Consider the following 115,343-nt stretch of genomic DNA (forward strand, 5'->3'; position numbering starts at 1 on the left):
CGGCTGGATAAGATCATCACCGGAACCTACAATGTAAACGGCAGTTACAAGGTGGTCTACCAGACCAACCTGAGCGGCGGCACCTGGCGCACCATGTACGATAACCTGAACACCAGACAGAACTACACGCTGGATGCCTCCCCCGCCGCGCTGGGACTGGCCTCCAACGAGTATGTGACGGCGTTCATGGTGTCCTTCGGTGTGGTGCCCGCCAACTTCCGGCAGGTGGAGGCTCCGCAGGTCTACTGCAATGTCGTCTCCCAGCTTGCCGGCGGAACTCAGTTCACCAATCAGGCGGATGTGGGCGGCGTTTATGACGGACAGTGGATCATGGCCACCAGCCGGTGGGTCACCAGGGTCTACAAGCCCTCCCAGCCTCTGCCCCGAACCGGATATTGAGAACCCACCCAACGGGGCCATCCGCAAGGATGGCCCCACCACTTTTTTGGAGGTGTTGTAAGTGAAAGAGATCAAACGGTATGCCAGGCCCATGCTCATTGTGCTTCTGCTGATGCTGCTCTTCACCATCCCGGCCATGGCCACCAGCGGCAATGTGGCCGGCGCGGTGCAGCAGACCTGGAAGGATGCCGCGACCCAAATCAAGACCGTGGTAGACAGTGTTGTCTTTCCGGCCCTGACCATGATCCTGGCTATCGCATTCTTTGTCAAACTGGGTATGTGCTATTTTGAATACCGGGAAAGGCAACGCTTTGAATGGACGGGCCCGGCCATTCTGTTCGTCTGTCTCATCTTCGTGCTTCTGGCCCCCAAGTACATTTGGGGCATTGTGGGCATCTGATCGCCCCGGAAACGGAGATGGAGGTGAGATAAAAGCGTGTTTATCTGGGACTTTGTGGCCAATCCCGTCATGGACGCACTGGTGGATTGGTTTTACAGCCAGGTTGTAGGCTTCCTGGGGGCGTTCTTCGCCCAGATGGGCAATATGGGGGTGGAGCTGTTTGAACTGGAGTGGGTTCAGGCTGTGGTTCAGTTTTTCTCCCAGTTGGGCTGGGCCCTGTATGGGGTCAGCCTGGTGGTGGCCGGCTTTGAATGCGGGATTGAGTATGCTTCCGGAGGACGGGGGAATTTCCAGCAGGTGGCTCTGAATGCCATCAAAGGATTTCTGGCGGTCAGCCTGTTTACCATTGTCCCGGTCCGTCTCTATACCCTATCAGTATCTCTTCAAGGCACCTTCACCACCGGGATTTCCCACCTGGGAATCGGTGAGCTGGGCGCCTCCGTCCTGGAGGGGATGGATATTGATTCGCTGATGGATCTGGCCGTGGAGACGAACTGGGGGATCGGCACAAACCCCATTATGATCCTCTTCTGCATGATCCTGATGGCATACGCCGTGATCAAGGTGTTCTTCGCCAACCTCAAGCGGGGCGGCATCCTGCTCATCCAGATCGCTGTGGGGAGCCTGTACATGTTCTCCATCCCCCGTGGCTACACGGATGGCTTTACCCAGTGGATGAAGCAGGTCATTGGCCTGTGCCTGACTGCCTTTTTGCAGGCAACCATATTGGTGGCCGGGCTGATGGTATTCAGCGAACACCCCCTGCTTGGGCTGGGGCTGATGCTCTCCGCGGGAGAGGTGCCCAGGATTGCAGGTACCTTTGGCTTGGACACCACCACCAGAGCCAACATCATGTCCGCGGTCTATACGGCACAGGCGGCGGTGAACACGACAAGGACCATTGTGCAGGCGGTGACGAAGTAGAAACAATCTATGGATATTATGCTTGCATTGCCTGCAGCTTCTTTGTTGGGTTTTATGAATGGCTTTATGCCTTGCATTTGGGTATGCTTGCTTTGCAATGACAGAGAAAGNACCATCCCCAATACGTTGGAGGCTGCCCAGAAGATGGTGGGTGGGTATATTGAGATCATCAGTCTGGATGATGTCTGCCTGGTCTGCAACGAGGATGGAAAACTCACCGGCCTGGAGGGCAACCGCCGGCTGGGAAACGACATCATCACCGGCACCTTTTTCCTGACGGGGTGTACAGATGATGGCGACTTCTGCTCTCTCACTCCGGAGCAGATGGAGCACTTCACCCAGCGGTTTGCGCAGCCGGAAACCTTCCAGCCCGGCGAAGTGGAAAACGCCTTCCGCTTTGAGTTCTACTCCATGTGAGGTGTGTCCTATGGAAAAGATTGAATTGAAAGTAGCCATGGAACCGGAGCGGCTGGATGCTCTCCGGTATTTTTTGTCCGCCAGGGAAAAGAGCACACCTGAGAAGGAACTTCAGTGTGCATTGGATCAGCTCTATGAAAAGTATGTTCCGGCGGAGATGCGGGAGTATCTGGACAGCAAGTGCAAACCGTCTGCTTCCCGCCCCAGACCCCGGCGGAGTGCCAGGGCAAAGCAGGGTTCGCTTGAGCAGCCAGCAAGAAATAGTACGGTGTCGGAACAGGAGGTGTCCCAATGAGCGGTTCTGTTGAAATTGTGACCTGGATTCACGAGTACGAGCTCAAGGCATTAAACCGCCAGCTCACCAAGGACGGGACAGACGTTGAAAAGCTGATGCAGAAGGCGCTGGCCGATCTGTACACTGAGCGCGTCCCCCTGGAGGAACGGCAGGCAATACAGGAACGCCTCGAAACGGAGCGTGCGGAACAGCTCGCTCGACAGATGGCCGACACCACTTGGACCGCATACCATGTCACTGGTCATGGCGCGGAGCAGTATTTCAAAACAGCCACAGCAGATCAGCTGCTCCATACAGGTCTGCGCTTGCGCACCTATCTCTCTGAGGAGCCGAATCCTCATCCGGATTCTTTTGCGGGCCGCTTCAGAAACCAGCAGCCTATCACCAAGGAAGAGTTCGACCAGATGGTGGCACAAAGGCTGGAGAACACCGGACGTGTATCCGGTGTCTTTGACTTGGACTTTGACAAGGAGGTGTTCTCCGCTGTCAGCACGATGGATGGCTGGCATACCTATCGGATGCACGATGTGAGCATTGCGGCCTACCACGCATTCCGGAAACAGGATCTCTCTACAGATCAACGCTGGGAGCGCCTGCTCAACAAACTGGATGGGAAAGAGCTGACGCCGGACTCTGAGCCTCCGGTGTTGTGCGGCAGCCGCCGCTTCCGTCTGGAGGAGCTTGCTCTGGAGCATGAGATCAATGAGCTGGACAACCGCCTCACGTTCTATCTGCTTCCCAACCATGACCCAGAAGCTGTGTTCGGCCTTCATGTTGCAGAGGCTGACAACGACGACTTCCTGACAGCCTGTGCTGTCTATGACCTGGACACCGGAGAGGTGTGCAACTCCCTGTCTGTATTTCACGACCAGGGTGCAGAGGGAGAACTGGAGTATCAGTATCCGCTGACCGTCCATGAACAGATGGTGCTGAGCGAAAAAATGGATGCCATCTGTGTGGAGCTGAACGGCGTGCATCTGGCGGAGTGCCGGGCACACTATCTATCCGAAATGCAAGGGCCTGCAGTGCCTCAGTTATAACCACCGCTGTGGTTACCCCCGTGTGGGCCGCTGTGAGGCGCTGTGTGCCTGCCTTCGGCCGCAAGGGGTATCCCTGCCCCTCCAGCAGGGGACGGAGGACGAAAAAAAAGCAGGCAGAAAAAGCCGGGGTCGTGAACGCCCCGGCTCTCTCACTTCTGCCCGCAGTGCGGGCAGTTCCGGGCTTTTCCCATCGGGGTTGTTAAAGCGAAAATAACACGCCATAGGGGTTGCGAATCCCCGCAAGCCCCGCCGTTTCAGGCTTTTGGGCGGGGTTGATAGCGGACCTGACATGAATTTGATTGAAAAGGAGGTCCAAAGATGAGAAGCGCAAAAGCGACTGAAGGGTTCCCGTATGACAGCAACCGTATCTGCTACATCGAATTATTTCCAACCGGCGAGATCAACCAACTCGTCACATATGGTGAAAAATTTAAAGGATACATGCGTGCCAGGCAGGGTACCAGCAAACTCTTTGCAGTGTGGCCTGGTCATTGGCGCAGTGATCTGTTCATCATTGATGACCTGGAAGCGTTTCGCATTGGTCAAAGATTACTGAGAGTATGAGGTGAACTACGACATGAGTTACACAAAGAAAAAATTCGCTCTCTGGCTGACACCGGGAACAAAAGAACTGGTGGAACGCTGCTATCAGCTTGACAATTCCCAGAGTCAGAGCGAATTCATTGAACGAGCCATTCAGTTCTACACTGGTTATCTGGAGGCCGAGCAAGACGGAACATACCTTCCGGTCACCTTGTCTGCTGTGCTGGAAGGATCACTGGGTGCTCTGGGAGATCGTCTTGGGAAACTGCTGTTCAAGATGTCGGTGGAGATGTCCATGATGATGCACCTTATGGCACACGACACTGACGCCACTCTGGATGAACTGGAGCAACTGCGCGGCCGATGTGTAAAGGATGTGATGCGTACCCATGGCATGATTAGTTTCAAGGAGATCTTCCGATTCCAAAAGAGGTTGTAAGTCATGCCGAAACTGGTGCAGAAGTGTGGTTACATCCGCGCAGGCAGTGCGGCGAAATACATGAAGTACATTGCCACTCGAGAGGGTGTGGAGAAACTGCATGGCCGCGGCCCTGTCACACAACCACAGAAAGAAATCATTGAGAAACTGCTCAAGGACTTTCCGGACACCAAGGAACTGTTCGAGTACAGTGACTACTGCGCCTGTCCTTCCTTTGGCAAAGCCTCCGAGTTTATCACCATGGCACTGGATTCCAACGTTCACACTATGGAGACTGGAGATGGCTATCTCAAATACATCGCCACCCGTCCTCGCGTGGAGAAACGTGGCGATCATGGACTGTTCAGTGACTCATATGATGTATCGCTCAAAGATACAATGGCTGAAGTAGCGAAACACGAAGGGCCTGTCTGGACGGTCATTCTTTCTCTGCGGCGTGAAGATGCGTCAGCTCTTGGATACGACAGTGCTGAGAGTTGGCGCACTCTTCTCTTGCAGCATAAGACTCGGCTGGCACAGGCTATGAAGATCCCAGTGGATGACTTCCGATGGTGTGCGGCCTTTCACGATGAAGGGTACCACCCACATGTACACATGATGGTGTGGTCCGCAGATGAAAAACATGGTTACCTGAACAAAGCGGGTATTGCGGCTATGCGATCTGCGCTCACCAATACGATCTTCCGGGATGAGATGCACAATCTCTATGTGAAAAAGGATCTGGCCTATGAGGATCTGGTAAACCAGTCCCGCTCCGCAATGACGGAGTTTATCTCTCGAATGGAAACCTCTGCGTTAGAGAGTGATTCGCTTGCCGAGAAAATGGTGGAGTTGGCCAATGCCCTGGGCAGCGTAAAAGGGAAAAAGCAGTATGGATACCTGCCCAAAAGGGTAAAGGAACTGGTGGATGCGATTACCGATGAGTTGGCACTGCAGCCGGATGTGGCTGCCTGTTATCAGGTCTGGAATGACTTGCGCGATGAGTTGGAAAGGTACTACAAGGATAAACCACGCATCCATAATCCTCTCTCCAAGCAAAAGGAATTCAAGGCAATCAAGAACTCCATTATCCGTGAAGCTGAACATCTTCGTTTGGAGTTGGAACAACAGGAGATCAGTTCCGCCAGCCCGGAGCAGAAGAAAGAGTCAGAAAAAGATAAACCAACCGCATCACCGGAAAAGACGGATACCGCTCAACAGCAATATAAGTCACAGCCAATGAACCATCACAACCCGGCAGTAATGGTGACAGTGACTCGACTGCTCTATCATATGGGACGGATTTTTCGAGATAATGGAATGGCGCCTGCCAGTCCGTTGGGCCTTCGAATGGATTCCAAGCGCAGGAAAAAGTTGATGGCTAAGCGACTTGCCCTTGGTCATAAGGCGGATGATCATGAGGAACAGAACTGGCAGAATGGTCCGTCGATGTAAAGGAAAGGAGGTACTATGGCACAGTATATTCATTTCACTGATGAGCAGAAACAGCGAGCAGCTGAAGTGGATCTGGAAGAATTCCTACGCCAGAGAGGAGAAAAACTCCTTCCTTCTGGACGGGATAAGAGGCTCGATAGAGATCACAGCGTGACCATCCGTGGCTGTGAATGGTTCGATCACGACAGCCGTCAGGGTGGAAATGCGATCAGCTTTGTCCGGTGGTTTTATAATTACAGTTACCCAGAAGCCGTCAAAGCACTTCTGGGTGGTGAGCAGGGTACAATATACCCATCTGCTGCTGAGCGGGAGAAGCCACCACAAAAACCGTTTGAACTTCCTGAAGCGAATACCAATATGCGGCGCATTTTTGCCTACCTGATGAAGCACCGGCACATTGACCGTGATGTGATTGCCTATTTTGCGAAGGCAAAGACACTCTTTGAGGACAGCAAATATCACAACTGCGTCTTTGTGGGGACGGATGAACAGGGCATTCCACGCCACGCGCACAAACGCAGTGCCAACAGTTTTGGAAAGTCCTTCCGGCAGAATGTGGAGGGCAGCGATCCCAAATATAGTTTTCATCACCTTGGCACTGACGGAAAGCTCTATGTGTTCGAGGCACCCATCGATATGCTCTCCTTCATCACCCTGTATCCTGAAGATTGGAAATCGCACAACTATGTTGCCTGCTGCGGAACATCTGCGATCCCTGTAATGTCAATGCTTTCCCGTATGCCCCACGCACAGGAGGTGTTCTTATGCCTGGACAATGACGCAGCAGGTCAGGCAGCAAGCCTCCGTATGGCTGAACAGATTGCCGAACAGTTTGGAATCGCCTCGGATCGCCTGGCTCCCCAAAACAAAGACTGGAATGATGACCTGTGTGTTCTGGAGGACGCACAGGTCCCTTTTCTGGAAACGGGGTGACGCAATGACTGAACAAGCATGGGGACTGATTGTATTGTGCGGCGGAATGCTGCTGGTGTTGATCATTGCCTCCATATTCACTCAGCGATATTCCCTAAACCGTATCAAATCCAAAACCGTTGGTGACGGCCAGCATGGTACCGCACGATGGGCTACCCCAAAAGAGATCCGTCAGACTTATAAGCATGTGCCTTTCCAAGTCGATGAATGGCGTCGTGGCAAGAATCGGCCAGAGGCACAGGGGATCGTCTTAGGGTGCATCGGACGCGCGTCTGTCAAAGCCAAGAAGCATTCCAAACATGGTGGGCTGAAAGCTCTTGTAGACTGCGACGATGTTCACTTCCTGATGATTGGTGCATCCGGTGTTGGCAAGACTGCCTTTTTCCTGTACCCCAATCTGGAATATGCCTGCGCCTGTGGTATGAGTTTCTTGGCGCTGGACACCAAGGGCGACTTGGCGAGGAACTACGGTGCTATTGCCAGCAAGTATTACGGTTATAAGATTTCCGTGATCGACCTTCGCAATCCGACCAGATCAGATGGTAATAATCTTCTGACGTTGATCAACCGTTATATGGATTTGGCTCAGGAAGATCCCAGCAATCTGGCTGCCAGAGCCAAGGCCGAAAAGTATGCCAAAATTCTCGCCAAGACCATAGTTAATCCAGATGGCGACGCTTCCTCTTATGGACAAAATGCATTTTTCTATGATGCAGCAGAAGGATTGCTTACTGCTGTGGTACTTTTGTTAGCAGAATATCTTCCACCAACAAAAGAAGATTCAAGTGAGAGAAGGCATATCGTATCGGTGTTCAAACTGATTCAGGATCTGCTGGAGTCCCCTGGGCCAAGGCAAAAAAACTACTTCCAGCAGCTAATGGGGAAACTCCCCGATAATCACAAAGCGAAATGGTTTGCGGGAGCCGCACTCAACACCTCGGACCAGGCAATGGCGTCTGTCATGTCCACGGTCTTGTCCCGACTGAATGCGTTTCTCGACAGTGAATTGGAGCAGGTCATCTGCTTTGACAGCGCCATTGACGCGGAGACATTCGCCAGCCAGAAATGCGCTATCTTCCTGATCCTACCGGAAGAAGACACGACCAAAAACTTCATGGCCGGACTGATGATTCAGAATCTGAGCCGAGAACTATTTGCTGTTGCCGATGAGAACGGCGGAAAACTAAAAAACCGTGTGGTGTTGTTCTGTGATGAGCTTGGTACCATGCCGCCCTTTGATATATTGCCCCTATTCTCCGCCGGGCGCTCCAGGCGGTTGACCCTGGTGCCGATCATCCAATCGTTGGCTCAGCTTGAAAAAAACTACGGCAAGGAGGGCAGCGAGATCATTCAGGATAACTGTCAGGATACAATCTTCGGAGGCTTTGCACCTGGCAGCCAGACAGCAGAAGTGTTGTCCAGGAACCTTGGAACTCGCACGGTGCAGTCTGGCTCGGTGAGCCAAAGCAAGAATGATCCCAGTCAATCCCTGCAGATGGTAGAGCGGCCCCTGATGACGCCAGACGAGTTAAAATCAATTCCCAAGGGGCACTTCGTTGTTATGAAAACTGGTTGCCATCCAATGCAGACCCGACTCCGACTCTTCCTAGAATGGGGCATTACTTTCGAAAAAGAGGGATACACTGTGCCGGTACATGAAAATATGCAAGTCCACTACGCGGGGCGAAAGGAGCTGGAGGAAAGCATTCTATGTCATGCCTTGAAAAATACAGCATCGGAAAAGGCAGATGCAGCACCACAGCAAAACGGAAGTCAAAAAGCTGCAGAGGAAGATGCTCATGCTCCCGCTTCCGACGATACAAGTCTGAGAACATAATTGGAGGTGAACATGGTGGGCTATTTTGAATCGATCTATGCTGATACTGAATTGCCTCATCGGTGCAAAACCGTTTACATTTACCTCCGGGATCGGGCCAATGCATCAGGCACCTGTTGGCCAGGAATTAAGACAATCGCCTCAGATCTTGGCTTATCACGCAGCACTGTGAAGAGAGCAATCAACGAGTTGGAACGCAAAGGCTTCCTACTCAAGAACCCAAGATACCGCGCAAATGGCAGCCATACCTCAAATCTATATACTGTGCGCTAAAGCGAAAAAGTGGTTTGTACCATATTCTGATACAAACCACTTTCTCTTAAATAATTTGCCGCCAAGGGGTTTATATGCCCTGACGATGGACCGAGGGTGGGTTCATTATGGTCCCCCCAGAAGATCCCACTCTATTGGAGAACTTAATACAGAGAATAGTCTATATCTATGCTTGCGGATGACTTCATTTTTTAGCAAAAGCAAATCAAACGCATGAGACTGCTATTCTATGTTCCTATCCAAGCCAGCGAAGAAATCATCATAAGAGCAACTGTAAATTTTACGCAATTCAATCAACACACTCGCCCGGATATTCAACTCCCCTGACTCATATTTGGCATAGGCAGTTCGCCCGATGTCGCAGCCTCTTCGCTGTAATTCGGCACAGAGTTTCTCCTGGGAGATGCCATACTGATCCCGCAGCCGCCTGAGGTTAGAGCCCATGTTGCGGTCACGACGGATTTTTTGCTCCATCTGCGCGTCCTCCATTGACCAGTATTGGTTGCAACCGCATCTATTCTACGGTACAATGGTGGCAAATATTGTCCGTGATACTGGTCAACCTTTGGCAGGCAAATGAAGGCATACGGCACAAATGCGAATGGTAAAATCTGGTTAGTGACGGGCGAATACAGCGTGAGCATTCTCGTGGATAATGAAGTGCGGTGTGCCCAAAGGGCAGTTAATCCACTGTTGTTAGTAAAATAGCTGTCCGTATTATTTAACAGGTAACCTGCAATTATACTCTCAAGTCCAGGCAATGACACTCTGGAGAAAGAGTACGGGGGTGCGACCTGAAGGGGGAATCCGATGATTGTAATAGTCTGTTTGGACGATAAAGGCGGCATGATGTTCAATCACCGTCGGCAGAGTCGGGATAAGAGCTTGTGTGCGCAGATCTTAAGATTGACGAAGCACTCGATTTTACACATGAGCCACTATTCCGCTAGATTATTTTCTGACCTCAATCCTCCTGATCTGACTGTTTCGGATACTTTCTTGCGAGATGCCGGCAATGGGGACTTCTGCTTTGTCGAAGATGCCGCATTGGCTCCGGTCGAGAAACGCATTGAAAAACTGATTATTTTCAAGTGGAACCGAACCTACCCAGCCGATCGGTATTTTGATTTGAAGCTGCATGAAGGAACATGGCATCTTGCTCTGTCAAGCAACTTTACCGGATACTCACACGAAAGAATCACTATGGAGGTATTTGAACGGTGAAACAGAAAGTTACATCCATTTTCCTGCTGGCAGCTCTTGTCCTTTCCCTCTTAGTTGGTTGTTCGACGGACGAAGGCAACTCTTCCAATTACCCGGATGATTCTCCATCCAGTGTTTCCTCTGGAATTGTGGAAAGTCCGCAATCTACTGATCGTGTAGAGCAGTCATCTGCCGACACAGATGACTCCGGCGTAGAGGCTGAGAAGCCGTCGGGGCCGAATGGACAGGGTAGCATGACCGGCCAAGAGATTGACCAACCAGTTTCCTCGACTCTTCCAAGTGAAAGTACTGCTGCCACCAGTTTTTCACTTTCCGATGTTGAGCCTTATAGTGGATCGGCTTATGTTGCAGTCAATGGAAATATTCCTTATTTCACATCTTCTGAACTGACAACAACTTCTTTTGAGCTATATAGCGCTCTCGACTCGCTCAGCCGGTGCGGCACCGCATATGCCTGCATAGGGCAGGATCTGATGCCTACCGAGGAACGCGGATCTATTGGATCGGTCAAGGCTTCCGGCTGGCACACTGTGCGGTATAATGGTGTTGTTGACGGGAATTACCTCTACAATCGCTGTCACTTGATCGGCTTCCAACTCTCGGGAGAGAATGCGAATGAGAGGAACTTGATCACTGGCACCAGATATTTGAACATTGATGGAATGCTACCTTTCGAGAATATGGTTGCCGACTATGTTCAGGAAACGAACAACCATGTTCTCTACCGCGTCACGCCCGTCTTTGAAGGGGACAACCTACTGGCTGCTGGAGTCCTGATGGAAGGTTACTCCGTTGAGGATGATGGTGATGGCATCTGCTTTTGTATCTTTGCCTACAATGTGCAGCCGGGGGTGACGATCAACTATGCAACGGGAGACAGCACGCTAGACGGAGCTGCTTCCACTTCAGAACCATCGGTTGCCTATGAACCCTCTTCCGATACCCAAGCCGGAACATCAACCGCTGAGGCACACTATGTTTTGAACAACAACACGAAGAAGTTCCACCTGCCATCTTGCGCCAGTGCGGACGATATCAAGGATTCCAACCGTGAGGACTATTACGGCTCACGCGAGGATCTAATTGAACGTGCATATGTTCCCTGCAAGCGGTGTAATCCATGAAATAATATCAGAAGCACAATGCGCATAAAGTCTAAATGATGATATAATATTCGCAATTGCGCAAAGTCATCTCGAGGGCGAAGACTGAACATGCCATGGATTTCGAAGAAAGCTAACAACATCAGGTAACAGTGGCTTGAACGAGTCTCTTTGCCTAGACGGCAATTCGTGATGGGTTAAAGGCATGGATTGGCACAAAGCGATTTTGACTAATCCCATATTATATCGTATTATAAAGTAACTAAGTAAGGATGTATGCCACAAACAGAAAGGGCGATATTATGACCGCAAATGAACAGTTGGCCTCTGTGGGCCGGAATATCCAGGAGAAGGCCACTCTCATTTGGAATGTGGCAAACACCCTCTTTGGTGCATTCAAACCCCATGAGTACGGCTTGGTGATCCTGCCCATGGTGGTGGTCAAGCGGTTCCACGACTGCCTGCTGCCAACCCATCAAGCGGTACTGGATACCTGTAAGAAGGTAGAGCACCTTGCAGTCAAAGAGGGCTTCCTGCGGACCGCTGCTGGATACCAGTTCTACAATACCAGCCCGTTCACCTTCGAGACTCTGCGGGCAGACCCAGAGAACATCAACGATAACTTCCGCGCTTATCTCAATGGCTTCTCCGACAATGTGCAGGACATCCTCGCACGCATGAACTTCAACGCCCAGATCGACCGCATGGAGGAGGCCGGACTGCTCTATCAGGTTATCGTGGACTTCTGCTCTGACAAGGCGGATATGAAGCCGGAAAAGATCAGTGCCGTTGATATGGGCTATATTTTTGAGAACCTGGTTCAGCGGTTTTCCGAGTCCTACAACGAGGAGGCCGGAGCACACTTCACCAGCCGGGATATCATCTACCTGATGTGCGACCTGCTGGTGACGGGAGATCAGAACACCTTCCACGGGGAGAGCATTACAAAGACGGTCTACGACATGACCATGGGCACCAGCCAGATGCTCACCTGCATGGAAGAGCGGCTGAAGCAACTGGATGCCGATGCAGATGTCACCTGTTTTGGCCAGGAGTTGAACCCCTTCACCTTTGGAATCGCCAAGGCTGACATGCTGATCCGTGGGGGCGACCCGGACAATATGCAGTTCGGTGACACCCTGGACGATGATAAGTTCGACGGCTATCAGTTCGATTACTGTATTTCCAACCCTCCCTTCGGAATTGACTGGAAGCGGGAGGCCACGGCGGTGGAGGCAGAACATAAGAAGGGTTCCGCTGGTCGCTTCGGTCCCGGCCTCCCCAGCAAAAGCGACGGGCAGATGCTGTTCCTGCTCAACGGTCTGTCCAAACTGAAGCCGGAGGGCCGCATGGCCATCATCCAGAACGGCTCCTCTCTGTTCACCGGGGATGCCAGTTCCGGCCAGTCGGAGATCCGCCGGTATCTGATCGAAAACGACTGGCTGGACGCCATCGTGCAACTCCCCAACGACAGCTTCTACAACACCGGCATCGCCACCTACATCTGGATCATCACCAAGGACAAGCCTTCGGAGCATATCGGGAGGGTCCAGCTCATTGATGCCAGCAAGTGCTATGAGTCTCGCCGGAAGCCCATCGGCAACAAGCGAGTGGACATCACCGAGGCCTGCCGGGAGTTGATTGTCAGGGCCTACGGGGAGTACCGGGACCAGACATGTGAGCGGGAGCTGGAGTCCGGGGCAAAACTCGTCTGCAAGAGCCGGGTGCTGGACAGTGTAGCCCTGGGCTATAACAAGATCACCGTGGAAAGCCCCCTGCTGGATGAGGACGGGAAGAAGGTCCTGAAAAAGGGCAAGCCTGTGGCCGACCCCAAAAAGCGGGACACGGAGAATGTGCCGCTGGACGAGGACATCGATGCATACTTTGCACATGAAGTCCTGCCCTATAACCCGGATGCCTGGATCGACAAGAGCAAGACTAAGGTTGGCTATGAGATTCCTTTCACCCGCACTTTCTACGAGTACAAAGAGATTGAGCCCGCCGACCAGATTGCCAAGCGTATCGAGGAGCATGAGCGTGCCCTGATGCAGAAGCTCCACGACTTGTTTGGGAAGGAAGGTGAGTGAGATGACCCCGGCAAAGGGCTATACGGAGATGAAAGAAAGCGGGATTGAATGGCTGGGAAAAATTCCAAACAATTGGTGTGCCATTCGGGTAAAGTATGCATTTAGGATTAAAAAAGTGATTGCAGGTGAACTCGGACATACAGTGTTGTCTGTTACACAAAGAGGGATCAAGCCCAAAGACATGAGCGAAAAAGGACAATTTTCACTGGATTATTCTAAGTATCAACTTGTTGATTCAGGTGACTTTATAATGAATCACATGGATTTACTCACCGGATGGGTTGATATTTCTTGTATGAATGGTGTAACCAGTCCTGACTACCGTGTATTTCAATCGTCTAATCCCGAAAAATATTATCCGGGTTTTTACCGATATGTATTTCAAACTTGCTATCAACAAAGAATCTTCTACGGCTTAGGGCAAGGGGTTTCAGGCTTTGGGAGATGGCGACTCCCAGCAGAAATATTCTTAAATTTCTATATCCCAGTACCTCCATACGAAATCCAATCCGCCATCGCCTCCTACCTGGACGCCCAATGCGCCAAGATCGACGAGATCATCACCCAAGCCAAGGCCAGCATTGAGGACTATAGGCAGTGGAAGGCATCCATTATCTACGGGGCTGTCACCAAGGGCCTGGACCCGAATGTGGAGATGAAGGACAGCGGCGTAGAATTTATCGGTTCTATTCCTGCACATTGGAGAATCACCTCTCTAAAGCGTATCTGCCAGAGGATTAAAGATGGTAGCCACTTTTCGCCGGAAACAACAGTGGATGGATTCCCTTATGTGACAGCCCGAGATGTCCATGGAAAAGGAATTGATTATTCTCAATGTCGCACTGTTTCAGAAGAAAATTTTCAAAACTTGGTTAAGACAGGGTGTCAGCCTCAATCTGGGGATGTATTACTGGTTAAAGACGGAGCAACAACAGGCCGTGTGGGAATGATGACTGATGATATGCCATGTGTTCTTTTGTCTTCTGTTGCGATGCTTACCCCGAAAGACAATGTTTTAAGCGAATATTTAATGTGGTTAATTGAATCTGAGGTTCTTCAATTCCAAATCAGAAAATCCATGGCTGGTTCAGCAATGCCAAGAACAACTTTAACAAAACTAATGGCATATTATGCAATCGAGTGCCCATACCAAGAGCAATGCATGATTGCAGAATATCTCGATAAAGAGTGTTTGCATATTGATGAACTAATCGCAAAAAAAGAATCTCTTATTGCTGACTTGGAAATCTACAAAAAGTCCCTCATTTATGAGGTTGTGACTGGAAAAAGGAGAGTAGAAGATACCAATCAAATGACGATTGCTATTCTTTCCCCTGAGATAATGCGGTACAGAAAGGCTCTGCTTATGCTCAGGGTGTTGGACTTGCTTGGTACTGGTGTCCGGGGACGAATTCAGTTGCAGAAATGTATGTTTGCCGCAGAGTGTTTGCTAAATATGCCATTTCACACTCAATTCATTCGATACGAACATGGCCCATACGATCCAGATCTCCCAAACATAGAAGAAATCATTAACGCAAAAGGCTGGTACACGGTTCTGAAAGGATCGCCTGTCTCCTACCAAAAGGGAAATCAATTCGAAGAGGGCTTGCGGGAGTATATGGATACTTTTTCTGAAATTGATCTGAAACTCGAAAAAATAGTGGATTTTTTGAGGCCAATGAAAACCTCTCAGGCTGAACGTGTAGCGACCTTGCTCGCTGCATGGAATGACTTTATTATTGATGGGGTATCCCATCCTACTGACAAAGAGATAATTGGCGAGGTCGTTACGAATTGGACTCCTAATAAGGCAAATCCTCAGTATTCTACTTGGCAGGACACTCTATTCAAAATGAGAGAACATCGGTTTGTGCCCAAAGGTTCTGGAGTTCACACATTGCAGAAAGAAGCGTAAGGAGGATACGACATGCCCGATAACGAAAGACAGTTTGAACAAGATATCGAGTCCTTCCTGATCTCTCCTGTCGGTGGTTGGCAGAAGGCGTCAGACGCGGGCTATCGGGCTTCCATGGACTCCGGTATGGCCCTGGACTTAGCTACCCTGGTGGGCTTTGTCCAGGCCACACAGCCCATCCAGTGGCAACGTTTCGAGAAACAGTGCAATTCCGATCCGGAGAAGAAGTTCTACAAGGCTTTTGAGAACGCCGTGGAGAACGATGGACTGATAAGTGTCCTGCGCCACGGGTTCAAGCACCGGGGGATTGAGTTCCGGGTGTGCTACTTTAAGCCGGAGTCCACTCTCAACGATGTGGCTGTCAAACACTACGGTCAAAACATCTGCCAGTGTATCCGCCAGTGGCACTACTCCGGGCAGAACAACAACAGCGTAGATATGATGTTGGCAGTCAACGGTATCCCGGTCGTAGCCATCGAGCTTAAGAACCAGCTCACCGGCCAAAGCGTGGACAATGCCAAGCGGCAGTGGATGTTTGACCGGGACCCCAAGGAACCAGCGTTCCGGCTGAACCACCGCGTCCTGGTGTTCTTCGCCGTGGATCTCTATGAGGCGGTGATGACCACCAAGCTGGATGGGGCCAAGACCTACTTCCTCCCCTTTAACCAGGGCAGTAACGGCCCCGGCAGGGACGGCGGAGCCGGGAATCCGCCTTCACCGGATGGAGACTACGTGACCTCCTACCTCTGGAAGGACGTATTGCGAAAAGACAACCTTTTGGACATCATCCAAAAGTTCGTCAACCTCCAAGTGAAGAAAGAGAAGGCGCCTCAGAAAGATGGCGCACAAAGGGAAATCACTAAAAAGTCAGTCATCTTCCCCCGGTATCACCAGATGGATGTGGTGCGTCGGCTGATCCAGGATGTCAGAACCAACGGCCCCGGCAAAAACTATCTGGTGCAGCACAGCGCCGGTTCCGGGAAGTCCAACTCTATCGCCTGGACCGCCTACCGTCTGGCCAGCCTCCATGACGATGACAACAAGCCCATCTTCAACTCCGTGGTCATCGTCACAGACCGCACGGTGCTGGACGCCCAGCTCCAAGAGACTATCTCTGGCTTCGACCACACCCTGGGTTCTGTAGTGACCATCGACAAGAAGAAGTCCGCCAAAGATCTGCGGGACGCTTTGAACAACGGCAAGCGGATCATCGTCACCACTCTGCAGAAGTTCCCCGTGATCTATGAACAGATAGACGACACATCCGGCAAGGCTTTTGCCGTCATCGTGGACGAGGCCCACAGCAGCCAGACTGGCCAGAGCGCCATGAAGTTGAAAATTGCCCTGGCGGATACCCATGATGCACTCAAAGAATATGCGGAGCTGGAGGGTAAGGCCGAGGACGAACTGGAGGATGCGGAGGACAAGCTGGTGCGAGAGATGGTCTCCCACGGCAAGCACAAGAACCTGAGTTTTTTTGCCTTTACTGCCACGCCAAAGAACAAGACCCTGGAGATGTTCGGGGATGAGTATGCGGATGGCTCTTTCCACCCCTTTCATATCTACTCCATGCGACAGGCCATTGAGGAGCACTTCATTTTGGATGTGCTGGAGAACTATACCACCTATAAGACCTGCTTTCAAATCGCCAAGAACACCCCGGACAATCCGGAGGTCCCCACTATCAAGGCCATCAAGACTATCCGGCGTTTTGAGGAGCTTCACCCCCACAACCTGCAGCAGAAGGCCGCCATCATTGTGGAGACTTTCCGGGACATTACCAAGCACAAAATCGGCGGAAAGGGTAAAATGATGGTGGTTACGGCCTCACGTCTGGCGGCGGTGCGCTACTACCACGAGATCAAGGCATATCTGGAGGCAAATCACTACGACGATGTAGAGATCCTGATTGCCTTCTCTGGAGGTATCAGGGACCCAGACGAGGAGAACGGCACAGAGTACACTGAAAGCGGCATGAACCGAGACCGGGAGGGAAACCGCGTCAGCGAGGCCCAGACCAAGCAGGTCTTCCACGACGAGGGCGATGTGCTGATCGTGGCGGAGAAGTACCAGACTGGCTTTGATGAGCCGTTGCTCCACACCATGATTGTGGACAAGAAGTTACGAGATGTGAAGGCAGTCCAGACTTTGAGCCGTCTGAACCGTACTTATCCTGGAAAAGAAGATACCTACATTCTGGACTTTGTGAATACCAAGGAAGAAATTCTGGAGGCCTTCCAGCCATACTACCAGGAGACTAGCCTCACCGAGGAAATCAATGTTGACCTGATTTACAAGACTCAGAAGCAGCTCCGGGAATTCAAACTGTATAACGAAAGTGATATTGAGGTGGTCAGCAAAATCTACTTCGCTCCAGATGCGAAAAAGGCCACCTCCGTCCAGGCGAAGATCTCCAACGCTCTGCTCCCGGTGGCCAAGGCTTACAATCAACTGAGCAAGGAGGACCGCTACCAGTTCCGCCGCCTAATCCGAGCGTTTGTGAAGTGGTATAACTACATCTCTCAGATCGTGCGGATGTTCGATAAGGACCTTCATAAGGAGTTTCTCTTCTGTTCCTATCTCTCCAAACTGATCCCTGCAGAGCCTTCCACCCCCTGGGACCTGGAGAACCGGGTGAAGTTGGAGTACTACCGTCTGGAAAAAACCTTTGAGGGAGCAATCACACTGGAAGATAAGGCAACGGCCCTGGAGCCCGCGAAGACGAAGAAGGCGGTCAACATGAACGCCAAGAAAGACCCGCTGGACGAGGTCATTGATCGAATCAATGAGACCTATAAAGGCGATTTTACTGAAGCAGACAGAGTCTTGATTGGGACTTTGCGTGAGAAACTACTGGCGGATAAAAAGCTTCGCAAAGCAGCTAAAGTGGATGGACAGCAGATCTTCGAAAAAAATGTGTTCCCCAAGATTTTCGACCAGACTGCCCAGGCCTCCTATATCGAGAGCACGGAAACCTATACGAAGCTATTTGAGGATACCGCCAAGTATAAAGCCATCATGGTCGCCTTGGCAAAGGAACTGTATCGGGAACTTCGGAATGGATAATATGGGTATAAGACGTACTGATCCATGGCAATGCACAACTTGAAATGGGTTTAGAGAGAAAAATTTGGAGGAGTCAGCGTGAATGGTCAAGGAAAGCTACTGACACATTTTCTGAAGAATGCGGACAAGCTCGTAATACCTGTCTATCAGAGAAATTACGACTGGAAGGAAGAACATTGCAAGAAACTCTACTCCGACCTTGTAAAGACGATCCGAGATAACAAACGGTGGCATTTCTTCGGTGGTATAGTCTCCGTCAGTGATCCTATGGGCAGCAGTTCAGACTATCTGGTTATCGATGGCCAGCAGCGGATTACCACAGTTTCGCTTCTCCTCTTGGCGATTGCTAATCTGATCAAGGATGGACTCGTTACCCCTAATGATCCAAACCTGTATGACGTCATCACGAAGAAATATCTCGTTGATGAAATCAATCCTAAGCAGAGGAAGATGAAGCTAAAGCCCATCAAAGGAGATCAGGACGCTTATGACAGGCTCTGGGGCGATCCGTCTGAGTACAATTTCAGCTCCCGTATCACACAGAATTACCTATTCTTCTATAATCAGATCCAGCGTGAGGACATCAGCGTAGACCAATTGTTTACGGCGGTAGAGAAGCTCCAGATCATCGACATCACGCTAACACCACCCGACGACGATCCACAACTAGTGTTTGAGAGCCTCAATTCGACCGGCCTTGATCTGAATGAGGGCGACAAAATCCGGAACTTTGTTCTTATGCGACGATCTATGGAGGAGCAGGAGCAGTTCTATGATGACTACTGGTGCCCCATTGAAAAAAACGCTGGCTACGACAAACAGACGAACTCTTACGACGTGAGTCCGTTCATCCGTGACTATCTGGGGATTAAGGAGCGACGTCTGACCGCAATGAAGGAGATCTACCAGGAGTTCAAGGATTATGTTGAAAAGCGCGGCCAGATAGAGGATGTTCTTAAAGAACTCCGGGACTATGCGAAGAGGTATAACAAGATCCGGGTTGGGAATCCGAACTTTCCAATTAAACTCCGGGCTTCGCTATATCGGCTGAACCGTTTCGAAAGCAGTGTTTGCAGGCCGTTTCTAATGGAAGTCTTCCGACTACAGGAGGAGGATGTGCTTACCTTAGAGGATGTGGGTGAGGTCTGCCGCATTGTGGAGTCCTATCTACTTCGCCGCCTCATCTGCGATTTGCCATCCAACACCCAGAGCAAAGTATTCCTTACGCTCTGCAATGACATCAAGCGTCTCGATGGTACCTATGATGATTTCATTGAGAAACTGCGGTATGTTTTTGGAAACAAGAAGGAGAAGGCAGCCTTCCCAACAGACGAAGATTTTGCTGAAGGTCTCAAAAACAAGAATATCTACACAATGCCGGCCAGATATAAGGCGTACATCTTCGAGCGCATAGAGAATGGAGATAGCTCGGAGTACAAAGAGATCTATAATCGTCTGGACAGTGGTGAGTACACCATTGAGCACATCATGCCCCAGCATCTAACTCCTGCTTGGGCCAGCGAGCTCGGTGACGATGCTGAAAATATCCACGGCCAATGGCTCCACCGGCTCGCAAACCTGACCCTGGCAGCCTCCTCTTACAATATCAGGTACAGCAATGCCTCCTTCCAAGATAAGAAAACAATGAAAGACGGCTATCTGCAGAGCGGACTGAAAATGACCCAACAAATCGCCAAAGCCGATCATTGGGGCCTTCCAGAACTGGAGCAGCGGAGCAGTATGCTGGTAAATCAGTGCATTGCCCTTTGGCCAAATAAGGATACTACTTATGTTCCACCGCAGAAGCAGTATGACGAAATTGCGCTAGATGATGATGCCTCCTTGACTGGGCGTCAACTGATGAAGTATCGTTTTCGTGGAATTGAACATGAAGCCACAACTTGGGTTGATATGTATGTCCAGATGCTGAAGGAACTCCACAATATCGATACGGCGTATCTGAATTATCTTGCCGGCGCCGATGATAGCGTCGATCTGGCCAGCCAATTCTTTAGGACAGGAGATGGGTTTGAGGCATCTGCACTGGTCGTTGAAGGTATCTATGTTAATACCGGGACCTCCACGCAACACAAGCTGAATATGCTGAGACGGCTGTTTGAGCATTACGATCAAGACCCATCTGACTTGGTGTTTTTCCTCAACGAAAAGAAATGCAACGATGAGGAATCTAGTCTGCGGCATAAGGTACGTAGAGAGTACTGGTCGCAGGTCCTTCCAGCAATTCGTACCGAGACAGGCACTTTCAATTATGTCTCCCCGACCAAAAACAATTATATGTCTGGCTCTACGAGTTGCCCTGGTGTCCAGCTATCTTGCGTGGCGAACTACGATCAAGCCCGTATAGAAATCTATATCGATACCGGGAATGCAGGAAGGAACCAAATGATCTATGATTCGCTGAAAAGTCATCGCTCTCAAATTGAGGAGGATTACGGCCGACCACTGAAATGGTACAACCAAGAAGGCAATCGTTCTTGTAAATTATATGATGAACTTCTCGATGTCAGCGTGACGAACCATGATGACTGGCCTGCGATGATTAAATTTCACGTTGAGCGAGGGGCAAGACTCCTCAAGGCTGTGACACCATTTCTTCCATAGGCCCGGCAACTTATGAGGTGAGCATTATGAGAAGGCCCGCATATGATTCAAATGTTGCCTTCGAGGGTAAGATTAAATCAATGCGTCTGATTTCAGAGATGATCGGTTTTGGACCGATGCCTGCTCCAGATCGTGAGGTCGAACAGCGGTTGACGCTCAATTCCAGAGGGAAGATCTGGTTCAGCAATTACTTATATGGGGATGGGGTAAAGCAGAAACTTCATCGAAAAGAATGTTCAACGATTTCACCCACAGATGCGGATTATATCCTTAAATTGATCGCGATGGTATTTACCTTCCCCCAATCATCTGCGCTTGTTACAGATGTAGGTATGTGGAGGCTGTGCCTACTCAGTGAAACTGGGCAGAATTTCAAGTATGAAGGCTCCCTGACTAGTCAAAGTGAAAATGACCCTCTCGGTATTGCATCTGAAGAATTGAGGATAATCTTGTCTATGCCTGAATTGGCTGCCTTCGACGGAAAGGTATCAGAAGGCCAACTGTCGGGGAAAGCCGATGGCCAGCGGCCTCCGAGCATGCAACGGTTTGTGAGGGAGTACAAAGCTTGTACGCACCAACACGGTAATATCGCTGATGCAAAGTGGGGGGACTGAACGAACAATATGAAAGCAAGTGGGAGGGATCGGAAATTCCGATCCCTCCCATCATCATTTTGTTTTGCTGATCAAGTCCGTTCTCGATACAGGAAGGTCATAGCCTGTGCACGGGAAACCACCGCCTCGGGACTAAATGTAGTCGCACTGGTTCTCGCAGTGATTTGGTTACTGGCGGCCCAAATGACTGCACTAGAGTAATATTGGCATCCATGGGGAGGATTAAGTTTTTTCTTTCCAGCAAAACGTGTTCGCACGCAGCAAGGTCTGCCGTTCCAATTCCTCTACAATGTGTTTCGCATCTTCCTCTCATCATACAATATATCGTTTACCATCAATCACAATGAAGAGAGAACGCTTCGTCTGCATAGAGGCATTGACATACTCAAGATAAGAGCGCTATGCTAATAACATCATCGGGCAGCACACTAACTGTCTCTCGAACACAATCAAGGCAAAAGCGACCAACTTGTTACAGTTGATCGTCTTTGTCTTCATCGTTCATTTCGAATATGAAACTTAGTATCGTAAAGTCATATTTACCTTGAAAAGCCGGAAGTGCGAGCCCGCAGCTAGAAGCAGCTAAGCACAAAGATACAGTGTTTATGCTGGTAACTATAAAAAGAAATGAAGTGAAATCTTTGAGTAAGCATAATCCATACAATCCTATTCCTCAAGAACTCAGAAAACAAGTTGAGCTAACTCAAAGGCTCACCAAACATATACCTCCTATTCTTGAGACGCAGGAACGCATCAAAGCCATGGTGATGCCTCTGGAGCGGTTATCCGCAATTAACAGCCAAATCATGAATTGCCAGATTCCGGCTCACAGCGTGCTGAACCCCACAGTAATAGCTGCAGCCGAGATGGCTCGTCAGCCGGAAGGAACACTGACTGCTGCACTCGATGCTACTCAGAATCCAACAGTTATGGCAGCCACAGAAGTAGCCACAAGATTTGCCGAGCCGATGGGTTTGGCAGCACTTCAAATGTCCAACTTACAGTTAGACACAGCGGCACTCCAGTTCGCCAATAACATCGAAAGAGTTCAGCCCCCCAACTATATGACAAATATCCAAGGTGTGCTGGATGCCTATTCTTCCGCCCTTGCCACTGTTCAATCTCCCTTCTTGGATTGGTTGCAGACGGTGGACATCTCCCCGCTGACCCGCATTTGGGAACGCTGGGACACAGAACGTCGGCTGGAGGAGGAGCGATACAGGGAGCTTCAAAAACTGCACCTGCAGGTCATGTATCAGGCCAGATGGTTCCCATACGCCTCTACCCTGGCGGGTGATATGCTGTTTGACGAGATAAACGAAATCATCGCTTCCAGTAAAATAGGTGCAACTGTAAGCAAGCGATGTGAAAAACGGATAGATACGGCCATCCTATCCCACTACACCAAGGCCGAAATCAAGCGTATCAAGAAGAAATGGAACGATTCGGAGATCGAACCTTATTTCAAAAAGGCACTTGGCCAGACTCTTGATGCTTATCTCCGAAAGACCTGCTAACAAAAGTCAAGTAAAACTTTCAAAGGAAACGAGCAAAGGAAAAGGGTGCACCAAATTAAACCGCTGTGCATTTCAAAAAATGGCGGTCAGCCAGACAGTATAGAGCTGGGAAATCAGCCATGCTCCAGAGAATCCAGGTAGGCTTTCACAGAAGCGTAGTAGATGCGCAGGAACTTGTTGGCGGAGGCCATCATGTAGACACGGTAGGGCTTACCTTCAGAGCGTTTCTTGTTCATGAACTGGTAGACCGGCTCATCCATTGGAGCGCATTGCAGGAGGACCCCCATCACCAGAAAGAGCGTCCTTCGCAGTGAGGCAGATCCTCTCTTGGAAATGTTACGGCTACGGACATCCACTTGTCCAGATTGGTAAGGTGGGGCGTCAATGCCTGCAAAGGCCACCAGCGCTTTCTTGGAATGAAAACGGCGTACATCGCCAATTTCAGCTATGAGTTGGGGGCCGAGGGTTGGGCCAACACCAAACATCTCCATCACCACAGGATACTCCGGTAGAGAAACGGCCAGGGACTGCATCTCCTGCTTGAGAGCAGCTAACGCGGCGGAAGTTGCCCGGAGTTGGGAAACAGCCTGTTCTACCAAAAGTTTTGCCGTATCCGTTTTCGGCATGACACCGAAGTGTCCACATGCAGAGGCGTATATGTCCAGTGCCTTATCCTCGCTAAAATTGTAGCCGTGCTTTCTGCACCACTTCTGGTATTGGGTGGTAAAGGCCTTTTTAGACAAACCACAGACACACTCACAATGCCAAAAAGCGGCTACAAAATCCACCCACTTCTCGCTGCCATCGGCGCGGGGTGGACTGGTAAACAGGCGGTTTGCATCAGGGAAAGCGGTGTCCAGCAGGGAGATTAGGTTGTTCTTCAGCATGGTCCGTACTTTGGAATACTGCTGGTACTGCCGGTAGCAGGTCTTCAGCATGAGCCGGGTGTCCTCCTCCGGGACATATTTCGGTAGTGTGAGCCAGTGGTCAAGGCCGTAGTTGGCCAGTTTCACGGCGTCCTTCTTGTCAGTCTTGCCTCGTCTTAAACTGTTGTTCCCATAGTCATGCACCAGCATTGCATTGACTACGGAGACATAAAGTCCCGCGTCGTGGAGCAGCCAGGCCACCGGCGCGTGGTAATTACCCGTGGATTCCATCACCACACGGGTCTCACCGTCCAAACTTTTGAGCAGCCCTGCCAGTTCGTTCAGTTCATTGGCGGTGTGTCGCACTTCAAAGGGTGAAACCACCACCTCACCGAAGGGGCGCATGACGGCGATCATGCTTTTCCCTTTGGAAACATCGATGCCAACGCTGTTCATCCACATTCCTCCAATACTAAAGAATCTGCAACCGGAATCCATCTTTTCTCGTTGCCGATTCAATCTATTGGGTGACGCGAACTCCCCGGCATCCGGTGGCTCAACCTGCTGAAATCGAACGCTACAACAAGAGGATGGCTGACAGTCTTTCGTACGGACTTACAAGCCCAAGGAGTGAGTGGTCAGCCAGTTGCTCCTCTTATTGTAGCTTAGGCACGAGATGGAGGGAAAGCCGGACTGGCTGCCCGGCTTTCCTGTCCAAATTTATTGTAATAGACNACAGTCTTTCGTACGGACTTACAAGCCCAAGGAGTGAGTGGTCAGCCAGTTGCTCCTCTTATTGTAGCTTAGGCACGAGATGGAGGGAAAGCCGGACTGGCTGCCCGGCTTTCCTGTCCAAATTTATTGTAATAGGAGTATGCCTTAGTGATACCCTTTCTGGCTACCATGTGGGAGGGGATTATCAAGTCCAAGGTAGGAAAAAACGAGAAGAAATTCAAAGAAAAATGTAAGGATTTAGTGGATGAAAACGGCTATGATGAGGTGTTCAGTGACTTCTTTAATAATCTGATTTTTGGCCAATGCTACAGTGTTAATGATGTCGTGTATGGTATTCCCAACAGAAACGGAGTGGCCCATAGCTGGTACATCAAGTACCCTTCGCAGAAAGCGGCTCTCAATGCCATTCTATTGACGGATTTTGTACTGAGCCTGAAGCCCAAAAATGAAGCGGAGGACATCGAAAAAGAATAGCGGATCTTTACTTCGCATTCATTTTTGTCGGTGTCATTGCTTGTTCAATAGAGTGTCCACCAGTATTCGAACACTTTGCGATACTGGTTGCCCTTCTTTGGTAGAGTGTGATATTTACGAACCTTGCGATTCGCCCTCCGCTTCAGATACTGCTGCCGACTGCTGGATTTCATGTACTTGATGTGAAGGCCGGAATGAAGCAGAGTCGTTTTCTCTTCATAATCTCCGATGATATACCCTATGTTTGGCGCATATCCGCTGTGTTGAATAAGAAACAGAAGTCGATCATCGTGTCTGACCCTTTGTATGCGCCGGTATTGCCNAAGGCCGGAATGAAGCAGAGTCGTTTTCTCTTCATAATCTCCGATGATATACCCTATGTTTGGCGCATATCCGCTGTGTTGAATAAGAAACAGAAGTCGATCATCGTGTCTGACCCTTTGTATGCGCCGGTATTGCCTGCCAGTCCGACGTCCACCCGAGGTCTGACACAGCCGCGCATCTTTTTCAGATACCTTCAGGATTTCGGTAATCCGATTGTTTAACTCTTGCTCTGTCATAAGCCTTCCTGCTCTGTACAGTCCGGGAAATTGGGTTCACTCCATGCCAGGAGCCGCGCTTTTGGGCGTAAAATTCCCGCTGCGCCTTCTTGCTACGCTTGTTCAGTGGTACGAACTGCATCACAGTCTGTCACTTCCTTCTCATTATGCGATTTTCGGTTCCCCCAAATGGCATGGCAGGCATCCAGATAGTCTGTATAGCCGAGCAGCATCATTTTACCTGGTAATTCATTCAGTGCCGCAAGGAAACGCTCCTGATCCCGCTTTCGTACATGGCAGAAGATGACCCGGTATGGAAAACCATCCCGCGCATATTCCTCTCGAAAATGGACCCGCACCTGGTGCTTGATAAAAAGCTGGTCAGCCAGATACGCATCTGTATCCATGTATGCGTAGTAGGCATTCAGCAGTGAGAACCGCTCAATATCCTGATAAAAGTCTGTTTGTTTCAACGAACGCCTCCTATATGACAATCTCATTACAAATGTTCAAAATCGCTTGCCATTCCGAAATATATCGGGTATTCTGAAATACTCCGCTGCGGCGGAAATCATCCTGATGAATGGAGGCGATCCATATGTCCATGATTCAGTTTCCTGTGATCGATCCTGTGGCCACCGGAGCGAATATTTGCCGGCTCCGAAAGGATCGCGGCCTGACAGTCCGAGATCTCCAGCACTATTTCGGATTTGAGGAGCCGCAGGCCATCTACAAATGGCAGCGCGGGCAGAGTCTTCCCAGCGTAGATAATCTCTACGCACTGAGCGCTTTGCTCCAGGTGCCAATGAATGAAATCATCATCCCCACTTCTCATATCGTCTCTTTCGAGCAGCAGGCAGCCGTCTGCTGCTCAGGTCATTTTATCGGAGAATTTCTTCAGGTGCAGTGGGCATGGCAGAACTTCAAAACCGCTTAGACCCTTATCCGCCTGTCCATCCTCGGTCCTGCAGTGGCCCAACCAGGCCACTGCCCTGCCCCAGGTGAGCAAGCGACTTGAAAAAAGATTTTCACATCATTACTATGTGTACCAAGGGAGCGTAAGATTGAATTCTGCATTTAAGGGTAAACGTGTGGAAGAAATGGCGGCAATGCGCTGAACGCGGAGGGAAACGCCTGGCGTTCCTTTCATCATGAGTTATGAGCTCATTTCACATTCATGCAAATGCTGTCCATAATCTGCCGGAGTTGCGCAGCCTCATAATTCATCTGCGCCTGAACCGATCATCACGACCTATCCATTCTGCCACGCCCACCACACCCGAAAGTGTGGTTCGGAAAGTTATGCAACTGCCGCCTTTTCAATGAAGTCGTTGAGGATCTCCTCGAAGCTGTCGTTGATATCAAAAGGAGCTTCGTAGGCCACCTCGGTATTGACCAGGCACTTATCCAAGGCCATGGAGATCTCGTCTGCCTTCTTGCTCAGCGCCGTGGCCATGCCCCGGATCTTGTTCCGGTCGAAGTCGATGGTGGTGACCTGGGTAGCGTCACACCGATAAGAAACCTGGTTGCCCTCACCATTGAAGCGGAATCCAGATCCGCCGCCGGCGATGGTCTTTTCGCTGTTGCGGAGCGTGGTCATATGCCGGAAAACTTCGGCCAGTTCCTGGCGCTGCCGGTTCAGGCCGACCTCGCTGTCCATATCCAGATCCAGTCCGCTCTTGGCCGCATGAATGGCTTTGCTCAGATTCTCCCGCTCCTCCATCAAAAGCATGATGAAGGCCGCCACCTCGTTGGCGTGCCCGGCATACTCGCTGGGCGCAGTCTCCTCCACCACGGCATCCAGGGCATCCGACATGACCTTACTGCGCAGATGGGTGGTTTTGACTTTGACAATGTTGCGCCGGTCCTGCAGGATGCTGGTGGCCTCACACATCAGGTTTTTGAGTTTGTTTTGAAAACGGAATGCATCTTTCATGTTCATAGTGCATACCTCCTTGAACGACATCAGACTACTATTAACACCAAAAGTGCTTCACCGTTGCTCCAATCGTACTGCATCCACACGCGTTTGTCATTGAACTGCTGGTTGAATCGCTCCCTCACAGTATCAAAATAAACCTGCCTTTGAAGTGTCTCAATCTTTGTTGCTGAAAGATCGATCTTGGCGTAAATCATAGTACTAGTTAAAACGATGGTCTATATTGAGACCATCGAGTCTCAACAACAATACGCTGTACGGAGGTAGATGAAGATGCGGTATGGCTACTGTCGGACCTCAAAGCCAAAGCAAAGCATTGAGCGGCAAATTCGGAATATCAAGGCGGCTTACCCTGATGCCGTTATCGTGCAGGAGGTCTTTACCAGGACGCGACTGGATCGGCCGGAATGGCTGAAACTGATGCGTAGGATCCAGCCTGGGGATGAAATCGTCTTTGACAGCGTTTCCCGTATGAGCGGAGATGCGAAAGAAGGCTTTGCCACCTATGAAGAGCTATATCAAAAAGGGGTAAACCTTGTTTACCTAAAAGAACCCCACATCAATACTGAGACCTATAAGAAGGCATTGGAAAACAACGTTCAACTGACCGGCAGCAATGTGGACTACATCTTGGAAGGTGTCAATCGTTACCTGTTGGAGCTGGCCAAGGAGCAGATTCGGCTGGCCTTTGAGCAGTCCGAAAAGGAAGTCCGAGATCTGCATCAGCGTACCAGAGAAGGAATTGAAACCGCACGCCTGAACGGGAAACAGATTGGTCGTCAGAAGAACAGTATCGTCGTCACCAGGAAAAGCATCGAATCGAAAGAGGTAATCAAAAAACTCTCCAAGGAATTTGATGGCAATCTCAGTGATGCCGAGATTATGCGTTTGACCGGCCTGGCTCGGAATACTTACTACAAATACAAAAGAGAACTCCGAAATGTAGACAAGGAAATGGCTGTTACCAAGTAAACTCGATAGCACCCACTTCTTGGTATTGGAGAGAATGACATAGCCGAACATGCGTCTTTCATTGGAATTATAGCTAGTTCTGTTGAAATCCGGGAACGAATATATCATATTGAATCGAATTATTGCTGCAATGGCATCAGATTTGTTAAAGCATATTGTTTCATAATTGATATTTGTAAGAACAAAAGGGCCTCAATCAGTGAGGCCCTTTTGTTCTTAGTTATAATGCGTTTTCAGGTATTAAGATTTTACAGCATTTCCCGCATATCCTCTAACGGTGTGGTAATGGGCGCGATGTTGTAGTGCTCTACCAAATAGTTGAGTACATTGGGAGAAACAAATGCCGGAAGGCTGGGGCCCAAGCGGATATTCTTGATGCCCAAGTACAGCAATGTCAGCAGAATGCAGACTGCCTTCTGTTCGTACCAAGACAGCACCATGGAAAGCGGAAGATCATTTACACCGCATTCAAACGCCTCCGCAAGAGCCACAGCAATCTTGATAGCACTGTATGCATCGTTGCACTGGCCGATATCCATGAGTCGGGGCAGTCCGCCAATAGTGCCCAAATCCAGGTCGTTGAAGCGGTATTTTCCGCAGGCCAGGGTCAACACCACCGTGTCTTTCGGAGTGTTTTTCACAAATTCAGTGTAGTAGTTTCGGCCGGGGCGTGCTCCATCGCAGCCGCCCACCAGAAAGAAATGCTTAATCGCTCCGGTTTTTACTGCTTCGACCACTTTGTCCGCAACGCCCAGTACTGTTTCGTGCCCGAATCCAGTCATAACGGTGCTGCCACCATTGATACCGGTAAACTGTCGGTCTTCGGAATAACCGCCCAGTTCCAAAGCCTTTTCAATCACCGGCGTGAAATCCTTGGATTCCCCAATGTGTACCAGCTCAGGATAAGACACCACTTCCGTAGTGAAGACCCGGTCTGCATAGCTTGCCTTGGGCGGCATCAGGCAGTTAGTGGTAAACAGAATGGGAGCAGGAATATCCGCAAATTCCTTCTGCTGGTTCTGCCAGGCCGTTCCGAAGTTGCCTTTCAGATGCGGATACTTCTTGAGCTCCGGGTAGGCATGGGCGGGCAGCATCTCACCGTGGGTATAGATATTGATTCCCTTTCCTTCTGTCTGCTCCAGCAGGAGTTTCAGATCCAGCAGATCGTGGCCGGTCACCACAATAAAGGGTCCTTTCTCTACCTTAAGCGGCACTTCGGTGGGAACCGGATGACCGAAGGTTTCCGTATTTGCTTTGTCCAGCAGTTCCATGCAGGTGAGGTTATACTGACCAACTTCCATAACAACAGGAAGAAGCTGCTCCATATCCCAGTCTTCACCAATCACAAAAAGCGCTTTGGCGATAAAACGGTTTAACTCCTCATTCGTATAACCAAGCACCATGGCATGATATGCGTATGCGGCTACACCGCGAATACCAAACAAAATCAGCGACTTCAAACTGCGGATGTCTTCGTCTGCATTCCACAGCAGTGCCATATCATAGTCGTTGTTTCTGCCGCACGGGGAGCCGCAGCTGGAACACATGGGAACCAGAGCTTCCTTCTCTGCGTGAACGCGCTGAATCAGCTCGCGAATGGTTTCCGCATTGAAGTTTACATTTGTAATCGTGGTGAACAAGCCTTCAATCATAATTTTCCAGGTTGAGGTTGTGGCCAGAGTATCACCATCAGTAGCCCGAGCAAGGCCGATCAGCGCTCCAGTCAGTTCATCCTGCAAATGGGCTACATCGGCGGTCTTTCCGCAGACACCTGCATTGCCGGTACATCCATTGCAGCCAGCTGTTTGCTCACATTGAAAACAAAACATCTTACTGTGTTCCATAAATTCCTCCTAAACAATAATCATTCGTCTCTTTGATATTTTGCGGGATTTACCTTTTCGCAACCATCTTTTTGGCAAATCTCACAAGCAGTTAGCGGGTACTTCGAAGAGGAATGATGCCGTTTTATACATTCATTGCATTTTTTGTACAAATCGCAATTTACATTTAAGCACGGACAGAGATCCGCATTGTATAAGGCTGCTTTTTGTGTTTTATCAGCCATGCTTTTATGCTCCATGCACTCCAAGGATATCCGCTCCTTTTTCTAAAATTGTCATGTAAGCCTTAAATACTCTGCAAGAATGAAAAGATGCGTTTTTCCTCCACATAAAAAGTTTGAACGATCCTATCATATTGCGCTTAAACTTGGACTGCATCGAGTTATGTCCTGCGGATAGAGTACTGGTAGGGGCTGCTCATGAAAACATCAAAATTGCTTTCAGAAAGCATTCCATCCATGACAGCTATGCGGATCACATAATAGGTCGCACAGTCTCCGTTCTCCCAATATGCAGCATGGATGTCTTGAGTCATTTCCCATGAGAGTGCGTCTGGCTCTTGAGCGACAACAACATTCACACGATCACATGGCATACCATTCACAAAGAAATCCTCAAAGGCTTTGTACACGCCCATCACATCGGTATCGGCGCTTACGGCATGGTCTTTCCCAAATTCAAAAGCCACACCTAACACCTCAGTCAAATCAAATTCATCGGTGCATTCCAGTGCAGCAATCAGCTTTGCATATCTGGTTTCTGCATCGGTGATCTGTGCCTGAAGCCAGCCGTGGATGTTGTTTTCATCAATCACAGACTCCAGAGGAGGCAGTTCCTTTACATACGGAGTAGTCGATGCAATCAGCCCCTTACTCTCCGCATAGTTTGCTATAGCCGCAGTCAACTTTTCCTGGTTCCCAATTTTGTCGTACAGCCAGTAGTGAATAGGACCTAAAAATTTACTCATTCCCGACCTCACTTACCACTCTGGGCAATCTTTTCATTCAACGCATTGATAATCGGCGCAGGATTCAGCCCATGAACGGCACAGGCATCCGCCAAAGATTCTGCCTGGGATGCGGGACAACCCAAACAGTGCATACCAGCCTCCATTAAAACCTCGATGGTTTCAGGATATTGTGTTACAATTTCACCGATCAGGGTTTTCTCATTAACATAGATCTGGTCCATCATAAAATCTTCTCTCTTTCGTGTTGGATTTGAAGTTTAAGCGCGTTTGCAAATAGATATACTATCGAAACACTCGGATACTATTTTTGAAAATGCTCTTTTGCGAACTCCATGTCCTGCACCAATTCAACCGTTCCGAGATAATTTTTATCATAATCTCTCACGGCCAGATAGGTAACAAGCATGGTTCGATTTCCTTTGTCCATCCAGACAGCAACTTTATCCCGTTTTCCAACGCGGAAATCATCAATAATGGAGCGCACCATAGGTTCAATTTTAGGCGGATGACAAGAAAAAACCTCACGGTCAATCGCCATACTGGGACGTTTGAATACTTTTGGCCCCTCGTTAAAAAACCTGTTGATATTCTCCGCATCAATAAAACTAATTTCTATCGGAATGGTATTGAGCAGTGCCGTCAGCTGCTCCAGAGTCATGTGGCCTCCAGGCATGACGATTTCATTGCTCAGAGAAACTGCCCGTTCACGAATATTTTCCTCAGCTGCTTTCCACACCTCGTTGTCCACACCGAAACAGGTGGCATAATCCTTGGAATCATAATAGATTCCAAACCACTCATCTTCTGTGAAGTTTACCGCACAAATTGGAAACAAAATATTTTGTTCCTGATAAATCATCCCCGCAGCGCGTTTCAGTACAGTATCCAGGCGGCTGTTCCAGCTGGTGTCGCGGTCAGCCACTGATACAAGGTCAGCAAGTTCGTCTCGGATCTCATCATCGGTCGTCCACATCACATCAGAAGGACCGGCAATCCCGTATTTAACCTTTAGGTGCGGGTAAAGAAGATCACCTTTTTTGGCATAGTGGATGGAAACCTCACGAATCCGCTCCAAAAGATCGTCTGTTCTCGTTTCGCTGAACTGCGTCAGTAGAGCGGAAAAGGCGTCATTTTCTTTCTTGAAGGTGTAAAGCGGATGCCCCGGTACTTCTGCCAGAGCAGCAGCGCGAGCGGCTTTATCTGAATAGTCCCGTTTAGGAAACAAATCCCTTTTGGCTAATTCTTCCTGTGCTCGTTTTTGCAGGGACGCATCGTGAACCGCTTTTGAAGCATCAATTTGTTGAGATATTGGAATCACCCCCATGACGATACTGGATAAGTGCTTATTTGAATCAATACAAATATAACCAGAAGAATCTCTCTGCGATTAGTTTTACCAAATTCCCAAGATGTGCTGCAAAGAAAGTGTAACTGTGGTAATACCGATCCAGCAGCAGAAGCCCAGCGCCAACGGCTTCGAGCCCGTTTTTACGAGCTTTACGATATTTGTGTTCAGCCCAACGGCGCTCATCGCAAGAATGATAAAGAATTTGCTCAAAGATTTCAGCGGAGCAAAAAATTCTACCGGAACACCAAAGGACGAAGCAAGCGTTGTAATAATGGACGCAATGACAAAGTACAGAATGAACATTGGGAAAACAGCAGATAGTTTCACCTGGCTGTCGTTGGATTCTGACTTACGGGCGCGCACAAAGGCCAATACCAGCGTAATGGGGATGATTGCCAATGTGCGGGTCAACTTTACCGTTACGGCTTTGTCCAGCGTAGCAGAGCCAAGCCCATACAGGGAATCCCACGTGGATGCAGCGGCAGTCACAGAAGAAGTATCATTGACCGCAGTTCCCGCAAAGATACCAAATGCTTCTCCGCTTGTTGTGGAAAAGCCTAACAGCGCACCCAATGTGGGAAAGAATAGTGCAGCGAGCATATTGAAGAAAAAGATTACCGAGATGGATTGTGCAACCTCTTCATCATTTGCGTCGATTACCGGCGCAGTGGCGGCAATTGCGGAGCCGCCACAAATGGAAGAGCCTACGCCGACCAAGGTTGCAGTCTTGCCTGGAACACAAAGCAGCTTATGCAGCACGAATGCAATAATCAGAGATGTGCTGATTGTGCTCAGAATGATGGGCAGTGATTGTTTGCCCGTCTCCAAAACAACAGACAGATTCAGTCCAAATCCTAAAAGTACCACGGCGTATTGCAGTATTTTTTTGGATGTAAATGTAATGCCCGGCTGTAAGCTGGATTTATCCTTCAAGAACAGCGTAATCAGCATTCCTGACAGAATACTAAAAACCGGTCCTCCCACAATGGGAAATAGATTCCCTAAAAACCAACAAGGAATGGATATTGCCAAACACAGAGCAAATCCCTTCCAAATATTTCTGATCCGTGTCAAAATAGTACCCCCCTTTATCAGCACCGGCGTATTACTGCTGGCACTGACAGAGTATTTGTAAATAGCGCTTAAAAGAATTCTATGGTGCAGTAATGGGCTTTCATCTGCCCAAACTTACAGTTTCGTGTGAACTGGACTTCGTTTTGCTTTTCCTGTCACACACTCCGGACAGATTACATATACACCGGTCTTGTCCCATGCCGCTTGGATATACTGCATCCCTTTTTCCAGAAAATCTTTGCTGTACTTTTCAAGCAACGCAACCAGGCTGGCTTTCTTGTCCTTCGACGGCATCATTTGACCGGTCAGAATGACACTCTCATACAAGGTACCAAATTTTTCAGGCTGCACCATGGTATCACCCACAACCACAAAACAAACATCCGAGCAGGAGGAAATGTTCTCGAGCTTCTTTCCCACATTTGCAGCACAGTGCAGATGAATCAGCCCGTCCTTCCAGGCATAACTGAGCGGGACTGCATACGGCTTTCCATCCGGTCCAACCGTGGATAGAATTCCGTATTCTCCCTTTTGGAGAATCATTTCAATCTCTTCGCCTGCAATTTCTCTATCTTTCCGGCGCATATCAATACTTCACGCCCTTCCAGTACACGGGTGTCATGACCTCTGCGATATCCGGCAGGGTGACGTCCCGCAAGGCCCACCGCTTGAACTCCTCAAAGCCAGTGCGGTCTACGATATAGCCAATATGTTCTTTTCCGCCGGGAGCGTTGGGGTCAATGTACTCCTTCACATAGTCGTAGGTGTTGAGAATGATCTTGATAATGCTGTCCTCGTCCACCCACTTGATAAAATCCTCGCCCAGACGGGGATTCTTCTTACCGGTTCTGCCCAGCAGGGTGAGTCGGTAATACTTTTTGTCACTGCGTGTCCAGGCGGCATTGGGACAGGCCAGCACACACTCACCGCAACCGATGCAGCGCCGTGCGTCTCGCTGGGGACGGAAGTTTACCGGTGTCAGAGCTTCTACGGACTTCTTTTTACAGGCTTTCACACAAGCCCCACAGCTGACACAGCGGTCGGGTTCAAACTGAGGTACTGTCATACCCATAATTCCAAAGTCATGCATCCGCACCTTGGCACAGTCGTTGGGACAGCCGGTCAGAGCGATCTTAAAATGCAGGTCATTGGGGAACACCGCTTTCTCAATGCGCTGGGCAAAGGCGGTGGTATCATAGCAAGCGTAGGGACAGACACGGTTGCCCACGCAGGCGGTGATATTTCGAGTACCCGAGGCGGGATAGCCATGACCTGCCTCCTCTTGATTGATCTCCAGCCCGTCAATCAGGCTCTGAAGAGCAGCATTGACCTCCGACATTTTTTCAAAGGGAATACCGGGGATCTCAAAGCCCTGACGGGAGGTGATGTGAACCGTACCATTTCCGTAGGTTTCCGCAATTTTCTGGATCTCCCCGAGATATTTGGCGTCCAGATGTCCGCCGGGGACACGGATGCGGGAGGCGGTTATACCGCGCTCCTTGGTGACGCGGAATGCATTCTTTTTCAGTGCTTTTGTGTTGATATCCATGGTACCCCTCCTTAATCCACCAGGAACTCTCCCTTGGTATAGTTGAACACCGGACCATCCAGGCAGACATACGTATCGCCAATCTTACAGTGTCCGCATTTTCCCAGGCCGCAGCACATCTTACGCTCCTGAGAAATCCAGATATTTTCCTCCGGCAGACCGATGCCCAAAAGCCCCTGCACAGAGAAACGCATCATGGCGGGAGGACCGACTACGACAGCAACGGTATTCTGCACGTCGCCCAGTTGAATCTGAGGGATGTACTGGGTGACCAGTCCTACATGGCAGGCTACATCTTCTTCTGCACAGTCTACCGTAAGGATGACGTCCATGTTCTTTTCCCAACGCTTCAGATCATCGCGGAAAAGAATATCATGGGGTGTTTTAAAGCCTGCGATCAGGGTCATATGACCTCGCTGCTCAGGGTACTTAGAAAAATGATCCACTACACCACGGACTGGTGACAAGCCGGTGCCACCGGCCATGACAATGATGTCCTTGCCCACATAGTCGGATACATCGAACCCGTTTCCATACGGACCTCGCAGCAGAAGGGTATCGCCCACATAGCGCTCAAAGACTTCACCCGTGACCTTGCCCACCCGACGGATGGTTAGATCTACGAAGTTTTCCCCAATGCCGCTGACCGAGATGGGAGCCTCACCGTACTTGGGAATGGAAACTTCAAAAAACTGTCCCGGCTTCACTTCTCCATGAAATTCCATCCGGAAAGTATACTCAATCTCCGTGTGTCGGATGACCTCCAAAATCTTAGAGGGAAAAGGAATATAATCATTTTTCATCATTGCTCAGTCACCTCCGCCATAGCGTTGTCCAATTTGTTGATGCAGCCAGAGAACGAAATGTACTCTGGGCAGATATCATCACACCGGCCACAGCCCACACACATGTGATAGCCGTTGCGCTGCTTGTAACCGGGTCGTCATAATCTTGTAGAGCTGGCTGCGCTGCGGGATGGGGTTGCGGAACGGCAGGATCACATTTTCATAGATCAAAAGCCCCTCGCCGGGTTCGGAATTGTCCACATACCGTAATTGCTGCGGGGAAATGTTCAATCGCTCCGCAAGGATGCGCCGGTCGCCGGACGCCTGATTGAGCAGGCAAATGAAGTCGCTGTTTTCCAGAATGTTTTCGATCTCCGGGGAAGAAAGCAGGTCTTTGACGTTCTGGGTGGCCCCGGTCGGGATGCCGCCCCATTTTCTGAACCGCTTCCAAATCTCGCAGGAGAAAGCTGCCGTCTGTTCCTCTCGCAGAAGCAAATGGAACTCGTCGCAGAAGTACCACGTCGCCTTGCCTTGGCTGCGGTTTTGGGTCACGCGGCCCCAAATCTGGTCTTGGACAATGAGCATACCGAGCTTTTTGAGTTGTTTTCCCAGCTCCTTGATGTCAAAGGCCACAATGCGGTTCTCGATGTTGACATTGGTGCGGTGGTTAAAGACGTTCAGGCTGCCGTTTACATACAGGTCAAGGGCCTGCGCCACACGGTCAGCCTCCGGGATATGCTGGTCTAACAGGGCTTGATGCAGGTCGGACAGGATCGGCATATTCTCCGGGCGGGGGTCTGCCAGATAAGGCCGGTAGATCACCTGCACGGCACGGTCAATAACCGTCTTTTCGATGGCTTCCAGCCCGTTCTTGCCGCCCATGACAAGCTCACAGAACGACAGCACAAAGTCGGATTTCAGCGCCAACGGATTTTCGTCCTCGCTGTAATTCAGGTTGATGTCCAGCGGGTTCACATAGGATTTGCTGGTAGGCGACAGTTTCACCACTTGGCCGTGGAGCCGCTTCACAAGGGGATAATATTCCGCCTCTGGATCGCAGATATATACATCGTCCGGGGTACAGAGGAACACACTGACGATCTCGGATTTGCAGCTCATGGACTTGCCGGAACCGGGAGTACCCAGCTTCAAGCCGTTGGGACACCGCGCCCGTTTTCTATCCAGCATAATCATGTTGCCGGTCTTGGCATTGACGCCGTAATACATGGCGTCGCCGCCCATGAAAAGCTCCTGTGTCACGAAAGGCACGAACACGGCCACGCTGGAAGTCGTCAAAGAACGCTCGATCTTGATGTGGTTGGCCCCCAGCGGCAGGCTGCTCATACTGGCTCACCCCCATTTCTTCGCGTAGCCGCTGCAAGGCAAGCTGGATATGCCGCCCCGCTGTGCTGCGTGACCGGCCAATACACGCCCCGATTACGCGCTGCGGCTGGCGCAGAAAGTAATAGCGCAGGATTTCTTCCTGTGTCTGCTCCGGTAAAACAGAGATCGCGTCGGCAAGGGCGGCGTTGCTCAATAGGACGGTCTGGCCGCAGACGGTAAAGGGGTATTCCTCGTCCGGCTCCGGCTCCGGCTCGGCAAACTGGACAAACTTCTCATTCGTCAGATAGTCAAGGGAAATTTCCCGTTCCCATTTCTGCCGCAGCCGTATGATTTTCCCGATGGCGGCATAGCGAATGACGGCTTTACAAAAGGCGTTGTGCGTGCACCGGATATACTCTTGATAGGCTTCAATCTCGGTCATGGAAATTCCCCCTCTCTGAATAATAGCGTGGGGCGGCAGCACCCCTTGCTGTCGCCCCATGTCTGCCTACCAGCAAAGGCGGGCGGGGCTGTCAACGGCGGCGCAGTATGCGCCGTTCATCTTGACCGTTGACTGGCTCGACTGGCTTTGCTACTCATAAACGATATGTTACATAGATGTAATAAAGCAAATTAGTCCAAAGTATAGCAAGAGGATAACTGCTAAGAACACTATTACTGAAATGATTGATTTCTTCCAGTTCTTTTCACGCACTCCATCAATCACAAATTTAAGCATGATAACCAATAATGCTACTACGACTAAAGCTAATAAACTTATAAATCCCATAGAACGCTCCTTTTATTAATTACCTGTACTTGACACCGCAAAAAGGGCATGACTTTAACTTTCTTGTCGCAAATGGAAGTAGCTTTCCGCAAGCTGGACATCTTCCAAAAATCAGTCGAAAAATTACAATTATTCCGAATAACCCGAAAATCATCATTGGAACAGTTTGCACACTTATAAAACTGCCTATTACCAACAATACAATAATGAGTGTTACAATGACACCTGTGATAAAATCAACATCTCTTGAGCTAAAAATCCGATGGCGCTTCAATTTAATCGAATAGTCAATAATTTGGTTGATTGCTTCATCGACGTTCTTATTTTCAACAGTGCTGATTTTCTCGCCGTCAAGAAGTTCTGAAACAGATATGCCTAGTTCTGCTGACAATAATTGTAAAAGCGACAAGTCTGGCATGTTTTTTCCGGTTTCCCAACGAGAAACACTTTTTTGTGTTACGCCGAGTTTTACAGCTAACTGTTCCTGTGTCATACCCTTTTCTTTGCGAAGTTCCGAAATGAATTTTCCAATTTTAATTTGATCCATTGGCTCACCTCCACTTGAAAGTTTATCATTTTTATGCTCAAAATGATAGGACATAGAGCGAGTATTTAAGAAATCACGAGAAAACGATAGGACATACTGCAAGTATTTGAGAAATACAGAACAAATGGTAGTAAGGTTTTTACATTTTCGGTAACTATGATTAATTTCTCTTATTGCCTACATATTACAGAATAGTGTGGGCTGATTGTCTTTTGATATTGTGTTACTTTACGGCACATGAGCATTGCTGGCCGGGTTATCCTGACCGTAACCTTCCAGAAGGTTGATGCCGCCCCAAACGCACAGCGCACCGCCGAGGCCCACAACGATAGTCTGCAAAGTAGTAACCGCACTATTGAAAAATTCCATAAATTTACCTCCATAAATTTCAGTTTGATATGATTGGTTGATAAGGGAAAGCCGCCGGTCATTCGTTCACGGCGGCCATATCTTCATCCGACAGGTCTATGTCGTAGAGGTCAAAGGTTTCCTCCTGCGACACCACCCGCTGCCGTTTCCGGCGCAGGGCGGTCAAGTACCTGTCCACGTCAAAATAGTTCTTCTTGTCGGCGTCGGAAAGGTATTTATAGCGGGGGTGACGGGTAATGTCGTATTTCTCACTGAAAAACGGCCTTACACCGCGCACCTGCAAAATACACTTGCCTCCGTCCATCGTTGCGATCTCGTCCTGTGACATCAACTCCTTTCCTAACTTCTGATAATTCAATCCGTGAGAGGTCTGTGCGCCCCGGTTTTCGCTCTGGTTGTAGCTGTCGATGGTTTCTTTGCCCAGCACGTCAGAGATTTCCTTGGCGTTCTTGCCCCGCCCACTAAGGAAAAGCGTACAGTCGCAGTTGTCGGAAATGATTTCCGCAGCGTCCTTGTAGATGGCCTTTAACTGTGACTGGCTTTGCAAAATAATAGAAGCCGAGATTTCCCGGCTTCGGATGGTGGCGATCAGCTTGTCAAAGTTGGGTATCTGGCCGATGTTCGCAAACTCGTCCAGAATCATCCTTACATGAACCGGCAGCCGCCCGCCGTATTTATCATCGGCCCGGTCACAAAGCAGGTTGATAAGCTGGCTCTGTACCATTGCCAGAATGAAATTAAAGGTGGTGTCCGTGTCCGACATAATCAGGAACAGCGCCGTTTTCTCGTCCCCGATGGTGTCAAGTTCCAGTTCGTCGTCCTCCATCAGCTCCCGCACCTCGCGGATGTCAAAAGGGGCCATTCTCGCGCCCGCGCTGATAAGGATAGAGGAACGGGTCTTGCCCGCCGAAAGCAGGAATTTTTTATACTGGCGGACGGCAAAGTGGTCTGGATCGCGTTCCTCCAATCGCTCAAACATCAAATCCACCGGCGATTGAAATTCCGGGTCGTCCTCGCGGGCTTCGCTGGCATTTATCATTTCAAGCAGCGTCGTGAAGTTCATTTCTTCCTCCGGCGCTTCCTGCCAGATATAGCCGATCAGGGCCGTGTAGAACAGCCGTTCCGATTTCACCCAAAAATCTTCGGCGGATTTTTCGCCCTCACCTTTAGTGTTGCAAATCAGGGTATTTACCAGTTTCAACACGTCTTTTTCCGAGTGCAGATACCGAAAAGGGTTGTATTTCATGCTCTTGGAAAAATTGATGGTGTTCAGCACTTTCACGCGGTAGCCGCTGCGGATAAGGAGCTGGCCCACTTCACCGATCAAGCTGCCCTTGGGATCGGTTATCACAAATGAGGTTGGATAGTCCTTGGACACACATTGCATCAGGTTTGGCTTCACGAAGAACCGGGTCTTGCCGGAGCCGGAACCGCCGATTACAAGGACATTCTTGTTTCGTGCGGTTTTGGGGTCTTTCGGCCTGTTGTTCATCGTCAGCCGTTCCGTCTGTGTCAGCAGAATGTTGTTGTCAAAATTGGGGTCGATATAGGGGGCTATATCCTTGGGGCCGCCCCATGAAGCGTTTTGTCAAGTGCTTTTTTGAGTTATTGACGCAAATTCTTGTGAAAGTGCGAAAGTGCAAAGTGCAAAGGGTCTGCGTTTTGCACTTTCAGCTTGCGGGTTCGGGTGGCTGCTTCTTCTTGATGAAGTTATACCATTGACCGCCGACGCGCCTTGCGCCCAAAACACCGCCCATGTTGCGCTTGGCGTTCTGTACCGTCCTCTCGGATATTCCGGCTTCGGCTGCGGCCTTTACAAGGTCCTCGCTGGCAAGCTCTTTCCCGTCTGCAAGCAGGTCAAGTATCAGCCGTTCCGCCTGTTCGGTCTTGGTGGCGGTGTTGCCGCCCGCGCCGGATAGCAGCTCGTCGGCGGTTATGTCGTATTCGCCTATCCATGAAAAGCCTGTTTCCGGGTCAAGGCAAAAGGCAACGGGCTTGCCCTCCGGCGCCAGGGAAGATTTGTCATGGACGATAACACGCACATTCGGCTCCCGCTTCACGCGCCCGATCAGCAGGACGCTCCTTGCTGCGGCGCGGAAGTCGATAGAACCTAAGCCCCGGTATGCGCTCTGCCCTCCGGCAGCTTTGTTCAAGTGTCCGATAAGGATAACGGCGCACCCGGTACGCTCGGCAACATCGGCAAGACGGCGGAACATGGGGCGCACTTCGTTTGCCCGGTTCATGTCGGTCTTTTCGCCCATGTACGCCTGTATTGGGTCAAGGATAATCAACCGCGCCCCGTTCTGCGTGATTGCCTTTTCTATGCGCTCGTCGGAGAGGGTAAGCTCCCGCTTGGCTTCATCAATCACAAGCACGCGGTCAAGGTCGGCTTCGGCTTCTATCAAGCGGGGCTTGACGGTATCGCCCAGCCCGTCCTCGGCGGTCTGGTAAATCACTTGGAATGGCGGCAGGGGCTTCATTCCCGGCAGCGTTCCCCCGGTGGTACAAGCGGCGGCAAGGCGTAGGGCAAAGGTGGTCTTGCCCTCGCCGGGGTTGCCCTGCACAATGGTTACTTTCCCAAAGGGGATATACGGCTCCCATAGCCATTCGACGGTCTGTGTGTCCACCTCGCTCATGCGGATAATCTCAACGGTTTCTTCCTGCGGCGGCTCTTTCAAGCCGTAGACCGCTTCCCGCAAAAACTTCCCGTCTGTGATTTCTGCCCGGTGCTGTAACACCTCGTTCCAATCCTTGAAAAGAGGGATAAGCCGGTGGACGGTGTAGCCCTCCGGCATGAGCTTCACAAGGCGGCTGCAAGCGTCGTTTCCGGCTTCGTCGCTGTCAAGGCAGAGATAAACGGTCTTGATGTTCGGACGGTCAGAGAGAAAGCGGAGCAGGGCTTTTTCTCCCACGCCGCCCAATGACAGGTAGCTTTGCTTCTGCCATTCTTTTTTGAACAGGCAGAGGAAAGAGAGCAGGTCAACGGGGGCTTCAAAGACAAACAATCTTTCGCCCTCGCCCCGGTAGCAGAAGTTAAAGGCTTTGTCGCTGCCTTTCACATCAAGCCGGAAGTTTCCCGCCGTTCCCTTGCTGTGGGCATAGCGCGGTATTCCGTCCTCGTCCCGCCCCACAAATACGGCGTTGTGGTGGGCTGCGTCCTCGTAAATATCGCCGCTGGCAAAGAAAAAGCCCGCCACATCTTCATCAATGCGGCGGGCGGCTGTGAGGTAGTTTCTCGCTGTTCGGTTGTCGGGGCTGCGGGGCGGCAATCGGAATTGAGGGGAGTCCTGCGGGGGCGCGGCTCCCTTTTCTCCTGTAAGAAGTTCAACGGCTTCGGTAAAGCTCCTGCCGAAAAACTCCATGACAAAATCAACGGGGCCGCCGCCCTTGCTCTGGCTGTGGCGATACCACTTGTTGCCCCGAACGGTCAAGCTGTCGTGGCGTTTCCAGCGGTATTCCTGTCCGGCGCGTTCCAGCGGTTCCCCCTGCGATTGCAGGAACAAGACAAGGTCGGCTTGGTTCGCCCGGTCTATCTGTTCTTGGGTGTAGTACAAAAAACTCACTCCTATTACAATAAATTTGGACAGGAAAGCCGGGCAGCCAGTCCGGCTTTCCCTCCATCTCGTGCCTAAGCTACAATAAGAGGAGCAACTGGCTGACCACTCACTCCTTGGGCTTGTAAGTCCGTACGAAAGACTGTCAGCCATCCTCTTGTTGTAGCGTTCGATTTCAGCAGGTTGAGCCACCGGATGCCGGGGAGTTCGCGTCACCCAATAGATTGAATCGGCAACGAGAAAAGATGGATTCCGGTTGCAGATTCTTTAGTATTGGAGGAATGTGGATGAACAGCGTTGGCATCGATGTTTCCAAAGGGAAAAGCATGATCGCCGTCATGCGCCCCTTCGGTGAGGTGGTGGTTTCACCCTTTGAAGTGCGACACACCGCCAATGAACTGAACGAACTGGCAGGGCTGCTCAAAAGTTTGGACGGTGAGACCCGTGTGGTGATGGAATCCACGGGTAATTACCACGCGCCGGTGGCCTGGCTGCTCCACGACGCGGGACTTTATGTCTCCGTAGTCAATGCAATGCTGGTGCATGACTATGGGAACAACAGTTTAAGACGAGGCAAGACTGACAAGAAGGACGCCGTGAAACTGGCCAACTACGGCCTTGACCACTGGCTCACACTACCGAAATATGTCCCGGAGGAGGACACCCGGCTCATGCTGAAGACCTGCTACCGGCAGTACCAGCAGTATTCCAAAGTACGGACCATGCTGAAGAACAACCTAATCTCCCTGCTGGACACCGCTTTCCCTGATGCAAACCGCCTGTTTACCAGTCCACCCCGCGCCGATGGCAGCGAGAAGTGGGTGGATTTTGTAGCCGCTTTTTGGCATTGTGAGTGTGTCTGTGGTTTGTCTAAAAAGGCCTTTACCACCCAATACCAGAAGTGGTGCAGAAAGCACGGCTACAATTTTAGCGAGGATAAGGCACTGGACATATACGCCTCTGCATGTGGACACTTCGGTGTCATGCCGAAAACGGATACGACAAAACTTTTGGTAGAACAGGCTGTTTCCCAACTCCGGGCAACTTCCGCCGCGTTAGCTGCTCTCAAGCAGGAGATGCAGTCCCTGGCCGTTTCTCTACCGGAGTATCCTGTGGTGATGGAGATGTTTGGTGTTGGCCCAACCCTCGGCCCCCAACTCATAGCTGAAATTGGCGATGTACGCCGTTTTCATTCCAAGAAAGCGCTGGTGGCCTTTGCAGGCATTGACGCCCCACCTTACCAATCTGGACAAGTGGATGTCCGTAGCCGTAACATTTCCAAGAGAGGATCTGCCTCACTGCGAAGGACGCTCTTTCTGGTGATGGGGGTCCTCCTGCAATGCGCTCCAATGGATGAGCCGGTCTACCAGTTCATGAACAAGAAACGCTCTGAAGGTAAGCCCTACCGTGTCTACATGATGGCCTCCGCCAACAAGTTCCTGCGCATCTACTACGCTTCTGTGAAAGCCTACCTGGATTCTCTGGAGCATGGCTGATTTCCCAGCTCTATACTGTCTGGCTGACCGCCATTTTTTGAAATGCACAGCGGTTTAATTTGGTGCACCCTTTTCCTTTGCTCGTTTCCTTTGAAAGTTTTACTTGACTTTTGTTAGCAGGTCTNGGAGCATGGATGATTTCCCAGCTCTATACTGTCTGGCTGACCGCCATTTTTTGAAATGCACAGCGGTTTAATTTGGTGCACCCTTTTCCTTTGCTCGTTTCCTTTGAAAGTTTTACTTGACTTTTGTTAGCAGGTCTTTCATCGGTCTATGTCGTGCCGCTTGGTGCGGGTCTGCGTCTGTTCCGGCTGGTCGGCGCGGAGCGCAATATCCACACACCTGCGGATATTTTGAAGTTCGGAAAGGTCGCTGCGGGTGCCTTTCAGCTTGGTATATTCTGTTTCCCTGTGTGCTTTAAGGGCGGCATATTCTTTCTCCCATGCGGAGATCGGCAGGGTTTTCACGCCCTCCGGCAAATGAGCATGGAGATAGCGGTTTGCCGCGTTCCAAAGGGTAAGCTCGGCGCGGCGGGCTTCCGCAAACTTCTCCTGTTTTCCTTTCCAGCGGATTTGCCGGTACTCGTCCTGTACGGGCTTGTAGGTCTGATAATTCCTGCCGTACTCAATGAGCTTTTGCAGTTCTTTCATGCGCTGCTCGGCGGTTTTCATTCCCGCCCGGATAGCGTCGGCCTGTTCGCTGACAGAGGAAAGGGCTGCGTCCAGCTCGTCAAGGGTAGAGATACCATGCTCGGAAAGATGGTTGACCGCCGCCGCTACGGTTTTCAGTTCGTCGGCTGCGTGCTGCCTTTGCCAACTCTGCGAATACTTCCGGCTCTTTTCTCTCTGAACGCTCAAATACTTCATCAGCAGATTTGCAAGGCCGGGGGATTGTTGCGGCTGCTCCGGGGCGGTTTCCCGCGCTTTGAACAGGTCGGCAATCCATTCTCTGAGCTTCCCAACCTGCGCCCGGATTTCCCGGATAAGGCGGTTTGCCTTTTGGATATTTCGGTTCAGTTCACCTTTCTCGGTGGCAATACCTTTCTTCTCCATCTGGCAAGCCGCCACGCCCATGTGAACGGTGGGTATCTCGTCAATGCCGCGCTCGGCGTTGCTGCGGTGGTCGATACGCTGCGGGCTTCCGTTTCTCTCCAAAAAGCTGTTGGTGATGTCAGCCCATGCCTTGCGCCACAAGAGGGCGTTGCCCTTGTCGTTCCAGCCGGTCAGGTCAACTTTGTGGGTCTTGTATCTGCCGCTTGGCAAGCGAATACGCTCGCCGTTTTCATCAAGGTCATATTCCTTTTTGGACTTCGCCGCCCATGTGCCACGCTCGTCAAGGGGGCGCATGGTAAGCATGATATGACAATGGGGATTTCCCTTGCCGGTGTCGTGAATGGCATAATCGACGCACATTCCTCTGGAAACAAATTGAGAGGAACAGTATTCCCGGACAAGCCGGATCTGTTCCTCTCTGGATAACTCTATGGGGAGTGCCGCGTCAATCTCTCTGGCAAGCTGGGCGTTCCCGGCTTTCTCGTAAAGCTCCACGCTGTTCCACAAGGTTGAACGGTCAGAGAAAAAGGGCGGGGCGTGGGGCGGCAGCATGATTTCTGTATGGACAACACCGCCTTTGCGGGTGTAGTCGTGGGTCATTCCGTCCCACTCATTTGTCAGCTTTTCGCCGCTTCGGTAGGCGGCTGCGGCAACGGCTGATTTGCCCTTGCCCCGGCTGACAATGCTGATGTTACAATGGTAAATGGCTATGGGTATCACCTCCCGGATAGGATAACAAAACCCGCAAAAATGGTACAGACGCCAACGGCGGGTGTACTGTTTTTGTGGGTGTGCAGGGATAGCCGCGTAAGCGGCGCAAGGGGTGCAGCCCCTTGTTGCGGCAAAGCCGCCATATCGGAGCGCGGGGAAAGTTCCCTGTGCGGAGATAAGCCCTCGGCAGAGCGCACACGCCCGCAAGGGTGTATAAGTGCGCCCTTTGTTCCAAAGGGATTATTCGCTTTTCCCGCCCTCGGTGCGTTTTTTCAGATAGGACCGCGCTTCCTCACTCGTCAGGGCAAGCCGGAGAAAGGCGGCGGCTTCCTCGTCGGTCATGGTCTTTGCTTCCGGCACAATGCTCTCAAAGACCGCGCCCCGGACGATCAGCCGGTGGCTGCGCGTCCGGCGTTCCTCTTGGGACAACTTTTGCCGCAACACCTTTTCCCGGTTTTCAAGCTGCCGGATTTTCTTCTTCCCGTCCTCAATTTCGGCGGTCAAGTCCTCGCGGGTTTTCTCTCGCGGTTTTGTCATGGCTGGTCACTTCTTTCTGTCCATCGGCATGGGATAAGGGCAGTCGATTGCTCGGCTGCCCTTCCGTCATTAGAGTGTTTCTGGCTGTGTAGAAATTAGCGACACTAAGATTTAATGGAAATACCATGTAATCCCATAGTCATCACTATACAAGTAAATCATCTCAGTAGACTCATCAGATAGTGATAGTGCCTCGATTGGGTAGATACCGCTTGAACCATTAAAAGTAGGCGATAGCGGGGTAAAAACATATTCTTCGCTTGAGTATTCCTCTGGAAGTGTTACCATCAGTTCTTCCCATGTGTCTCCGCCGTCGGACGTCCACCAGATGTCCGGTCCAGCATCCTCAAAATAGCGATAGCTAATGAATCCGATTTCTGCGGTGGAAAATCCCGCGCCGGTTACCACGTCGTAGTGTTCCCCCGCATCGTAAGGGTTCCCGATTTCTGACCAGGTATCTCCGCCATCGACCGTTAGATAGATGTGGATAGGTTGATTCCCCATTGATGCTGGGAGTGTCAGCACAAGATAGCCGCCCTCATCCCAAAACCCAATAAATCCTCCATTCGGAACCACGCCTTCTCTCAGCTCTCCATACGCCACCATTTTGTCACTGCCCTCGACCACCGATTCTTTCCATGTTTCTCCATTGTCGCTGCTAAGTAAAATTTTTGTTGGCGACTCCGGTAAAATAACCGCAATATTGTCATCGTTCAAATAGACCCACTGCCCCTCGTCAATCTGCTCTTGAATCACTGCCGGTTCGGCGGTATAGCCATGCTGGGTTAGTACCGCTCGTATCCAACCAACCAAATCATACCCCATTGCCACCGCCACAGCGGTTGTTATGGTGATTATTATTAAAATAAGACAGGCAGCGGTAAGCCCCCATTTAATCCAACCGGGTCTTTTTGCGCTCTTTTTATAGTTGAGAGCTTCGTCAATGTATTTGGTGTCAAGTTCGCTCATCGCGTCGGAAAATTTCTTCACATTCATACGAACACCTCTCTTTCTATCAAGTATTGCTTCATCTTCTCGCGCATACGGGTCAGCCGAACGGAAATATTTTTCTCCGAAAGCCCTACGAACTCGGCTATGTCTTTATAACTGTCGGCAAACCAATAGCGGCGCATGAAAATGACGCGGTTTTCGACGGTCAGCGTGTCCAAAAATTCCTCGATGATACGGGCTAACTCTCTGGCCTCGATTTCATCTTCCACGGTTTTTTGGTCTGCAATATAGCCCTCGATTTCCTCTAAGGCAATTTTGTAGTGACCGCTTCGTTTGGCTGCTTCCTTTCTCCAATAGATTTTGAGTGAAATGTTCCGAACGATTTTCACGATATAGGACAACAGCGGATTCGGCCTTGTCGGGGGAATGGCGTTCCACGCGCCTAAGTAAGCGTCGTTGACACATTCCTCCGCGTCCTGTCTGCTGTTCACAATGTTGTATGAGAGGTTGTGGCAGATTTTTCCGTATTTAGTGTCCAGCTCCCGTATGCCCTGCTCTGACCGTTCAAAGAACATTTCTATGATTTTTTCATCGTCTATCATCTCACCGCCTCCTTTCCGGCTTCACCTATATACTACGGTTTTAGCGGCGAATACTACATCAAATCCAAAACTTTTTCAAAAAAATTATACCATACTTCGCGTGAGATTGCTCGCGGCAGCTTTCGCCGCTTCGCTGGCGGCTCTCCGGCGTTCCTCGCTGTATGGGGCGGTCAGACGGAAAGAGAAGCGTCCTTTCTCAATGTCAAACTCCATGCAGCCCGTTTCCGGGTCTGCGTCGGTCTGCTGGCAGATCGCCGGGTAGCGGCGGCTGTAATCAAGCAGCCGTTTCTTCAAGGCGGTGTTGTGGGTGCGGATATGGATAAGCGGGTCTTTCTCGTCAAACCAAATATCGGTGGTCTTTTCCTGCTTGGTAAGCCCTGTTCTCATGCAAACTCCTTTCTGTGCCCCTGTTACGCAATAGGGGCATTTTTCGGGTGTTTTCTCCGGCTCTTGACTTGGAGAAAACGGCGTTTTTGACGATAAAAACCGCCCGGACGTGGAATGTATCGTCGGGGCGGCTGTTATCGCAAGATTTCCGATTTTTCCGGCTCTTGACCGTCAGACGCAGATAAACACGAACTGTCGGCAAGTATCGTCTTGAGCAGCTTGTCGCGGAATGTTTCTGTGCTGCTGTGATTGAAAAATAACTCCGCAACAATAGTCTGCCCGTTTCTCTGCGTCGTGATGATACTGTCGGGGGTCTGTTCTGCCATAGGCAGCTCCTTTCTCCGGGCACAAAAGAGGGACTTCCCGTAGCCGGAAAATCCCTCTTGGTTGTCGGTTATTCTGTTTTACTGTGCGGGCTGTGCGGCGGCGGTCTGCGCCTTTCTCCTTGCCCGGTATTCCCGCGCCTTGATACGCTCATACTCCCGCTGCTTTTCAAGGTTTCGCGCCCGGTACTCCCTTGAATACTTCCGGTGGTAGGCGCGGCTCTTTTCCTTTTTGGCTTCTTCGATTTCTTCCCGCATTTGCCGGATTTCCTGCTCTGTCGGCTCTGCAAGCTGCGTTACTTCGTTCTCAAATCTGCCGATATAGTTGAAATATATGCTGATGTGCTGGATTGCGTATCTCGCCCTTTTCTGGTCGCGCTCATGCACTTCAATCCTGCTGATAAACTCGTTGAGAATGGCGGGGGTGAGGTCAGTAAAGGCGGCATGGCGTTCCGTCAGCTTCAAAAACTTCTGCGCCCGTCCTCCCGCGTTCTCATAAGCGGATAGCTGCTCTTGGAGTATGGAAAGCTCCGTTTTCAATGCGTAGTATTCTTCTGAATACTTCTGCGACATTTGCTCGTAGCGGTCTTGCGGGATAGTGCCGAGGGCGTTGTCCTCATAGAGCTTGTTCAGCACCTTGTCGATCTGTTCAAGGCGCGTCGTGATTTGTGGGATACGCTTCTGCTGCTTTTTGGTCTGGTCGGTCTGCTGCATGGCAAGGTTCTTTTTCACTAAGGCTTCAAACTCCGCCCGGTTGCTGATAGAATAGTCCTCGATTTTCTTCAGCACTTCCGCGACGGTCTGCATGAGCAAGTCCGCGTCAATGATGTGCGGGGAATGGCATTTGGGGTTTTTGGCTTTTCCCTTGTGGTACTCGCTGCAATAGGCAACGTGCCGCTTGCCGCCGTTTCTGTAATCTATGCGGATGTGCATTTTTGCGCCGCAATCCTTACAGAAAAGCAAGCCCGACAAAGGGTGGATTTCCCCGTCCCCGTTGGGGCGTCTGACGGGCGCGTTTTCCAAAATCCGCTGTGCGGTTTCAAAGTCGGCGCGGTCAATAATCGGCTCATGCACATTTTCGGTTATCTGCCATTGGCTCCGGTCTACATAGTGGTTCCGCTTGTCCCGGAAATGCTTTGTAGTCTTGAAGTTGACTACATCGCCGCAATACTCCTGCCGTGTAAGGATATGGGTCAAAGTGGCTTTGTTCCACTTGTAACGGTTATCCTCATTGAGCGCCCTGTTTTTGCACGTTCCCCGCCCGCGCTCTTTCATGTAGAATGTGGGCGTTGGGATTTGCGCCTGCGTCAGATATACGGCGATTTGGTTGCGGTTTTTCCCGTCCAGAAACAGGCGAAAAATCAAACGGACAACTCCGGCGGCTTCCTCGTCGATTATCCAAAAATCCTTGTTGTCCGGGGATTTGACATAGCCATAGAGAGCTTCGGTGGCAATCGGCTTTCCACTCATGCCCTTCGTCTTAATGCCGGTCTTTACTTTCTTGCTGATGTCCTTTGCGTACCACTCCGACATGATGTTGATAAAGGGCGCAAACTCCAATGTGTCGGGCTTCTCGCTGTCTATCCCGTTGTTGACCGCGATAAAGCGCACATTGTTCCGTCTGAATATCTCCATAGCGTTGCCGACTTGGAGATAGTCGCGCCCCCAGCGGGTCATGTCTTTCATAATACACACGCCGATTTTACCGTTTTCTACGTCCTCTATCATGCGGGAGTAGGCGGAGCGGTCGAAAAATCTGCCGCTTTCATCGTCGTCAATGTAGTGCCGGATATTCGTCAATTTTAGCTGTCTGGCGTAGCTTTCCAAAAACTTCTTCTGGTTCTGTATGGAGTTGCTTTCGCCGCCGTCCCTGTCCTCGTCGCCTACGGAAAGGCGGGAGTAAAGGGCTGTGATTTTGTTGTAATCATTCATGTGCATATCCTCCTGTGCGTCCATGTAGAGTTCTTTACACTTAAGATTATGCACTCCATCGGGCGCTGCCGTACTCCACGCCTTTGCGGTATTTCTTGGCGTTCTTGCCTTTGCAGTACACCATGAGCCGCAGCGCCGCAGCACCGGCGACGCCGATCAGCAGGTCAAAGAGGTGGAAGCTGGGGGCGGCACTTTCAAAGGCCGCCGCGCAGCCATCCGCAAAGTGCAGGAGCTTTTGGGAAAGGTCGATGCCCTCCGCCAGCCGGTACGCCTGCCCCAGCTTGCCGAACAGATAGACAAACAGCAGATAAGACAGATTGGCGATTATCAGTTTTTTCATTTCCGGCTTCATCGTGACAGCCCCCTTTCTTTGAATTTTTCCTTGGCCCGGTCAGCGTTGCGGGCCGCCGCCTTTTCCTTGCTTGCGGCAATGTCCTTGCGGATCGAGGGCCGTTCCTCCCGCTGCAACTTCTTGGCCGTAAACTCCTTGAACGCCTGTTCCATGTTGTCGGCGTCCTTGGCCTTGAAAATCACGATGTAGTGCGGGGGCTGGGTAGTGGCGTCTTTCCGCAACGTGAAGTCCACGCCGTATTTCTTGGCGCAGGGCTTAAACAGTCCAATGTTGGCGTCGGTGATCTCGATATTGGACAGGGCCGCCCCGTGCTTTTTAAGCTGCTTTAGGCTCTGCTGGCCGTGGTGCAGCTTGGTCTTGCCCTTGTTTTGGGTTTCCAGAAACTTGCGGGCCGCCGCTTGCAGCACTTGGATTGTCAGCTTGGCCGATTTGATGGAAAAGGCTATTGTCTTTTGGGTTACTTCCTCCTGCAATCGCTATCCCTCCTATTACAATAAATTTGGACAGGAAAACCGGGCAGCCAGTTCGGCTTTCCCTCCATCTCGTGCCTAAGCTACAATAAGAGGAGCAACTGGCTGACCAATCACTCCTTGGGCTTATATGTCCGTGCGAAAGACTGTTAGCCATCCTCTTGTTGTAGCGTTCGATTTAAGCAGGTTGAGCCACCGAATGTCGGAGAGTTCGCGTCACATAATAGATTGAATCGGCAGCGAGAAAAGATGGATTCCGGTTGCAGATCCTTGGTATTGGAGGAACGCGAATGAACTGTGTTGGCATTGATGTTTCCAAAGGGAAAAGCATGATCGCCGTCATGCGGCCCTTCGGAGAAGTGGTGGTTTCACCCTTTGAAGTGCGCCACACCGCCAGTGAACTGAGCAAGCTGGCAGGGTTGCTCAAAAGCCTGGACGGTGAGACCCGTGTGGTGATGGAATCCACGGGTAATTACCACGCGCCGGTGGCCTGGCTGCTCCACGACGCGGGGCTTTATGTCTCCGTAGTCAATGCAATGCTGGTGCATGACTACGGGAACAACAGTTTAAGACGTGGCAAGACCGACAAGAAGGATGCCGTGAAGCTGGCCAACTACGGCCTTGACCACTGGCTCACACTGCCGAGATATGTCCCGGAAGAGGACACCCGGCTCATGCTGAAGACCTGCTACCGGCAGTACCAGCAGTATTCCAAAGTACAGACCATGCTGAAGAATAACTTAATCTCCCTGCTGGACACTACTTTTCCAGATGCAAACCGCCTGTTTACCAGTCCGCCCCGCACCGATGGCAGTGAGAAATGGGTAGACTTTGTGGCTGCTTTTTGGCATTGCGAGTGCGTCTGTGGCCTGTCTGAGAAGGCCTTTGCCGCCAAGTACCAGAAGTGGTGCAGAAAGCACGGCTACCATTTCAGCGAAGATAAGGCGCTGGACATTTATGCCTCCGCCTGTGGACATTTCGGAGTTATGCCGAAAACGGATACAGCAAAACTTTTGGTAGAACAGGCCATTTTCCAACTCCGGGCAACTTCTGCCGCATTAGCTGCTCTCAAGCAGGAGATGCAGTCCCTGGCGGCTTCTCTGCCGGAGTATCCTGTGGTGATGGAGATGTTTGGTGTTGGTCCAACCCTCGGACCTCAACTCATGGCTGAAATCGGCGATGTGCGCCGATTCCACTCCAAGAAGGCTTTGGTCGCCTTTGCGGGCATTGACGCCCCACCTTACCAATCCGGACAAATGGATGTCCGTAGCCGCAGCATCTCCAAGCGTGGTTCCGCTGCTTTACGCCGGACATTATTCCTTGTGATGGGCGTTTATCTGCAAAGCGCCCCTATGGGCGAACCTGTATACCAATTCATGGACAAAAAACGTTCCGAGGGAAAGCCTTACCGGGTCTACATGATGGCGTCTGCTAACAAGTTCCTGCGTATTTATTACGCCTCGGTAACTGCTTACGGGAACGCATATCCCCGCCCCTGGGCGGTGAACAGCAGCCCCAGAATGCCGCCTACCAGGCCGAAGACCACCGGCGGGGCAAAAAGGCACGGATCACCAGACAGAAAAAGAGCTGCATCGCGGAGGCCGAGCCTGTGCCAACAGGGATACCATGGCGGGATCCCGTACCTGGATGTTCCCCAGGCGGTTCCCGGTACCCAGAATGGCGGGGAAAATGGGCAGCACCGGAAAGGCCAGTCACACGGTGCTTTGCAGGACGGGCATCCTGGTTGGCTGCGAGAATACCCTCATGGTCCACATCCGCCGCCTGCGGGAGAAGGAGGAGGCGGATCCCTCCCGTCCGCAGTTTCTGCTGACGGGGCGGGGCTGGGCTATCGGCTCCGGCGGGAGGGTACCGCGGCGGGAAGGCTGCCGTCCTTGGGCAGCACGCAGGACTGGATGATGTCGGCAATCATCTCTACCTCATCCGCGCAGTCCTGCCGCAGCCACTCCTTAACGATGGCGGCAATGCCCTCCACATAGTAGGCGATATAATAGGGACGGTGGGAGGCTGGGATCTCGAACCGCTCCAGGACGGGGCCGATGATGCGCTGCTTCAGGTCCCCGTACCGGGCATAGGCCTGCATGCTGCCTGGGTTCCGGAATGCCGCACGGTAGATCTTTTTGTTGTCCTTGATAAAGCGGAGATAGGGGAGAAGATACTCCCGGGTGACCAGAACCAGCTTTTCCCGCTCCCGGCTGCCCATATTGCCCAGAATCTCTTCTTCCTGCTGGGGGAAATAGGAGAGAAAGCGCTGGTTGATCATCTCCAGGGTCTCATTCACCAGGTCGGCGATGGTCTCGTAGTGCAGGTAGAAGGTGGACCGGTTTACGCCGGCCCGGTGACAGATCTCCTTCACCGTAATATATTCCAGATCCTTCTCCTCCAGCAGCGCGATAAGCGCCTCGTTCATCCGCAGGGCGGTATTGAAGTATTTGCTTTCGGACTTGTTCATCTGCCGCCCTCCTCGTGTTTATTCTGCCGATTCGCTGATCTCCCGGGCCAGCTGCATGATCTCAAAGGCGTACTTTTCCTTGCCGGTCCGGAGAAGCTTTTTGTAGATGGGGTAGTTCAGGCCCACTCCGACAATGCCCAGGATGCCCAGAAGGATCCCGGCACCCGTCATCAGCATGCCGCCTTCTCCGATCACCTGCATGGAGAGGCACATCCCCAGGCCGAGGATCAGAGCCGCCCCAATGCCGAAACCATAGGCGAAAACTGTGGCCGGGCGCTTCGCTTTCCAGTCCAGCTTTCGCAGGGCGACCACCTTGGAGGTATCCTTGGGGGCATATTCGTTGGCAACGGCTTCCGCAAAAATTTTATCTGTGTTCATGGTACTATTCTCCTCTTATAATCATTGATTCTCTGCAGCTGCTGATATGATCATAGAGGATGTAAGGCCAAAAGAAAACGACACGGTTTGTGATTCGTGCTGAGTTCAAACTTTTATACTTTTTTCCTTGTCAGACAAACTCCGACGATTGCCGCAATCAGGACAATGGGTGCCAACCTGACAAACAGCCATTCAAACGCGTGGGAGACCGTGCCTGCGACGGCAATTTCCGGGTCACTGAAATCCCAACCCAGGTAAGGACTGTTGACGACCACTAAGGCCGCGGAAACTGCCACGATAACCACGCATAATGAAATCAGCGACCAATGAAGGATTTTTCTTCTCAGTGCCTTCCTTCGTGCGAACTGCAAATTGATGATTTCCAGCTTTTCGGAGAGCACTTTTACGGTATCTGCCTCCGATTCCATTACAGTCTCTCCCAGCAACGTGCTAACGGGCGTCTCAAGCGCTTCCGACAGGGAGATCAGCAGATCGGAATCCGGGACTGACAATCCCTGCTCCCATTTTGAGATGGTTTGCCGCACCACATTCAGCTTTATGGCAAGCTCTTGTTGGGAAAGCCCCTTTGATTTTCTAAGCGCTTTTATGTTTTCGTTTAACATGTGGGCTCACTCCTATTACAATAAATTTGGACAGGAAAGCCGGGCAGCCAGTCCGGCTTTCCCTCCATCTCGTGCCTAAGCTACAATAAGAGGAGCAACTGGCTGACCACTCACTCCTTGGGCTTGTAAGTCCGTACGAAAGACTGTCAGCCATCCTCTTGTTGTAGCGTTCGATTTCAGCAGGTTGAGCCACCGGATGCCGGGGAGTTCGCGTCACCCAATAGATTGAATCGGCAACGAGAAAAGATGGATTCCGGTTGCAGATTCTTTAGTATTGGAGGAATGTGGATGAACAGCGTTGGCATCGATGTTTCCAAAGGGAAAAGCATGATCGCCGTCATGCGCCCCTTCGGTGAGGTGGTGGTTTCACCCTTTGAAGTGCGACACACCGCCAATGAACTGAACGAACTGGCAGGGCTGCTCAAAAGTTTGGACGGTGAGACCCGTGTGGTGATGGAATCCACGGGTAATTACCACGCGCCGGTGGCCTGGCTGCTCCACGACGCGGGACTTTATGTCTCCGTAGTCAATGCAATGCTGGTGCATGACTATGGGAACAACAGTTTAAGACGAGGCAAGACTGACAAGAAGGACGCCGTGAAACTGGCCAACTACGGCCTTGACCACTGGCTCACACTACCGAAATATGTCCCGGAGGAGGACACCCGGCTCATGCTGAAGACCTGCTACCGGCAGTACCAGCAGTATTCCAAAGTACGGACCATGCTGAAGAACAACCTAATCTCCCTGCTGGACACCGCTTTCCCTGATGCAAACCGCCTGTTTACCAGTCCACCCCGCGCCGATGGCAGCGAGAAGTGGGTGGATTTTGTAGCCGCTTTTTGGCATTGTGAGTGTGTCTGTGGTTTGTCTAAAAAGGCCTTTACCACCCAATACCAGAAGTGGTGCAGAAAGCACGGCTACAATTTTAGCGAGGATAAGGCACTGGACATATACGCCTCTGCATGTGGACACTTCGGTGTCATGCCGAAAACGGATACGGCAAAACTTTTGGTAGAACAGGCTGTTTCCCAATTCCGGGCAACTTCCGCCGCGTTAGCTGCTCTCAAGCAGGAGATGCAGTCCCTGGCCGTTTCTCTACCGGAGTATCCTGTGGTGATGGAGATGTTTGGTGTTGGCCCAACCCTCGGCCCCCAACTCATAGCTGAAATTGGCGATGTACGCCGTTTTCATTCCAAGAAAGCGCTGGTGGCCTTTGCAGGCATTGACGCCCCACCTTACCAATCTGGACAAGTGGATGTCCGTAGCCGTAACATTTCCAAGAGAGGATCTGCCTCACTGCGAAGGACGCTCTTTCTGGTGATGGGGGTCCTCCTGCAATGCGCTCCAATGGATGAGCCGGTCTACCAGTTCATGAACAAGAAACGCTCTGAAGGTAAGCCCTACCGTGTCTACATGATGGCCTCCGCCAACAAGTTCCTGCGCATCTACTACGCTTCTGTGAAAGCCTACCTGGATTCTCTGGAGCATGGCTGATTTCCCAGCTCTATACTGTCTGGCTGACCGCCATTTTTTGAAATGCACAGCGGTTTAATTTGGTGCACCCTTTTCCTTTGCTCGTTTCCTTTGAAAGTTTTACTTGACTTTTGTTAGCAGGTCTNGGAGCATGGCTGATTTCCCAGCTCTATACTGTCTGGCTGACCGCCATTTTTTGAAATGCACAGCGGTTTAATTTGGTGCACCCTTTTCCTTTGCTCGTTTCCTTTGAAAGTTTTACTTGACTTTTGTTAGCAGGTCTTTCGCAGAAGTGCGGCGGCACGGTTAAGGTGGCACCGTCAGCCGCCGCAGGAAACAGAAAAGGGACAGCCGCTTGCGCCGGTTGTCCCCGATTAAATCCTCACCCGCAGGCCGGAAAGATCGTCGGCACGGATGCCAACCAGATACCAGTTGTCCCCGTACTCAATGCGGGTGGGCTTCCACCTGCCGCCCACCATCACGTCAAAGGTTTCTCCACAGTGCAGGCCGCCGTAGTAGTCCGCCAGATCAAAGCGAATGTCGTAACGGTCGCTGCGCTCGTCGAAAATCAATGCACCCTGTTTCATAGGGCCGTCCTCCTTTCAGATTTTGCCGGTGTTCATGTCATGGGCCACCAGCGCGGCATAGTACCCGTTGATCGTGCTGGGCGCATTGAACAGCATAGCCAGCAGGTATTTCTTGATGTTGCGGATTTCCGAAGTGTTCTTGCTCAAACAGTCAAAGACAAACTCGATGTGAGAGCTGTCCAGCTTCATAAACTTGGATTTCACCAGCTCTGCCGGGTAATCATCCCCGGCAATGCGGATGGTCTTGCGGGCGCTGCATACGGTTTCCACCAGCAAGTCCACAATCTCGTCCAGCGTTTCCCGGTCAATGCCCTTGACGTGCTGGCAAAGGTGTTCGTACTCAATGTTGTCCATGATGATTTGACGATAAATCTCTATGGCGCTCTGTGATTTCGCTTCCGTTCCTTTCCGTTCCGGCGGCTGTGCCGCCTCGTCCTCCAAAGGAGAGGGTCGGGAAAGGATAGGAATGGGATCGGTAATTGATACATCAGTAATTGATTTTTCTTTACTTGATATATCTTTATTTAATTGCGTTGGTTTTCCCAACGTAGGCTTTTCCTGCGTTGGATTATCCAACATTGGATTTTCCAACGTAGGTGAATCCGGCACAGGCTGGGGCTGTTCATAGATCACATAGTCCGCGCCGCGCAAGCGCCCTTGGCTGTCGCGCTCACGGGATCGGACGATGTACCCGGCCTGTTCCAGCTCCCGGATTGCGGCCCGGATCGCGTCGATCTGCTCCCGGTTGATAAGGGACAAACCTTTGAGCGTATAGTCCCAATCTTCCGGTAGGGAGAGCATTTGCGATAACAGGCCCTTGGCTTTCAGGGATAAGTCCTTGTTCCGCAGGTGGTGATTGGACATCACCGTGTAGCCCTTGTTACGCTCTACACGAAATACTGCCATATTCTCAACTCCTATTACAATAAATTTGGACAGGAAAGCCGGGCAGCCAGTCCGGCTTTCCCTCCATCTCGTGCCTAAGCTACAATAAGAGGAGCAACTGGCTGACCACTCACTCCTTGGGCTTGTAAGTCCGTACGAAAGACTGTCAGCCATCCTCTTGTTGTAGCGTTCGATTTCAGCAGGTTGAGCCACCGGATGCCGGGGAGTTCGCGTCACCCAATAGATTGAATCGGCAACGAGAAAAGATGGATTCCGGTTGCAGATTCTTTAGTATTGGAGGAATGTGGATGAACAGCGTTGGCATCGATGTTTCCAAAGGGAAAAGCATGATCGCCGTCATGCGCCCCTTCGGTGAGGTGGTGGTTTCACCCTTTGAAGTGCGACACACCGCCAATGAACTGAACGAACTGGCAGGGCTGCTCAAAAGTTTGGACGGTGAGACCCGTGTGGTGATGGAATCCACGGGTAATTACCACGCGCCGGTGGCCTGGCTGCTCCACGACGCGGGACTTTATGTCTCCGTAGTCAATGCAATGCTGGTGCATGACTATGGGAACAACAGTTTAAGACGAGGCAAGACTGACAAGAAGGACGCCGTGAAACTGGCCAACTACGGCCTTGACCACTGGCTCACACTACCGAAATATGTCCCGGAGGAGGACACCCGGCTCATGCTGAAGACCTGCTACCGGCAGTACCAGCAGTATTCCAAAGTACGGACCATGCTGAAGAACAACCTAATCTCCCTGCTGGACACCGCTTTCCCTGATGCAAACCGCCTGTTTACCAGTCCACCCCGCGCCGATGGCAGCGAGAAGTGGGTGGATTTTGTAGCCGCTTTTTGGCATTGTGAGTGTGTCTGTGGTTTGTCTAAAAAGGCCTTTACCACCCAATACCAGAAGTGGTGCAGAAAGCACGGCTACAATTTTAGCGAGGATAAGGCACTGGACATATACGCCTCTGCATGTGGACACTTCGGTGTCATGCCGAAAACGGATACGGCAAAACTTTTGGTAGAACAGGCTGTTTCCCAACTCCGGGCAACTTCCGCCGCGTTAGCTGCTCTCAAGCAGGAGATGCAGTCCCTGGCCGTTTCTCTACCGGAGTATCCTGTGGTGATGGAGATGTTTGGTGTTGGCCCAACCCTCGGCCCCCAACTCATAGCTGAAATTGGCGATGTACGCCGTTTTCATTCCAAGAAAGCGCTGGTGGCCTTTGCAGGCATTGACGCCCCACCTTACCAATCTGGACAAGTGGATGTCCGTAGCCGTAACATTTCCAAGAGAGGATCTGCCTCACTGCGAAGGACGCTCTTTCTGGTGATGGGGGTCCTCCTGCAATGCGCTCCAATGGATGAGCCGGTCTACCAGTTCATGAACAAGAAACGCTCTGAAGGTAAGCCCTACCGTGTCTACATGATGGCCTCCGCCAACAAGTTCCTGCGCATCTACTACGCTTCTGTGAAAGCCTACCTGGATTCTCTGGAGCATGGCTGATTTCCCAGCTCTATACTGTCTGGCTGACCGCCATTTTTTGAAATGCACAGCGGTTTAATTTGGTGCACCCTTTTCCTTTGCTCGTTTCCTTTGAAAGTTTTACTTGACTTTTGTTAGCAGGTCTTNGAGCATGGCTGATTTCCCAGCTCTATACTGTCTGGCTGACCGCCATTTTTTGAAATGCACAGCGGTTTAATTTGGTGCACCCTTTTCCTTTGCTCGTTTCCTTTGAAAGTTTTACTTGACTTTTGTTAGCAGGTCTTTCACTCGAAATGTCACCGCGTCGTAGGCGGTCAGCTTGCCCGGCTGGTAGGGACATTCCGCATAGACGCAGAATTGATATTTCCAGTGCGGGCGATAAAAGCGGCAGGTGCCGCAGTCCTCCGGCGTGACCGCCTCGCCGCTGTCGTAGTGGTCGAAACCGGGCTTCCCCTGCATGAGCTGTTCAAAGGCCCGGTCGCTGCCGGAAGTGAAGTACATAGGCCGTCGCCTCCTTTCTGCGTTTGGGCAAAAAGAAAAGCCGCAGACTTTTTCAAAATCTGCGGCTTGGCCGGGGAACAGAAAAGGGCGCTGTCATGCTTGACAACACCCTGTTTCTGTCTGATAATTCAGTTGTTTTGACACGCCCCGTTTTCCGCTGCCCTAAAAAACATTGATTTTACTGGGTTTTTTCATGTTTTCTTATGGCACCACGGTTAAAGCAGGCTCCTTTTATATCGGCAATTTCATCCAGCGGGATCTTTTTCCCATCTGTCAGTACCAGGAGACGCTCATAGAGGTCAACCCGTTTTAGGTTGCCGGTAAGGGTGGTATAAGAACCACTAGTCTTTTTCTCATCAGAAATAAAGAAAGTAACGCTTATCTTCGGTCTAGAGACTATCCTCTGGAGCAATGTACTTCAGATAGATGCTGTAGATGCGTATGCTGTATTCCATATAGTAGGCCATACGCGGTGGTGCAATTAGATAGTCAATCTCCAGCCTCGGTGTGACATTTAATTCAGAGAAAAAGCAAGACTTGCCAGAAAATCGGTGCCCTGGCGCATCGTAAAGCCGGCCACGGTTGGCCTCCTTAACCCGCTAGACTACCTCAAATAGCCGAGCACGACCAGAGATTCCATAGGCCTTTAAGGATGGAGTAACGGCAAGGCAGATGGTCTTATCGGTACGGCTCTCGTCGGCAACGACCAAGTTGGTGTCCAGAGGATCGAGACCTCTCTCCCGGCATTTGACGGAGGCATAAAAGCTCTTTAGGTCAATTGCGATATAGAACCTTTGTTTCATGGTAAGACGCCTCCTTGGATTCTCGCTTTTTAACGCAAAACGGCACTTGAAATTGGGTGCAATATTATTTCTCGAGTTCGCTTTCCTCAATAATACCGTAGTCAATCAGGATATTTTTGTCCGCATAAGGTGGATATACAATTCCTGTCATTTCATAGTCGTACCTCCGAACACGACGAAACTCCTTGACTGGAGCTGGTGCAAAAGCAGCGGTTTTATAACTCGCGTATTCAGGTGTTCCCGCCAGATCATCGGATACCGCATGAATAAGGGCATCCGTCACTGCTTCCAGATTCGTACCATACTCCACAGCAACTAGCTCATGCCTACGAACGTCTTTATCTAAATTTCCAAAAGAACGGTACAACTTGTACTTCATGGAGAAACCCCTTCCTAGCAGCACTTTCGCCACTACCTTAAAAAATCACTTCTATGATTCACCGGCCGCAAATCGTATCCGAGTTCTGTTAGGTGTGCTATTTTTAAGGCGACCAGGTTGATGTCTGTGTCCATTGCCTTGGCGATTTGCTCGGCAGAATATTGATAAGTATAGATGTAGTCCAGCAGCTCCTCGTTGTCTATCAGAATTTCTGCTGCAACAATGTTCGCCTCATACTCTGGCCGTGTGGTCATGTCATACAGCATGAATTCATGTAGGCTGTTTGCCTGTGCCAGCTTCCGATGAAGCTGGTCATGCCCCAGCTCATGGGCACAGACGATGCGGAGCATTCTGTCCCCCAGATCCTTGTTCAGAAAAATAAATCGATTGCGTTTGATGACGCGGTACATTCCTTTTAGAGAGCCAAAATCCTCACAAAGAAGAACAGAGATTCCCAACTCTTTCGCAATCTGGAAGGGATCGCGTGTTCCGAAGCGCCGCACCAGGGATGCGCCGACTTTGGAGAGCATTTTACCGGTCATAAGCCCACCTCCATCCTGCGGATGCTTTTCATCATTATCTCACATCTTAGGCCCCACGGAATGGACTTACTCCTCCTGCTGGCGATATTTTTTTGGCGTAAATTTCTTATTCCGCTCCTTGGCCATCCAATAGGCATCGTTGAGGGCACGCATCGCACCCTCAAGTGCATCTTCAGAAAGTTGGCCGCCGGCAAACAAGCCAGTCACCTCACTGACCAACTCATCGATGTCCCGCGCCGCTTTTGCACCGCCCTTCTGATATGCTTCCACCGAATAGATATCCGGACTGGTGAGAAGGTAATCTGCAGTTGTACCAAGGACGGTAGCTAAATCACCAATCACCTTCATGTTGCCAGGTTTCCTGGAACCCATCTCATAATTCTGAATCGTCCGCGTTGTTACAGAAACTTTTTCTGCAAGTTCTGCCTGTGTTAAACCAGCCTCAAGCCGTTTTTCTTTCAGACGTTCTTTAAACCCCATAAAGGCACCTCTTTCTATTTCTCTGCCATTAGCACGAACACTTTTTTGCAATTCGGGATTGACACGAAAATTTGTTCTGGATATAATGGAAATGCAACACGAAACTCTGTTCGCATTTAGATGTTAACACACGAACAGAGTTTTTGTCAATCTAAAACACGAAAAAATGTTCGTACATCCGGAAAGAAAACGGAGGGTATTGTAATGGAGGTACAATGCAGGAAAGAATATGTCTCTGTCAATCTTGATGTAGACCAAAACGGTGTAGTTCACCCCCGGTTCATCCGCTGGGCAAATGGCCGTATCTATCAAATTGACCAGCTGAAATACAAATGCAGAGCTGCTTCCTCCAAGGTAAGTGGAGGTGGCATCCGATATACCGTCATGATCCACGGCAAGGAAACCTTCCTGTTCAGCGAAGGGAACAAGTGGTTCGTGGAAGCAAAGGGGGCAAGTCAATGATTCTTTCTCACCACCAAATAGAGGATATCGGTGCAGCTGTAATTCAGGACTTCAACAAGTTCTTCTACTGCGGCACCACAGCCCTTGGGGATAAATACGTTCGCGCAACACCCATCGACCAGTTTGCTCGCGACTACCTCGGGCTAAGTGTTCGATTTGCCCGATTGTCCGCAGATGGGAGTATCTGCGGTCTGACCAGCTATGCCGATGCCGAGTACATCATCGAGGAAATGGGAGCAGTTCGCACCATAGAACTCAAACAAAATCAAATTCTTCTGGACTCCAGCTTTCTTGAGGCCGGCAAGGTCAAGAAACTGTGCGGCAAGCGTCGGTTCACTCTGGCGCATGAGTGCGCACATCAAATCTTGTTTCAAATGGAGTCCGAGGAGTCCCAGCAAAAATGCCGCGAATCCTATTCGGAGCGGCGGTCCTACTCCCTCCGAGACTTGAAAAGTAGAGAGGACTGGAACGAGTGGCAGGCCAATGCCTTGGGAGCCGCTCTGCTCATGCCCCAGGCGGAGATAAAGCGGGCCATGTGGCTTTTCGCTCAATGTCGGACCCTGATTAGCTATGAAGGGAGGTTTTCATATGCGGACAAGCTGGCACTTTCACTTTTCTGTCAAGCTCTTGGCGTGTCCAAGTCTGCCGCCGTAATTCGGCTCCGGCAGCTTGGGTATCTGGAAGAACGCCCGTATGCAGAGTTTGTTGATCCACTGGAGGTGTGGGCATGAGCAAAAACATTCGCATTACAGAGCCTTCCGCAGAAATGTTGGGCAAAATTATCCGGGCACGGGAGGCGATTGCGGCGCAAAAGCCGCGATATATCAAATGCCCGTACTGCCAGCATAACTCAATCGTCGTATATGAGGACACAAGAGGTCATATCGAAACAAAGTGCAAAAAGTGCGGAAAAGTCACCGTCTTTGATGTTTTGAGCATGAGAAAAATCGTGTTTCGCCTTCGCCCGAAGGAGAACTAAATTAAAACTGAATCACATAGCTGAGCTGTGGAGCCGCCTGATAGGTGTAGTCATCCTGATGCCGCATGGACAGAGTCGAAAGACTCTGTTTATCGGCACGGACAGAATGACCACCGTCATGCGGCTCTTTTGTTGTCTTGCCTTTCCGCGGCTTCGTGCCAGCGGAAAGGACAAGACAATGAGTATTCCGAAGACCCCAGTTGAATTCGATTACGACCTGTGGACCACAGAGGAAGGAAAATGCATGGTTCGGATCAAAGCTACCGGCGAGATAACGGAGGTGGAACGCTCTGTCATGCAGGTTCTGCGCTCAGAGGAGAAGCGTCTCCGGCGCACCATATCTCCGGAGCAGGATCCATCCAGAGAAGGGAAAACCGCTCCAACGGTTCTCTCTCTGGATATGCTTCCCGAAGATGTGGCAGACTCCAGCTGGTTAGCTGACACCTGCGACTATACGGAGGAGATTTCCACGAAACTGCTGGAGAGTAGCTTGCGAGAAAGCTTGACTCCTACCCAATATGGCATCTATCAAGCCTGCATTTTGAATGGGATCAGCTACAAGGCTTATGCAGACCTGATGGGTGTTAGCTATCAGAGCGTCCAGAATGCAATCCGCCTCATTCAGAAAAAAGCAAAAAATATTTTTGGCTGATGGTTGTGGTTTGCTGCAAATATGTCCGTTGTAAAGTGAAGGGGCCTTAAGACGCCTTCATTGAACCTTTTCAACTGAATATCCGGCAGCTAAATAACATCAGCGATGAGCGAGCGATGCGGACGGTGCGCGATGACCACCTGTAGGAGACAAAAAGGAAATGCTTTTCTTTTTCTCCTATCAATGACGGCCAATAAGGTGCCCAGCGGGTCCTCCGATCCAAAAGCAGGCATGGCAGCCTGTTTCGCCAAGACCTCATCTGCCTATAATGGTACCCCTGTCCAGCCACAGTCTCAAGCAATGGGGGCAGCTCGGAGAGATCCTCGGAGGGGTTAGATTCCCGGAGTGCGGCGCCCGCCGCAGTTTAGCTGACCGCCCAGGCCTGGGGAAGTAGTGTCGAATACAGGCAACAAAAAGACATTTAATAGTCTTGATATCAGAAGCAATGGGGGTCACCCATCATGTAGCAGGAAAGCCAAGGCTTCCTCAACCAAATCGGGTGACCCCTATTTTTGTGGTATCAATTCATATTCATATTTAGGAGGGATCACATCATGATTGCTGTGTCGCAAACCAAGAGTGCAAACTACCTGTTTATTGTGGCCGTGCTGAAGTCGATGCGGGAAGGTGGCGTGATCACTCAGGCCGAGTATGAGCGAGCCAAGCGCTACTACCAGAAGCTCACCGGCTCCGATCTCGTCATCGCAGATTAAATGTTCAGAAGGAACCGTCTAAATTGATGTATTTTGGGCATCAGGTCTTGTCGCTTGTGTAGAAATTTACTTCTCTGCGTTCTTTCAATAGACTTTGCCTTGCCGTTGACTATAATGTTGCTTGAACCGGAAAAGTGGATGGTACCAAAATGTAGTACAATCCAAAATTCAGCCAGAAAGGAGGGCTGTTGATGCCGCAGGTCAAACTCATCTCGCCCATCACCAGGCAGGAAATCCGCAAAATCCGAGTTGCCGCCTATTGCCGGGTATCTTCCAATTCAGCGGATCAGCAGAACTCCTACGCCAACCAGATTCGGGTATATACCAGCCTCATTCAGAGAAAAAAAGAGTGGGAGCTGGTGGAGATATTCGCTGACGAAGGGCTCTCTGGCATGAACGCACAGAACCGCACCGAATTCCAGCGAATGATCAAGATGTGCGAACAGCACCAAATCGACCTGATCGTCACCAAATCCGTCTCCCGTTTCGCCCGAAACGCCAAGGAGTCTCTGGAATATGTCCGGAAGCTGAAATTGCTCGGCGTGGGGGTGCAGTTTGAGAAAGAGGGAATCTACACCCTGGCCCTCGGAGATGAGATGCTGCTCAATACCTTCTCTGCCATCGCACAGGAGGAGTCTAAGGCAATTTCCCAGAACCAGCGGCTTTCCATCGTGAAGCGGATGCAGTCTGGGGAATATGTGGACAGCAACGCTCCTTACGGCTTCCGGCTGGTGGATAAGGCGCTGGTGGTCTATGAACCGGAGGCGGCCATCGTCCGCATGATGTTCGAAAACTACCTGAGCGGCCAGTCTACATCGGAGATCGCCCGGGATCTCAACAGCCGCGGCATCAAAACCAAAACCGGGAAATCCACCTGGCGCTCCACCAAGGTGGCATACATCCTTGGAAATGAGCGGTATTGCGGCGATTGCAAATATCAGAAAACCTACCGCGACACCACAGTCCCCTTCAAACAGTTCCGCAATCGAGGCCAAGAGGATATGTTCTATGCCACAATGACGCACGCTCCACTCATTGACCGCGATACCTTTGACAAGGTCCAGCTTCTCCTCAAAAAGCGTCATGATGTTTTCGGGAAAACCACAACGCAAAATATTTACCCTCTTACGAGCCGCATTCAATGTTCTGAGTGCGGCTCGTATTTTCGCAGGAGGCAGGTTTCCGGGACTGCAAAGTGGGGATGCTCCAAACACATTCAGGATCGTACACAGTGTGGCTCTAATTACTACAGCGAGGAACGAATCTACGATGCTTTCATCGCTATGGTAAATAAACTTCGGTTCTCTGAGTACGACATTCTTGGGCAGACACTGCTCAGGCTGGAATCTGCTGAATTGAAGCGAAAACAGAAAAACACGGCCGCAAGGGAGATCAGCCGGAGCATTGCAGATCTGAACGCCAAGTTGGTGATGGTTGAGCAGCTCCATGCAAAGGGATATCTCAAAGACGAGATCCACAAGGCCCAGGTGCAGGAGATCAATGACCAGCTGCGCCGGCTGAAGCGAGAGCGTCAATGTGAATTCTCCTCGGGTATTACCCATATGATAGAGGAACTGACGCGGCTGAAAAAACTGCTGGAAGAGTTCGAGGAACCCCTGGACCGCTTCGATGAGAAGCTGTTTACTGAGATCGTTCAGGCCATCAGTATCAGCCGCCGAGATGAAATGACCGTCACCCTCATTGGCGGGCTGAGATTCACAGAAATGCTCTGATAGAGAGGAACCTCGCTATGAAGAAGATACGCTATATCCCATATGGTTACACCATGAGAAATGGAAGGACAGTCATCGCACAGGATGAAGCTACGGTTATCCGCGAGATATTCAGCGCCTACATCAACGGCGCATCCCTCCAAAGTATTGCCGAACTGCTGACTGAGAGGAAGATCCCCTATAGTGAGAGAACGGATGTGTGGGATAAAGCTCGTATCGCACGAATCATTGGAAACGCCAAATACATTGGCGATGGGGAATATGATCCTATCATTGAAGAAGAGCAGTATGAAGAAGCAGCTGCCGTAAAAACCGCCCGCCAACGGAATACATTCGAGAAAAATCTGAAGGGGATCGACCTATTTCGAGATCTGGTCCGATGTGAGGAGTGCGGGGCCCCTATGCGGCGAAGGGTGAGCAGTAAGCATCGTATTCGGGAGGGTTGGGAGTGCACCAACCCAGACTGCGGTCAGCGCATCCGGATTTCTGATACCCACCTGTTGGAAAAGGTGACAATCCTGATGAACCGCATCATAGCCAATAGCTATCTCCTCATCCCTCGCCCCAAAAAACGAAAAGAACTGTCGGCGGAAGCTAAGCAGATCAACCGGGAAATAGATGCCGAGCTGGAGCGGGATGACCCAAGCGATGCGCTGATTATCGTCAAAACAATCGAAATGGCAGAACGGCTCTATGCTGAGACCGATGCCCATCTGCAGATCACCGCATCCATCGCCAGGAAGCGGGTTAGCCTTATGACTCCCCAGGAGGAATTCAGCCCGGCTTACTTTAGTGACATCGCCGCCTACCTGACGCTTGGCAGCGGAGGAAAGGTGATCCTACATACCAAGACCGATGTCGAGATCGGAGATGAAGAAAATGATTGTAACCAAGATACCCAAGAAAACAATATCGGTTATTGAGCCAAAACGCTCTCTGATCGTCAACAGGGAGCAGTATCATCAGCGGCGGGTTGCTGCCTACTGCCGGGTATCCACCGACAGCGAGGAGCAGCTCACATCCTATACCAACCAGAAGAAGGTATATACCGAGATGATTGCCGCTAAATCCGAATGGGAGTTCGCCGGACTCTACGCAGATGAGGGCATCTCCGGGACACGTGCAGATAAGCGCCCCCAGTTCCAGAAGATGATCAACGACTGCTTGTCTGGGAAAATCGACTATATCATCACGAAATCCGTTTCCCGCTTCGCCCGTAATACAGTGGACTGCCTGGACCATGTCCGAATGCTCAGGGCAAGAGGGATTGGCATCTACTTCGAGGAGCAAAATATAGACACACTGCAAATCGACAGCGAACTCTATCTGGTCATCTACGCAGGGTTCGCACAGTCCGAATCCGAAAGCATCAGCAAGAATGTCACCTGGACTTTTCGTAAGCGATTTCAGGAGGGCAAGCCCATATTCAACTATAAGTGCCTTCTGGGATACCGCAAGGGTGCAGACGGAGAACCGGAGATCGTCCCGGAGGAGGCATCCATCGTGGAGAGGATCTTCAATATGTACCTGTCAGGTGAAACCATCAACCGGATCTCAACCAAACTCAGAGAAGAAAATCTCCAGATACCAGGAAAACGCTTCTCCTTCTCTGCGAGCATGATTAAGGGTATTCTCCGGAATGAACGATACTGCGGGGACAGCATCCTTCAAAAGACGGTCACAATTGACTGTATTGGTAAGGTTCGCCGCAAAAACACAGGTGAGGCACCCATGTACTATGTACAGAATAGCCATGTTGGCATCATCAGCCGAGAGCTCTTTCACAAAACGCAGGAAGAACTTGCCAGGCGGATGAGCCGGGAGCCAAATTCCACCAAAACGGCTACCACAGCCACCGGAAAATACTCCCGGTACGCACTATCCAATGTGATGATCTGCGCCGAATGCGGAAGTCGATATAAGCGCGTGACCTGGACATCCCGAGGAAAAAAGCGAGTTGTCTGGCGCTGCATCAGCCGCTTAGACTATGGAAAGCGCTACTGCAAAACCTCGCTCACGGTAGATGAGACCGCCCTCCACGCCGCTATTGTTCGGGCAATCAACCGATTCAACGAGGAAGACGAGTCCACTTATATGGCACTCATGCGGGCAACCATTGGTGAAGCAATCGGTCTAACCGGAGGCACAGATGAGATCGACCTGCTCCGGCGGAAAATAGATGGACTGAATCGGAAAATGGTATCTCTTATCAATGAGAGCGTGGAAAGCGGGGAGGGTATCGAGAGTCACGAAGCTGAATTCAAAGAACTTTCCGATACCATTGAACTCCTGCAAGGACGGATTCAGAAACTCGAAGAAGCACTTGCTTCCGATCAGGTGAATGACAGCCGAATCCTTCAACTACAGCAGATCATCGCCGACCGAGCATCCAAAAAGATGGAGTACGACGATACCATCGTCCACCAAATGATTGAGTGTGTGAAGGTGTATCCCGACGGGAGACTGGACATTATCTTCGGAGGAGGGTACCTTATCGAAGAACGCCCGGAAAAAGAAAGTTGATAACTTCAGATATAATTGACATAATCGCCGAAATAATATAGTATAATTTATGTTAGGAGGCGATTGTGCATGGCAAAAAAAGCTGCGGTCATCATGCCGCAAACACGGGAGATCCTGGCACAGATGGGTGAGCAGATCCGCCTGGCCCGCCTGCGCAGGAAGTTGAGCCTGGAATTGGTAGCAGAGCGTGCCGGGATCAGCCGAGCCACTCTGATATCCATTGAGAAAGGCACCCCTACGGTATCCATCGGCTCCTATGCCGCTGTGCTGCACGCATTAAACAATATGGACAGCGACCTGCTGCTTATTGCAAAAGATGATGAATTCGGCAGGAAGCTACAAGATCTGGCGCTGCCCACCAGACGGCGGGCACCCAAGAAAGGAGAGTAGCCCATGGCGCAGGACGAAAAGACCATCTATGTATATGAAAATTGGCGTGGAGAGGCACCCACTCTGCTGGGGCGGCTGCGCTGCGGCTTCGTCCGCGGACAGGAAACCTTTTCCTTTGAGTATGATCCAGCCTGGCTGTCATCCGCCGAGAGTTCCTTCTCTCTGGACCCGGATCTGGCTCTTTACCGCGGGCGGCAGTATGTGCCGCTGAACAAGCAGCTCTTTGGCCTGTTTTCCGACTCCTGTCCGGATCGCTGGGGGCGTCTGCTGATGAAGCGCAAGGAGGCCATCGACGCTCGCAAAGAGGACCGCAAGCCCCGTAAGCTCACCGAGAGCGACTTCCTGTTGGGGGTCTACGATGAATCCCGTATGGGTGCGCTGCGGTTCAGCTTGGAAGAAGGGGGCGAATTTCTTTCGAACGATAAAGCGTTTGCGACGCCTCCATGGGTAAACCTTCGGACGCTGGAAAACGCCTCTATCGCTTTCGAGAGCGATGAGAGCGGCCTGAATGAAAAATGGCTGCGTGAGCTTCTGGCCCCCGGCTCCTCCTTGGGAGGCGCAAGACCCAAAGCGACGGTGCAGGCCACGGATGGCGCCTTGTGGATCGCCAAGTTCCCTTCCAAGCATGATGAATATAACAGCGGCGCATGGGAGAAGGTCGTCCATGACCTGGCACGGCTCTGCGGGCTGGATGTTCCGGAATCCAAATTGGAGACATTCTCCAAGACCGGCAGCACCTTTCTTGTCAAGCGATTTGACCGAAACGGCAGCCGTCGCATCCACTTCGCCTCCGCCATGACCCTGCTGGGCAAGACCGATGGAGCCTCGGCAGCGGACGGAAGCAGCTATCTGGATCTGGCGGCGTTCATCCGGGCCAACGGGGCATCACCCCGGCAGGATCTGGCCGAGCTGTGGAAGCGGATCGTGTTCAGCATGGCGGTATCCAATACTGACGACCACCTGCGCAACCATGGTTTCCTTCTGACACCCACCGGCTGGCGGCTGGCCCCTCTCTATGATGTGAACCCAGTCCCCTCGGGGGACCGGCTTTCCCTCAATGTGAGTGAGTATGATAACACCATTGACTTGGAACTGGCTCTGGAAGTAGCCGATTATTTCGGCCTTGCCCCGCAGGAAGCGGAACAGGCTGCAGAGGAGGTCTGCAAAACAGTATCCGGACACTGGGAACGGCTGGCCGGGCAGTATGGTCTCAGCCGGGGAGCGATAGAGTATATGCGCCCCGCCTTTTCCCTTCCATGATAAGATCACAAACGGACGATTCCTGGTGGAACCGTCCGTTTGCTTATTCTTTGGCGGCTCCCTCAAAAGAGTCCCCGCCCTCATCCTCGTCCATATCCGTATCAATGTCCAGTCCTTCATTGTTCCCCACATTCTTCTCGTAGAGCTTGGTCCATTTAAGCGGATATTTGCATTTGCGGTTATAGGCCAGAAGCATCGCCTCGGCATAGCCCATAGAACCGGGGCGTCGTTCCTTGGCTGTCCTCGAAAGCAGCTTGACCGACATTTCCCCCACTTTTTCCTTGAAGGTTTCATCTTTCAATGTGTCGCCAAAGGTGTATACCAATCTGGCGATTCCGTTGAGCATATTGGCGGACAGCGAATTCATATCGCCCTCCCATGTGCCTACGCAGAGTCTGAGTGTTCGATCAAGTACGTGGTAACCGAACCGCTCATATATATTTTCAAGCGTAGAGACAGCACAGACAACGCCATAGTTTCTGACCTGGCCAATGGAAAGAGAATAAGACTCTACCAGATCTTTGATCATAAGCTGCTCCTGATTCCCGGCTTCCACATTTGCCATAAACACTTCATAGGGACGGAGCGGTTTGACAAACTTCATCTGGTTGGCGAAGATATCTGCCTCGTGCTCGTAGTTCAGATCATCGTATATCATGCACCAGACTGGCGTTTCACGAGAGCCAGAGGCCAGGGCGACGATCTCCACCGTGTGCTGGCCATTGAAGACATAGTTGACCCCATTTCGACGGCTCACCTTCACAGGGTTGATCTGATACAGATCAAAGTGTGCCGCAGCATTCAGCACATGCTGTTCGGAAATATTCCTCTGGTACTCCTGATTGGATACGAGGTTCTTGATGGGAATCTGTTCGAAGTGAACATTGGGAACAAACATACTATAATCTTCCATTAGGATTCCCCCTCAATTGCATTGAGCATTTCCTGGATTTTTCCTTCTAATTCAGTCAACGCCGCCAAGAGGTTTTGTCTGGCAGCAGGTGAGATTGCTTCCAAATGTGCCATGGACTTTGTCCGGTCGATGGAGCTCATCCAGGAGGGGATCGTAAGAGTAAGTCCAGCAACTTCCGCATCCGGGTCATAGGCGGGCATCGTCTTGATTGCCGGCTGCTCTGCCGCCGCTGTGCCGGGCTTGGCAGAAGCGTCGGAATAAAGGCATCGTCTCGATTCACTGTAACGAGCGAAAGCATAGGGATTTTTTCCGATTTTTTTACTAAGTGCTTTCAATTCTTCGGGTTCCATTTCTGATAGAGCAACGATATTTTCGAAAGAAATCTTATATGCCCCGGAAAGAATGTGCGGAACAAGCTCAGGAGCATTTTGTTCAATGGTATCTAATGCTGCACTGTATTTCGCATATTTCTGTACGGTTGCGCCGGACACATGATACTTCCTTCCCAGCCGGGCTGCTGTTCGCCGGCCGCTCTCTTCATCTATTGGGCGGCCTCTCCCCACAGCAATGTTGGGGTTCGGACGGTACTGATTATAGCCATTCCTATTTCGCTGTACTTTCTTTTCCACTTCATATTGTTTCCCAATCAGATATTTCCTGGTTTCTTCTGAGATGTTGCGGCGTCCGAGTTGGTTCGCACAGATCCAGGCGATGGCAGCATCTCTGCTTGGAAAATCCAGCTCCTTGACTCCATAAGGAATGCGCATTTTATTGCATATTTCATAGCGATTATGACCGTCGATGATGGTATCATTCCATGCGATGATATCTTCCCGGCATCCTTCCACGACCAGATTCAGCTCCAGCTGCCGGTATTCCTCCCGGCGAAGTGGACGAATCAAGTTTTTGAATTCCGGATCGATGTTAAGCTGCCTAAATGCTTTCTCTGTCATGTAGCCTCCTGCGTTCCAGCTGTTTGACGGTTTTGAGGGAAAAATATGCGACCCGGTTGACTTGATCGATCTCACCGGTCAGCTGGTAATTAAATCTCAGGTCAAAGCCACCCAGCAGTTCGGAAAAGTTTTTGATAAGGATCGTACTATAGAATTCTATAGACTGCTGGGATGTACTTGACATCCGAACCTTGTTTGCGGTCCCGCCTGAAATAGGTTTGTCCGATCCGAGAACGGCGATATACAGTTCTTCAGGGTTTACCAGGAATTGCACATACGCAGGATTCTTCAAGAGACGAATCGTTTGCCGGTGGATTCGAATCCGGTTTCGCGCAGGGTCCAGCGTTAAGTAAGCCTGCAATTGATTTTCATGATTCATGTCCTTGTCCTCCCAAAACGGACTTACTACCAGTATCAGAGGCAGCCTCGTCTGACTGCTCTGATGCAGCAGGAGCGATGTTATCGCGCAACCCATATACAGCATATCCTTCAAAAATGTCTACCTGCATAGATTTCTGATGTTCCCGGAACGGGAGTCCAAACTGCGTCTTCCAGCCCTCCGGAAACACGGGAGTTCGAGAAGACTTGGGCTTCTGGCCGTCTTTTTGCACCCGCTGATACACTTCGGTCGCTGTGAGATCAAATGCGATGAGCCACTCATCCCTGGCATGGATTATCCGCCCGAGGAGCTTATATCGATAGTCCAGATTCCAGCCCATCAGTGAAAACACTTTGGCGAAAAAAATCTTGCAGGTGATCTGTTTCGGTTTGCGTCTGCCGGAGCCGTTGGTGCACCAGGCGCAGGCATCCCGATCTTCCGCCCGACAGGGACGGATCGCCAAGATCCTGCTCTCCTGATTGACCAATACCTGCACATAATCAACTTGTGGGAAGCGGTTCAGGCAGGCGGTATTTACATAAAATTTGTAATTGTTGAACGTTACAGACGGCTCATTAATATGGGCGAAGAACTCACGGCGTACCACTTGGTAGCCATCGTAGTTAAAGTCACCGGCCATCTCCAGAACCTCATCACTACTGCTGTTTGCGGGAGAAACTGCCGGTTCCGCTTTTTCTAATTCAGCAGACGGAACAATATCCAAATGCCCGTCCTCCAGGGAACGAAGCATTCCGGCGATTACGCCGCCGGTATTTTCCCGACTTTCTTCAAACATTTAGGATTCCTCCTTCCCGCGCTGACCGAGTTCCTGACAGATATAGTCACGCAGCACGTCAAATCCTGTTACGCGGAGTTTCTGTCCGGTTTCATACAACTGGCCCTCCATGCGGATTTTCCAGTCTTCCTCACTCTGATCGCAGACGGGCGGGAAAGACTGTTGGTGGAGGTAATATTGCTTGCCAAAAGAGCCGATCCACTCCTCCGGGACTGCCCGCACCCGTTTGCCGGAGACAGAAAGGGGCTGTACAGGCTCCTTTGCCTGTTCCGTGCTTTTTGAACCGGAAAGCAGGTACGATTTAATAAACGCTTCCGCATCATTGACATCAAAAATATACGCAGATTCAGTTTCGGTTTGAAACAGCGCTCCGGCGATCCGGTATTTTAAATCCGGACTCCAGCCGAATAACTGAAAAAGCGTTTCTACATAGGCCGCACCGGCGATATCCCTGGGCTGATACTTTCCGTCTGACAGCTTGGAAAACACGACTGCGTTGCGGCTGCTTTTCGCCGCTGTACGGACGGCGAACTTCATCTCCACAGGGTTGACCAGCAGCTCCACATGGTTGTCTTTCCCAAAAGACCGAACACATGTGGTGCTGAACTTGATCCTCTTGTCTTGAAACAGTACATAGGGACGGTGATAATTATCAAAGAATTCACTGCGGGCGATTTCAAAGCCTCTCATATCAAAATCTCCCGGAACCAATGTGATGCTCGAGGGCAGGGATGCATCCGCCTGCTGCTCATCGGGCGGATGGATACTGGCGGACGCTTGGTAATAATCCGCCGGCTTAAATCCAGCCCAGCGGGGATTGATGGTCACGAACCCCCTGAGCAGGCCGCTGTCGATCACCCGCAGCTCCGGGAGGATGGAGCGGTTGCCATACTTGGAGTTGTTCAGAAGATGCTGAACCGCAATGAAATCATCTCTGGAAACGATACCCTCGTGGTGGTTCCGGTAAAGGCTCTGGGGTCTGTCCCCCCGATTCTTTCTGGCCTTGTGGTTCAGATAGTTGGGGGTGAAGGTCTTCCGGGTCAGTACATCCCCGCAATGCCGCTCATTGCGAAGGACCTGGACAATGGAGTTGGATGTCCACTTGACATTCCCCAGATAAGTCTTTCGGCCCAGCTCGGTGAGCGCCGCCGCAATGTCGGAGGTGGAATATCCATACAGATACATATAGAAAATGAGTTTTACCGTGGGGGCTTCATCCGGGTTGACGACCAGGTTTCCATCTGCGTCGTGAGAATACCCCAGCAGCTTGGGCGTCAATGGCAGACCTCCGTCCAGCCGCATCCGCAAGGAGGTCTCCATGCTCCGGCTGCGGATGTGAGACTCCTCCTGAGCCATGGTGGCTTGAAACGAAAGCGCCATCTGGGAATCGTCTTTGAGGGAGAAGATACATTCGCTCTCAAAGAACACCCCGACAGGACTGGGTAGCTCCGCAAGCATACGAACCATGCTGATACAGTCCACCACATTCCGGGCAAAGCGAGACACGCTTTTGGTGATGATCATATCGATTTTCCCGCTGCGGCAATCGGCGATCATGCTGTTGAACTCGTCCCGATGAGCCAGAGAAGTCCCGCTGATGCCCTCATCCGCATAGATTTTGACCAATGTCCAGTTGGGATGATGCACAACAAAATCTTCATAGTATTTCTTTTGCAGCTCATAGGAGGAAGTCTGCTGGACATTGTCTGTGGAGACACGGGCATACACGGCGACCCGCTGCCTTATATCATTGTCGTAATAGTCGATGGGCTTTTTAGCCGGAATGAATTCATAGTTCTCCGGGTCAACTTTTGTGTTGATACGCCGACGGACCCGTTCTTTCCGTTCCGCAAGCTGTTTGCGTGTGGACTTGTCAATCATGCAGCATTTCCCTCCGGGGTTCGTCATCAGGGAGTATCTTCCAACCGGGATCTGGCAAAAAGTAGGGGTCGTGTAGATCCTCCTGGTAATAGGAAGCCAGCGTATAAATATCCTCCGAAACGAAGTAAACGCCCACTGGCTTTGGGAGTGCTGCCAAGAGGCGCGTACAGAAAGAGAGCTCGGAGAGCTTCTTCGAGATATTGCTTGCTTTCTGGGTAATGATCAGATCGATCTTTTCCTCGTAGCAGTCTTGAAGGAGCCTTGACCACTCCGGGGCGCTCTCCATATTGGGCGCTGTGCTGCCCTCGTCCACATAGAAACCGACAAACTTCCAGTTTGGGCAGAGAGCCAGTGTGTCAAGAAATTGCTTTTTATGAGCTGAGAGATAGTCCTCATAGCGGGTCTGGTTGAAGTAGCGGATGTATACCGCCACACGGTAATGTGTTTTGGGAAGCGGGCGTTCCCGCTTGATTTCCTTTAACCAGGCACGATGTTCCGCTAAAAGGGTGTTTCGTTCCGTCTCCCTTTCCAGCAGGAAATCAAATGAGGGCATAACTTCCTGCTCTGACTCTCTATTTTGAACGGTCAGATCTGACATATTTGCTCCCCCTGTGTTATTTCTCTTCCAGGCCATTATATAATCTGCAGACTAATAACAAAATCGACCAGAAGTCAACACCTTGACTTCTGGTCGATAGATGAGAAAAAAAGAAGCGAGCCGGCAATTCCAGCTCGCAATTTTTCAGGTATTGTCATCCCGTCTGGCCATAGTGGATTTCAACTCACGAACAATCTTCAGGATGGAATCCAGCTCCTTGGGAGAGCAGTCGGCCAGCAGCTCGTCAAACTCGCTCTGGTATAGGCTTCTCACCTCCGGCACATCGGGCCGAAGAAGGGAATCAGCAGACACTTGCAAGGCTTCGATGATTCGGATAAAGGTTTCCAACTTCATGCTCGTCTTGCCTTTTTCGATATTGCTGATATGCGGCAGCGAGATATTGGCCTTCGCAGCAAGATCGGCCTGGCTCATCCGGCGATTGATCCGCGCATCTCGAATACGGGAGCCGATCAGCTGGCTCTCGGTCAAATCATGTTCCGTCATCGGCTTCCCCCCTCAAATATATTCTCCAGATTATCTATTTCTAAGAGTATATCAACCTGAGGTGAAATTGATATAAGGCCGAGTTGATGATATAATCTAAACACTATAATAAGACTGCAAAATTTTTTTGGAGGTCTTATTATGAGCCTGAACTACAAAGTCATTGGAAAACACATCCGTGAAGTCCGCCAGCGCAACCACCTTTCGCAAGCGATGCTCTCTGAACTGGTAGATAAAACGCCATCTTACATCAGCTACATAGAGAGCGGGATCAAGAGCATGAGCCTTGACACCTTTGTGCTTATCGCCAATGCGTTGGGCGTATCTCCCGACCGGCTTTTGATGGAGCAAGTCACCAGCACTGAACGGTGCGCCAGCGAAGAAATCGCCCTGCTCCTTTCGGATTGCAGCACCTATGAGATGCTGATTCTCCTGGATGTTATAAAATCGCTGAAAGCTTCCTTGAAAGAGCATCACGGCAGATACGGTAAACCAGATAACTTTGATTTTACCGTCTGAACCTGAGAAAGCAATCAACCGGAAGTCACGAGCATTGACTGCCGGTCGATCTATGCCAGTAAAGCTGGATATATTTTTGGAACGGTGGATATGTTTTTGGAAAGTCCCGGATATGGGGCTTCCGAGTTGGTATAATGAGAAAAGAAAGGTGGAATGACCAATGATCTATTACACGGGTGATATCCACGGAGACCCCTATGAGGTCATACAGTTTTGCGACAGCAAGAAGCTGACAGAGCAGGATACTCTGGTTCTGCTTGGAGATGTAGGAGCGAACTACTACCGAAACCGGCGAGACACAGAGATGAAGAAAGTTCTTACCGCCGTAAAGCCGACGATGCTCTGCATCCACGGCAACCATGAGATCCGGCCGGCCAGCATCTCTTCCTATCGGACGAAGCAGTGGAACGGCGGGACAGTCTGGGTAGAGGAAGCCTTTCCACGTCTGCTGTTTGCTATGGATGGTGAGATCTTTGATCTGGAAGGTCTCCGACACTTGGTCATCGGCGGAGCTTACAGCGTGGACAAATTCTACCGGCTGGCCAGAGGTTACGGCTGGTGGCCGGATGAGCAGCCTTCCCAGGAGATCAAGGACAAGGTTATCCAGACGCTGGACGCCTGCGGGTGGCAGGTAGATACCGTCCTCTCCCACACCTGTCCCTATCCGTATGAGCCTCGCGAGGCCTTTCTTCCGATGATCGACCAGAGTACCGTGGACGACTCTACCGAGAAATGGCTGGAGGAGATCGAGCGGAAACTCAAATACGACCACTGGTTCTGTGGGCACTGGCATATTGACAAGCATATCGACCGGATGCACTTCCTCTTCCACAGCGTGGAGGCTGCGCCGCAGCTCTTGACGGGAGGGAACACATTATGACAGAGGAAGAAAGACCGGAGGCCAAGGAGCAGGAGGCGTGCTTTGCCGCAATCCGTGAGATCGTCCAGGAGATTTTCCGCCTAATGGACGCCGCATATCAGCAATACAGCCGTTTGGTAGAGCAGGTGTTGAACGGCAGGATCACTGAGGAGCGGGAGATCGAGCGAATCATGGACGGGCTTGTGGACTTCGGAGATGATCCGAGGCTCCTTGAACTGTACAAAACCCTCTGCCGCCATGTCTATTACAAATACCCCGATCTTGTGGGAGAGCACACTGCCCTCTTCCGACTCCAGTTTGAGGAAACGGAGGATGGGGATACGGATACTGAGGAGGTGGAAACATGAAAGCGCCGGAGATCAAGCACTACATCAACTGGCTGGGTCGGGTGGAATACCGAAACATCAACTGCTCCTTCACCTATGACGAGACATCCTATGCGGCCATCGACCGAATCTTCCGCCTTCTCCACCGGCTGGAGCCAGGCCCGGAGAACACAAGCTGGGAACTATGGCTCCGTGCGGAGCGAGGTACCATCGAAGACTTCGGCAGCTTTGAGGAGCTACGGGCGGACGGCCAGGTGGAGAGCTTTGAGGAGTTTGAAACCTGGTGGCATTCCGAGTTCCCGGAGGAGGCAGCGTGGTTCCACTTTGCCGCCGGCGAGGATCAGGAGATCGGATACCGGGCGGTATTCCTGGGCCATCGCCATGTGCTGGAGGTGGACAGCCGCAAAGAGCGCGCCTTCCCCTATGACATCGCCCCATTCACCGCCTGGCTGGAGGGTGCGGTACGAGACGCCGTTCAGATGGTGGAGACCGGCTCTTATCAGGAATTGGTGGAGCGGGAGCTGCCCATCTGGCATCGAACCGGAACTGTCCTGCGCCGGGATCTGTGGAGCGTATTCCCTCAGTGGAAGGAGGAGTTCTTCCAGAACATCTCCCAGCAGGAGGTGGAGGAGTTTCTCACCTCGGCGGAGGGGTATCCTTTGGGAAATAACAAGCGGCTCCCATCCGTGACCACAAACGAATTCTATCACTTCTGTGCTCTGGGCTATCGGGCTATGGGTTACACCGGAACGGAGAAATCGGAAAAAGAGCAGTACGCTCTCCACGCCGATGGGCGGGACGAGGGACTGTCCAAGCTGGACGGAGATTCCCCCGAAGCTTTTGCACGGTGGCTGAAGGAGCGTCCCCGCATCGGTCACCCCTGGGAGGTATGCCGGGGCGGCAACAGCACCCACATCGACTGCATCGTACACCAAGATGCGCATGGCTACTATCTGGTGGTGGCCGGTCTTGCGGAGACCCGGACGATTGAGGCGGTCCGTTTCTTCCTGGCGCTTTATCGGGCAGGCGTTCCCGTATGCATCCGAAACGCAGAGGAACTGAAGGCCCGCCTGACCGGAGCGGAGTCCATCGGCATCGTGCCGGAGGGAGTCTTTCCCGCCTACTGCCACGACAGGTTTCCGGGAGAGAGCATTGTCGATTTTATGAACCTGCCTCGGGAGCGTCAGGATGAACTTGCAAAATACTGCCGATGGCAGCCAATCCCAGTTCCCAGGATGAAGAAGGAGGGTGAAACCCCATGATCTTCTTTACCTCTGACCTGCATCTCGGTCACGAAAACTGCATCCGCCTATGCAACCGCCCCTTTTCCAGTATCGAGGAGATGGACGAAACCCTCATCGAAAACTGGAACCGCAAGATCACAGGAAAGGATACCGTCTATATCCTCGGCGACCTGATCTACCGCAACCAAAAGCCGCCGGAGGAATACCTGCGGCGGCTGCGGGGAAAGAAACATCTCATCCTTGGCAATCATGACAGGGGATGGATCAGGAGTTGTCAGACGGAACAGTTCTTTGAAAGCGTCAATAACCTGCTGTATGTCGCAGACGGGAAGCGGCAGTACACCCTCTGCCACTACCCCATGATGTCCTGGCCACACATCATGCGCTGCTACATGGTCTTTGGCCACATCCACGGCAATACCGATGCGGATTACTGGCCGCTCATCCAGGCAAACGAGAGGATGCTGAATGCCGGAGTGGATGTCAATCACTTCGAGCCAGTCACCTTTGAGGAGATGGAGGCCAACAATCTTCTGTATAAAGGTCAGGCGAAACCCGAGCTTGAGGTGCAGCCGTGAGACCTCAAAAGGGCTTTTATGAGGCGGCTCCTGTGGCCAGTTCCATCGCACGTCAGGACTGGACGCACATGATGGAGCGAGCCGAGCGGAGCGGCCTCTCTCTCCAGTCCCAAAAAGGAAGCGCCGGGGTGCTGTTCTCCGTGAGAATCCTCGCTCCCATTTTAGATGGAGGGCTGCGACATATCGTTCTGGCGGCGATCCAGTACAGTCTGGGGCGGCACACCTATATGCCCGGCATAGCTGCAGAATTTACCTGCCGGAACCTGAGCCGTCTTGATGCGGCTGCCCGTTCCGCCGCCGCAGCAAAGATCAGCGAACATTTGAGTCGATATGGAGAGCAGGAGCCATATCCGCAAGTGTGGCACGGCTTAAGCCGAGTGCTTACATCTGGCAAAATCAAAGAATACGATAGGAGGAAAGAAAGGATGCCGATTCTGCAACCTCTGGAAAACATGGAACGCATCTCACGCCAGGCACTGGCAGATGACCTGGACACCGTGCTGGAAAGGATAAGCCGCGAGGACATTGGGCTGGTGATCACCGAGGAAGGCAAAGATGACCTGGTTCTCTGCCCAGCCTCCTGGTTCAACCTTGACTATGTGGATGACTTTTCCTGCGTCATCAACAGCGCCCTCCGTTATGCCATGCGTACCGAAGATGAGGAGAGTGCGGCGGTCATTCAGTACGCCCGTCGCCACTACCAGCTGTTCGATGACAGGACGCTGTCGGTGGCCGTCGCCGATCTGGAGCGGGAACTGAACCAGCCGATGGCGCCCCTCAAACAACCGCAGGTCTGGAAGGAGCTCCAGGAGCTGTTCCGACAGCGGCTGGACGAGCTGCTGAAGGAATCTCCGGAAGACGAGGAAACGCACCATGGATGAAAAGCGATATGAGCTCGTGGAGATCCAGGTGGACGCAGAGCTTCTGGAACAACTGGAAAAGATAATCGCTCCTATGGGGCTGACGCCAGAAATGCTGATTGTGAAGTTCTTTGAGTTCTGCGCCGATCCCGCGACCCAGGAACTGGCCATCTCCTTGCTTCTGAAATGGAAAGCCGAACAGGAAGCGGAGAGGGGAAAACCGGGAGGGGGACTTTGATGCTATCCAGGGAAACCTTCTGCGAAGCCCTGCGAAAGATCCAAGCGCAAAAGGATCGAGACGAACAGTTCAGTAAGGCACTCGCCATGATGGGAGATGGACATTTCGTCTTTGAGGGCGGAGCGCTGCTTCTTGCCGCCTTGCTGGATGTGCTGAAGGAAGCGATCAACGACCAGTACGACTATATCAGCTGGTGGCTTTACGATGCCGCCCCGGACTATGAAGTCTGGACCGATGATGAAAAAACTAAGTGGTGCCTGAAGGAACCGGAAGCCCTGTATGATTTCATCCGGGATGAATGTCAGGGCTGAGCGGTAGCTTCTTCCTAAATTCGTTCAAGGAGGTCAAATCAGATGCCTAAGTGCTGCCTTTACTGCCGGGTGGATGGAGCGTCCACGGAAAGCAACCGTCTCGCCATGAACCAGCAGCTTACCGCACTCCGAAGCCTCGCCGGCCAGCTTGGCTTTTCGATTTCCGCAGAGATGCTCCAATATGAGAGCGGCTTGGACGCAAACCGACAGAGCATTCGAACGCTGATCCGTGATGCACGACATGGAGTCTATGACCGTGTGCTGGTGATGAACGGCGACCGTCTGGCTCGTGACGCCGAAGGTTTGGCGGCGATTGGAGAAAAGTTGACCGCAGCAGGAGTCCGGTTCTATTGCCCAGATGGCGAAATTGATCTGGCCCCCGCATATTCTCATGGTTATTTCCGGGTGGCAACGATGGAACAGACCATGTGATTGGGAAAAGTTCCCGTCCCACCTCTCTTCCACGGCCAAAGAAAATGCGGTATAATAAAGGAACCACATACACCAGACCGGGAAAGTTGCTCATTCCGGCAGGAAGGAGATGTTGCCATGAGTTCATTAGAGGAAAAGAAAAGTGAGCTCGAGAGGGTTCTTGGGGTATTCCAGAACTACATTGAAGGCTCTGAATTGCTCGATGTGGTCTATTCGAAAAAGTTCGGGTATGTTCTGCTTGGCCTGCCTGCGGCGGATTCCATTGATGACTCCGATGTAACACGACTGGAAGATCCCGAAACATTGGTGAAAGAGGTCTATCAGAATCTCGCATACGACTTTATGGAGCAGGAAGGACACAGCGAGGATTACACGGAAGCCACCAATCTGGAAAAGCGAGCTATGCGGGAATGGATGAAAGAGTACACGGATCAGCTGCCGGAATACAACTACCTGCTGGACGAACTCCTTGGATGACGTGTCCGATGAAGCAGGCGCTTCCCTCAGTCAATCTTTCGACATGGATAAAGCGGACATCTTTTTTGGTCGAACACTAAAATGGCCCATCACACAGAGAATCTGCCGATGCTCTGCTTAAAAAAGGGCAAAAAAATAAGGCCAATGCCTCGCAAAGCCCATGAATTCAGGGATTTCCGGGGATATCTCAATTGGTCTTACACTCCAGAAATCCGCTGGAATCGCACGATTCCAGCGGATTATTTTTGTTTTTTTGCACTTTTTCTTGAGGTCTATTTTTGCTGTCCATCCTTGACCCAAACCGTGACCCAAACGCGGAAATGTCCGGAAAGGTCTATACCGCACCGGAGAGGACGGCAGCCATTTTTCCGGCTGCTTGTCGTTGGGCTGCCCCGGTCACATGGGCATAGGTGTCCAGGGTGAACTCAGCGGAGAAGTGCCCCAGCATCCCGGAGACGGTTTTGATGTCCACCCCGTTTTGCAAAGCCAAGGTGGCGAAAGTGTGCCGGAGGTCGTGGAACCTGACCCTGGGTAGCCCCGCCCGTTTCAGCACCCGGTGGAGCATGTGGAGTACGCTGTCCGGGGAGATAGGCCCGCCGTTGGGCGAAGGAAACACCCACGGGCTGCTGCCGACTTTTTCCCTCTGTTCTTTCAGCACGTCTATCGTATCCTCCGCCAGCGGCAGGGTGCGGTAGGCGTTTTTCGTTTTCAGAGGGGCCTCCATCACCTCCCCGTTGATCCGGGAGACCTGCCGCTTAACCCGGAGGTCGCCCCGATCCAAATCAATGTCCTCCCATTTCAGCCCCAACAGTTCTCCCCTTCTCAGACCTGTTGCCAACTCCAGGTAGTAGAGTTCAAATACCCCGCTCTCTCTGGCTTCCCGCAGGAAGGACTGGAGCTGCTCCACTGGCAGAGTCTTCATCTCCCGGTGTTCCACCTTTGGGAGGGCACAGCCCTCCGCCGGATTCGTGAGGATAATCCGCTGCTCCTGGGCCAGTTTTAAGGCAGAGGAGAGAATCTGGTGGATGTTCCGCACCGTCTTGGCGCTGAGGCCTTTAGGCTGCCCCCTGGCCTCCAACCGGTCTACCCGCCCTTTGGTCAACAGCTTCTTGTAAAGCTTCTGCAAGTCCAAGGAGGTCAGCTTTTCCAGCGGAATGTCCCCAATATTGGGCCGGATGTGGTTATCGATGTAACCCCGGTAGGTCTGGTGGGAAGAGGGCCGGACTTTGAGCTTGGCATAGTCCTCGAACCACACCTCCATCCACTCCCCCACTGTGTATTTGCCTGCCTTGGATAAGTCCAGTGTCTGGGCCTCTTGGATGGCCGCTTTCAGTTTTGCCTTGACCTCCGCCTGAGTCTTACCCAGCACGTTCTTGTAGATGGCCTTTCCGGTTTCCGGGTCATGTCCCGCTGTGTACCTCCCCTCCCACCGGCCGTCTTTTCGTTTTCTGATATTCCCTTCACCGTTAGCCCGCTTCTTCGCCATGCGGCGTCACCTCCAGTTCTCTCGCAAGTCCCCAGGCCAGTTTGAAGCCGGCAGCAAAGCTGGCCAGAGAGATTTCCTCCCGCAGCAGATTTTGCGCATCCACCAACTGCATCAGCTTTCGCCGTTCCGGTTGCCCGAGGCAATCCCGCACTTCCTGGCGAGCCTGTTCAATCTCTTCCCCTAGCTCTGCAAAGTCCGGAGCCCGGAAAAACCGCTGGTGCATGGCGGCCATGTAATGATACATCGTGTGTCGCCTCCTTTGCAGCAACACACAATACCAGCAAACACCGCAAATAGCCAGAGGGAAAAAGTAGAGTTATCAGAACAGTAACAACTTCAGGTAAGGCAGCCTTCTTTTGTTTTGCGGCGCAATTCCTGAGGTCTTATGTCATAGCGGCGGTCAAAAAGATGGGAACCGCTTGGGAACGCTGGCTTTTTCAAAACTACCGACCACCTGAAAAGCCAGATTGCCCGGTGAGCGACCACCTAAGAACGCTGTGAGGCAAAAGCCCGCAATCCCTTGACACGCCCCGCACTGCGGGGCGTTGTAACCGGGCCGGCGGCGGTTTACCGACGGCGGTCCTTTATCCTCGTACTAAAATCGAACGCCCCCAAAGAGGCCCCAAACCGTCGTTATAACCCCCGCCAGTTCCGGTTACCCTCCTCCATCCCGACACAGGGCACACAGCGGCTCACAGGCGGCTACACGGCGGAAACTACTGCTGCACTCGCTTCTCGCCTTATTCTTTGTTTAGCGTATTAATTTTTACTATACCCTTCCGCCAGTATTTAGCCGTTAGCCAGAGCAGCAGTTGGTGAGCTTCTGTTCACAAGAAAGTGTTTTTGCAACTGCTTGTTGCAGTCAGCCAAACTCTTTTCTTATTCCATTCAGCACCTATATGGTGGGCTTCCTCTACTGTCTGAAACGCAGCTACCAAATGACGGCAGCCAAGTGTTTCATCTCTGACACCTCTCTGATCTCCACTTTGGAAATCCTCACCGCTATCCAAATCACCCGGGATGAGGTGATCGAACGGAAGCATAATCACTTCTTTACCTTCGGAAGCTGCCAGCAAGGTTTACCTTATGCGTTTTTTACGTCCGGTCAACATATGGAGCAGACGATTCCAGCGGTATCCACATCCCGCCCGTTACAGGGCGCTTTTGGCACCATAATATCAGAAACCCGGCTCATATCTGATGTACGAACCGGGTTTCTGACAGACTGCGGGACGCTCCTTTTGGAGCGTCCCGCAGGTCTTGCTTCTTTCAAATTACTGGGAGATGTTCTCAACGAAGCGCATGAGGATCGTCGCCACTTCCGCCCGGGTAGCGGTGCCCTTGGGATCCAGCAGACCGCCGCCCTTGCCGGTGAGCAGGCCCTTGTCCACCGCCCACACCACGGCGTCTCTGGCCCAATCGGAGGTCTGACCGCCATCGGCAAAACGGGACAGGTCGCCCTGAACGGTGCAGTCATATCCCTTGAACTGGGCGTAGCGGTACAGGATCGCCGCCATCTGCTCCCGGGTAATGTCATCCTCCGGGCCGAAGGTGCTGTTGCCGTAGCCGTTCACCAGGTCGTTGGCCGCGGCCCAGTTCACCGCCTCAGTGTACCACTGGCCGTTGGGGACATCGGTGAACCGAGTGGGATTCCCGTCGGGAGATCCCTCCAACCGCCACAGGATGGTGGCGATCATGCTCCGGCTCAGATTGATGCCGGGCTGGAAGCTGCTGCCGCCGGTACCGTTCATCATGCCGCTTTCCACGGCAAACCGCACCGCCTGGTAGAACCAGTCGCTCTCCTTCACGTCGGTGAAGGGCAGGCCGGTAACGTCAGATTCCTGTACGAAGGAGGCGGCAACGGAAACCTTGCCGGAGGGCATGGTAAAGGTATACTGGTTCTCGCTCTTCTGGCTCAGGGGAACGGTCCCGCCTGCGGCGTCGGTAACCGTCAGCTGATCCAGAACATAGCCGTCATCGGGACTGACCGTAATGGTAACAAGAGTACCCTGCGCGGCGTTTTTGGGGCTGACGGACACGCTGCCGTTGGCCGTATTACTGGGGATGGTCACCGCGTAGGTGGGTGTGGAGCCGCCGCCGGAGGTGCCGGGATTGCCGGAGGTGCCGGGATCGTCAGGCTCGTCAGGCTCCTCGGTGACCGGCTGGAAGACGGCAGATACCTGGATGGCGCTCCGCAGGTTGCTGATGGTGTAGCTGCCGTTGGTGAGTGTAACCGTCACGCCGTCCACCTGCAGCGCGCTCAGCTCATAGCCGGAGGAGGGCGTGGGCGTAATGGTCACGGTGGCGCCCTTCTTGATGGTATAGACGCCGTCGGCGCTGCTCTCCACGGCGTTGCTGCCGTTGAGGGTGGCGGTCACGGAAAGGGTGCCGCCGGCGCCGGCCGTGCAGGTGACGGTGGGAGAGACCATGGAGCCGTCGACAGCGGCAAAGGCCGTGCAGACCTGGTCGTCGGTGAGGGCCATACAGGCCTGGACCACGCCCTTGGCGTCGTTGGACAGGGTCAGGAGGCCGTTGTCATCCACGGCACAGGTGCCGGTGGCGGGATTGGCCATCCAGGTCACCAGACGGCTGCCCTCCAGGGACAGGGTTTTGCCGTTTTCCAGCACGGCCACCGCCGACAGGGTGGCGGCGCCGGTGGGCTGGAAGGTTTGCTCTGTGATGTCCCTGCCGTTGGCGTAGATGGCGATGCCGGTCATCTGGCCCAGGGCCGGGTTGACCACCTGGATGGTGCGGGTAGTCGTATTCCCCGCCGCATCGGTGGCGGTGAGGGTAAGGGTGTGGCTGGCGGCGGAATCGTCCAAGGCCAGAGACTGGGAGAAGGAGCCGTCCGTAACGGTGATGGATTCAGCCTTGCCGTCCACCAACAGGCTCAGGGTGCCGTCGGTCCAGCCGGTGAGGGTAACGGAGCCGCCGCTGCCGAAGAAGGAACCGCTGATGGGGGAAGATACCAGCAGGGCCGGGGGCGTGGTGTCCACCGAGAAGCTCTGGGTGTACAGGAAGACATCCCCCTGGCTGTTGGTCCCCTGGAACCGGATGGTGTGGGAGCCCTCGGTCAGGTCTTTCAGCTCCATCTGGATGGCGCTCTGGCTTTCAACCGCCTGCTCTGCGCCGCCGTCCAGGGACCAGGCGCCGCTGACAGTCTGGCCCTTTTTTTCCGTCAGGGTGACGGTGAGGGCATTGGTCCGGTAGGTAAGTGTGGAGAAGGTCTCCTCCCCGGCCTCGGTACTCACAGTGGTGCCTTCGGCGTCGGCATTCCAGGAGAAAGTGGGCGGGTTGGGGGCGGAAACTTGGACGGAAGCGATGATGGTTTCCTCCGAGTAGAGGGTAACGTCATTTACTGTCCTGTAGGCGGACACACCCATGGTGTAGGTCTTGCCCGCCTCCAGGCCCACGGTGACGGTATTGCCGGTGGAGATGAGGTTGCCCTCATTGTCCAGGACAAGCTGCCCATCTTCATCGGTCTGGTATTCCGGCACGGTGGCCTGGCCGCCGGCGGTGTAGGTATTGGAGCTGTCCGGTTCCAGCTTTAAGCCGCTGACGCCGGAGACCAGATTCTTTTCGGCATCGTAGAAGTTGACGCGGTAGCCCTCAGCATCCGTGCTGTCGGCGGTGAAGGACACCTTGTAGTCCCCGGCGGGCTGCACGCCGCTCACCGTGGGCGCATCGGGCTGGTTGGAATTGGTGTACGTCCAGCTGGCTTCCGCGGTGGAGAACATGGTGCTGTCGCTGTCCACGGCGACGGCCCGCAGGGTGTAGCTGCCGGAGGGCAGGGCGGCGGTATCCATGAGGACGGTGACGCTGCCGCTGTCAAAGGGCCCATCCGCAGAACTGGTCACATGGCCCACCATACGGGAGTTGTCGGGATTGCTCTCGTCCACCGCCAGCAGGGTGATTTCGGAGAACTGCTTCAGATCGGTGCCGGTGACAGCAGCTTCGCTCCCATTGACAGTGACGCTGGTCAGCTCCGGCAGGGGGGCCAGCCGGTACAGGGTCAGGGTGGCGGGCTTGGGCGTGGTGATGGTGTAGGTGCCTTCCGTGTCTGCCGGGAAGGTCACCGTCATGTGGGCCTGCTTGTTGTCCTTGTCATAGTACACATAGGCGTTGGCGTCCTCCTGCGCACCGGTATCTTTTTCCGGATCAAGCCAGGTCAGGGTGTAATTTTCGTCGCTGCTATTTTTAATAGTGGTCTGTTTCTGCCCTTCCTTGATGGCTTCCTCCTCGCTGGCGCTGTCCCAGGTGAAGGTCAGGGCGGCGGCGGAGGTATTGCTCTTCAGGGTCAGCTGGTGGTTCTGACCGGTGACGTCGCTCTTCAGGGAGTCTTCCTCAGCGCGGGCCGCCGGAAGACCGGACACCAGCTGGGACTGCGCGGCCACCAACGCATTGCTGCCCACGGCGGCGTAAAGGGTCCTGCCGGTGCTGGGGGAGGTGTACACGGGCACCGTAGTCAGGCCCAGCAACTCGGGGTAGCTGGGGGTGGCGTCTTCGCCGTTCCAGCTGACGCCGTCGCCCCAGTAGTAGGTAATGCCCACCTTCAGCCCTAGGGTCTCGGCGGCGCCCCAGATTTTCTCGGCGTTGGCACCCATGCCCACGTTGGCCAGGGTGAGGCCGCCGATGAGGGGCAGGGTGCCGGGCAAGCTCAGGGTGGCCCGGATGAAGAACTCATAGGGACCGCCCTCCTCCAGGACCAGATAGCCGCCGCCCTGCAGGACGCCGTAGATGTTCATATCCACCGAGGCCAGGAAGAAGAACTCGGGGTACCAGTCAAACTCCAGGCTGGCGCTGTCCAGCACCGCGATGGAATTGGCCAGTGTGCCGTTGCTCAGCTCCGCGCTGATGCCCTGGAGGCTCAGGGCCAGCGTGGCCCGGGCGGAGATGATCTGGAGGACGGAGAACTGCGCCTCCAGAACGAGCTGAAGGGGCGGGATGGAATCGGTGAGGAAGATGGTGTCGTACAGGTTGTTGATGCCGCCGCCGGCGCCCTGGAGCCACAGCACGCCGAAGCCGTCCAGGTTGATGCCGGGGACGAAGCCGCCCACGAAGAAGTGGAGGGTGTCCGGGTAGGGGATGCCGTCCTTGCTCTGGACGGCCAGCTCCGCTTCCATGGCAAAGGTGGCGAAGGAGGCCGCGCCGGACACATCCACCGCCCAGTCGCCCACGGTCTTGACGGTGAGCACGCCCTCGATGCCGGGCATGCCGTCAACGTAGCTGGGCAGGCCCAGGGCCACGGAGAAGTTGACGCCCAGGTACTTGCCGCCGCCGAAGAGGATGTCGTCCACCTGGATGGTGGCCGAGCGGCTGTCGCCGTCTCCCGCCTCGGCGCCGTCCCCCATGTCGGTGGAGGTCTCAAAGGGGGGCGCGTTGGTGTTCACGGTGTCGGCGTCATGGGGGATCTGCTCCTCCAGCTCCCGCAGGTTGTCCGGCGTGTCCGCCCCTCTTTCGATCAGGTCCTGCTTGGCCAGGTCCAGGGCGGAGGCCTCCGGCTCGGCCTGCTTGGCAGCGGGAATCAGGAAGGACAGGTCCAGGCCGCCGCCGAAGCCGATGACGCCGCCTACGTCCTCCATATAGCCCAGCTCGCCGTACTTGAACTCGAAGAGCAGGCCCAGCAGGCTCTGGGCGGCCTGGCCCACGCTGGGCCACAGGAGGGTGATGTTGCCGTCCTCGTCCCGGTCGCCGCTGGCCCCATAGGTGGTGAGGGAATACTCCTCCCCGTCCTCGATGGCGGTGAGGCAGCACCGGCCGGTCCACACCGAGGTGCCCACCCCGGAGACGGTGAGGGAGGCGTCAAAGTCCACCTCGATGGTTCCGTCCTTGTCGGTGATGGTCACCTGGCCGTCCCGGATGTCCAGGCAGTTGTTGAGGGTGATGACGTTGTCCTCTTTCCCCAGGGACACGGCGGTGTAAACGGTGCCGCTGCCTTCGGTTTTCTGGGAGAAGGCGCCCCGGAACTCCAGCAGGACATCATCGCCCAGGGACTTGTTCTCCTTTTCGTAGCTCTCCTCGGTGGCGTAGGTGTGGACGGAGTACTGTTCCTCACTGTCCACCTCCACCGTTACCACGCCGTAGCCGTCGTTGCGGTACTCCGGGTCGTCGGTGACCTGGAAGCGCAGGGCGGGGGCGGTGATGTCAGCCTTCGTGGTGTCGGTGTAGTGGATGGTCAGCTGGTACTCCCCCACGGCCAGCTCACTGGTAATCACCACGTCGGCGGTGTTGTCCTCCTCATTGATGATAAAGGCGCTGCTATCGATTGCAATGCTGCTCTCTCCGTTAATCTGTGCCCCGTCGGTGCGGGAGAGAAGTAGCGTGTAGCCGCCGCCACTCAGCATATTGAAATTGACGCCGGTGAGGTAGATGTGCCGGGTGCCGGTGGTGTAGATCAGGTCAGGGGAGGCGCTGGTGAAGCCGATCTCGGGCAATTTACCGCTGGTGCCGGGACAGAGGAGCCACACCGTCTGGGCGCACAGCAGGTTCTGGGCCTGGAGGGTGGTGGAACCGTCCTCCAGCTTGTAGGCCTGGAAGGTCAGCTTGCGGTAGACCGCGTCCTCCCCGGGCACGGCGTGGAATTTGAACTCCAGGCTCTGGGACCCGTCGGCCTGCAGATTAGTCAGGTCGACATAGTAGGGGGTCAGATAGCTGACGTTCTCCTGAAGGACGCCGCTCTGGTTATAGGGGGCGATGTTCTCCCCGGGATAGACCACCACCCGCACGTTGTCCAGAGCTTCGCCGGAGATGTTCTGCAGGGTGGCGTTGACGGTAAAGTCGCCGTTGTCTTTGTAGGCTTCCCCGCCGCTGTCCATCTCCAGGGCTTCGGGCACATTGGTGAAGTTCAGGGTAGCCCCGGCGGTCTCCGCCACGCCGGCGTTGGAGAACACGCCGTAGTAGCCGGCGGCGGCGGCGCTGCCCCCCTCAGCCACCGTGCCCAGATTATAGTACAGGGCAAAGGCGCTGTCGGCGGTGAGGTAGTCCCGGTTGTAGGGGGTGGTGAAATAGAGGCTTTCGTCGGGGGTGTAGTCAAAGACGGTGGCCGCCAGGTTGTTCCAGTGGGCGAAGGTCACCTTCGCCGGCACGCTGGCGATATCGCCCACGGAGCCGTTGAGGAAGTAGGCGAACACGCTGGGATTGTAGGGGTCGTCGTAGGCGAAGAAGCTGCTCTGATAGCTGGAAATGCTCTGCTCGCTCTCCACCGTCAGGTAGCCGCCGCCGGACTGGGACACCTCGTAGATACCGTAATCCTGGGTGCCCAGGGCGGTGTCCATCAGCAGCCGCAGCTGGATATCGGCCGCCTCGCCGCTGTTCTGGGCGGTGTAGCTCAGGTAGGCCATGCCGTGCTGGGTGGAGCCGGCGTTGGCCAGGCTGAGGGTCTGGGTGACGGTGATGCCGTCCACCGACCACACCGCCTTGATCTCCTGGGACGTGGCGGTGACCGCCACGTCAGAGGAGCCGGCGTACTTGCCGCCGAACACATAGTCCTTGGTCACTCCGTTCCGGGTGACCCGGAGGGAGGCAAAGGAGGTGTCGTCCTCCCCCAGGGGGAAGAGGAGGTTCTTGTTGTTGTCGTCCTTCCGGATGGCGTCGCCCTCCAGGGTGCGGATGGAGAAGCCGCCGCTGCGTTTATCCACCAGCACCTGCAGGTTTTCGTTGGACAGGGTGTCCACGTTCTGCAGCTCCGCCGCCAGGACGGAGTTGGGAAGAAGTCCCGAAACCAGGCACAGGGCCAGCGCCCAGGCCAGGAGGCGGGATAGGGTTCGCTTTTTCATGTTCATGCTCCTTTCCGGCCGCTCAGCCCTTGACATAGAGGTAGAAAACGTACTCCGTCCGGTCCTGGGTGCGGAGGTAGAGGGTATAGAAGCCGGTGGTGTTGAGGCTGGCGCTCAGAGCTCCGGTGTAGCTGCCGTTGAGCAGCACCTGGGCGTTCAGCTTCATCTGGGCGACGGTCTTGTAGCCCTGCTTCAGCGCCAGGTATACCGGGGTGTCGACGCCCTGAAGGGTCAGGCTGGCCGTCCCCTTGCTTAGGGTGAGAGTGCTGCCCTGGTAGACGGTCTGGCCGTTGACGGTCAGTCCGATGGGCGCTTCCCGGGTGAGCACCAGGGTGCGGGTGACGGTACTGCTGTTGCCGGAAGCATCCGTGGCGGTGTAGGTAACGGTGTAGCTGCCGGGGGTGTCCCAGGTCACGTTTTCGGCATTGACACTGGTGGTAACGCCGCCCTCATCATTGTCGGTGACGGTGACGCCATCCTGGAGCAGATCCAGGTTCTCCGCACCCGCCTGGGCATAGACGATCTGGCTGGGCAGGGAGATCACCGGGGGAACGGTGTCGGGCAGCGCCACGGTGAGATAGGCGTACAGGGTGTTCTTATCCGTATCCACCGCCTTCAGGACCACAAGGCCCGGATCCTCGGGAAGGGTGAATTGGGTCCACTCGCCCTTTGTCACCGATACAGAGGAAGCGGTCCCCAGGGTGATGTAGGCATCCCGGGTGGACTTCACATAGAAGGTCTGTCCGGTCTGCAGCTTCAGGTCCGCCGGGTCGGTGACGGCGCCGGCGCCGTCCGCATTTTTGGAGTAGGACAGGGCCAGCTTGTCGTCCAGCTTTTGGATGTTCAGAGTTACCTGGGTCACGTTGCCCGCCCGGTCGGTGAAGGTCAGGGTGACCTCCCCGTTCCTGGCGGCCGTATAGGTGTGGGTCGTGCCAAAGCTGCTGTCCCTGTCCGCCGCGGTGTCCTCATTGGTGGTGAAGGTCAGCTCCACGCTCCGCTTGTCGCTGCCGCTTACGATGTAGGTGCCGTCGGTGCCGCTCAATTCCGTATCGCCATTTTTCACCGTGACCACAGGGGCCGTGGTGTCGATACAGGTGACGGCCGGGAGGGTCACGGTCGCGGTCTTTCCGTTCCGGGCCGTCAGCGTCAGCTTCACCGCCCCGGTGTTGGCGGAGAAGGTGATCCGGGCCTGGTTGGCCGTCACGGCGGCGGTGACGCCGGTGGTGCCCCGGGGCAGCGTCACGCTGTCCAGGGCGATGTTGGTGTTGATGACGGCGGTGACAGCCGCGTTGGTGTAAAGGCCACTCTGGGCAGTTGTCCAATCCGTGTTGCTGTACGTCTTGCCCCGGCTCAGCCACTGGATACCGTCATTGGGGACATCCAGGGGTGTGTTGTCGATGCTGTGGACCGTGGCCGTGGCGGTGCCGATGTTGCCCGCCCCGTCGGAGAAGCGGAAGATGTAGGTGCCGTTGGCCTGGAACTCATAGTAGTACTGGCCCTGGTGTGCGCCGCTGGTTTCGTCCTTCTTCAGCAGGTTAGTGTCCAGCACAATGAAATCATTCTTGTCCGCTTCATTCGGCACCAGATAGGCCCAGACATTCTCCCCATTCACCTCGTATGCCGCGGTGGCGGTGGGGGGCGTCTTGTCCACGGCGGGGAAGGTCAGTTCCAAAGCGGCGGCGGCGTTGCCGGAGGCGTCTACCAGGTAGACATAGACGGTGGTCTCCGCCTCGCCCTCCCAGGTGAGGGTGGAGGCGGACACGCTCAGACCGTCGATGGGGTCGCTGTCGTCGGTATAGGCGAGGGTGCCATCGGTGCTGTTCTTGACAATGAGCTTCACCGGGGAGTCATCCCGGATGGAGAAGGCCAGCCGGACGGCCTGGCCCAACTGGTTGGGCAGGTCTGTGGCCAGGCCGGCGGGGGACAGGTCTTCCGCGCCGGTGGACGTAGGCGGCTGGATCTGGGAGTCATAGCTGTTGACCTGGGTCCAGCCGCCGCTGCGCTGGGTATAGAGGCTGACCGTATATTCCGGCGGCGTGATGTCTTCTGTCGGAGGCGTGGTTTCGCCGGTTTCATTCACCACAGCCCAGGGCAGGGTGGCGGTGACGGTTGTGGTGTTGCCCAGCAGGTCGGCCACCTGGAAGGTGTAGGTGCTGCCCTGGGCGGAGCCGATGGGGAACACATGGCTGGTCTCCCCCACAAGCAGCTCCGCACATTGCAGGGCGGCGGTCACCGGGCCGGTGACGCTTTCCGCGCCGCTGCCGGCGTTCAGCAGCTGGCCGTCGGGGCCGTAGAAGGCCACGGTGACGGGCTCCACGGCGTTGTCGATGTTGGTGACCTCCACGGTGTAGGTCTCCTCCCCCATGGTGATGGTCACCGTGTCGTTAGAATTCAGCACCAGGGTGGCGGTATTGCCGGAGATGGCGCCGCTGCCGTTGTTTACCGAGGTGACGGCGGTGATGGCGGCTTCCCCGGTGGCGGTGGCGGTGAGGGTCACCGGCCCCCGGGTGGCGGCGGTCTCCGACAGGGTGACGGAGAGGTCCCCGAAGGGGGAGGCGGAAATGGTTTCCATATACTGGTTGCCGAACACATCCTCATAGGTAATGTCAGCGGTGTCGGTATAGATGGGCAGGGTGTGGGCGGCGGCAAAGGTGCCGGCGGTATCGGCGGTGGGCATCGGGTCCAGCACCCGGATGGGCAGGTCGGAGGTGAGGGTCACCTGGCCCTCGCCGCCGCTGGCGGTGACGGTGGGCTCCGTCGCGGTATAGGCGATGTTCGAAATCGTACAGTAGGCATGGTTGTATTGATTCTTATCTACGCACGCATTACCCAGATTGTCCTGGCAGGACAGGTTGATCTTCACCGTGTCGCTGGTGGTGCCATAGGGGTACTGGCCGTAGATGAGCAGGTCTACACCACGTGTCTTGCCGTCTTCCGTGTCATTATAGGTGGTGGTGTCTTCCACCTTGTAGATGCCGGCATAGCCTGCACCGCTGCCGGTCCAGGTGCCGTTGGGGATGATATCAGGCAGGGGCGTGGTGACGGTGGTGACGGTAGTGCCGTCGGAGTATTCGAAGGTGAGGGCGAAGCTGCTCAGATCCAGCCCCTCGGAGCAGTCTCTGCTGCTGTCATAGTCCGAAACTACCGCTGTCAGGCAGAAAGTGCCTTCGCTCACCGTTACATTGCTGCCTTGGTAGAGGGTGACCCGAGGCGGCAGGATGTCTATGTAGTATCTGGGGTGGACCGTCACTGTGGTAAAGTTGCCGTACTCATCCATCAGCTGGAGCAGGGGGCTGTCTTTCCAATTTTCCGCCAGCTCCGCCCGGGTCAGGTCCAGGCCCAGGGTGCTGTCCAGGGTAACGGTGATGAGGTTGGTGGATGTCTCCATATTCGACTTGGTAGCCGCCAGGCGCAGGGTGCGGCCGTTTAGGGCCAGGGCCTCCTTCGCGTCCTCGCTCAGGTCTGTGAGCTGCATCCGCAGGCCGCCCGCCCCGTTGGGGGTGAACTCCACTTCAAAGGTGGGGTTGGCGTTGCGCACCGTGATGATCAGGGTCTTGGCGGCGGTGTAGTTCCCGTTGGGCAGAAGGGCCCGGTACCGGACGATGTTTTCCCCCTCCACCAGGTAGAGCGTGGTTGCGGAGGACGCCCCCTCGCTGTACATTTGGAGGGTCAACGGGGTGTAGCCCCAAAGGGCTGGGTAGTTCTTAACATGGACGGCATTTTCGCCTAAGCTCTCGTTCCAGATATCGAGGGACACCGGTCCGGTGTTATAGAGGTTCTGCTTGGTCGTGGGCGCGTCAAAAGAGTCAAAGTACAGTGTGGCATTGCTCGAACCGGTGAACCCCAGGGAGATCTGGGTGGCGTCTTCGCTCAGTTCCACCGTCCGGAAGGCCCTGCTCGCGCTGTTGTTTTGATTCAGTTTGGTGGGGCCAAATTCATCGCTGGTCAGGTCGTACATATAGAGCTGGGGGCCTGTAAACTCCTTGGTGGTGCCGTCCAGATAGGTCAGGGACACCTTCACCTGATACTTGCCCGAGGTGTTGTACAGGGGCACGGAGATGGGGTAGACGATTTCCGCGCCGGTCTCCGGCTTTTGGAAGAACTGCTTGCTGCCCGGCACCTCAATGGTGGGATCATCATTGAATTCTGCCGGGCCCATGAGCTCAATGTAGGAGGCATCGTAGTTGATGTCCTGCAGGGCATAGTCGCCATTCCGTCCGGTGGTCAGGGTGATGGGTACCCGCAGGCCGGTGAGGGTCTGCACCATCTTGGAGGTTTGTTGGGTTACCAAAGCGGCGGTAACATCCGTGCCGTCGCTGTCCTGGGGCGTGCCGAAGGTGACGGTATAGCTGGAGCCGGTCAGCACCTTCATATGGAAGGACTCTACCTCGCTCAGGGAGGTGACGTTGACCATACCGTCAGCGTCAGCGGCGGCAATAGCGGTCTCCCAGCCGCTCTTCAGCAGGGTGAAGATGGTGACCGGCAGGTTGCCGTAGGCGCTGGAGGTAGCCCAGCCGCTGCCGCCGGCCGCGTAGCCGCTGAGGGTAACGGACTTGTCGGTTACAGTAATACTGCTCACAACGGCGTCGGGCGCGGCATTATTGAATATATTTTTCCCGCTCTCGCTGCCCGCCACGGTATAGAGGTTATAGTTTCCCGCGCCGTCGCCCAGCACGGCCACCGTCACCAGCTCGTTTTCTTCCGCGCCGCTGCCGCCCTGGTTGCCGGGGGCCGACAGGGTCAGGGACGGGCTTCCCGTGGCCACCGCGGGGTCGCCGCCCAGGGTATAGCGGTTGACGATGGTCAGGTCGTAAGTATAATCCTGCGTCTTAGTAGTGGAATTACCGGCCTTATCCTTAGCGGTAACAGTGAGGGTAGCTGTGCCGCTGTCATTCGTGGCGGAATAGGTGGCGGTGCCGGAGAAACTGGCGGAAGCATTGTCCTGGCCGAGCCGTTCAGACGCTTCGCCTTGATTCCACTGCACTGTCACGCTTGCCAGGTGGGTGCTGTCGCTCACCGAGAAGGGGACAGAGATCTCCCTCTCGCCGGAGACGGTGAAGGTTGTGGGCAGGCTGATCTCCGGGCCGGTCTGATCGAAGAGAATGTCATAATCCACGGTATCGGAAGCTGTATTCCCCGCGAAATCCTGGCAGGTGATGGACACGGACAGGGGTATCTCGCCGGTGGCGGGGTCGGCGTCCCAGCTCAGATTGCTGCAGCAGATATGCAGATAATAGGTATCGTTGGTGGAAGCGGGCAGGGGGTAGGTGGGCTGCTGATAGCTCAGCAGCCGGTAGGCGCTGTTATCCTTATCCGGCGCGACAGCACTGTCGGTAATGCAGTAGCGCACCGTGAAAGCGGTGGCAATGTCGATGCCCAGGATGACCTCCTGCTCGCGGTCCACGCCGGAGCCGCCCGCGTCCGTCACGGTGAAGGGGATGGTGACGTACCGGCCGTTGCCGCTGGGTTCTACGGTTTTTACAGTGACTTGCGTATCCAATACGGCCACCTCAGGCGGCGTCACATCCAGCCCCAGCTTCTCCACCGGGGTCAGGGGCACGGCGGTATTCAGAGGATTGCCCGCCATGTCGCTGAGGGTGCTGCCGCCGGGGGCCTTCAGGGAGACGATGCGGATGGGGCCGCTGCCGTCCAGGGTCATCCCGTCGTCGGGCCGGAAGGACTGGAAGGTCAGGACGGTGCTGTTGCGCACGTCGTTGACGTTGTCCATGGCGTAGGATACGCTGCTGAGGCCCACCTCAACGGGGTCTCCATCGCTGTCCTCCACATTGAGGACGGCGGTGACGCCGCTGTTCTTGGTGAGCTGGGCGTAGCTGTCCCCCGTCCACAGCCCCACCTCTTCATTCAGGATGAGGGTGAAGGCCAGGTAGTCCCCCACGCCGACCCAGGTGGCGGAGGGGGTGATGTCGCTGGGCCACTCCCCATCGGTACCCACCTTGTAGCCCTGGGTCATGTTGCCCGCGGCGTTGAGCCGGGTATAGTCGGGAGCCACGTCGTCCAGGTAAAGGCNCCCCACGCCGACCCAGGTGGCGGAGGGGGTGATGTCGCTGGGCCACTCCCCATCGGTACCCACCTTGTAGCCCTGGGTCATGTTGCCCGCGGCGTTGAGCCGGGTATAGTCGGGAGCCACGTCGTCCAGGTAAAGGCGGCTTTCCAGCTCCCGCCCCGTGGTCCAGCTGAGGGGGTTGCCCGCCAGGTCGGTGACCAGGCTGCTGACGGTGAAATTGCCCTTGTCCATGGGACTGCCGCTCTCGTCCAGCAGCTTCAGGTCATAGGTACCGGTCATCCAGTCCTGCTGGCTGGGGCTGACGGAGGTGACCAGATAGTCCGCCTGGTCGGGCACGGCGTAGGAGAAGATCAGCTTGCTGCCGGTGAGGGCATAGAGACCGGCGGAGATAGTTTGACCGGTGCTCTGACCGCTGGAGGCGTTGATGAGGTCCAGATTCAGCTTCAGATCATCGTGGGCCACGCCGTCGGCAAAGCGGATGGGCTCGCTCATCTCCAGGGTGAGGTAGAGGGTCTCCCCGCCCTTGTAGGCGGTGCGGCTAACCTTATTGCCCGCCCCGTCGCTGACGTAGATTCCGGTGAGGGTGGGCGCTGCCGTGTCGGTGAGGTAGATATAGACCTTGCTCACCTTGGAGCTGCCGCAGGCGCAGTCGGTGGCGCCCATGCGGAAGCGGAGACTGGTACCCCCGGAGGTGAGCACGCCGCTGCTGGTGTAGGTGCGGGCCACCCCATCCGGGTCGTCGGAGCTGTTGCTCACCTTCACAATGGGGGAGGTGTTGTAGCCGGCGTACAGATAGGCCTGGGCCCGGTCGGTCAGGTCCTTGTGCGTGCCGAGGTGCATATGCCGGTCCGCCGTCAGCGAGGCGCTGATGGTGGCGGTGATCTGCATGGTGGAGAGCAGCTCCTTCATGGTCTCCCCCATGTCAGCCCACTGGTAGGTGGTCCACCACTTGCGGTTCTCACTGTGCATATAGGTGCTGGCGGGGTCCAGAACATTCCGGTTCCCGCCGCTGACGCTGACGGCGTTCTGCTCAGTCGTCCATTCGGTAAATTTGCCGTCCACATGCAGGCCGCCCGCCGTCAGCACGTTGGTGCGGACAAAGCTGCTGTCATTGGCCGCCTGGGCGGGCAGCAGGTAGGCGCCCACCACGTCTGGGTGGTAGCCACTGACCGGGTCCGCCGCCCGGGCGGGCAGGGGGCCCACCAGGGACAAAATCAGGCTCAAGGTCAAAATCAGACTGAGCCCTCGCTTTCTTCCTTTCATTCCTCAAATCATCCTTTCTTTCGCTGCTTGTTCCGCTCTACCCAGCGGCTGAGGCCCTCCCGCAGCGTTTCCTCGGTCCATTCGCCCTGCACGAAGTAATCGGCCCGCAGCCGATAGGCCTGCAGGGAGAAATCCAGGTCGCTGCACCAGAGGATGGCGCAGTCGGGGGACAGCCGCCGCAGGTGCTCCACGGCGTTGAGCCCCGCCACTCCGTCCATGGCCAGCACCACCCCATCCGGCGGAGAGGCACGCATGGTGTAGTAGAAGTCCTCCAGCTCCTCCGGAGTTTCCAGACATGGGAAATATCCCATGCGGGCTAGATGGTCTCCCAGCTGTCTGCACAGCCGCATTCGGGTGTCCGGCGAATGGCTCAGTACCGCGACCCGACGCATGTTCCCCCTCCTTTCGGCAAACCCGCGGCTTTGCCTTGTTTTCCTTCAGGCTCCCGCCTGAAACAGCAGAGGCTCCGCACTCCTCTGCACACTGACAGCATTATGGTATGCTTTGGAAATTGGCGAGGTCAAGGCATCTGTCCCGAACTGTAATTTTCCGGCCTGAATTGTAGCCGCAGGAAACATAATTTGCTATACTATTATAAAAGAACATAGATTGCCCAATGGCCGGGCTGGAGAGGAGGGGACAACTATGCGCCTGGCAGTGGTGGATGACAATCCCCGGGATCGGGAGGAGCTGCTGTGCTGGCTCAAAACAGCGCTGAACCAGCGCCGGAAGCCGGTGGAATACCTGGCCTTTGCGGATGGGACCTCCTTCCTGGATGCCGCCGGACGGAAGCCCTTTGATCTGGTTTTTCTGGATATCTACATGGAGGGGATGGATGGCGTGACGGTCGCCCGCGCGCTGCGGGGGTTTGATCCCGACTGCGTGCTGGTTTTTACCACCACTTCCACCGACCACGCCCTGGACGGCTATCGTGTCCGGGCCCTCCAGTACCTGGTCAAGCCCTACCAAATGGCGGAGGTGGAGGAGGTGCTGGAGGAGGTGCTGAACCACCTGCCTCCGGAAGAGGCGGTAATCCGGCTGCACATCGGCCGGCAGGAACGTCTCCTGGCGCCGGGGGAGATCCTGTGGGCGGATCATTTCCGGCATCAGATCCATATTCACCTCAGAGATGGAACGGAGACCGCTGTCCGCATGACATTTGGCGAATTTACCGAGCTGCTCAAGGGTGAGCGGCGTTTCCTGGTGTGCGGCCGGGGTGTGCTTGTCAATCTGGAGCATGTCCGGGATTTTGACGGCGCGGCCTTCCTACTGAACGACGGCACCCAGGTGCCGGTCAGCCGCAGCAGCAGCGAGAGCGCCCGAGCGGCCTTTGGGGAATTCCTGTTCCGGAGGGGGGCGACGCGGTGAATCAGGCTGTACGCGCCGCGCTGGAGCTGGCGGTAACCGCGCCCGCGGGGCTGCTGTGCTTTCTGGCGTTGGGGGAGCATCTGCGCATAGGCAAGGCCCGGCTGATCCTGCTGTTCCTTCTGGTACTGGGGGTGTGGGTTCCGCTGGGAGGCTGGATCTGCGGCCGCCTGGGCTGGGGAAGCAACGTGCTGCTGCTGCCCTCCCTGCTGGTCTTTGCCCTGATCCTGCGGCGGCTGTGTACCCTGCCCGCCTGGAAGTCTGTCAGTGTGTTCCTGGGCGTCTGCGGCGCCTTCTCCTGCCTGGCCAATCTGTCCAGCGCGGTAGACCTCTGGGTGGCACCCGATAACCTCAGCGTCTGGTTTTCCCTGCCGGCCTGCCTGGCCTATAACGGTTTCTGCTGGATATTCGTTCTGGCCATGTGGTATCCCGCCGTCCACGCGGTTCGCCATCTGCTTCGGGAGATGGAAATGCCGGGCACCTGGTATGTGTTCTGGCTGTTGCCCCTGGTCCTCACCTTCCTCAACGTGGTCATTCAGCCCATGGGCATCTATGGCCCACCAGCCGGCCGGAACCTGTTTTTCTTTTTCGTCGTGGAGCTGATGCTGCTGGGCCTGCTGCTGCTGTGCTACCTGATGTTCTACCTGATGGCTCGGGGCCTGGGGGAGAATCTGCGCCTGCAGCAGCAGAACCAATTCCTGCAGATGCAGACTAGCCAATATGAAAATCTCCAAGCCACCATTGCCGAGACCCGCCAGGCCCGCCACGATCTGCGCCACCACTTTACCGCCATTGATGCGCTGCTACGCCGGGAGGAGTGGCAGGAGCTGCGTGCCTATGTGGACGCCGCCGTGGAGAGCCTGCCTGACACGGAGCTGAATTTGTGCGAAAATCCCGCCGCGGACGGGGTGGCAGGCCATTATGCCGCCCTGCTGCGCCGGGAGGGCGTACCTGCCGAGTACATTCTGGATCTGCCACGCCTGCTGCCTGCGGATGAAATGGATGTATGCGTGGTGCTCTCCAACCTGCTGGAAAATGCTCTGGAGGCCAATCTGCGCCTGCCTCCTTCACTGCGCTGGGTCCGGGTACACGGGGAAATCCATGGAGATATCGTAGTATTACTGGAGGTGGAAAACGCTTACTCCGGCGAGATCCTGGAGGACAAGGCCGGGATACGTTCCTCCAAGCGCCCGGAACATGGTATCGGTTTGCAGTCTGTGCGCCGTATTGCCGCAAAAAATGGCGGCTACTGCAAGTTCCAATATGACGGGACGGTGTTCCGCGCTCAGGTCATGCTCCGGGGAGAGCACTGATGGTGAGGTAAGGTCTGACACCATGGATTCTCGCCCCATTATTTAACGGATTAGCTATTATACGCAAATGGGCGGCGGATCACAAAATCCAGGATACTACTAAAAATCTCCACCCTAAGGCGCCGGACAGTTTATCGCTGTCAGGACACCAACTGGGCAGTCCTCTGCGTTATCATCTACAATGTTCTTCCAAAGTTCCTGGAGGAGTTGAAGCAGCTTTGACCCAAACTGTGACCCATATTGGTTTCGGACTAGGCGGAAATAATGGAACAGTCAGTGTCCAACAGCATCTTCATCCCCAACGGAAAGGGTACAAAATCGCTCAATGGAACGGAAAGCGCCTCCGATCCGCAGCTCATAACCCGGAGGTCGGAGGTTCAAATCCTCCTCCCGCAACCAGAAAAAGCACCGCAATCCATTGGATTGCGGTGCTTTTTTATACTTTTTAGGTCTTTTTATTTTTGCATTTCTAACACATTTCTAACGCGATAAACATTTTATCCTTCCAACTAGTCCAAAATCGCCATTGACGCAACATTCCAAATAGATGACGCTAACTTTTTTAAATCAACCGCTGTTGGTACATTAAACTGGTCTCTTTTCCATTCATTAAGAGTCATACTATCTATAATATCATTATGTGTGGTACCCTCCTCAGAAAGTTGTTGTAAAATCACAAACATCGTATAACACCAAAATCCAAAATTTCCCTCTCTAAGATTGTCTCGTATTTGCTCTTCGGATAAATATTTATCAATCTCTTGCTGCCAACGTCCCGTAGTTTCATCGGCCATTAATGTTGGAATCAAAATAGAGCCTATTTCACTTCTGTGACAGATATAGTTCCATTGCCTCAATTCATCTGCCCCGGCAACAACTAGACATTTCTGGCTGGAAAACTCTTTTTCTGAAAGATACAGAACTACTGATAGCTGCAATATTGGAAGAATATAGTCAATTACAGGTAGTTGTTCATTTGAGTCTTTGACCTTTTGACTGTATTCTTTATTCTTCAGTTCTTGAAGATCTTTTTGCTTCATTTCTTCACTTAACGAAATAAAATTATGTAGGATGTTATCAGATCTTTGAGAATCTTCTGTTTTAAAATAGCAACTAAGATACTTATATTCTAAAACAGGAACTTCTCGTTTTTCCATAAGCCTTTGTATCGACTTTTTGAATTTAGCTTTATCCCTATCCTTTAGTGCCCTTGTTTTTGTTCCGCAATCGGAAATAAGAACAAAAGTTTTCCATTGATAGCGCTTACATAGAAGCCTCATAATTTCAATCTCTGCCTGATGAATAATCGTAATCTCTTTACGCGGCACTACTGGCCAAATTAAAACTCCTCCCTCTCCTAAAGTATTTTCATTGCATTGCTGAATACGGAATTCGAAGTCTCGCAACTTCTTATGCAAGAAACTGGGGGTTATTTTTTCTACCTCCGCCGGTTTATCCCCATCTACTTTCCTTTTCATCGTCTTTTGTTGAATTGGGCCTGCGCTCCATTCATCATTCTGATAGTAAAATGGTTGGACACTAAGCTTATCATCTTCCAAATCATAGCAGGCAAAGCTGTTTTTATAATTGCCATCTAGGAAAGAAGCTCCGCAAGCAATACAATATCCATCATTAGTGCGAGCGTTATTAACGCTGACTTCCGTCTCATGACAATGACCGCATAAAATTAAATCCGAAATACGTTCAATTGCAGTGTATGTTGGCATACCATTGCCATATTTCCGTTGTTCAAATGGCTCAATAGATTCTGAAGGATGATGCATAACCGTAACGGTATAGGAGGCTTTATCAATTAAATGTGCGGCTTCAATATTTTCCAAAAAGCTTTTTCCAATCCAAGTTCCCTGATCTGATTTACACCAAGCAGAATTTAAAACAAGAAAGTCTATATCAGAGAATTTGCATACACCAACCAAGTAGCTACTTTTATCCTTAGTTAATTGAGGCTTTGCCACATTTAACCTTTTACAAAATTCTTCAAATTTTCTAAAGGGCACAGAAATAGTCGGCAATGACTCCAGATTATATGTCCTGGAAGCCTCTTCCATGGTAGACGGTATTGAAAATGCTGCACCAAGCTCACGGTCAAAATCATGATTACCAGGTGCAATAATAGTATTACTTGGTTGAATGCCACTTTCTTCAAACAAAATGCTGAAGAATTCGTAAGCTTCGTTATACTCATTTTCTTTTCCGCGGTATGCAATATCACCTGATACAACGAGATAGTCGACACTCCTTTCCTTTGATATTTGCAAAATCACATGTCTAAGTTTTTCTAAGCAGTTTTTGCGAATATTGTGGGCCGTATTTGAGGACTCATTTCCAAAGTGGAGATCTGAAATATGTAATATCCTCATTTATAACACTTCCATTCTCTCTATCCTATATATCTTTCAAAATGCTGTCCCCAACTGAACCCTCTAAACGATTCCATATTGGGAGATTTGGGAAGGTTAGGATCAATAATTCTTTTTCCCGCACCATGCTTGCCTTCTGTGCAAAACGAACCATCTGGCAATACTAAAACTACGTTGTTGTTATCCCCATTTGCAGCTGTATAATTAATTCTGAGATCCGTCCAATAGTTTTTCGCTCTTTGTGTTACACCATTAATAAAGTACTTATTTTTTCGACTAATTTTGTCATCAATATCGCTAAATGCCAATTTATCTTTTACTGTACCATTACATATTTGGAGTTCAAATATTCTCCAATTTTGAATCCCTAATTTCCAAAGTTTATCTCCCATACCTATCAAATCATTCGCATTTTCTTTTGTTAACACAGTATGAATAGTAATATTCACCTTGTTTTTCAGGAGAAGACACACAGTATTAATAACAGAAGAGAAAGTTTCTTCTTCTGATAACCCCGTTTTTAATGGGCGCACCTTCGATTGGCATTTCGTCCGAAGAGAATCCACAGAAACTCTTACATGGACCCTATTCTTTTTTATTATTGGTAACAACTGTTTAATTTTGTCGAAGCAAAAACCGTTTGTGTCAATAACAATCCCGGTTCTTCCTGCTAGACATTCAATTGCCTCGCTTAAATGGGGCGATAAAAACGGTTCCCCTCCAGACAAGACAACATTTAACGGCTTTAAATTTAAAATATTCTCTGCAACCTCTTTTGCCGAAATGTTGTCTGAAATCATTTCATTATCGATAATATCATTTGCATAGCAATATAGACAGCGGTGTGTGCAACATTTACTAATCAGCCAATTGATCGTCAATGGTCGACGAAGCTTTTCCTGCGGAGGACCGGACCAACTAGACGCATCCGGTAAAAGTTGAGTCAAGCCAGCAGTAAATTTATTTGACAAATATTTTTGACTCACCTTGGCAGCTAATCGGGGAAGAGTTATGTTTTCTCTTATATAACCGCCAATAGAATCATTAGAAATTGCATATATTAGTCCGTCTGTCTCGCAATACGCAAAAAAGCCTACGCCTTCATCGCAGCGGCAATAAAAGTTTTTGTAATGGATTACATCCTCAAACATCTCCGCCCCTCCATATCTGAATAATGTGTTCACAATGCAGAGACATTCTGCCTTTAGCATGAGGATTTTTAGCTCCTACGTGGGATACCTCCTTGCTTTTAATACACTTAGCATTAAACCCAAGGGACTGCCACAATTCTATAATAAAATCTGATACAGGAACTTCAATATTCCGGATAGCATTATTCGTCACAATAATATATCCAAGGAACCTATCAGAAAACGCAGCAGATATATTTTGATAAGCTTTTTCCAAATCGCAAAAATAGTTTCTATAATAAGGAATATAGTAGGACATCATATCCATTTTTGCCTTTTTGTTTAGCCTCAGGTTCTTTAGTTTTCCTAAAAAAACTTTGGCAGTCTGAATCGATAACTGCTCCGCTTGCCGATCTTTAACTGTATTTGTTCCAATTATCTGAGATGGGATTACCTCAAAATGAATCAGATGTTTATTGGATAGATTATCGATAAAAAAGTTCTCTGCGGAAAACATCTTTCCATAGTCGCTTCCATTTGGATATGGAGGAGATGTAAGCATGCCATGAAATTTGTTTTTTGGAAAGCAGTAAGACATCGCGTTTCCATAAATGCAAGTATTATTCCATTTTTCTTCGCCCCAAATAATTTGACTATATTCTTTAAAATTAGTCTCCAAAAAAGGAAGAAGCATATTGTTTAGATAAAAAAAATAATCCGCATCATATCCTCTAAGAACAGCCACTCCGCCATTGCGCTTAACGTATGCTGCATCGCCCTTTTGTGCAGTAGATAAACGCAAAACAATTGGGAGCATAATAGCTAGGGCCATCTTTTCCACTAAAATTGTATCAGCAAAAAAAGATTCCACAATCTTCCTATTTAAATCATATAGCAAATGTAATATGCGGAGACCTTCAGGACCAATCCAATCATTTGAAACTTCAGCCAAGCATTTTGGGACCGGCCACTCTTCTTTTGTTGCTATAATTTTATTCACTATAGCAATCAATTTTTCACTGTTCTCGGGTTGCGCAATAAGTTGCCAGAGATGAGCCGGCAAATTAATCTCTACCAGAAAAGATCCAAAGCCGCTCTTCCTTCCATACTGAAGAATTGTCCCATATCCCGCCATAGGGTCTAAGACTTCGGATATCCCATGATCAGCTAAAATTTGTGCACATTTTCGCGGAGTTATTTCGTCAGGAGTAGTTTCCACATCATTAAATGCAGCATAAGTCCGCTTTCTGGAAAGAAGTGCACTATAATTTGAATTCATCAAGCAAGTCGCGCTAAAATGTCGTTTCAAATTAACGTCTGTTTCAAAATTCTTTGCAATCTTTTCCTCTCTACTACTCATAATTACTCTCCATATTGTTTCTGCTCTGTCCCAACACAATAGTAAGGTACAGGATATGTTTTTCTAATTCTATTATAGTCGATAATCTCTAAAAAGGGCAAGTGGAAAGGCCTATATTTCCATTATAATACAAATAGAATTAAGTAGCATTTACGGGGGGCATGAAATGCCCCCCGTTTTACCTATTTCTACGTATCGGAATTTTTTGTTTGCGTAGGTAACAATGCTTTAAGTTTTTCCGAATAAGTATTTGCCATCTGCATGTGTGCGGTTGGTGCCGTATGCAAGTAGGTATCCGCCGTAAAATTATAATTGCTGTGGCCCAGCCAGGTCTGAATATCTTTCAGGGAATAGCCCAGATACAGCATGATGGTGGCGCAGCTGTGGCGGAGGTCATGGAATCGAATGGGTCGCAGTTCATACTGTTTCAAGAGCTGCTGAAACTTCTGGGACACATAGTCAGGCTGCAATAGGTTCCCCATGCCGTCCACACAGACAAAGTCCAGATAGGTCTGGTTATAGGACGCACCACACAGATTCTTTTGATACTGCTGGGCGTGATAGAGGTTGACAAAATATTGATAGGTATACGGGCAAAGGGGCAACGTCCGCTGGCTGGTCTCCGTTTTGGTCACACCATCCCGCACAACCGTTTTAATCTGATCGTCGATTTTCTCTTTTACAACAGTAGCGGAAATAGAAATCGTCCCAGCGCCGAAATCAATGGCCGACCAGCGCAGGCCCAACAGTTCAGACCGACGCAGGCCATAGAAGCTGGCCAGAAATATGGGAACCGCAATAGAGTCATGCTGCGTCGCCTGAAGAAGCTGCGCCACTTCTTCCACACTGTAGGGCTGTGGTCCGTGGTATCTGACTCGTTCAGGCTTGTTTGCAAAATCAGCCACATTCTCACGGATATACCGATGCTTGACTGCCCACTGCAAGGCCGAGCGGATGACCGCATGGTGCTTGATCACTGTATTGGGGCTCAGGCCGCCAGCTATTTTGAAGGTATAGTAGTCCTCCAGATCTCCGGCGGTCACACTGCTTACCGTGATTTTTTTTGGATCAAAATAAGGGGCCAAATGCAGGTTCAGAATATTGACGTACTGATTGTAGGTCGTAACTGTGATGTTGGGCCGATCCATTTCGATCCATGCTGCAATGTGCTTGCTGAGAAGCGTATTCATAGGCTCGACATTCTCAATACCCTGGTACTGGGCCAAAAGCTCATTCAGCCGGATCTCTGCCTTTCTTTTATTCCCTTTCACATCCAGGCCCAGTGAGATCCACTTCTGAACCCGCTTCCCCTGTTGGTCTTTAAAGTTCAACACCCCATAGTATTTTCCGTTTTTGATCTGAAGGCTGCCGGTCATGCCTGCTCACCTTCTTTCCGCACTACACAGCACTGCCGGTTCATATAGTCGATCAAAGCGCTTTTTGGTATCTTATAGGCATTCCCAATCTTGAAGCTCTGGATTTCTCCCGTTTCCAGGAGTTTGTATGCACCGATTCTTCCAATCCCCAAAGCCTGCCGCAGGTCTTTGATACTGAGTACGTCAGGATAATTTTCAAACAATTTGTCTTTTTCATGCTGTTTCATCACATATCACCTTTCTTGATTCCAAATTGGTTTTTTTAAGTGCTATTTGTCTGTTCGCTGGGTTTTATTTTTTACCAACGGGCAAAAACTCCGGTGTGCATTGTCCTGCACACCGGAGTACTTGCATCAAGAAGATAATATGTAATTACGATCTGCCGCACTGACAGAAACTTTCAGAACAGTTCTTCTTCCCATTCTGTTCGGTCTCTGAGCAATTTCACTTTGCAGCCATAAGGCTCAAGGATATGTTCTACATGCCGTACAAAGCGATAATAATCTTCTTTTGTTCCAGGGTATTTTCTCCCTGTCCTGTAATTGGTTGTGTTCATCACAAAATGAATATGTACGTTATCTGTATCCTCATGTACGGCATAAATAACCTGATAGCAATCCCCATAAAATTGGGCAATTGGATAAGCCAGCTGATAGGCCAGCGCCAAAGCGTGTTTTCTGGATCGGTACAATTCTCCATTCTCAAAGGCAAGAATCATGTGGCGGAGATGTACACCTTGGTTCTGGCCAAAACAGGCTGATAAAGTCTCCATCTGTGCAGCAGCATATAAAACATCCACACCAATTCCTCCGATGTAGTGTGACGGCGTCTTTTCTGGCCTCAGGACGTAGCTAATAACATCATGAAAGGAATCTCTGTCGTGATACTTCCCTCCAATGTAGCCTTCCTGCTCTTTATGTCGGATCTTCAAGTAAGCCATACAGAACACCTCCCAGGTTTTTCATCTGCTCACGGGAATCCGCTTCTAATTGGTCCGCCTCATAATAGATCTGACACGCAATTGAAGCAATTTTGGCTTTTAGACGGTCGGAAATGATTGGCCTATCCAGCCCCTTGGATAACAGATACTGGCTGATGGAAAGATTTGATTGTTTTGCATATTCGGCAATCTGTCGTTTCTCTTGTTCTTTTACATATACAGATATTTTCCCCATTAAAATACACTCCTTTTCTAAATTTAACTAGGCTATCTTCCGCCTGACGGCGGTTAAACTTCCGTCGGGGAAGGGACATGACCCTTCCCCTAACGGGTTTACTTTATAGTTCCTTTCAAATCATTTTTTATCATTCAGAAAGAGCTTCTTTAGCTTTGTAGCATTTCAAAAAACAAAACAGACTGAAAAAGGGTGTTGTCTCACCTTACGGCAAAACAACACCCTTAATACACTTACACTTCTCGTTCCTTTACAAGTTTTCCATCCTCATCACGGATTATTTTATATAGCTTAATGCCTTTATACCCATTGGCATTTCTGCCGTTTTCCCTCCACCTGCTGCTTTGAATTTTGTTCCCATATTCCGAATAAAGCAGACGTGAGAACTCCGCAGTACTGTCTAAAGCAGGATAGCCATGCTCTTCACAATATGCTTTGTATGATTCATGTAAAATCTGTGTATGTGTCCCCTGCTGATCCCACCCACAAAAATAGCAGCAATCCTCAACAAACCTGTTTATAACAGTGCTATTTGAGATGCTTCCATCAATCTTTGCTTTAAAGCTCCCTGAAAAGTGATAGTTGTTTTCTTTCAGTGCCAAATAATGTGACAATGCCTTTACTGCTGCGTAATTTCTCTCCCCATTCATTTTCTCTAAAAGGTGACTGTCTCGTTCCCCTTCATCCACAGCATATTCAAACGGAATACACACAATACGTTCCAAAAATGCATCATCTATTTCACGGAACTTTAGCCGATGGTTCGTCGAGAACAAAAGCTTACATTCCCCTCGATAAGCACGTGCATCCTCATACTTTGACTCAAACGTCATTAAGTCTCTTCCGGTCATCATCTTTATATTTGCCACCGCACCCAAGGGCAGCATTTTGTTGGGTAGATCCATGGATAGATTTAAGGCACTTCCAAAAAGTTCTTTGGGGTAGTACTTTGCTCCCAATCTGGAAATATCCAGTGAAGTAACCCGTCCTTTCGGAAAGAATCCTTCTATAAATCTTCCCAGAACACTTTTCCCCGAATTGGGAACACCTTGCAGCAAGAAAAACACTTTACCGTTTGTGTCAGGTGCAAGAATATATCCAATCATTTCCCATATGCGAGCAACTAATTCCTGGTTTCCTCTAGTAATCGAAAATAAGAACTGGTCAATATTAGGGGTTTGATATGGAGCGTTTGAAAAAATATCTGGCCGCATATTAGAATACCCATTTACGACCGGCATAGTGTACGGAACTGTTGTCTGACCTTGATAAGGCATTGTATATGAAGAAAATTGGCTGTATCCTGTAACATTTTCTTGTCTACTCAGGCCAAGTTCCTGGAGTGTAGGAATACGCGCTTCTCCAGTGAGCTGTCCAGCAAACAGTCGAGCATTGAGACAATAGGTAATGCTAGTGACTGGAAATGCTGTGTCTGGCGTACCTCTAAATGGTACAAACCTATTCTCAAAGCAGTTCCAAGCGCCATCATCAAATCCCCGCCAACCATCAGCCTCAGCAGGGGTACTCTCATCAAGATCTTCTCTTTCTATTAAATATACAACCGCCTTGACCTTTGAGGCGGTTAGGGTCTGTAGTTCACTCTTTAACCGACGTATGATTTCTTTTTCTAGTCCAATATGATCTAGTTTCTCATAATATTTCCCATTAAAAATGTGAATATCGCCGTTAATTCTTTTCAAAATTGATTTCTCTTTAAATCGTTCCGCAAGTTCGAAATCACTCCACTTTTTAGCTTTCTCTTTCACAGGTAAATCTTTCATGACGGCAGCTCCCCAATGCACAAAATTGTGTTTTTATTATATATCATTCTTGTATTAATTTAAAGTTTTAAAACATTGGAACGTCAGAACAAAAGCGTTCTGACGTTCCAGCTTGTTGTTGATTTGATATATATGATGTTTGTAATTCATTTTATTTTTAATTAGATATTATCTCCATGAATGACCCCGAGGCGATCGGGGGTAAAAATCATGGAGGTAATTGATATGCAAGAAGAAAGAACCTGCGGCCTGTGCGGAGAGCCCCACCCTGGTGAAGATCTGCATCCCTTTGATGACATGGAGCTCTGCAATTGCTGTCTGGAGGAGCGGACGCTGATCTGCCGCCACTGCGGAGAGCGGATCTGGGAGGAGGACAACGCAGGCAGCAGCGAAGTCCCGCTCTGCCAGAGATGCTACGACAACAACTATACCAACTGCTGCCGGTGCGGAATGCTGCTCCACGAGTCCCAGGCCTACTACGCGGAAAACGATGACTATGACGAATCCCCGTACTGCTCGGACTGCTTCCACACCCTGTCCGATGACTCCCCCATCCACGACTACTATTACAAGCCCAGGCCTGTTTTCTATGGGGAAGGCCCTCGTTTCTTCGGGGTGGAGCTGGAGATCGACGGAGCCGGAGAGCTGAAACGGAACGCCCGCTCGCTGCTGGAGGTAGGCAATCAGAACGGAGAATACCTGTACATCAAGCACGACGGTTCCCTGGATGACGGCCTGGAGCTGGTGACCCATCCGGCCAGCCTGGAGTATCAGATCCGCCACATCCCGTGGGCAGAGGTGTGCGGGCAGGCGGTATCCCTGGGCTACCTCAGTCACCGGGCCAACACCTGCGGCCTGCACGTCCATGTGAGCCGGGCTGCCTTTGGCACCGAGAGCTGGGAACAGGATCTGGCCATTGCCAGGGTGCTCTACTTCTTTGAAAAGCACTGGGAGGAGCTGCTGAAGTTTTCCCGCCGGACACCCCGACAGTTAGAGCGATGGGCGGCCCGCTACGGTTACAAGGAGCAGCCCATGGAGATCCTGGATTACGCCAAGAAAGGCTACCATGGAGGCCGCTATACCTGCGTCAATCTGCAAAATCCGGATACCGTAGAGTTCCGGATGTTCCGTGGGACGCTGAAAGTCAATACAATCTTCGCCACATTGGAGATGCTGAACTGCATCTGCGATGCGGCGATTTTTTTGTCTGATGACGAGATGAAATCCCTGGCATGGACCACCTTTGTATGCGGAATCCAGCCGGAGCGGTATCCGGAGCTGGTACAGTATCTGAAAGAGCGGCGGCTCTATGTGAATGAGCCGGTGGAGAGCGAGGTGGAAGCCTGATGTGTTGCCTGTTTGGCCTCATGGATTACCGCCGTACCCTGAACGGCCGCCAGAAATCCAGGCTGGTTTCCTGCCTGGCTACGGAGAGCGAAGCCAGGGGAACTGACGCTGCTGGCATCGCCTATAACGCGTCAGGCCGCCTGCGGATCTATAAACGCCCCGGTCCTGCCCACCGGCTCCCGTTCCGCATCCCCGAAGACACCCGGGTGGTGATGGGCCACACCCGCCTCACCACTCAGGGCAGCGCCGCGCACAACCGCAATAACCACCCCTTTGCCGGGCGGGTGCCAGGGACCAGATTTGCCCTGGCCCACAACGGCGTTCTTTACAATGACCTGTCGCTGCGCAGAAGCCATGGCCTGCCCTCTACCCGGATCGAGACGGACAGCTACGTGGCCGTACAGCTCATTGAGCAGCAGAGAGCCCTCACACCGGCCAGCCTGAAGGAGATGGCAGAGGCGGTGGAGGGCTCTTTTGTGTTTACTATACTGGATGAGCAGGACAATCTGTACGTGGTCAAGGGGGATAATCCATTCTGCCTGCTCCATTTCCCACGGATAGGACTCTATCTCTATGCCTCAACCGAGACGATCCTGCAACAGGCAGTGGCCCGTACCTGGCTGCGGTGGGAACAGGCGGAGGAGGTATCGGTCAGCAGCGGCGATATTCTGAGCATCAACCGGAGGGGAGAGGTCCAGATAGACCACTTTGAAATGGGATGGGAGTTGTATCCCCATTGCAGGCGCTGGGGCCGATTTTCCCCCTGTCCGCCCGAGCCGCGCTATCTGGAGCAGCTGAAAAGCGTGGCGGCCTCCTTTGGCTATACGGCAGAACAGATCGACCAGCTTCTGCTGGAGGGGTGGTCCACCGATGAGATCGAGGACGCCCTGTACGGCTGCGACTATCTTTGAGAGGTGAGACGGTATGAGGGTATTGATTGTGGAGCCGGGAAAGGCCCCCCGGCAGGGCGAGTTCAGGCGGAAACTGTCATCCATGCAGAAGGTGGTGGGCGGCACGATACAGGTGCTCTATCCCTTTGAAGAGCCTGTGGCTCTGGTCTGCAACGACGAGGGCAAGCTGCTGGGCCTGCCTGCCAACCGGGCCCTGAGGGATAGGGATGGAAAACTGTACGATATTGTGCGCGGAACCTTTTTCTCTGCGGCGCTCCTCCGGACAGGGAGGATTTTGCCAGTCTGACAGAGGAACAGCTGGAACAGTACCGGCAGAGCTTTCTCCACCCGGAGCTCTTTCTGGATCTGGACGGAGAGATCCTCTGCCTTCCGCTGTAAGTGGAAAAAACGAAGGTTTTTGGAACAGGGGCCGGAGCTGGGCGCAGAAGCCCGTCCTGGCCCCTGTTTTGGTTCCAAAAGCCGTTTCAAAATCTATGTAGCGTTTTCCAACCCTTTTTGAGACAGGAGTGGCTGTGATGAACCATCAGAAAATCGGCTATGCCAGAGTATCCACTACCGACCAGAATCTGGAGCGGCAGCTGGATTTGCTCCGTCAGTATGGCGTGGAGGTAATGTTTCAGGAGAAGATGACCGGAACCAGGCGGGACAGGCCGGAGCTGAATAAATTGCTGGCCCATGTGGCCCCGGGAGATACTGTGGTGGTGGAGTCTCTGTCCAGGCTGGGCAGGGGCACCAAGGATCTGATCGAACTGGTGGAGCTGCTGAAGGAAAAGGGCGTGCAGCTGGTGAGCCTGAAGGAACAGATTGACACCAGCACCCCGACAGGCAAGCTGCTCTTTACTCTGATGTCGGCCCTGGCCCAGTTTGAACGGGATGTGATCGCCGAGCGCACCATAGAGGGACTGAAGGCCGCTCGTGCCAGAGGCAGGAAGGGTGGCCGGCCCCGTTGTGATCCCCATAAACTCCGGCAGGCATTGAAGCTCTATGAGGCGGGCCAGCATACGGTGGCGGAGATTGAGGAGCTGACCGGAATCAAGAAGGCCACGCTCTATCGGGCGCGCAAAACAAATCCTGAACCATAAAGGCAGCAAAACTTCCTTTGTCATTTTCTACAACATAACATAAAAGTAAAATCCCATAAAGGAGGTTTTAGCAATGCTGAACCGCTTTGAACATGAAAGAGAAATCCTAAAATCCTTACGGGAGGGAAAAATTCCTTCTGAACGTTCCAGAGAATACTGGAGCAACGAGGAAAAAGATGAACTGCGTCGGTGCTTTATGGATGGTGATGGAATCTCCCAGATAGCCATTGCGCTTCAACGGTCTGAAAATGCAATCGTACAACAACTGATATCCACAGGGTTGCTCATCCCAGCAGGGACGGCTGGCTCACGGTCAGGTAAGGATCGCAAGTGCCGCTGTCCGCGGTGCAAAGAATCTGGATGTACCTGTAATGAGGGGGGTGTTTGCCGCTATGCTGGAGAGCTGTGATGATCTACTGACCGCTGAGGAAACCTGCGAGATACTGAAAATCGGCAAGAACGCGCTTTATGAACTGCTGCGAGCCGGAACCTTAAAGGGGTATCGAAATGGCCGGGTCTGGCGGATTCCCAAGCAGGCCATCGTCGAGTACATAAAAAACCAAGCAAAGCTCAACTGAAAAAATTCCCTGGACATGCCCTGTCCAGGGAATTACTTTTTGCTCGATTTACTTTCCTGCCGGTCTGCCAGCCCCTGCATATAGGCCAACGCCAACTCCTGGCCAGGCTTGTCCAGCTTGTCCCAGATGCCCAGACAATGCTTTTGATCTGCCGTCAGTTTGGCGCTTTCATCCTGATCCGAAAAGAACTGGGACAGA

Annotated in this window: 107 protein-coding genes and 8 pseudogenes (2 of these 115 running past the window's edge); 56 read left to right on the forward strand and 59 right to left on the reverse strand. The window is 52.2% G+C overall.

The window, feature by feature from the left end; translation table 11 throughout:
* The 12 genes and pseudogenes from E0E41_RS14395 to E0E41_RS14450 form a co-directional block, all read left to right on the forward strand.
* A pseudogene (locus tag E0E41_RS14395) lies at positions 1-399 on the forward strand (hypothetical protein); its annotated part reaches 21 nt to the left of the window's first position; the annotation flags it as partial.
* Between the two features lie 91 nt (positions 400-490).
* A complete protein-coding gene (locus E0E41_RS14400; RefSeq protein WP_207303254.1) occupies positions 491-799 on the forward strand; it encodes a DUF3852 domain-containing protein in 309 nt (102 codons plus the stop codon).
* Between the two features lie 36 nt (positions 800-835).
* On the forward strand, positions 836-1,723 hold the full coding sequence (locus tag E0E41_RS14405; RefSeq protein ID WP_130870488.1) for a conjugal transfer protein TrbL family protein: 888 nt from the start codon (positions 836-838) through the stop codon (positions 1,721-1,723).
* 66 nt (positions 1,724-1,789) lie between these two features.
* Complete coding sequence (locus E0E41_RS14410) at positions 1,790-2,140, forward strand: DUF3846 domain-containing protein (RefSeq protein ID WP_165450561.1); 351 nt, start codon at positions 1,790-1,792, stop codon at positions 2,138-2,140.
* Positions 2,141-2,150: 10 nt separating this feature from the next.
* The gene (locus tag E0E41_RS14415; protein WP_130870490.1) at positions 2,151-2,435 is read left to right on the forward strand and encodes a DUF6103 family protein; all 285 of its coding nucleotides are present in this window, start codon (positions 2,151-2,153) and stop codon (positions 2,433-2,435) included.
* The gene (locus E0E41_RS14420) at positions 2,432-3,475 is read left to right on the forward strand and encodes a hypothetical protein (RefSeq protein WP_130870491.1); all 1,044 of its coding nucleotides are present in this window, start codon (positions 2,432-2,434) and stop codon (positions 3,473-3,475) included. The genes E0E41_RS14415 and E0E41_RS14420 overlap by 4 nt, the downstream gene beginning before the upstream one ends.
* Positions 3,476-3,793: 318 nt before the next feature.
* On the forward strand, positions 3,794-4,039 hold the full coding sequence (locus E0E41_RS14425) for a hypothetical protein (RefSeq protein ID WP_130870492.1): 246 nt from the start codon (positions 3,794-3,796) through the stop codon (positions 4,037-4,039).
* Between the two features lie 13 nt (positions 4,040-4,052).
* Positions 4,053-4,457, forward strand: coding sequence for a hypothetical protein (locus E0E41_RS14430; RefSeq protein ID WP_101692050.1), 405 nt, complete (start codon positions 4,053-4,055; stop codon positions 4,455-4,457).
* A 3-nt stretch (positions 4,458-4,460) separates the two neighbouring features.
* On the forward strand, positions 4,461-5,891 hold the full coding sequence (gene mobP3 / locus E0E41_RS14435; RefSeq protein ID WP_165450562.1) for a MobP3 family relaxase: 1,431 nt from the start codon (positions 4,461-4,463) through the stop codon (positions 5,889-5,891).
* 15 nt (positions 5,892-5,906) lie between these two features.
* A complete protein-coding gene (locus E0E41_RS14440) occupies positions 5,907-6,824 on the forward strand; it encodes a DUF3991 and toprim domain-containing protein (protein WP_130870493.1) in 918 nt (305 codons plus the stop codon).
* Between the two features lie 4 nt (positions 6,825-6,828).
* Entirely contained in the window at positions 6,829-8,661 is a 1,833-nt protein-coding gene (locus E0E41_RS14445; protein ID WP_101691730.1) for a type IV secretory system conjugative DNA transfer family protein, read from the forward strand.
* Between the two features lie 15 nt (positions 8,662-8,676).
* Positions 8,677-8,934, forward strand: a complete 258-nt coding sequence (locus tag E0E41_RS14450; RefSeq protein ID WP_180956741.1) for a helix-turn-helix domain-containing protein — start codon at positions 8,677-8,679, stop codon at positions 8,932-8,934.
* Positions 8,935-9,156: 222 nt separating this feature from the next.
* Here the strand turns inward: E0E41_RS14450 and E0E41_RS14455 are convergent, their stop codons facing one another.
* Positions 9,157-9,408 (reverse strand): helix-turn-helix domain-containing protein, encoded by a 252-nt coding sequence (locus E0E41_RS14455; protein WP_130870494.1) that lies wholly within the window; start codon positions 9,406-9,408, stop codon positions 9,157-9,159.
* A gap of 336 nt (positions 9,409-9,744) precedes the next feature.
* Between E0E41_RS14455 and E0E41_RS14460 the strand changes: the two genes are divergently transcribed.
* From E0E41_RS14460 to E0E41_RS14490, 7 genes are all read left to right on the forward strand, one after another.
* Positions 9,745-10,158 (forward strand): ribonuclease Z, encoded by a 414-nt coding sequence (locus tag E0E41_RS14460; protein ID WP_130870495.1) that lies wholly within the window; start codon positions 9,745-9,747, stop codon positions 10,156-10,158.
* Between the two features lie 233 nt (positions 10,159-10,391).
* The gene (locus E0E41_RS14465; RefSeq protein WP_130870870.1) at positions 10,392-11,282 is read left to right on the forward strand and encodes a DNA/RNA non-specific endonuclease; all 891 of its coding nucleotides are present in this window, start codon (positions 10,392-10,394) and stop codon (positions 11,280-11,282) included.
* Positions 11,283-11,563: 281 nt separating this feature from the next.
* Positions 11,564-13,348, forward strand: coding sequence for a type I restriction-modification system subunit M (locus E0E41_RS14470; protein WP_130870496.1), 1,785 nt, complete (start codon positions 11,564-11,566; stop codon positions 13,346-13,348).
* A 1-nt stretch (position 13,349) separates the two neighbouring features.
* Entirely contained in the window at positions 13,350-15,266 is a 1,917-nt protein-coding gene (locus E0E41_RS14475; protein WP_130870497.1) for a restriction endonuclease subunit S, read from the forward strand.
* A gap of 12 nt (positions 15,267-15,278) precedes the next feature.
* Positions 15,279-18,332 (forward strand): type I restriction endonuclease subunit R, encoded by a 3,054-nt coding sequence (locus tag E0E41_RS14480; RefSeq protein ID WP_130870498.1) that lies wholly within the window; start codon positions 15,279-15,281, stop codon positions 18,330-18,332.
* Between the two features lie 78 nt (positions 18,333-18,410).
* Positions 18,411-20,954, forward strand: a complete 2,544-nt coding sequence (locus E0E41_RS14485; RefSeq protein ID WP_101691737.1) for a DUF4268 domain-containing protein — start codon at positions 18,411-18,413, stop codon at positions 20,952-20,954.
* Positions 20,955-20,980: 26 nt separating this feature from the next.
* Positions 20,981-21,568 (forward strand): hypothetical protein, encoded by a 588-nt coding sequence (locus E0E41_RS14490; protein WP_130870499.1) that lies wholly within the window; start codon positions 20,981-20,983, stop codon positions 21,566-21,568.
* Between the two features lie 71 nt (positions 21,569-21,639).
* Here the strand turns inward: E0E41_RS14490 and E0E41_RS19300 are convergent, their stop codons facing one another.
* Positions 21,640-21,825 carry an S-layer homology domain-containing protein gene (locus E0E41_RS19300; protein ID WP_101691739.1) on the reverse strand — a complete coding sequence of 62 codons (186 nt, stop codon included), beginning with the start codon at positions 21,823-21,825 and terminating at the stop codon, positions 21,640-21,642.
* 348 nt (positions 21,826-22,173) lie between these two features.
* On the opposite strand from E0E41_RS19300, the gene E0E41_RS14500 reads away from it, so the two are divergent.
* Complete coding sequence (locus E0E41_RS14500) at positions 22,174-23,085, forward strand: hypothetical protein (RefSeq protein ID WP_130870500.1); 912 nt, start codon at positions 22,174-22,176, stop codon at positions 23,083-23,085.
* A gap of 113 nt (positions 23,086-23,198) precedes the next feature.
* On the opposite strand, the gene E0E41_RS14505 is transcribed toward E0E41_RS14500, so the two are convergent.
* Positions 23,199-24,407: an IS110 family transposase gene (locus tag E0E41_RS14505; RefSeq protein WP_130870730.1), complete on the reverse strand. Its 1,209-nt coding sequence runs from the start codon at positions 24,405-24,407 to the stop codon at positions 23,199-23,201.
* 426 nt (positions 24,408-24,833) lie between these two features.
* Between E0E41_RS14505 and E0E41_RS14510 the strand changes: the two genes are divergently transcribed.
* Entirely contained in the window at positions 24,834-25,160 is a 327-nt protein-coding gene (locus E0E41_RS14510) for a hypothetical protein (RefSeq protein ID WP_130870501.1), read from the forward strand.
* A 652-nt stretch (positions 25,161-25,812) separates the two neighbouring features.
* Here E0E41_RS14510 and E0E41_RS14520 read toward each other — a convergent pair.
* Entirely contained in the window at positions 25,813-26,172 is a 360-nt protein-coding gene (locus E0E41_RS14520; protein WP_101691742.1) for a hypothetical protein, read from the reverse strand.
* Positions 26,173-26,297: 125 nt separating this feature from the next.
* Here E0E41_RS14520 and E0E41_RS19305 point away from each other — a divergent pair, with 125 nt between their 5' ends.
* The gene (locus tag E0E41_RS19305) at positions 26,298-26,636 is read left to right on the forward strand and encodes a helix-turn-helix domain-containing protein (RefSeq protein ID WP_075703393.1); all 339 of its coding nucleotides are present in this window, start codon (positions 26,298-26,300) and stop codon (positions 26,634-26,636) included.
* Between the two features lie 363 nt (positions 26,637-26,999).
* Here E0E41_RS19305 and E0E41_RS14530 read toward each other — a convergent pair whose 3' ends face one another.
* Positions 27,000-27,641: a hypothetical protein gene (locus E0E41_RS14530; RefSeq protein WP_130870503.1), complete on the reverse strand. Its 642-nt coding sequence runs from the start codon at positions 27,639-27,641 to the stop codon at positions 27,000-27,002.
* Between the two features lie 264 nt (positions 27,642-27,905).
* Here E0E41_RS14530 and E0E41_RS14535 point away from each other — a divergent pair, with 264 nt between their 5' ends.
* Complete coding sequence (locus tag E0E41_RS14535; RefSeq protein ID WP_207303227.1) at positions 27,906-28,610, forward strand: recombinase family protein; 705 nt, start codon at positions 27,906-27,908, stop codon at positions 28,608-28,610.
* A 248-nt stretch (positions 28,611-28,858) separates the two neighbouring features.
* Here E0E41_RS14535 and hcp read toward each other — a convergent pair whose 3' ends face one another.
* From hcp to E0E41_RS14615, 14 genes and pseudogenes are all read right to left on the reverse strand, one after another.
* Positions 28,859-30,454, reverse strand: coding sequence for a hydroxylamine reductase (gene hcp / locus E0E41_RS14540; protein WP_242623796.1), 1,596 nt, complete (start codon positions 30,452-30,454; stop codon positions 28,859-28,861).
* Positions 30,455-30,836: 382 nt separating this feature from the next.
* Positions 30,837-31,421 (reverse strand): hypothetical protein, encoded by a 585-nt coding sequence (locus E0E41_RS14550; protein ID WP_130870506.1) that lies wholly within the window; start codon positions 31,419-31,421, stop codon positions 30,837-30,839.
* Between the two features lie 8 nt (positions 31,422-31,429).
* Entirely contained in the window at positions 31,430-31,648 is a 219-nt protein-coding gene (locus E0E41_RS14555) for a DUF1858 domain-containing protein (RefSeq protein ID WP_242623797.1), read from the reverse strand.
* Between the two features lie 77 nt (positions 31,649-31,725).
* The gene (locus tag E0E41_RS14560; RefSeq protein WP_130870507.1) at positions 31,726-32,748 is read right to left on the reverse strand and encodes a PAS domain-containing protein; all 1,023 of its coding nucleotides are present in this window, start codon (positions 32,746-32,748) and stop codon (positions 31,726-31,728) included.
* A gap of 69 nt (positions 32,749-32,817) precedes the next feature.
* The gene (locus tag E0E41_RS14565) at positions 32,818-33,846 is read right to left on the reverse strand and encodes a YeiH family protein (protein WP_130870508.1); all 1,029 of its coding nucleotides are present in this window, start codon (positions 33,844-33,846) and stop codon (positions 32,818-32,820) included.
* 114 nt (positions 33,847-33,960) lie between these two features.
* Entirely contained in the window at positions 33,961-34,431 is a 471-nt protein-coding gene (locus tag E0E41_RS14570; protein WP_130870509.1) for a pyridoxamine 5'-phosphate oxidase family protein, read from the reverse strand.
* Position 34,432: 1 nt separating this feature from the next.
* Positions 34,433-35,395, reverse strand: coding sequence for a sulfite reductase subunit C (gene asrC, locus E0E41_RS14575; protein ID WP_130870510.1), 963 nt, complete (start codon positions 35,393-35,395; stop codon positions 34,433-34,435).
* 11 nt (positions 35,396-35,406) lie between these two features.
* Positions 35,407-36,198 carry an anaerobic sulfite reductase subunit AsrB gene (gene asrB / locus E0E41_RS14580; RefSeq protein ID WP_207303256.1) on the reverse strand — a complete coding sequence of 264 codons (792 nt, stop codon included), beginning with the start codon at positions 36,196-36,198 and terminating at the stop codon, positions 35,407-35,409.
* Positions 36,198-36,329 (reverse strand): annotated as a pseudogene (locus tag E0E41_RS14585) (4Fe-4S dicluster domain-containing protein); the annotation flags it as partial. The gene asrB and the pseudogene E0E41_RS14585, both read right to left, overlap by 1 nt.
* Positions 36,280-37,524: pseudogene (locus E0E41_RS14590) on the reverse strand (VirB4-like conjugal transfer ATPase, CD1110 family); the annotation flags it as partial. The pseudogenes E0E41_RS14590 and E0E41_RS14585, both read right to left, overlap by 50 nt.
* 788 nt (positions 37,525-38,312) lie before the next feature.
* Positions 38,313-38,840, reverse strand: a complete 528-nt coding sequence (locus E0E41_RS14600) for a helix-turn-helix domain-containing protein (protein WP_130870512.1) — start codon at positions 38,838-38,840, stop codon at positions 38,313-38,315.
* 228 nt (positions 38,841-39,068) lie between these two features.
* The gene (locus E0E41_RS14605; RefSeq protein WP_130870513.1) at positions 39,069-39,209 is read right to left on the reverse strand and encodes a Maff2 family mobile element protein; all 141 of its coding nucleotides are present in this window, start codon (positions 39,207-39,209) and stop codon (positions 39,069-39,071) included.
* 58 nt (positions 39,210-39,267) lie between these two features.
* Positions 39,268-40,794 (reverse strand): annotated as a pseudogene (locus tag E0E41_RS14610) (VirD4-like conjugal transfer protein, CD1115 family); the annotation flags it as partial.
* Between the two features lie 85 nt (positions 40,795-40,879).
* A complete protein-coding gene (locus E0E41_RS14615; RefSeq protein WP_130870515.1) occupies positions 40,880-42,763 on the reverse strand; it encodes an AAA family ATPase in 1,884 nt (627 codons plus the stop codon).
* 287 nt (positions 42,764-43,050) lie between these two features.
* Between E0E41_RS14615 and E0E41_RS14620 the strand changes: the two genes are divergently transcribed.
* The gene (locus tag E0E41_RS14620) at positions 43,051-44,259 is read left to right on the forward strand and encodes an IS110 family transposase (RefSeq protein ID WP_130870873.1); all 1,209 of its coding nucleotides are present in this window, start codon (positions 43,051-43,053) and stop codon (positions 44,257-44,259) included.
* A 263-nt stretch (positions 44,260-44,522) separates the two neighbouring features.
* Here the strand turns inward: E0E41_RS14620 and mobQ are convergent, their stop codons facing one another.
* The 9 genes and pseudogenes from mobQ to E0E41_RS14665 form a co-directional block, all read right to left on the reverse strand.
* Positions 44,523-46,031 carry a MobQ family relaxase gene (gene mobQ, locus E0E41_RS14625; RefSeq protein ID WP_130870516.1) on the reverse strand — a complete coding sequence of 503 codons (1,509 nt, stop codon included), beginning with the start codon at positions 46,029-46,031 and terminating at the stop codon, positions 44,523-44,525.
* A 231-nt stretch (positions 46,032-46,262) separates the two neighbouring features.
* The gene (locus E0E41_RS14630) at positions 46,263-46,559 is read right to left on the reverse strand and encodes a DUF3847 domain-containing protein (protein WP_130870517.1); all 297 of its coding nucleotides are present in this window, start codon (positions 46,557-46,559) and stop codon (positions 46,263-46,265) included.
* 111 nt (positions 46,560-46,670) lie between these two features.
* Positions 46,671-47,555 carry a WD40/YVTN/BNR-like repeat-containing protein gene (locus E0E41_RS19020; RefSeq protein WP_242623798.1) on the reverse strand — a complete coding sequence of 295 codons (885 nt, stop codon included), beginning with the start codon at positions 47,553-47,555 and terminating at the stop codon, positions 46,671-46,673.
* Entirely contained in the window at positions 47,552-48,112 is a 561-nt protein-coding gene (locus tag E0E41_RS14640; protein WP_130870518.1) for an RNA polymerase sigma factor, read from the reverse strand. The genes E0E41_RS19020 and E0E41_RS14640 overlap by 4 nt, the downstream gene beginning before the upstream one ends.
* An 84-nt stretch (positions 48,113-48,196) precedes the next feature.
* On the reverse strand, positions 48,197-48,499 hold the full coding sequence (locus E0E41_RS14645; protein WP_130870519.1) for a hypothetical protein: 303 nt from the start codon (positions 48,497-48,499) through the stop codon (positions 48,197-48,199).
* Positions 48,500-48,633: 134 nt separating this feature from the next.
* Entirely contained in the window at positions 48,634-48,825 is a 192-nt protein-coding gene (locus E0E41_RS14650; protein WP_002592869.1) for a transposon-encoded TnpW family protein, read from the reverse strand.
* Between the two features lie 78 nt (positions 48,826-48,903).
* On the reverse strand, positions 48,904-50,778 hold the full coding sequence (locus E0E41_RS14655) for a recombinase family protein (protein ID WP_038286029.1): 1,875 nt from the start codon (positions 50,776-50,778) through the stop codon (positions 48,904-48,906).
* Between the two features lie 31 nt (positions 50,779-50,809).
* A pseudogene (locus E0E41_RS14660) lies at positions 50,810-51,106 on the reverse strand (VirD4-like conjugal transfer protein, CD1115 family); the annotation flags it as partial.
* Positions 51,103-51,579, reverse strand: coding sequence for a PcfB family protein (locus E0E41_RS14665; protein ID WP_069988615.1), 477 nt, complete (start codon positions 51,577-51,579; stop codon positions 51,103-51,105). The gene E0E41_RS14665 and the pseudogene E0E41_RS14660, both read right to left, overlap by 4 nt.
* A gap of 287 nt (positions 51,580-51,866) precedes the next feature.
* Between E0E41_RS14665 and E0E41_RS14670 the strand changes: the two are divergent.
* Positions 51,867-53,051, forward strand: a pseudogene (locus E0E41_RS14670) (IS110 family transposase); the annotation flags it as partial.
* A 247-nt stretch (positions 53,052-53,298) separates the two neighbouring features.
* A pseudogene (locus E0E41_RS19175) lies at positions 53,299-53,418 on the forward strand (response regulator transcription factor); the annotation flags it as partial.
* 4 nt (positions 53,419-53,422) lie between these two features.
* On the opposite strand, the gene E0E41_RS14685 reads toward E0E41_RS19175, so the two are convergent.
* The 3 genes from E0E41_RS14685 to E0E41_RS14695 all read right to left on the reverse strand — a co-directional run bounded on the left by E0E41_RS14685 (position 53,423) and on the right by E0E41_RS14695 (position 55,047).
* A complete protein-coding gene (locus tag E0E41_RS14685) occupies positions 53,423-54,046 on the reverse strand; it encodes a TetR/AcrR family transcriptional regulator (protein ID WP_130869273.1) in 624 nt (207 codons plus the stop codon).
* An 18-nt stretch (positions 54,047-54,064) separates the two neighbouring features.
* Positions 54,065-54,424: a dihydropteridine reductase gene (locus E0E41_RS14690; protein WP_130869274.1), complete on the reverse strand. Its 360-nt coding sequence runs from the start codon at positions 54,422-54,424 to the stop codon at positions 54,065-54,067.
* Positions 54,425-54,537: 113 nt separating this feature from the next.
* On the reverse strand, positions 54,538-55,047 hold the full coding sequence (locus E0E41_RS14695) for a helix-turn-helix domain-containing protein (RefSeq protein WP_130869275.1): 510 nt from the start codon (positions 55,045-55,047) through the stop codon (positions 54,538-54,540).
* 288 nt (positions 55,048-55,335) lie between these two features.
* Between E0E41_RS14695 and E0E41_RS14700 the strand changes: the two genes are divergently transcribed.
* The gene (locus tag E0E41_RS14700) at positions 55,336-56,544 is read left to right on the forward strand and encodes an IS110 family transposase (protein WP_130870874.1); all 1,209 of its coding nucleotides are present in this window, start codon (positions 55,336-55,338) and stop codon (positions 56,542-56,544) included.
* Positions 56,545-56,897: 353 nt separating this feature from the next.
* On the opposite strand, the gene E0E41_RS14705 is transcribed toward E0E41_RS14700, so the two are convergent.
* Positions 56,898-57,110: a DUF5348 domain-containing protein gene (locus tag E0E41_RS14705; protein WP_087281977.1), complete on the reverse strand. Its 213-nt coding sequence runs from the start codon at positions 57,108-57,110 to the stop codon at positions 56,898-56,900.
* Between the two features lie 15 nt (positions 57,111-57,125).
* Positions 57,126-58,049 (reverse strand): DUF6017 domain-containing protein, encoded by a 924-nt coding sequence (locus E0E41_RS14710; protein WP_438819470.1) that lies wholly within the window; start codon positions 58,047-58,049, stop codon positions 57,126-57,128.
* Positions 58,050-58,303: 254 nt separating this feature from the next.
* Between E0E41_RS14710 and E0E41_RS14715 the strand changes: the two genes are divergently transcribed.
* Positions 58,304-59,512 (forward strand): IS110 family transposase, encoded by a 1,209-nt coding sequence (locus tag E0E41_RS14715; protein ID WP_130870730.1) that lies wholly within the window; start codon positions 58,304-58,306, stop codon positions 59,510-59,512.
* Between the two features lie 237 nt (positions 59,513-59,749).
* On the opposite strand, the gene E0E41_RS14720 is transcribed toward E0E41_RS14715, so the two are convergent.
* The 5 genes and pseudogenes from E0E41_RS14720 to E0E41_RS14740 all read right to left on the reverse strand — a co-directional run bounded on the left by E0E41_RS14720 (position 59,750) and on the right by E0E41_RS14740 (position 62,196).
* Positions 59,750-59,992 (reverse strand): hypothetical protein, encoded by a 243-nt coding sequence (locus E0E41_RS14720; RefSeq protein ID WP_438819461.1) that lies wholly within the window; start codon positions 59,990-59,992, stop codon positions 59,750-59,752.
* A 398-nt stretch (positions 59,993-60,390) separates the two neighbouring features.
* Positions 60,391-60,795: pseudogene (locus tag E0E41_RS19025) on the reverse strand (DNA methylase); the annotation flags it as partial.
* Between the two features lie 64 nt (positions 60,796-60,859).
* Positions 60,860-61,174: a carboxylate--amine ligase gene (locus tag E0E41_RS14730; protein WP_130870522.1), complete on the reverse strand. Its 315-nt coding sequence runs from the start codon at positions 61,172-61,174 to the stop codon at positions 60,860-60,862.
* Between the two features lie 32 nt (positions 61,175-61,206).
* On the reverse strand, positions 61,207-61,716 hold the full coding sequence (locus E0E41_RS14735; RefSeq protein ID WP_130870523.1) for an ImmA/IrrE family metallo-endopeptidase: 510 nt from the start codon (positions 61,714-61,716) through the stop codon (positions 61,207-61,209).
* 66 nt (positions 61,717-61,782) lie between these two features.
* Entirely contained in the window at positions 61,783-62,196 is a 414-nt protein-coding gene (locus tag E0E41_RS14740) for a helix-turn-helix domain-containing protein (RefSeq protein WP_130870524.1), read from the reverse strand.
* A 204-nt stretch (positions 62,197-62,400) separates the two neighbouring features.
* Between E0E41_RS14740 and E0E41_RS14745 the strand changes: the two genes are divergently transcribed.
* From E0E41_RS14745 to E0E41_RS14790, 10 genes are all read left to right on the forward strand, one after another.
* Positions 62,401-62,658, forward strand: a complete 258-nt coding sequence (locus E0E41_RS14745; RefSeq protein WP_130870525.1) for a hypothetical protein — start codon at positions 62,401-62,403, stop codon at positions 62,656-62,658.
* Complete coding sequence (locus E0E41_RS14750) at positions 62,655-63,389, forward strand: ImmA/IrrE family metallo-endopeptidase (RefSeq protein ID WP_130870526.1); 735 nt, start codon at positions 62,655-62,657, stop codon at positions 63,387-63,389. The genes E0E41_RS14745 and E0E41_RS14750 overlap by 4 nt, the downstream gene beginning before the upstream one ends.
* Positions 63,386-63,637, forward strand: a complete 252-nt coding sequence (locus E0E41_RS14755) for a hypothetical protein (RefSeq protein ID WP_122791179.1) — start codon at positions 63,386-63,388, stop codon at positions 63,635-63,637. Before E0E41_RS14750 ends, E0E41_RS14755 begins: the two co-directional genes overlap by 4 nt.
* 244 nt (positions 63,638-63,881) lie before the next feature.
* The gene (locus tag E0E41_RS14760; RefSeq protein WP_130870527.1) at positions 63,882-64,289 is read left to right on the forward strand and encodes a hypothetical protein; all 408 of its coding nucleotides are present in this window, start codon (positions 63,882-63,884) and stop codon (positions 64,287-64,289) included.
* Between the two features lie 554 nt (positions 64,290-64,843).
* Positions 64,844-65,002: an SHOCT domain-containing protein gene (locus E0E41_RS14765; RefSeq protein WP_022288936.1), complete on the forward strand. Its 159-nt coding sequence runs from the start codon at positions 64,844-64,846 to the stop codon at positions 65,000-65,002.
* A 191-nt stretch (positions 65,003-65,193) separates the two neighbouring features.
* Positions 65,194-66,735, forward strand: coding sequence for a recombinase family protein (locus E0E41_RS14770; protein WP_130870528.1), 1,542 nt, complete (start codon positions 65,194-65,196; stop codon positions 66,733-66,735).
* 17 nt (positions 66,736-66,752) lie between these two features.
* Positions 66,753-67,658, forward strand: coding sequence for a recombinase family protein (locus E0E41_RS14775; RefSeq protein ID WP_130870529.1), 906 nt, complete (start codon positions 66,753-66,755; stop codon positions 67,656-67,658).
* Positions 67,615-69,258 carry a recombinase family protein gene (locus tag E0E41_RS14780; RefSeq protein WP_165450563.1) on the forward strand — a complete coding sequence of 548 codons (1,644 nt, stop codon included), beginning with the start codon at positions 67,615-67,617 and terminating at the stop codon, positions 69,256-69,258. The genes E0E41_RS14775 and E0E41_RS14780 overlap by 44 nt, the downstream gene beginning before the upstream one ends.
* Before the next feature lie 69 nt (positions 69,259-69,327).
* Positions 69,328-69,648, forward strand: a complete 321-nt coding sequence (locus E0E41_RS14785; protein ID WP_071430674.1) for a helix-turn-helix domain-containing protein — start codon at positions 69,328-69,330, stop codon at positions 69,646-69,648.
* 3 nt (positions 69,649-69,651) lie between these two features.
* Positions 69,652-70,908, forward strand: coding sequence for a type II toxin-antitoxin system HipA family toxin (locus E0E41_RS14790; RefSeq protein WP_130870531.1), 1,257 nt, complete (start codon positions 69,652-69,654; stop codon positions 70,906-70,908).
* A gap of 43 nt (positions 70,909-70,951) precedes the next feature.
* On the opposite strand, the gene E0E41_RS14795 is transcribed toward E0E41_RS14790, so the two are convergent.
* From E0E41_RS14795 to E0E41_RS14825, 7 genes are all read right to left on the reverse strand, one after another.
* On the reverse strand, positions 70,952-71,821 hold the full coding sequence (locus E0E41_RS14795) for a DUF6551 family protein (protein WP_087334857.1): 870 nt from the start codon (positions 71,819-71,821) through the stop codon (positions 70,952-70,954).
* The gene (locus tag E0E41_RS14800; protein WP_087390934.1) at positions 71,821-72,774 is read right to left on the reverse strand and encodes a hypothetical protein; all 954 of its coding nucleotides are present in this window, start codon (positions 72,772-72,774) and stop codon (positions 71,821-71,823) included. The genes E0E41_RS14795 and E0E41_RS14800 overlap by 1 nt, the downstream gene beginning before the upstream one ends.
* The gene (locus E0E41_RS14805) at positions 72,755-73,153 is read right to left on the reverse strand and encodes a hypothetical protein (protein ID WP_071430665.1); all 399 of its coding nucleotides are present in this window, start codon (positions 73,151-73,153) and stop codon (positions 72,755-72,757) included. Before E0E41_RS14805 ends, E0E41_RS14800 begins: the two co-directional genes overlap by 20 nt.
* On the reverse strand, positions 73,143-73,949 hold the full coding sequence (locus E0E41_RS14810) for a hypothetical protein (RefSeq protein WP_204247461.1): 807 nt from the start codon (positions 73,947-73,949) through the stop codon (positions 73,143-73,145). The genes E0E41_RS14805 and E0E41_RS14810 overlap by 11 nt, the downstream gene beginning before the upstream one ends.
* Entirely contained in the window at positions 73,950-75,830 is a 1,881-nt protein-coding gene (locus E0E41_RS14815; protein WP_101691771.1) for a recombinase family protein, read from the reverse strand.
* Positions 75,823-76,428, reverse strand: coding sequence for a recombinase family protein (locus tag E0E41_RS14820; RefSeq protein ID WP_130870532.1), 606 nt, complete (start codon positions 76,426-76,428; stop codon positions 75,823-75,825). The genes E0E41_RS14815 and E0E41_RS14820 overlap by 8 nt, the downstream gene beginning before the upstream one ends.
* A gap of 144 nt (positions 76,429-76,572) precedes the next feature.
* On the reverse strand, positions 76,573-76,932 hold the full coding sequence (locus E0E41_RS14825; RefSeq protein WP_071430658.1) for a helix-turn-helix domain-containing protein: 360 nt from the start codon (positions 76,930-76,932) through the stop codon (positions 76,573-76,575).
* Positions 76,933-77,073: 141 nt separating this feature from the next.
* Here E0E41_RS14825 and E0E41_RS14830 point away from each other — a divergent pair, with 141 nt between their 5' ends.
* From E0E41_RS14830 to E0E41_RS14875, 10 genes are all read left to right on the forward strand, one after another.
* Positions 77,074-77,451: a helix-turn-helix domain-containing protein gene (locus E0E41_RS14830; RefSeq protein ID WP_087189068.1), complete on the forward strand. Its 378-nt coding sequence runs from the start codon at positions 77,074-77,076 to the stop codon at positions 77,449-77,451.
* Between the two features lie 160 nt (positions 77,452-77,611).
* The gene (locus E0E41_RS14835; RefSeq protein ID WP_130870533.1) at positions 77,612-78,331 is read left to right on the forward strand and encodes a metallophosphoesterase; all 720 of its coding nucleotides are present in this window, start codon (positions 77,612-77,614) and stop codon (positions 78,329-78,331) included.
* Complete coding sequence (locus tag E0E41_RS14840; RefSeq protein ID WP_122791190.1) at positions 78,328-78,678, forward strand: hypothetical protein; 351 nt, start codon at positions 78,328-78,330, stop codon at positions 78,676-78,678. Before E0E41_RS14835 ends, E0E41_RS14840 begins: the two co-directional genes overlap by 4 nt.
* Positions 78,675-79,919, forward strand: coding sequence for a hypothetical protein (locus E0E41_RS14845; RefSeq protein WP_130870534.1), 1,245 nt, complete (start codon positions 78,675-78,677; stop codon positions 79,917-79,919). The genes E0E41_RS14840 and E0E41_RS14845 overlap by 4 nt, the downstream gene beginning before the upstream one ends.
* Positions 79,916-80,479, forward strand: a complete 564-nt coding sequence (locus tag E0E41_RS14850; protein WP_087936971.1) for a metallophosphoesterase — start codon at positions 79,916-79,918, stop codon at positions 80,477-80,479. The genes E0E41_RS14845 and E0E41_RS14850 overlap by 4 nt, the downstream gene beginning before the upstream one ends.
* A 32-nt stretch (positions 80,480-80,511) precedes the next feature.
* The gene (locus E0E41_RS14855; protein WP_130870535.1) at positions 80,512-81,360 is read left to right on the forward strand and encodes a hypothetical protein; all 849 of its coding nucleotides are present in this window, start codon (positions 80,512-80,514) and stop codon (positions 81,358-81,360) included.
* A complete protein-coding gene (locus tag E0E41_RS14860; protein ID WP_087936973.1) occupies positions 81,353-81,577 on the forward strand; it encodes a hypothetical protein in 225 nt (74 codons plus the stop codon). Before E0E41_RS14855 ends, E0E41_RS14860 begins: the two co-directional genes overlap by 8 nt.
* Positions 81,577-81,888 (forward strand): hypothetical protein, encoded by a 312-nt coding sequence (locus tag E0E41_RS14865; RefSeq protein ID WP_130870536.1) that lies wholly within the window; start codon positions 81,577-81,579, stop codon positions 81,886-81,888. Before E0E41_RS14860 ends, E0E41_RS14865 begins: the two co-directional genes overlap by 1 nt.
* 42 nt (positions 81,889-81,930) lie before the next feature.
* Entirely contained in the window at positions 81,931-82,320 is a 390-nt protein-coding gene (locus E0E41_RS14870) for a recombinase family protein (protein ID WP_130870537.1), read from the forward strand.
* A gap of 117 nt (positions 82,321-82,437) precedes the next feature.
* The gene (locus tag E0E41_RS14875) at positions 82,438-82,797 is read left to right on the forward strand and encodes a hypothetical protein (RefSeq protein WP_087937087.1); all 360 of its coding nucleotides are present in this window, start codon (positions 82,438-82,440) and stop codon (positions 82,795-82,797) included.
* A gap of 334 nt (positions 82,798-83,131) precedes the next feature.
* Here the strand turns inward: E0E41_RS14875 and E0E41_RS14880 are convergent, their stop codons facing one another.
* From E0E41_RS14880 to E0E41_RS14900, 5 genes are all read right to left on the reverse strand, one after another.
* Entirely contained in the window at positions 83,132-84,283 is a 1,152-nt protein-coding gene (locus E0E41_RS14880) for a tyrosine-type recombinase/integrase (RefSeq protein WP_130870538.1), read from the reverse strand.
* On the reverse strand, positions 84,264-84,527 hold the full coding sequence (locus tag E0E41_RS14885; protein WP_130870539.1) for a hypothetical protein: 264 nt from the start codon (positions 84,525-84,527) through the stop codon (positions 84,264-84,266). Before E0E41_RS14885 ends, E0E41_RS14880 begins: the two co-directional genes overlap by 20 nt.
* A 1,030-nt stretch (positions 84,528-85,557) precedes the next feature.
* On the reverse strand, positions 85,558-92,058 hold the full coding sequence (locus E0E41_RS14890; RefSeq protein ID WP_130870540.1) for an S-layer homology domain-containing protein: 6,501 nt from the start codon (positions 92,056-92,058) through the stop codon (positions 85,558-85,560).
* Between the two features lie 22 nt (positions 92,059-92,080).
* Positions 92,081-99,346 (reverse strand): immunoglobulin-like domain-containing protein, encoded by a 7,266-nt coding sequence (locus E0E41_RS14895; protein WP_130870541.1) that lies wholly within the window; start codon positions 99,344-99,346, stop codon positions 92,081-92,083.
* A gap of 8 nt (positions 99,347-99,354) precedes the next feature.
* Entirely contained in the window at positions 99,355-99,738 is a 384-nt protein-coding gene (locus E0E41_RS14900; RefSeq protein WP_130870542.1) for a response regulator, read from the reverse strand.
* A 253-nt stretch (positions 99,739-99,991) separates the two neighbouring features.
* Here E0E41_RS14900 and E0E41_RS14905 point away from each other — a divergent pair, with 253 nt between their 5' ends.
* Both E0E41_RS14905 and E0E41_RS14910 read left to right on the forward strand, forming a co-directional pair.
* Positions 99,992-100,714 (forward strand): LytR/AlgR family response regulator transcription factor, encoded by a 723-nt coding sequence (locus E0E41_RS14905; RefSeq protein ID WP_130870543.1) that lies wholly within the window; start codon positions 99,992-99,994, stop codon positions 100,712-100,714.
* Positions 100,711-102,024, forward strand: a complete 1,314-nt coding sequence (locus E0E41_RS14910) for a sensor histidine kinase (protein WP_130870544.1) — start codon at positions 100,711-100,713, stop codon at positions 102,022-102,024. Before E0E41_RS14905 ends, E0E41_RS14910 begins: the two co-directional genes overlap by 4 nt.
* A 509-nt stretch (positions 102,025-102,533) precedes the next feature.
* Here E0E41_RS14910 and E0E41_RS14915 read toward each other — a convergent pair.
* From E0E41_RS14915 to E0E41_RS14950, 8 genes are all read right to left on the reverse strand, one after another.
* Complete coding sequence (locus tag E0E41_RS14915) at positions 102,534-104,405, reverse strand: metallophosphoesterase family protein (RefSeq protein WP_130870545.1); 1,872 nt, start codon at positions 104,403-104,405, stop codon at positions 102,534-102,536.
* 20 nt (positions 104,406-104,425) lie between these two features.
* Entirely contained in the window at positions 104,426-105,556 is a 1,131-nt protein-coding gene (locus E0E41_RS14920; RefSeq protein ID WP_165450564.1) for a radical SAM protein, read from the reverse strand.
* Positions 105,549-106,895: a hypothetical protein gene (locus tag E0E41_RS14925; RefSeq protein ID WP_130870547.1), complete on the reverse strand. Its 1,347-nt coding sequence runs from the start codon at positions 106,893-106,895 to the stop codon at positions 105,549-105,551. The genes E0E41_RS14920 and E0E41_RS14925 overlap by 8 nt, the downstream gene beginning before the upstream one ends.
* A gap of 188 nt (positions 106,896-107,083) precedes the next feature.
* Positions 107,084-108,271 carry a tyrosine-type recombinase/integrase gene (locus E0E41_RS14930; protein ID WP_130870548.1) on the reverse strand — a complete coding sequence of 396 codons (1,188 nt, stop codon included), beginning with the start codon at positions 108,269-108,271 and terminating at the stop codon, positions 107,084-107,086.
* Entirely contained in the window at positions 108,268-108,498 is a 231-nt protein-coding gene (locus E0E41_RS14935; RefSeq protein WP_207303228.1) for a helix-turn-helix domain-containing protein, read from the reverse strand. The genes E0E41_RS14930 and E0E41_RS14935 overlap by 4 nt, the downstream gene beginning before the upstream one ends.
* Positions 108,499-108,671: 173 nt before the next feature.
* Complete coding sequence (locus tag E0E41_RS14940; protein ID WP_130870549.1) at positions 108,672-109,211, reverse strand: relaxase/mobilization nuclease domain-containing protein; 540 nt, start codon at positions 109,209-109,211, stop codon at positions 108,672-108,674.
* Positions 109,186-109,446 (reverse strand): plasmid mobilization protein, encoded by a 261-nt coding sequence (locus tag E0E41_RS14945; RefSeq protein WP_130870550.1) that lies wholly within the window; start codon positions 109,444-109,446, stop codon positions 109,186-109,188. The genes E0E41_RS14940 and E0E41_RS14945 overlap by 26 nt, the downstream gene beginning before the upstream one ends.
* 233 nt (positions 109,447-109,679) lie before the next feature.
* Positions 109,680-111,227 carry a DUF5906 domain-containing protein gene (locus tag E0E41_RS14950; protein ID WP_130870551.1) on the reverse strand — a complete coding sequence of 516 codons (1,548 nt, stop codon included), beginning with the start codon at positions 111,225-111,227 and terminating at the stop codon, positions 109,680-109,682.
* A 225-nt stretch (positions 111,228-111,452) separates the two neighbouring features.
* On the opposite strand from E0E41_RS14950, the gene E0E41_RS14955 reads away from it, so the two are divergent.
* The 6 genes from E0E41_RS14955 (at position 111,453) to E0E41_RS14980 (ending at position 115,145) form a co-directional block, all read left to right on the forward strand.
* A complete protein-coding gene (locus tag E0E41_RS14955; protein WP_130870552.1) occupies positions 111,453-112,574 on the forward strand; it encodes an amidoligase family protein in 1,122 nt (373 codons plus the stop codon).
* The gene (locus E0E41_RS14960; RefSeq protein ID WP_130870553.1) at positions 112,574-113,485 is read left to right on the forward strand and encodes a class II glutamine amidotransferase; all 912 of its coding nucleotides are present in this window, start codon (positions 112,574-112,576) and stop codon (positions 113,483-113,485) included. The genes E0E41_RS14955 and E0E41_RS14960 overlap by 1 nt, the downstream gene beginning before the upstream one ends.
* A 13-nt stretch (positions 113,486-113,498) precedes the next feature.
* Positions 113,499-113,771, forward strand: coding sequence for a DUF3846 domain-containing protein (locus E0E41_RS14965; RefSeq protein WP_242623799.1), 273 nt, complete (start codon positions 113,499-113,501; stop codon positions 113,769-113,771).
* Positions 113,772-114,000: 229 nt separating this feature from the next.
* A complete protein-coding gene (locus E0E41_RS14970) occupies positions 114,001-114,567 on the forward strand; it encodes a recombinase family protein (protein WP_130870554.1) in 567 nt (188 codons plus the stop codon).
* A 73-nt stretch (positions 114,568-114,640) separates the two neighbouring features.
* A complete protein-coding gene (locus E0E41_RS14975) occupies positions 114,641-114,976 on the forward strand; it encodes a hypothetical protein (protein ID WP_130870555.1) in 336 nt (111 codons plus the stop codon).
* The gene (locus E0E41_RS14980) at positions 114,960-115,145 is read left to right on the forward strand and encodes a helix-turn-helix domain-containing protein (RefSeq protein WP_130870556.1); all 186 of its coding nucleotides are present in this window, start codon (positions 114,960-114,962) and stop codon (positions 115,143-115,145) included. The genes E0E41_RS14975 and E0E41_RS14980 overlap by 17 nt, the downstream gene beginning before the upstream one ends.
* 32 nt (positions 115,146-115,177) lie before the next feature.
* Here the strand turns inward: E0E41_RS14980 and E0E41_RS14985 are convergent, their stop codons facing one another.
* Positions 115,178-115,343 carry the 3' end of a helix-turn-helix domain-containing protein gene (locus E0E41_RS14985; RefSeq protein WP_130870557.1) on the reverse strand. Its footprint extends 179 nt past the window's final position, so only the last 166 of its 345 coding nucleotides appear in the window; its start codon lies beyond the right edge, outside the window; the stop codon is at positions 115,178-115,180.

The organism is Intestinimonas massiliensis (ex Afouda et al. 2020), from assembly GCF_900626285.1.
Lineage (GTDB): Bacteria > Bacillota > Clostridia > Oscillospirales > Oscillospiraceae > Flavonifractor > Flavonifractor massiliensis_A.

What these genes read in the sequence shown, in the direction of transcription:
- E0E41_RS14400 (WP_207303254.1), top strand. Translation starts at nt 491, where the DNA reads ATGCTCATTGTGCTTCTGCTGATGCTGCTCTTCACCATCCCGGCCATG.
- E0E41_RS14415 (WP_130870490.1), top strand. Translation starts at nt 2,151, where the DNA reads ATGGAAAAGATTGAATTGAAAGTAGCCATGGAACCGGAGCGGCTGGAT.
- E0E41_RS14420 (WP_130870491.1), top strand. Translation starts at nt 2,432, where the DNA reads ATGAGCGGTTCTGTTGAAATTGTGACCTGGATTCACGAGTACGAGCTC.
- E0E41_RS14425 (WP_130870492.1), top strand. Translation starts at nt 3,794, where the DNA reads ATGAGAAGCGCAAAAGCGACTGAAGGGTTCCCGTATGACAGCAACCGT.
- E0E41_RS14430 (WP_101692050.1), top strand. Translation starts at nt 4,053, where the DNA reads ATGAGTTACACAAAGAAAAAATTCGCTCTCTGGCTGACACCGGGAACA.
- mobP3 (WP_165450562.1), top strand. Translation starts at nt 4,461, where the DNA reads ATGCCGAAACTGGTGCAGAAGTGTGGTTACATCCGCGCAGGCAGTGCG.
- E0E41_RS14440 (WP_130870493.1), top strand. Translation starts at nt 5,907, where the DNA reads ATGGCACAGTATATTCATTTCACTGATGAGCAGAAACAGCGAGCAGCT.
- E0E41_RS14445 (WP_101691730.1), top strand. Translation starts at nt 6,829, where the DNA reads ATGACTGAACAAGCATGGGGACTGATTGTATTGTGCGGCGGAATGCTG.
- E0E41_RS14455 (WP_130870494.1), bottom strand. Translation starts at nt 9,408, where the DNA reads ATGGAGCAAAAAATCCGTCGTGACCGCAACATGGGCTCTAACCTCAGG.
- E0E41_RS14460 (WP_130870495.1), top strand. Translation starts at nt 9,745, where the DNA reads ATGATTGTAATAGTCTGTTTGGACGATAAAGGCGGCATGATGTTCAAT.
- E0E41_RS14465 (WP_130870870.1), top strand. Translation starts at nt 10,392, where the DNA reads ATGACCGGCCAAGAGATTGACCAACCAGTTTCCTCGACTCTTCCAAGT.
- E0E41_RS14470 (WP_130870496.1), top strand. Translation starts at nt 11,564, where the DNA reads ATGACCGCAAATGAACAGTTGGCCTCTGTGGGCCGGAATATCCAGGAG.
- E0E41_RS14475 (WP_130870497.1), top strand. Translation starts at nt 13,350, where the DNA reads ATGACCCCGGCAAAGGGCTATACGGAGATGAAAGAAAGCGGGATTGAA.
- E0E41_RS14480 (WP_130870498.1), top strand. Translation starts at nt 15,279, where the DNA reads ATGCCCGATAACGAAAGACAGTTTGAACAAGATATCGAGTCCTTCCTG.
- E0E41_RS14490 (WP_130870499.1), top strand. Translation starts at nt 20,981, where the DNA reads ATGAGAAGGCCCGCATATGATTCAAATGTTGCCTTCGAGGGTAAGATT.
- E0E41_RS14500 (WP_130870500.1), top strand. Translation starts at nt 22,174, where the DNA reads ATGCTGGTAACTATAAAAAGAAATGAAGTGAAATCTTTGAGTAAGCAT.
- E0E41_RS14505 (WP_130870730.1), bottom strand. Translation starts at nt 24,407, where the DNA reads ATGAACAGCGTTGGCATCGATGTTTCCAAAGGGAAAAGCATGATCGCC.
- E0E41_RS19305 (WP_075703393.1), top strand. Translation starts at nt 26,298, where the DNA reads ATGTCCATGATTCAGTTTCCTGTGATCGATCCTGTGGCCACCGGAGCG.
- E0E41_RS14530 (WP_130870503.1), bottom strand. Translation starts at nt 27,641, where the DNA reads ATGAACATGAAAGATGCATTCCGTTTTCAAAACAAACTCAAAAACCTG.
- E0E41_RS14535 (WP_207303227.1), top strand. Translation starts at nt 27,906, where the DNA reads ATGAAGATGCGGTATGGCTACTGTCGGACCTCAAAGCCAAAGCAAAGC.
- hcp (WP_242623796.1), bottom strand. Translation starts at nt 30,454, where the DNA reads ATGGAACACAGTAAGATGTTTTGTTTTCAATGTGAGCAAACAGCTGGC.
- E0E41_RS14550 (WP_130870506.1), bottom strand. Translation starts at nt 31,421, where the DNA reads ATGAGTAAATTTTTAGGTCCTATTCACTACTGGCTGTACGACAAAATT.
- E0E41_RS14555 (WP_242623797.1), bottom strand. Translation starts at nt 31,648, where the DNA reads ATGATGGACCAGATCTATGTTAATGAGAAAACCCTGATCGGTGAAATT.
- E0E41_RS14560 (WP_130870507.1), bottom strand. Translation starts at nt 32,748, where the DNA reads ATGGGGGTGATTCCAATATCTCAACAAATTGATGCTTCAAAAGCGGTT.
- E0E41_RS14570 (WP_130870509.1), bottom strand. Translation starts at nt 34,431, where the DNA reads ATGCGCCGGAAAGATAGAGAAATTGCAGGCGAAGAGATTGAAATGATT.
- asrC (WP_130870510.1), bottom strand. Translation starts at nt 35,395, where the DNA reads ATGGATATCAACACAAAAGCACTGAAAAAGAATGCATTCCGCGTCACC.
- asrB (WP_207303256.1), bottom strand. Translation starts at nt 36,198, where the DNA reads ATGAAAAATGATTATATTCCTTTTCCCTCTAAGATTTTGGAGGTCATC.
- E0E41_RS14600 (WP_130870512.1), bottom strand. Translation starts at nt 38,840, where the DNA reads ATGGATCAAATTAAAATTGGAAAATTCATTTCGGAACTTCGCAAAGAA.
- E0E41_RS14605 (WP_130870513.1), bottom strand. Translation starts at nt 39,209, where the DNA reads ATGGAATTTTTCAATAGTGCGGTTACTACTTTGCAGACTATCGTTGTG.
- E0E41_RS14620 (WP_130870873.1), top strand. Translation starts at nt 43,051, where the DNA reads ATGAACAGCGTTGGCATCGATGTTTCCAAAGGGAAAAGCATGATCGCC.
- E0E41_RS14630 (WP_130870517.1), bottom strand. Translation starts at nt 46,559, where the DNA reads ATGACAAAACCGCGAGAGAAAACCCGCGAGGACTTGACCGCCGAAATT.
- E0E41_RS19020 (WP_242623798.1), bottom strand. Translation starts at nt 47,555, where the DNA reads ATGAATGTGAAGAAATTTTCCGACGCGATGAGCGAACTTGACACCAAA.
- E0E41_RS14640 (WP_130870518.1), bottom strand. Translation starts at nt 48,112, where the DNA reads ATGATAGACGATGAAAAAATCATAGAAATGTTCTTTGAACGGTCAGAG.
- E0E41_RS14645 (WP_130870519.1), bottom strand. Translation starts at nt 48,499, where the DNA reads ATGAGAACAGGGCTTACCAAGCAGGAAAAGACCACCGATATTTGGTTT.
- E0E41_RS14650 (WP_002592869.1), bottom strand. Translation starts at nt 48,825, where the DNA reads ATGGCAGAACAGACCCCCGACAGTATCATCACGACGCAGAGAAACGGG.
- E0E41_RS14655 (WP_038286029.1), bottom strand. Translation starts at nt 50,778, where the DNA reads ATGGACGCACAGGAGGATATGCACATGAATGATTACAACAAAATCACA.
- E0E41_RS14685 (WP_130869273.1), bottom strand. Translation starts at nt 54,046, where the DNA reads ATGAACAAGTCCGAAAGCAAATACTTCAATACCGCCCTGCGGATGAAC.
- E0E41_RS14690 (WP_130869274.1), bottom strand. Translation starts at nt 54,424, where the DNA reads ATGAACACAGATAAAATTTTTGCGGAAGCCGTTGCCAACGAATATGCC.
- E0E41_RS14695 (WP_130869275.1), bottom strand. Translation starts at nt 55,047, where the DNA reads ATGTTAAACGAAAACATAAAAGCGCTTAGAAAATCAAAGGGGCTTTCC.
- E0E41_RS14700 (WP_130870874.1), top strand. Translation starts at nt 55,336, where the DNA reads ATGAACAGCGTTGGCATCGATGTTTCCAAAGGGAAAAGCATGATCGCC.
- E0E41_RS14705 (WP_087281977.1), bottom strand. Translation starts at nt 57,110, where the DNA reads ATGAAACAGGGTGCATTGATTTTCGACGAGCGCAGCGACCGTTACGAC.
- E0E41_RS14715 (WP_130870730.1), top strand. Translation starts at nt 58,304, where the DNA reads ATGAACAGCGTTGGCATCGATGTTTCCAAAGGGAAAAGCATGATCGCC.
- E0E41_RS14720 (WP_438819461.1), bottom strand. Translation starts at nt 59,992, where the DNA reads ATGTACTTCACTTCCGGCAGCGACCGGGCCTTTGAACAGCTCATGCAG.
- E0E41_RS14730 (WP_130870522.1), bottom strand. Translation starts at nt 61,174, where the DNA reads ATGAAGTACAAGTTGTACCGTTCTTTTGGAAATTTAGATAAAGACGTT.
- E0E41_RS14735 (WP_130870523.1), bottom strand. Translation starts at nt 61,716, where the DNA reads ATGACCGGTAAAATGCTCTCCAAAGTCGGCGCATCCCTGGTGCGGCGC.
- E0E41_RS14740 (WP_130870524.1), bottom strand. Translation starts at nt 62,196, where the DNA reads ATGGGGTTTAAAGAACGTCTGAAAGAAAAACGGCTTGAGGCTGGTTTA.
- E0E41_RS14745 (WP_130870525.1), top strand. Translation starts at nt 62,401, where the DNA reads ATGGAGGTACAATGCAGGAAAGAATATGTCTCTGTCAATCTTGATGTA.
- E0E41_RS14750 (WP_130870526.1), top strand. Translation starts at nt 62,655, where the DNA reads ATGATTCTTTCTCACCACCAAATAGAGGATATCGGTGCAGCTGTAATT.
- E0E41_RS14755 (WP_122791179.1), top strand. Translation starts at nt 63,386, where the DNA reads ATGAGCAAAAACATTCGCATTACAGAGCCTTCCGCAGAAATGTTGGGC.
- E0E41_RS14760 (WP_130870527.1), top strand. Translation starts at nt 63,882, where the DNA reads ATGGTTCGGATCAAAGCTACCGGCGAGATAACGGAGGTGGAACGCTCT.
- E0E41_RS14765 (WP_022288936.1), top strand. Translation starts at nt 64,844, where the DNA reads ATGATTGCTGTGTCGCAAACCAAGAGTGCAAACTACCTGTTTATTGTG.
- E0E41_RS14770 (WP_130870528.1), top strand. Translation starts at nt 65,194, where the DNA reads ATGCCGCAGGTCAAACTCATCTCGCCCATCACCAGGCAGGAAATCCGC.
- E0E41_RS14775 (WP_130870529.1), top strand. Translation starts at nt 66,753, where the DNA reads ATGAAGAAGATACGCTATATCCCATATGGTTACACCATGAGAAATGGA.
- E0E41_RS14780 (WP_165450563.1), top strand. Translation starts at nt 67,615, where the DNA reads ATGATTGTAACCAAGATACCCAAGAAAACAATATCGGTTATTGAGCCA.
- E0E41_RS14785 (WP_071430674.1), top strand. Translation starts at nt 69,328, where the DNA reads ATGGCAAAAAAAGCTGCGGTCATCATGCCGCAAACACGGGAGATCCTG.
- E0E41_RS14790 (WP_130870531.1), top strand. Translation starts at nt 69,652, where the DNA reads ATGGCGCAGGACGAAAAGACCATCTATGTATATGAAAATTGGCGTGGA.
- E0E41_RS14795 (WP_087334857.1), bottom strand. Translation starts at nt 71,821, where the DNA reads ATGGAAGATTATAGTATGTTTGTTCCCAATGTTCACTTCGAACAGATT.
- E0E41_RS14800 (WP_087390934.1), bottom strand. Translation starts at nt 72,774, where the DNA reads ATGACAGAGAAAGCATTTAGGCAGCTTAACATCGATCCGGAATTCAAA.
- E0E41_RS14805 (WP_071430665.1), bottom strand. Translation starts at nt 73,153, where the DNA reads ATGAATCATGAAAATCAATTGCAGGCTTACTTAACGCTGGACCCTGCG.
- E0E41_RS14810 (WP_204247461.1), bottom strand. Translation starts at nt 73,949, where the DNA reads ATGTTTGAAGAAAGTCGGGAAAATACCGGCGGCGTAATCGCCGGAATG.
- E0E41_RS14815 (WP_101691771.1), bottom strand. Translation starts at nt 75,830, where the DNA reads ATGATTGACAAGTCCACACGCAAACAGCTTGCGGAACGGAAAGAACGG.
- E0E41_RS14820 (WP_130870532.1), bottom strand. Translation starts at nt 76,428, where the DNA reads ATGTCAGATCTGACCGTTCAAAATAGAGAGTCAGAGCAGGAAGTTATG.
- E0E41_RS14825 (WP_071430658.1), bottom strand. Translation starts at nt 76,932, where the DNA reads ATGACGGAACATGATTTGACCGAGAGCCAGCTGATCGGCTCCCGTATT.
- E0E41_RS14830 (WP_087189068.1), top strand. Translation starts at nt 77,074, where the DNA reads ATGAGCCTGAACTACAAAGTCATTGGAAAACACATCCGTGAAGTCCGC.
- E0E41_RS14835 (WP_130870533.1), top strand. Translation starts at nt 77,612, where the DNA reads ATGATCTATTACACGGGTGATATCCACGGAGACCCCTATGAGGTCATA.
- E0E41_RS14840 (WP_122791190.1), top strand. Translation starts at nt 78,328, where the DNA reads ATGACAGAGGAAGAAAGACCGGAGGCCAAGGAGCAGGAGGCGTGCTTT.
- E0E41_RS14845 (WP_130870534.1), top strand. Translation starts at nt 78,675, where the DNA reads ATGAAAGCGCCGGAGATCAAGCACTACATCAACTGGCTGGGTCGGGTG.
- E0E41_RS14850 (WP_087936971.1), top strand. Translation starts at nt 79,916, where the DNA reads ATGATCTTCTTTACCTCTGACCTGCATCTCGGTCACGAAAACTGCATC.
- E0E41_RS14860 (WP_087936973.1), top strand. Translation starts at nt 81,353, where the DNA reads ATGGATGAAAAGCGATATGAGCTCGTGGAGATCCAGGTGGACGCAGAG.
- E0E41_RS14865 (WP_130870536.1), top strand. Translation starts at nt 81,577, where the DNA reads ATGCTATCCAGGGAAACCTTCTGCGAAGCCCTGCGAAAGATCCAAGCG.
- E0E41_RS14870 (WP_130870537.1), top strand. Translation starts at nt 81,931, where the DNA reads ATGCCTAAGTGCTGCCTTTACTGCCGGGTGGATGGAGCGTCCACGGAA.
- E0E41_RS14875 (WP_087937087.1), top strand. Translation starts at nt 82,438, where the DNA reads ATGAGTTCATTAGAGGAAAAGAAAAGTGAGCTCGAGAGGGTTCTTGGG.
- E0E41_RS14880 (WP_130870538.1), bottom strand. Translation starts at nt 84,283, where the DNA reads ATGGCGAAGAAGCGGGCTAACGGTGAAGGGAATATCAGAAAACGAAAA.
- E0E41_RS14885 (WP_130870539.1), bottom strand. Translation starts at nt 84,527, where the DNA reads ATGTATCATTACATGGCCGCCATGCACCAGCGGTTTTTCCGGGCTCCG.
- E0E41_RS14890 (WP_130870540.1), bottom strand. Translation starts at nt 92,058, where the DNA reads ATGAAAAAGCGAACCCTATCCCGCCTCCTGGCCTGGGCGCTGGCCCTG.
- E0E41_RS14900 (WP_130870542.1), bottom strand. Translation starts at nt 99,738, where the DNA reads ATGCGTCGGGTCGCGGTACTGAGCCATTCGCCGGACACCCGAATGCGG.
- E0E41_RS14905 (WP_130870543.1), top strand. Translation starts at nt 99,992, where the DNA reads ATGCGCCTGGCAGTGGTGGATGACAATCCCCGGGATCGGGAGGAGCTG.
- E0E41_RS14915 (WP_130870545.1), bottom strand. Translation starts at nt 104,405, where the DNA reads ATGAGGATATTACATATTTCAGATCTCCACTTTGGAAATGAGTCCTCA.
- E0E41_RS14920 (WP_165450564.1), bottom strand. Translation starts at nt 105,556, where the DNA reads ATGTTTGAGGATGTAATCCATTACAAAAACTTTTATTGCCGCTGCGAT.
- E0E41_RS14925 (WP_130870547.1), bottom strand. Translation starts at nt 106,895, where the DNA reads ATGAGTAGTAGAGAGGAAAAGATTGCAAAGAATTTTGAAACAGACGTT.
- E0E41_RS14930 (WP_130870548.1), bottom strand. Translation starts at nt 108,271, where the DNA reads ATGACCGGCAGCCTTCAGATCAAAAACGGAAAATACTATGGGGTGTTG.
- E0E41_RS14935 (WP_207303228.1), bottom strand. Translation starts at nt 108,498, where the DNA reads ATGAAACAGCATGAAAAAGACAAATTGTTTGAAAATTATCCTGACGTA.
- E0E41_RS14940 (WP_130870549.1), bottom strand. Translation starts at nt 109,211, where the DNA reads ATGGCTTACTTGAAGATCCGACATAAAGAGCAGGAAGGCTACATTGGA.
- E0E41_RS14945 (WP_130870550.1), bottom strand. Translation starts at nt 109,446, where the DNA reads ATGGGGAAAATATCTGTATATGTAAAAGAACAAGAGAAACGACAGATT.
- E0E41_RS14950 (WP_130870551.1), bottom strand. Translation starts at nt 111,227, where the DNA reads ATGAAAGATTTACCTGTGAAAGAGAAAGCTAAAAAGTGGAGTGATTTC.
- E0E41_RS14955 (WP_130870552.1), top strand. Translation starts at nt 111,453, where the DNA reads ATGCAAGAAGAAAGAACCTGCGGCCTGTGCGGAGAGCCCCACCCTGGT.
- E0E41_RS14960 (WP_130870553.1), top strand. Translation starts at nt 112,574, where the DNA reads ATGTGTTGCCTGTTTGGCCTCATGGATTACCGCCGTACCCTGAACGGC.
- E0E41_RS14965 (WP_242623799.1), top strand. Translation starts at nt 113,499, where the DNA reads ATGAGGGTATTGATTGTGGAGCCGGGAAAGGCCCCCCGGCAGGGCGAG.
- E0E41_RS14970 (WP_130870554.1), top strand. Translation starts at nt 114,001, where the DNA reads ATGAACCATCAGAAAATCGGCTATGCCAGAGTATCCACTACCGACCAG.
- E0E41_RS14975 (WP_130870555.1), top strand. Translation starts at nt 114,641, where the DNA reads ATGCTGAACCGCTTTGAACATGAAAGAGAAATCCTAAAATCCTTACGG.
- E0E41_RS14980 (WP_130870556.1), top strand. Translation starts at nt 114,960, where the DNA reads ATGCTGGAGAGCTGTGATGATCTACTGACCGCTGAGGAAACCTGCGAG.